General features: G+C 68.5%; 101 protein-coding genes and 1 riboswitch (2 of these 102 only partly in view). Of the genes, 54 read left to right on the top strand and 47 right to left on the bottom strand.

The genetic code is table 11. The features are described from left to right. A protein-coding gene (locus tag D1793_RS06635) for a sigma-70 family RNA polymerase sigma factor (RefSeq protein WP_119021459.1) crosses the window boundary here: on the bottom strand, window positions 1-1702 show its 5' portion. The gene continues 1271 nt to the left of window position 1, outside the view; the window shows 1702 of its 2973 coding nt (coding positions 1-1702); it begins with the start codon at window positions 1700-1702; the stop codon falls past the left edge of the window. Between the two features lie 429 nt (window positions 1703-2131). Continuing rightward, window positions 2132-2242, top strand: a riboswitch (TPP riboswitch). Between D1793_RS06635 and D1793_RS06630 the strand changes: the two genes are divergently transcribed. From D1793_RS06630 to D1793_RS06580, 11 genes are all read left to right on the top strand, one after another. Further along, complete coding sequence (locus D1793_RS06630; RefSeq protein ID WP_119021458.1) at window positions 2232-3638, top strand: sodium:solute symporter; 1407 nt, start codon at window positions 2232-2234, stop codon at window positions 3636-3638. It overlaps the preceding riboswitch by 11 nt. Next, entirely contained in the window at window positions 3635-4330 is a 696-nt protein-coding gene (locus D1793_RS06625; protein WP_119021457.1) for a TenA family protein, read from the top strand. Before D1793_RS06630 ends, D1793_RS06625 begins: the two co-directional genes overlap by 4 nt. A gap of 106 nt (window positions 4331-4436) precedes the next feature. After that, window positions 4437-6125: a dihydroxy-acid dehydratase gene (gene ilvD, locus D1793_RS06620; protein WP_119021456.1), complete on the top strand. Its 1689-nt coding sequence runs from the start codon at window positions 4437-4439 to the stop codon at window positions 6123-6125. Window positions 6126-6508: 383 nt separating this feature from the next. Then, entirely contained in the window at window positions 6509-7066 is a 558-nt protein-coding gene (locus tag D1793_RS06615; RefSeq protein WP_119021455.1) for an OsmC family protein, read from the top strand. A 60-nt stretch (window positions 7067-7126) separates the two neighbouring features. Beyond that, the gene (locus D1793_RS06610; RefSeq protein ID WP_240407793.1) at window positions 7127-8284 is read left to right on the top strand and encodes an acyl-CoA dehydrogenase family protein; all 1158 of its coding nucleotides are present in this window, start codon (window positions 7127-7129) and stop codon (window positions 8282-8284) included. After that, on the top strand, window positions 8281-9615 hold the full coding sequence (locus D1793_RS06605; protein ID WP_119021453.1) for an FAD-dependent oxidoreductase: 1335 nt from the start codon (window positions 8281-8283) through the stop codon (window positions 9613-9615). The genes D1793_RS06610 and D1793_RS06605 overlap by 4 nt, the downstream gene beginning before the upstream one ends. Before the next feature lie 61 nt (window positions 9616-9676). Next, complete coding sequence (locus D1793_RS06600; protein WP_119021452.1) at window positions 9677-11065, top strand: ABC transporter substrate-binding protein; 1389 nt, start codon at window positions 9677-9679, stop codon at window positions 11063-11065. 17 nt (window positions 11066-11082) lie between these two features. Beyond that, window positions 11083-11928 carry a nitrate ABC transporter permease gene (gene ntrB / locus D1793_RS06595; RefSeq protein ID WP_119021451.1) on the top strand — a complete coding sequence of 282 codons (846 nt, stop codon included), beginning with the start codon at window positions 11083-11085 and terminating at the stop codon, window positions 11926-11928. Then, the gene (locus D1793_RS06590) at window positions 11918-12847 is read left to right on the top strand and encodes an ABC transporter ATP-binding protein (protein WP_119021450.1); all 930 of its coding nucleotides are present in this window, start codon (window positions 11918-11920) and stop codon (window positions 12845-12847) included. The genes ntrB and D1793_RS06590 overlap by 11 nt, the downstream gene beginning before the upstream one ends. 48 nt (window positions 12848-12895) lie before the next feature. Further along, complete coding sequence (gene cynS / locus D1793_RS06585) at window positions 12896-13345, top strand: cyanase (protein ID WP_119021449.1); 450 nt, start codon at window positions 12896-12898, stop codon at window positions 13343-13345. Window positions 13346-13417: 72 nt separating this feature from the next. Beyond that, on the top strand, window positions 13418-15040 hold the full coding sequence (locus tag D1793_RS06580) for a sigma 54-interacting transcriptional regulator (protein WP_205527639.1): 1623 nt from the start codon (window positions 13418-13420) through the stop codon (window positions 15038-15040). Between the two features lie 83 nt (window positions 15041-15123). On the opposite strand, the gene D1793_RS19810 is transcribed toward D1793_RS06580, so the two are convergent. The 9 genes from D1793_RS19810 to D1793_RS06540 form a co-directional block, all read right to left on the bottom strand. Then, window positions 15124-15525, bottom strand: coding sequence for a molybdopterin dinucleotide binding domain-containing protein (locus D1793_RS19810; protein ID WP_240407792.1), 402 nt, complete (start codon window positions 15523-15525; stop codon window positions 15124-15126). Further along, entirely contained in the window at window positions 15525-18167 is a 2643-nt protein-coding gene (locus D1793_RS06575; protein WP_240407791.1) for a molybdopterin-dependent oxidoreductase, read from the bottom strand. Before D1793_RS06575 ends, D1793_RS19810 begins: the two co-directional genes overlap by 1 nt. After that, window positions 18160-19377, bottom strand: coding sequence for an NrfD/PsrC family molybdoenzyme membrane anchor subunit (gene nrfD / locus D1793_RS06570; protein ID WP_119021448.1), 1218 nt, complete (start codon window positions 19375-19377; stop codon window positions 18160-18162). Before nrfD ends, D1793_RS06575 begins: the two co-directional genes overlap by 8 nt. Continuing rightward, entirely contained in the window at window positions 19358-20137 is a 780-nt protein-coding gene (gene dsrO, locus D1793_RS06565) for a sulfate reduction electron transfer complex DsrMKJOP subunit DsrO (protein WP_119021447.1), read from the bottom strand. Before dsrO ends, nrfD begins: the two co-directional genes overlap by 20 nt. Window positions 20138-20426: 289 nt before the next feature. Then, window positions 20427-20705, bottom strand: coding sequence for an XRE family transcriptional regulator (locus D1793_RS20015; RefSeq protein ID WP_119021446.1), 279 nt, complete (start codon window positions 20703-20705; stop codon window positions 20427-20429). A 156-nt stretch (window positions 20706-20861) separates the two neighbouring features. Beyond that, entirely contained in the window at window positions 20862-22181 is a 1320-nt protein-coding gene (locus D1793_RS06555; RefSeq protein ID WP_119021445.1) for a TRAP transporter large permease subunit, read from the bottom strand. A gap of 61 nt (window positions 22182-22242) precedes the next feature. Next, window positions 22243-22788: a TRAP transporter small permease subunit gene (locus D1793_RS06550; protein WP_119021444.1), complete on the bottom strand. Its 546-nt coding sequence runs from the start codon at window positions 22786-22788 to the stop codon at window positions 22243-22245. Then, entirely contained in the window at window positions 22781-23800 is a 1020-nt protein-coding gene (dctP, locus tag D1793_RS06545; protein ID WP_119021443.1) for a TRAP transporter substrate-binding protein DctP, read from the bottom strand. The genes D1793_RS06550 and dctP overlap by 8 nt, the downstream gene beginning before the upstream one ends. Before the next feature lie 448 nt (window positions 23801-24248). Beyond that, window positions 24249-25673, bottom strand: a complete 1425-nt coding sequence (locus tag D1793_RS06540) for a PLP-dependent aminotransferase family protein (protein ID WP_119021442.1) — start codon at window positions 25671-25673, stop codon at window positions 24249-24251. A 141-nt stretch (window positions 25674-25814) separates the two neighbouring features. On the opposite strand from D1793_RS06540, the gene D1793_RS06535 reads away from it, so the two are divergent. The 9 genes from D1793_RS06535 (at window position 25815) to D1793_RS06495 (ending at window position 36606) form a co-directional block, all read left to right on the top strand. After that, complete coding sequence (locus D1793_RS06535) at window positions 25815-27269, top strand: NAD-dependent succinate-semialdehyde dehydrogenase (RefSeq protein WP_119021441.1); 1455 nt, start codon at window positions 25815-25817, stop codon at window positions 27267-27269. Window positions 27270-27306: 37 nt separating this feature from the next. Beyond that, window positions 27307-28593 (top strand): 4-aminobutyrate--2-oxoglutarate transaminase, encoded by a 1287-nt coding sequence (gene gabT / locus D1793_RS06530; RefSeq protein WP_119021440.1) that lies wholly within the window; start codon window positions 27307-27309, stop codon window positions 28591-28593. A gap of 208 nt (window positions 28594-28801) precedes the next feature. Further along, window positions 28802-29782: a glutarate dioxygenase GlaH gene (gene glaH, locus D1793_RS06525; protein ID WP_119021439.1), complete on the top strand. Its 981-nt coding sequence runs from the start codon at window positions 28802-28804 to the stop codon at window positions 29780-29782. A 142-nt stretch (window positions 29783-29924) separates the two neighbouring features. Continuing rightward, window positions 29925-31121, top strand: coding sequence for an L-2-hydroxyglutarate oxidase (gene lhgO / locus D1793_RS06520; protein ID WP_119021438.1), 1197 nt, complete (start codon window positions 29925-29927; stop codon window positions 31119-31121). A 159-nt stretch (window positions 31122-31280) separates the two neighbouring features. Continuing rightward, window positions 31281-32240, top strand: coding sequence for a TAXI family TRAP transporter solute-binding subunit (locus D1793_RS06515; protein ID WP_119021437.1), 960 nt, complete (start codon window positions 31281-31283; stop codon window positions 32238-32240). 23 nt (window positions 32241-32263) lie between these two features. After that, window positions 32264-32770, top strand: a complete 507-nt coding sequence (locus D1793_RS06510; RefSeq protein ID WP_240407790.1) for a DUF1850 domain-containing protein — start codon at window positions 32264-32266, stop codon at window positions 32768-32770. A 10-nt stretch (window positions 32771-32780) separates the two neighbouring features. Continuing rightward, the gene (locus tag D1793_RS06505; RefSeq protein ID WP_119021436.1) at window positions 32781-34805 is read left to right on the top strand and encodes a TRAP transporter permease; all 2025 of its coding nucleotides are present in this window, start codon (window positions 32781-32783) and stop codon (window positions 34803-34805) included. 91 nt (window positions 34806-34896) lie between these two features. After that, window positions 34897-35403, top strand: coding sequence for a 5-(carboxyamino)imidazole ribonucleotide mutase (gene purE, locus D1793_RS06500; protein WP_119021435.1), 507 nt, complete (start codon window positions 34897-34899; stop codon window positions 35401-35403). A 78-nt stretch (window positions 35404-35481) separates the two neighbouring features. Further along, a complete protein-coding gene (locus tag D1793_RS06495) occupies window positions 35482-36606 on the top strand; it encodes a 5-(carboxyamino)imidazole ribonucleotide synthase (RefSeq protein ID WP_119021434.1) in 1125 nt (374 codons plus the stop codon). 72 nt (window positions 36607-36678) lie between these two features. On the opposite strand, the gene D1793_RS06490 is transcribed toward D1793_RS06495, so the two are convergent. The 3 genes from D1793_RS06490 to D1793_RS06480 form a co-directional block, all read right to left on the bottom strand. Next, window positions 36679-38703: a PhoX family phosphatase gene (locus tag D1793_RS06490; RefSeq protein ID WP_119021433.1), complete on the bottom strand. Its 2025-nt coding sequence runs from the start codon at window positions 38701-38703 to the stop codon at window positions 36679-36681. 160 nt (window positions 38704-38863) lie between these two features. Continuing rightward, window positions 38864-39415, bottom strand: coding sequence for a heme ABC transporter permease (locus D1793_RS06485; RefSeq protein WP_119021432.1), 552 nt, complete (start codon window positions 39413-39415; stop codon window positions 38864-38866). Between the two features lies 1 nt (window position 39416). Continuing rightward, on the bottom strand, window positions 39417-40808 hold the full coding sequence (locus tag D1793_RS06480) for an ethylbenzene dehydrogenase-related protein (RefSeq protein WP_119021431.1): 1392 nt from the start codon (window positions 40806-40808) through the stop codon (window positions 39417-39419). Between the two features lie 167 nt (window positions 40809-40975). On the opposite strand from D1793_RS06480, the gene D1793_RS06475 reads away from it, so the two are divergent. Together D1793_RS06475 and D1793_RS06470 are read left to right on the top strand one after the other, a co-directional pair. Next, window positions 40976-42268, top strand: coding sequence for a ferredoxin reductase family protein (locus D1793_RS06475; protein ID WP_119021430.1), 1293 nt, complete (start codon window positions 40976-40978; stop codon window positions 42266-42268). A gap of 2 nt (window positions 42269-42270) precedes the next feature. Continuing rightward, window positions 42271-43119, top strand: coding sequence for a cytochrome b5-like heme/steroid binding domain-containing protein (locus D1793_RS06470; protein WP_205527638.1), 849 nt, complete (start codon window positions 42271-42273; stop codon window positions 43117-43119). A 7-nt stretch (window positions 43120-43126) separates the two neighbouring features. Here the strand turns inward: D1793_RS06470 and D1793_RS06465 are convergent, their stop codons facing one another. The 8 genes from D1793_RS06465 to D1793_RS06430 form a co-directional block, all read right to left on the bottom strand. Then, window positions 43127-43978, bottom strand: a complete 852-nt coding sequence (locus D1793_RS06465) for a TraX family protein (RefSeq protein ID WP_119021428.1) — start codon at window positions 43976-43978, stop codon at window positions 43127-43129. 141 nt (window positions 43979-44119) lie between these two features. After that, a complete protein-coding gene (locus tag D1793_RS06460) occupies window positions 44120-44887 on the bottom strand; it encodes a transporter substrate-binding domain-containing protein (protein WP_119021427.1) in 768 nt (255 codons plus the stop codon). A 164-nt stretch (window positions 44888-45051) separates the two neighbouring features. Then, complete coding sequence (locus D1793_RS06455; protein ID WP_119021426.1) at window positions 45052-45780, bottom strand: ABC transporter permease; 729 nt, start codon at window positions 45778-45780, stop codon at window positions 45052-45054. A 1-nt stretch (window position 45781) separates the two neighbouring features. After that, the gene (locus tag D1793_RS06450; RefSeq protein ID WP_119021425.1) at window positions 45782-46483 is read right to left on the bottom strand and encodes an ABC transporter permease; all 702 of its coding nucleotides are present in this window, start codon (window positions 46481-46483) and stop codon (window positions 45782-45784) included. Between the two features lie 13 nt (window positions 46484-46496). Beyond that, the gene (locus D1793_RS06445) at window positions 46497-47267 is read right to left on the bottom strand and encodes an ATP-binding cassette domain-containing protein (RefSeq protein ID WP_119021424.1); all 771 of its coding nucleotides are present in this window, start codon (window positions 47265-47267) and stop codon (window positions 46497-46499) included. A gap of 232 nt (window positions 47268-47499) precedes the next feature. After that, window positions 47500-48489, bottom strand: coding sequence for a succinylglutamate desuccinylase (locus tag D1793_RS06440; RefSeq protein ID WP_119021423.1), 990 nt, complete (start codon window positions 48487-48489; stop codon window positions 47500-47502). A gap of 8 nt (window positions 48490-48497) precedes the next feature. Beyond that, complete coding sequence (locus D1793_RS06435; protein WP_119021422.1) at window positions 48498-49301, bottom strand: DUF1338 domain-containing protein; 804 nt, start codon at window positions 49299-49301, stop codon at window positions 48498-48500. A gap of 155 nt (window positions 49302-49456) precedes the next feature. Next, a complete protein-coding gene (locus D1793_RS06430; protein WP_119021421.1) occupies window positions 49457-50011 on the bottom strand; it encodes a lipocalin family protein in 555 nt (184 codons plus the stop codon). Between the two features lie 111 nt (window positions 50012-50122). On the opposite strand from D1793_RS06430, the gene D1793_RS06425 reads away from it, so the two are divergent. After that, window positions 50123-51001: a class I SAM-dependent methyltransferase gene (locus D1793_RS06425; protein WP_119021420.1), complete on the top strand. Its 879-nt coding sequence runs from the start codon at window positions 50123-50125 to the stop codon at window positions 50999-51001. A gap of 7 nt (window positions 51002-51008) precedes the next feature. Here the strand turns inward: D1793_RS06425 and D1793_RS06420 are convergent, their stop codons facing one another. The 3 genes from D1793_RS06420 to D1793_RS06410 form a co-directional block, all read right to left on the bottom strand. Continuing rightward, window positions 51009-51377, bottom strand: coding sequence for a hypothetical protein (locus D1793_RS06420; protein ID WP_119021419.1), 369 nt, complete (start codon window positions 51375-51377; stop codon window positions 51009-51011). Window positions 51378-51389: 12 nt separating this feature from the next. After that, window positions 51390-52781, bottom strand: coding sequence for an FAD/NAD(P)-binding oxidoreductase (locus tag D1793_RS06415; protein ID WP_119021418.1), 1392 nt, complete (start codon window positions 52779-52781; stop codon window positions 51390-51392). A gap of 251 nt (window positions 52782-53032) precedes the next feature. Continuing rightward, on the bottom strand, window positions 53033-54106 hold the full coding sequence (locus tag D1793_RS06410) for a tartrate dehydrogenase (protein ID WP_119021417.1): 1074 nt from the start codon (window positions 54104-54106) through the stop codon (window positions 53033-53035). 115 nt (window positions 54107-54221) lie between these two features. Here D1793_RS06410 and D1793_RS06405 point away from each other — a divergent pair, with 115 nt between their 5' ends. Beyond that, entirely contained in the window at window positions 54222-55136 is a 915-nt protein-coding gene (locus tag D1793_RS06405; protein WP_119021416.1) for a LysR family transcriptional regulator, read from the top strand. A 9-nt stretch (window positions 55137-55145) separates the two neighbouring features. Here D1793_RS06405 and D1793_RS06400 read toward each other — a convergent pair whose 3' ends face one another. The 4 genes from D1793_RS06400 to D1793_RS06385 all read right to left on the bottom strand — a co-directional run bounded on the left by D1793_RS06400 (window position 55146) and on the right by D1793_RS06385 (window position 59289). After that, a complete protein-coding gene (locus tag D1793_RS06400; protein WP_119021415.1) occupies window positions 55146-55985 on the bottom strand; it encodes a M90 family metallopeptidase in 840 nt (279 codons plus the stop codon). A 4-nt stretch (window positions 55986-55989) separates the two neighbouring features. Then, window positions 55990-57561, bottom strand: coding sequence for a bifunctional GNAT family N-acetyltransferase/carbon-nitrogen hydrolase family protein (locus tag D1793_RS06395; protein WP_119021414.1), 1572 nt, complete (start codon window positions 57559-57561; stop codon window positions 55990-55992). Between the two features lie 40 nt (window positions 57562-57601). Then, entirely contained in the window at window positions 57602-58519 is a 918-nt protein-coding gene (locus D1793_RS06390) for a DMT family transporter (protein WP_119023605.1), read from the bottom strand. Between the two features lie 101 nt (window positions 58520-58620). Then, on the bottom strand, window positions 58621-59289 hold the full coding sequence (locus D1793_RS06385; protein WP_119021413.1) for a GntR family transcriptional regulator: 669 nt from the start codon (window positions 59287-59289) through the stop codon (window positions 58621-58623). Between the two features lie 179 nt (window positions 59290-59468). Here D1793_RS06385 and D1793_RS06380 point away from each other — a divergent pair, with 179 nt between their 5' ends. The 10 genes from D1793_RS06380 (at window position 59469) to D1793_RS06335 (ending at window position 71248) form a co-directional block, all read left to right on the top strand. Then, window positions 59469-59930, top strand: a complete 462-nt coding sequence (locus tag D1793_RS06380; RefSeq protein WP_119021412.1) for a heme-binding protein — start codon at window positions 59469-59471, stop codon at window positions 59928-59930. A 214-nt stretch (window positions 59931-60144) separates the two neighbouring features. Next, window positions 60145-61119: a TRAP transporter substrate-binding protein gene (locus D1793_RS06375; protein WP_205527637.1), complete on the top strand. Its 975-nt coding sequence runs from the start codon at window positions 60145-60147 to the stop codon at window positions 61117-61119. Between the two features lie 90 nt (window positions 61120-61209). Then, window positions 61210-61800, top strand: a complete 591-nt coding sequence (locus D1793_RS06370) for a TRAP transporter small permease (protein ID WP_119021411.1) — start codon at window positions 61210-61212, stop codon at window positions 61798-61800. Further along, window positions 61797-63080 (top strand): TRAP transporter large permease, encoded by a 1284-nt coding sequence (locus D1793_RS06365; protein ID WP_119021410.1) that lies wholly within the window; start codon window positions 61797-61799, stop codon window positions 63078-63080. The genes D1793_RS06370 and D1793_RS06365 overlap by 4 nt, the downstream gene beginning before the upstream one ends. A 126-nt stretch (window positions 63081-63206) precedes the next feature. Further along, a complete protein-coding gene (locus D1793_RS06360) occupies window positions 63207-63992 on the top strand; it encodes an enoyl-CoA hydratase (RefSeq protein ID WP_119021409.1) in 786 nt (261 codons plus the stop codon). 51 nt (window positions 63993-64043) lie between these two features. Continuing rightward, window positions 64044-65231: a CoA transferase gene (locus tag D1793_RS06355; protein ID WP_119021408.1), complete on the top strand. Its 1188-nt coding sequence runs from the start codon at window positions 64044-64046 to the stop codon at window positions 65229-65231. A 98-nt stretch (window positions 65232-65329) separates the two neighbouring features. Then, a complete protein-coding gene (locus D1793_RS06350) occupies window positions 65330-66535 on the top strand; it encodes an aminotransferase class V-fold PLP-dependent enzyme (protein ID WP_119021407.1) in 1206 nt (401 codons plus the stop codon). A gap of 27 nt (window positions 66536-66562) precedes the next feature. After that, on the top strand, window positions 66563-69571 hold the full coding sequence (locus tag D1793_RS06345) for an FAD-binding and (Fe-S)-binding domain-containing protein (protein ID WP_119021406.1): 3009 nt from the start codon (window positions 66563-66565) through the stop codon (window positions 69569-69571). Between the two features lie 85 nt (window positions 69572-69656). Beyond that, a complete protein-coding gene (gene ltaE, locus D1793_RS06340) occupies window positions 69657-70691 on the top strand; it encodes a low-specificity L-threonine aldolase (RefSeq protein ID WP_119021405.1) in 1035 nt (344 codons plus the stop codon). A 32-nt stretch (window positions 70692-70723) separates the two neighbouring features. Then, window positions 70724-71248: a gamma carbonic anhydrase family protein gene (locus tag D1793_RS06335; protein WP_119021404.1), complete on the top strand. Its 525-nt coding sequence runs from the start codon at window positions 70724-70726 to the stop codon at window positions 71246-71248. 96 nt (window positions 71249-71344) lie between these two features. On the opposite strand, the gene D1793_RS06330 is transcribed toward D1793_RS06335, so the two are convergent. From D1793_RS06330 to D1793_RS06310, 5 genes are all read right to left on the bottom strand, one after another. After that, on the bottom strand, window positions 71345-71746 hold the full coding sequence (locus tag D1793_RS06330) for a heme-binding protein (protein ID WP_119021403.1): 402 nt from the start codon (window positions 71744-71746) through the stop codon (window positions 71345-71347). 164 nt (window positions 71747-71910) lie between these two features. Next, the gene (glcF, locus tag D1793_RS06325; RefSeq protein ID WP_119021402.1) at window positions 71911-73143 is read right to left on the bottom strand and encodes a glycolate oxidase subunit GlcF; all 1233 of its coding nucleotides are present in this window, start codon (window positions 73141-73143) and stop codon (window positions 71911-71913) included. Between the two features lie 21 nt (window positions 73144-73164). Continuing rightward, the gene (gene glcE / locus D1793_RS06320) at window positions 73165-74265 is read right to left on the bottom strand and encodes a glycolate oxidase subunit GlcE (RefSeq protein WP_119021401.1); all 1101 of its coding nucleotides are present in this window, start codon (window positions 74263-74265) and stop codon (window positions 73165-73167) included. A 14-nt stretch (window positions 74266-74279) separates the two neighbouring features. Then, a complete protein-coding gene (gene glcD, locus D1793_RS06315) occupies window positions 74280-75785 on the bottom strand; it encodes a glycolate oxidase subunit GlcD (RefSeq protein WP_119021400.1) in 1506 nt (501 codons plus the stop codon). Window positions 75786-75974: 189 nt separating this feature from the next. Then, window positions 75975-77675 carry an L-lactate permease gene (locus tag D1793_RS06310; RefSeq protein WP_119021399.1) on the bottom strand — a complete coding sequence of 567 codons (1701 nt, stop codon included), beginning with the start codon at window positions 77673-77675 and terminating at the stop codon, window positions 75975-75977. 359 nt (window positions 77676-78034) lie between these two features. Here D1793_RS06310 and D1793_RS06305 point away from each other — a divergent pair, with 359 nt between their 5' ends. Both D1793_RS06305 and D1793_RS06300 read left to right on the top strand, forming a co-directional pair. Then, window positions 78035-78742 carry a glutathione S-transferase N-terminal domain-containing protein gene (locus D1793_RS06305; protein WP_119021398.1) on the top strand — a complete coding sequence of 236 codons (708 nt, stop codon included), beginning with the start codon at window positions 78035-78037 and terminating at the stop codon, window positions 78740-78742. Window positions 78743-78873: 131 nt separating this feature from the next. After that, entirely contained in the window at window positions 78874-79230 is a 357-nt protein-coding gene (locus tag D1793_RS06300) for a phasin family protein (RefSeq protein ID WP_119021397.1), read from the top strand. A gap of 123 nt (window positions 79231-79353) precedes the next feature. On the opposite strand, the gene D1793_RS06295 is transcribed toward D1793_RS06300, so the two are convergent. From D1793_RS06295 to uraD, 3 genes are all read right to left on the bottom strand, one after another. After that, window positions 79354-79977, bottom strand: a complete 624-nt coding sequence (locus D1793_RS06295) for a phosphoribosyltransferase family protein (protein ID WP_119021396.1) — start codon at window positions 79975-79977, stop codon at window positions 79354-79356. Window positions 79978-80117: 140 nt separating this feature from the next. Beyond that, window positions 80118-81506: a nucleobase:cation symporter-2 family protein gene (locus D1793_RS06290; protein ID WP_119021395.1), complete on the bottom strand. Its 1389-nt coding sequence runs from the start codon at window positions 81504-81506 to the stop codon at window positions 80118-80120. A gap of 313 nt (window positions 81507-81819) precedes the next feature. Next, the gene (gene uraD, locus D1793_RS06285; RefSeq protein WP_119021394.1) at window positions 81820-82350 is read right to left on the bottom strand and encodes a 2-oxo-4-hydroxy-4-carboxy-5-ureidoimidazoline decarboxylase; all 531 of its coding nucleotides are present in this window, start codon (window positions 82348-82350) and stop codon (window positions 81820-81822) included. Window positions 82351-82496: 146 nt separating this feature from the next. Between uraD and uraH the strand changes: the two genes are divergently transcribed. The 5 genes from uraH to D1793_RS06260 all read left to right on the top strand — a co-directional run bounded on the left by uraH (window position 82497) and on the right by D1793_RS06260 (window position 88530). Beyond that, window positions 82497-82850: a hydroxyisourate hydrolase gene (gene uraH / locus D1793_RS06280; protein ID WP_119021393.1), complete on the top strand. Its 354-nt coding sequence runs from the start codon at window positions 82497-82499 to the stop codon at window positions 82848-82850. Between the two features lie 93 nt (window positions 82851-82943). After that, on the top strand, window positions 82944-84143 hold the full coding sequence (locus D1793_RS06275) for a urate hydroxylase PuuD (protein ID WP_119021392.1): 1200 nt from the start codon (window positions 82944-82946) through the stop codon (window positions 84141-84143). A gap of 161 nt (window positions 84144-84304) precedes the next feature. Next, window positions 84305-85039, top strand: a complete 735-nt coding sequence (locus D1793_RS06270; protein WP_119021391.1) for a GntR family transcriptional regulator — start codon at window positions 84305-84307, stop codon at window positions 85037-85039. Between the two features lie 220 nt (window positions 85040-85259). Beyond that, window positions 85260-86243 carry a TAXI family TRAP transporter solute-binding subunit gene (locus D1793_RS06265; RefSeq protein WP_119021390.1) on the top strand — a complete coding sequence of 328 codons (984 nt, stop codon included), beginning with the start codon at window positions 85260-85262 and terminating at the stop codon, window positions 86241-86243. Between the two features lie 91 nt (window positions 86244-86334). Continuing rightward, window positions 86335-88530 (top strand): TRAP transporter permease, encoded by a 2196-nt coding sequence (locus D1793_RS06260; RefSeq protein WP_119021389.1) that lies wholly within the window; start codon window positions 86335-86337, stop codon window positions 88528-88530. Between the two features lie 105 nt (window positions 88531-88635). Here D1793_RS06260 and metF read toward each other — a convergent pair whose 3' ends face one another. Beyond that, window positions 88636-89478, bottom strand: coding sequence for a methylenetetrahydrofolate reductase [NAD(P)H] (gene metF, locus D1793_RS06255; protein ID WP_119021388.1), 843 nt, complete (start codon window positions 89476-89478; stop codon window positions 88636-88638). Window positions 89479-89658: 180 nt separating this feature from the next. Here metF and D1793_RS06250 point away from each other — a divergent pair, with 180 nt between their 5' ends. Then, window positions 89659-90594: an AEC family transporter gene (locus tag D1793_RS06250; protein ID WP_119021387.1), complete on the top strand. Its 936-nt coding sequence runs from the start codon at window positions 89659-89661 to the stop codon at window positions 90592-90594. A 187-nt stretch (window positions 90595-90781) separates the two neighbouring features. Here D1793_RS06250 and ahcY read toward each other — a convergent pair whose 3' ends face one another. Both ahcY and metK read right to left on the bottom strand, forming a co-directional pair. Beyond that, window positions 90782-92191: an adenosylhomocysteinase gene (gene ahcY, locus D1793_RS06245; RefSeq protein ID WP_119021386.1), complete on the bottom strand. Its 1410-nt coding sequence runs from the start codon at window positions 92189-92191 to the stop codon at window positions 90782-90784. A 102-nt stretch (window positions 92192-92293) separates the two neighbouring features. Further along, window positions 92294-93514, bottom strand: coding sequence for a methionine adenosyltransferase (metK, locus tag D1793_RS06240; protein WP_119021385.1), 1221 nt, complete (start codon window positions 93512-93514; stop codon window positions 92294-92296). Window positions 93515-93742: 228 nt separating this feature from the next. Between metK and tkt the strand changes: the two genes are divergently transcribed. Continuing rightward, complete coding sequence (tkt, locus tag D1793_RS06235) at window positions 93743-95737, top strand: transketolase (RefSeq protein ID WP_119021384.1); 1995 nt, start codon at window positions 93743-93745, stop codon at window positions 95735-95737. A 78-nt stretch (window positions 95738-95815) separates the two neighbouring features. On the opposite strand, the gene D1793_RS06230 is transcribed toward tkt, so the two are convergent. Beyond that, window positions 95816-96868, bottom strand: coding sequence for a class I fructose-bisphosphate aldolase (locus D1793_RS06230; protein WP_119021383.1), 1053 nt, complete (start codon window positions 96866-96868; stop codon window positions 95816-95818). Window positions 96869-97099: 231 nt separating this feature from the next. On the opposite strand from D1793_RS06230, the gene D1793_RS06225 reads away from it, so the two are divergent. The 5 genes from D1793_RS06225 (at window position 97100) to fba (ending at window position 101636) form a co-directional block, all read left to right on the top strand. Beyond that, a complete protein-coding gene (locus D1793_RS06225) occupies window positions 97100-97459 on the top strand; it encodes a CidA/LrgA family protein (protein WP_119021382.1) in 360 nt (119 codons plus the stop codon). Beyond that, window positions 97452-98168 carry an LrgB family protein gene (locus D1793_RS06220; protein ID WP_119021381.1) on the top strand — a complete coding sequence of 239 codons (717 nt, stop codon included), beginning with the start codon at window positions 97452-97454 and terminating at the stop codon, window positions 98166-98168. Before D1793_RS06225 ends, D1793_RS06220 begins: the two co-directional genes overlap by 8 nt. 66 nt (window positions 98169-98234) lie before the next feature. Next, window positions 98235-99281, top strand: coding sequence for a glyceraldehyde 3-phosphate dehydrogenase NAD-binding domain-containing protein (locus tag D1793_RS06215; RefSeq protein WP_119021380.1), 1047 nt, complete (start codon window positions 98235-98237; stop codon window positions 99279-99281). Between the two features lie 34 nt (window positions 99282-99315). Then, window positions 99316-100485: a phosphoglycerate kinase gene (locus tag D1793_RS06210; protein ID WP_119021379.1), complete on the top strand. Its 1170-nt coding sequence runs from the start codon at window positions 99316-99318 to the stop codon at window positions 100483-100485. 86 nt (window positions 100486-100571) lie between these two features. Then, window positions 100572-101636 (top strand): class II fructose-bisphosphate aldolase, encoded by a 1065-nt coding sequence (fba, locus tag D1793_RS06205; RefSeq protein ID WP_119021378.1) that lies wholly within the window; start codon window positions 100572-100574, stop codon window positions 101634-101636. A gap of 151 nt (window positions 101637-101787) precedes the next feature. Here the strand turns inward: fba and D1793_RS06200 are convergent, their stop codons facing one another. After that, on the bottom strand, window positions 101788-102102 hold the full coding sequence (locus D1793_RS06200; protein ID WP_119021377.1) for a hypothetical protein: 315 nt from the start codon (window positions 102100-102102) through the stop codon (window positions 101788-101790). Window positions 102103-102503: 401 nt separating this feature from the next. Here D1793_RS06200 and D1793_RS06195 point away from each other — a divergent pair, with 401 nt between their 5' ends. Then, window positions 102504-103196: an HAD-IA family hydrolase gene (locus D1793_RS06195; protein ID WP_119021376.1), complete on the top strand. Its 693-nt coding sequence runs from the start codon at window positions 102504-102506 to the stop codon at window positions 103194-103196. Between the two features lie 104 nt (window positions 103197-103300). Continuing rightward, a complete protein-coding gene (locus D1793_RS06190; RefSeq protein WP_119021375.1) occupies window positions 103301-103675 on the top strand; it encodes a translation initiation factor Sui1 in 375 nt (124 codons plus the stop codon). A gap of 6 nt (window positions 103676-103681) precedes the next feature. Here the strand turns inward: D1793_RS06190 and D1793_RS06185 are convergent, their stop codons facing one another. After that, window positions 103682-104545 (bottom strand): NAD-dependent protein deacetylase, encoded by an 864-nt coding sequence (locus D1793_RS06185; protein WP_240407789.1) that lies wholly within the window; start codon window positions 104543-104545, stop codon window positions 103682-103684. A gap of 123 nt (window positions 104546-104668) precedes the next feature. On the opposite strand from D1793_RS06185, the gene D1793_RS06180 reads away from it, so the two are divergent. Next, window positions 104669-105571: a nuclease-related domain-containing protein gene (locus D1793_RS06180; protein ID WP_119021374.1), complete on the top strand. Its 903-nt coding sequence runs from the start codon at window positions 104669-104671 to the stop codon at window positions 105569-105571. A 13-nt stretch (window positions 105572-105584) separates the two neighbouring features. Here D1793_RS06180 and D1793_RS06175 read toward each other — a convergent pair whose 3' ends face one another. The 5 genes from D1793_RS06175 to glnA form a co-directional block, all read right to left on the bottom strand. After that, a complete protein-coding gene (locus D1793_RS06175) occupies window positions 105585-106925 on the bottom strand; it encodes a deoxyguanosinetriphosphate triphosphohydrolase (RefSeq protein ID WP_119021373.1) in 1341 nt (446 codons plus the stop codon). A gap of 57 nt (window positions 106926-106982) precedes the next feature. Beyond that, window positions 106983-108395 (bottom strand): nitrogen regulation protein NR(I), encoded by a 1413-nt coding sequence (gene ntrC / locus D1793_RS06170; RefSeq protein WP_119021372.1) that lies wholly within the window; start codon window positions 108393-108395, stop codon window positions 106983-106985. Next, window positions 108388-109434: a nitrogen regulation protein NR(II) gene (gene glnL / locus D1793_RS06165; protein WP_119023602.1), complete on the bottom strand. Its 1047-nt coding sequence runs from the start codon at window positions 109432-109434 to the stop codon at window positions 108388-108390. The genes ntrC and glnL overlap by 8 nt, the downstream gene beginning before the upstream one ends. A 426-nt stretch (window positions 109435-109860) precedes the next feature. Then, complete coding sequence (locus D1793_RS06160; RefSeq protein WP_119021371.1) at window positions 109861-110427, bottom strand: DUF4124 domain-containing protein; 567 nt, start codon at window positions 110425-110427, stop codon at window positions 109861-109863. 168 nt (window positions 110428-110595) lie between these two features. Beyond that, on the bottom strand, window positions 110596-112002 hold the full coding sequence (gene glnA, locus D1793_RS06155; protein ID WP_119021370.1) for a glutamate--ammonia ligase: 1407 nt from the start codon (window positions 112000-112002) through the stop codon (window positions 110596-110598). Between the two features lie 537 nt (window positions 112003-112539). Here glnA and D1793_RS06150 point away from each other — a divergent pair. The 3 genes from D1793_RS06150 to D1793_RS06140 all read left to right on the top strand — a co-directional run. Next, window positions 112540-113085, top strand: a complete 546-nt coding sequence (locus tag D1793_RS06150; RefSeq protein ID WP_119021369.1) for a hypothetical protein — start codon at window positions 112540-112542, stop codon at window positions 113083-113085. Window positions 113086-113224: 139 nt separating this feature from the next. Next, window positions 113225-113692: a hypothetical protein gene (locus tag D1793_RS06145; RefSeq protein ID WP_119021368.1), complete on the top strand. Its 468-nt coding sequence runs from the start codon at window positions 113225-113227 to the stop codon at window positions 113690-113692. Between the two features lies 1 nt (window position 113693). Next, window positions 113694-113844, top strand: partial view of a tripartite tricarboxylate transporter permease gene (locus D1793_RS06140; RefSeq protein ID WP_119021367.1) — the 5' portion only. Its footprint extends 1367 nt past the window's final position; only the first 151 of its 1518 coding nucleotides appear in the window; it begins with the start codon at window positions 113694-113696; the stop codon falls past the right edge of the window.

Below are 113844 nucleotides of genomic sequence, written 5' to 3'. Positions count from 1 at the left end.
CAGCCGGGTCTAGATCGATATTTTCGCCTTCGTCATCCATCCACACATCAATCGAGTGCGTCTGCTCCTCTGCGGAGGGTTCGGGCCCAGAACTAAAGATGTCCACGTCGGCAACTCCGCTGGCCACTCTGTCTGCGGCATCGAATACTGTTTTCAAGCCCAGTGGCCAGGTCGAAAGAGCATTCAGTGCATCGGTGTTGGCCTCTTCCATTGCGCGCGCCAATGAGATCTCTTCTTGGGCATCGAGTAGATTTCCCTTGAGACTCTTGACGTAGAATCGCAAGGGGTCATTCCGGCCTGAGGCAAGATCCTTCACGAATTCGGAGGCCTCCACCATTTCGTGCTCTTCGGCGATAGTTGGGTCACCGAGGAACGGGGGTTCTCCTGTCTCTAACTTGTTGTCGATTAACGCTCCGAGGTCACCTATGACGAAGGCCAGAATTCTCTCTGCTACCTCGTCACGCGAATCATCCTCCTTCAGACAGGTTTTTGTCAGGGCCTCCTCGGATATTGAGCCCTCGCGCAAGGCTCGGAATAATAGATCGCGAAGAGCTGTGTTGGCTTCGTCATTGTTGCTAAATGGAATGGCCCTGTCGGGCAGAAACAAGTCAATATCATCCCATTGTTCGTCACTGTCTATCGCCTTGTGCCTGCCGATCTCCTTGTTCAGGGCACGCACCTCTTTGGCTACGGCCTTGTTTCCCTCGGGTAGGACTGCCTCGGGCTCTACATCCCAGCCCTCCTCAAATTCTAGGTCGAGCGGATTAACATCTAGATCGAAGGGGGCTGAGGCCTCGCTTACTTCGGAGACTTCCTTCGGGCTTGTGATCGAGTCAGAAGTATTGGTGTGTACCTTATCTTCTCCGTGAGTGGTAGTGTCGGTGGAGACACCCTGTTCCTTGATTTTGATTGCCAAACTGAAAGGGCTCGGTTTGAGGGTCGCTGTCGACTCCGCTTGCTTGTCGATTCCTGGCTCACTATCGCCGGGAGAAGCCACAAGTGCACAGGCTTCATCGGCTATATATTCGTTGCGATCGGGAGCTACTGTCTCAGGCTCCGCCTCCCAGATATCCTCGAGTTTAAGATCGAACGGTTTGTCAATTGGATAAAGGGCATCCGAGGACTGGTCCGCCTCCATAAAATGCTCGGGGCGGTCGTCTTGTAGTGTACCTTTCGCGCCCCCACCCTGATTTTCCGAGGGAGTGGTAAGTGTGGTGTGGGCGTTCTGTTTCTCGACTCCGAGTGCTAAACCCACCGGACTCGGCTCGGAGACACCCTCCGGTATCTTCAATTCGTTGAGCCTTGACTCTATTCCGCTAGGCAAGGCCTCTTTCGGGGTTGATTCGTCAGCTTTATTAATCATTGGGCCTTGGGCGGCTGACTCGCTACTATTCGTCTCGCGGAAAGCCTCGGACGCACTGCGCATCAGCGAGATGCAGTCGGGACACCCACCCTTCTCTGCATGAGCCAAGGCGCTTTTTCCACCAAGGTCTAGCAGTGTCGGATTTGCTCCAGCAGCCAAAAGGATGCGCAAAGTCCCCTTTTTCTTTCGGGCTGCGGCGAGCATCAAGGGTGTAGCCCCATTTTTGTCGCGTGCGTCGAGGTTGTCACCTCGTTGGATGTGTAGCTTGACCGCTGTCTCAACGCCGGCGATCACCGCCACGCGGAGAAAGGGGTTCAGGCGATTCACCGGCTCTTCCATGCTCCGAGGCCTTTCTGTCGGGACGTATCTTGGGGTGAGAGCTACGCTCGCCACCCACTGGAGGGGGTTAGTGCGTCTAGTGAGGAGGTGTGGTGACCCATGTGCACCTCAACGGCGGACTCGAAGCCGCGGCTCTGTCGGCCTTGGATCATCCGGAGTGCTAGATGAACGCTCCCCATGAGCTCGTTAATCAGAGCCTGTAGAGCCCCCGCTCCGTTGGAGCAGACGCTCGGAGGTTTCGGAGTAGAGGGCGCCTAAGATCGTATGCAGTCGCCCTAGGGCGTGTGCCTTGATTTTGGTGAATGGCATTATTGATGTTCCCTGCGAGGGTGGTCGTTCTGACTTTGTAGCTGTTATATCATTTCACGGGGCTCTAAGTCATATCGGCCAAGTGGCCTTCGACTAAGGGCTCAAGAACTTACTTCATCCACTTGTCGCCAGGGGAGTCCCGCCGCATCCGCGGGGGCTGAGAGGGCCAAGCGCCGACCCTGGAACCTGATCCGGTTCATACCGGCGGAGGAAGCGCGACATGCCCTACCTGACGTCTGCCGTGCTCGGCGCGGCGCTGCTGTGCTTTGCCTTTCTGGGCCTGCGGGCCCGCCGGGCCGACGGCCTGCTCGATGACTACGTCACCGCCCGCAACTCCCAGGGCGCCCAGGCCATCGGCCTGTCGTTCCTGGCCTCCAGCATGGGCGCCTGGATCCTCTTCGCGCCGCCGGAGATCGGCGCCTTCGTGGGGCCGGTGGCGCTGGCCGGCTACGCCATCGGCTCCTCGCTGCCCTTCATCGTGCTGGGGCTCTACGGCCCGGCGATCCGTCGCCACCTGCCCCAGGGGCGCAGCATCGGCGAGTTCGCGGAGTCCTGCTACGGCACCGGGGTGCGGCGCTGGGTCTCCTTCGTCTCGGTGGCCTACATGGCGATCTTCCTGGCCGCCGAGCTCACCGCCATCGGCGCCATCGCCGCGCTGCTCTCCGACGTGCCGCCGGCGCTGGTGGTCCTCGGGGTGGCGGTGGTCACCCTGGTCTACACCACCCTGGGCGGGCTGCGGGCGAGCCTCGCCACCGACCGCTGGCAGGCCTGGCTGCTGCTGGCCCTGCTGGTGCTGGTGGGTGGCGTGGCCTGGTGGTGGCTGCCGCCCATGCCGGCCGAGGCCGTGATGCCCTCCATTCCCACGAGCAGTGCGCTCTCCGTGGCGCTCACCCTGGTGATCGCCGTCACCGCGGCCAACCTCTTCCATCAGGGCTACTGGCAGCGGGTATGGGCCGCCGAGGATGACCGCGCCCTGGCCCGCGGGGCGCTGCTGGGCGGGGCCAGCAGCCTGCTGGTGGTGATGGGCATCGGCGGGCTCGGCATCGTGGCGGCCATGCATGCGCTACCCCTGGGCGAGCCGCCGATTCCCTTCTTCGCGCTGCTCTCCGCCGCGCCGGCCTGGCTGGGCTTGCCGGCCCTGGTGCTGGCGGTGACCCTGGTGGCCTCCAGCGTCGATACCCTGCAGAACGCCATCGCCTCCATGGCGGTGGCAAGCGTTGGCCGGCGCGGGCTCTCGGTGCGGGCGGCGCGCCTGGTCACGGTGGCGCTGATGCTGCCGGTGGTGTGGGTGGCCCTGCAGGGCTTCTCGGTGCTGCGCCTCTTCCTGATCGCCGATCTCCTGTGCGCCGCCATCCTGCTGCCGGTGCTGCTGGGCCTGTGGCGGCGCATGTCGCCCCTGGCCGCCGTGGCCGGCGGCGTGGCGGGGCTGCTCGGCGCGATCGTGCCGGGCTGGATCACCCTGGGGAGCCTCTCCGCCGGCTTCATGGCCGCCACCTTCCCGGACAGCATTCCGACGCTGCCGCCCTTCCTGGGGGCGCTGCTCGCCTCCACGCTGGTGAGCCTGCTGATCGCCTGGCTTCGCCCGGGGGCGAGATTCCAACCGACACTCCAAGGAGATGCCCGATGACCACACGAGCCGACTGGACCGCCTGGGCGGCGCAGCAGGACGCGCCGCGCCTCACCGACTGGCTGCGCGAGATCAGCGAGCCCGACTGGTCCGCCACCGTGAACCACCCGCTCTTCGACGCCATGGCCGAGGGGCGCCTCGCCGGCGCCGACTTCGCCGCCTACATGGTGCAGGACTATGGCTTCGTGGACCCCTTCACCGCGCTGATCGGCTTCGCCATCGGCCGGGCGCCGAGCATGGCCGACCGGGTGGTGCTGGGGCAGTTCATGGGCATGCTGACCAGCGACGAGAACAGCACCTTCCAGCGCACCTTCGAGGCCTTCGAGGTGCCCGCCGACCAGCGCGAGGCGCCGGACTACCTGCCCGAGACCCGCGCCTTCCAGGTGCTGCTGCGCGAGACCGGCCGCGCCGGCGGCTACGCCGAGATCCTCGCGGCGCTGGTGGTCACCGAGTGGATCTACCTGGAGTGGGCGCTGCGGATCACCCGCGCCGAGGGGCTGCACCCGCTGGTGGGGGAGTGGATCGACCTGCACGACAACCCCGCCTTCCAGGACTTCGTCGCCTGGCTGCGCCGCCGCCTGGACGAGGAGGCCGAGACGCTCGATGACGCCGCCTTCACCCGCATGGCCGAATGCTTCCGCGAGACCGTGGCCAGGGAGCGCGCTTTCCACGATGCGGTGATGCCGCGCTGAGCGGACTGCCGCATTGGCAGAAAGCGGGCTAGGGCCTGGGCGGTTGTCAGGCCCGGGAATGAGGTCCACCCTCTGAGGGTCATGCCATCGTCAGAGGAGCCCTGCCATGAGCGATACCCCGAAGGATCCCCGCCGCCGTCACTCCGCTTCCGTGGTAGACGGCCCCGGCAAGGCGGCCGGCCGCGCCATGCTGCGCGCGGTGGGCTTCACCGATGAGGATTTCATCAAGCCCCAGGTGGGCATCGCCTCCACCTGGAGCATGGTCACGCCCTGCAACAGCCACATCAACGAGCTGGCCGAGCATGCCCGGGACGGCGCCGACGCCGCCGGCGGCAAGGGGGTGATCTTCAACACCATCACCATCTCCGACGGCATTGCCAACGGCACTGAGGGCATGAAGTATTCGCTGGTGTCGCGGGAGGTGATCGCCGACTCCATCGAGACGGTGGCCGGCTGCGAGGGCTTCGACGGCCTGGTGGCCATCGGCGGCTGCGACAAGAACATGCCGGGCTGCCTGATGGGCCTGGCGCGGCTGAACCGCCCGAGCGTCTTCGTCTACGGCGGCACGATCCTCCCCGGCAAGGGCCACACCGATATCGTCTCGGTGTTCGAGGCCATGGGCGCCCACAGCCGCGGCGACATCGACCTGATCGAGCTCAAGCAGATCGAGGAGACGGCGATCCCCGGCCCCGGCTCCTGCGGCGGCATGTACACCGCCAACACCATGGCCTCGGCCATCGAGGCGCTGGGCATGAGCCTGCCGGGCAGCTCGGCGCAGAACGCCGTCTCCAGGGACAAGCGCGCGGACTGCGAGGCGGCAGGCGCCGCCGTGCTCGAGCTGCTCGAGCGCGACCTCAAGCCCTCGGACATCATGACCCGCAAGGCCTTCGAGAACGCCATCACCGTGGTGATCGCACTCGGCGGATCCACCAACGCGGTGCTGCACCTGATCGGCATGGCCCGCACTATCGGGGTGGAGCTGACCCTCGAGGACTTCACCCACATCGGGCGGCGCGTGCCGGTGGTGGCCGACCTGCGCCCCAGCGGCCACTACATGATGAGCGAGCTTGTCGCCATCGGCGGCATCCAGCCGCTGATGAAGACGCTGCTCGATGCCGGCCTGCTCCACGGCGACTGCCTGACGGTGACCGGCAGGACACTCGCCGAGAACCTGGCCAATGTCGCCCCCTATCCCGACGACCAGCAGATCATCGCGGCGCTGGATGCGCCCCTCAAGGCGGAGAGCCACCTGCGCATCCTCTTCGGCAACCTGGCCCCCGAGGGGGCGGTGGCCAAGATCACCGGCAAGGAGGGCACCCGCTTCTCCGGCACCGCCCGGGTGTTCGGCTCCGAGGAGGAGGCCCAGGCGCGCATCAACGACGGCACCGTGGTGGCCGGCGACGTGGTGGTGATCCGCTACGAAGGGCCGCGTGGTGGGCCCGGCATGCGCGAGATGCTCACGCCCACCTCGGCGATCATGGGCCGGGGGCTGGGGGACTCGGTGGCGCTGATCACCGACGGGCGCTTCTCCGGCGGCAGTCACGGCTTCGTGGTGGGCCACGTCACGCCTGAGGCCTTCGACGGCGGCCCCCTGGCGCTGGTGGAGGATGGCGACACGATCACCATCGACGCCGAGGCCGACACCATCGACGTCGACCTCTCCGACGAGGAGCTGATGCGCCGCCGCGCCGCCTGGCAGCAGCCGGCGCCGCGCTACACCCGCGGGGTGCTGGCGAAGTACGCGAGGACCGTCAGCTCCGCCTCCACCGGGGCGGTCACCGACGCCTTCGACTGAGCCTGCCCCGCGGCTGACAGGGTCGCCAACGACAGCGCCCCCGCCGGTTTCCCGGCGGGGGCGCTCTGCTTTCTACCTACCTGCTCTGGAAGAACACCCCGGGCTCTGATGCTCGAGGTGCCGGCGACCTTTTCAGCTGCACCGACCTGCTCGCGTGATCTTGATGCGCCGCACCAATTGTCAACATTGTTGCCATTTTGTCTGACTTTGTGAGGCCCTCACCCTCCGCTGTTTCAGCGTGATGATGATTTCAACTTTATGAAAATGAACATTTTTTACTTCTATTGGCAGGCATGGCCTCACGGTTGCAAAGGCTTGATGCATATCAAGAGCGCACAGCGCGCCAAGCCGACACGCTATCGACCGAATGCCAGGAGAAGACCATGACCACCCTTGCCGACGCCCCAGCCACCGTGAAAAGCCACCTGCGTCCCATTGATCGTGACGGCCTGCTGGCTTTTGCCGAGAAGGGCCGCAACAACCCCGCCATCCGCGGTACCAACAAGGTGCACACCGTGACTGAAGGGCAGTACCGCACCATCAGCCACGTCAGCGGCCACCAGGTTGTGGTGGATGAACCCCTGCACCTGTTTGGCGAGGACACCGCGCCGGCCCCTGGCGAGATCGTGCTCTCGGGCCTGGGCGGCTGCCTGGCCGTAGGGATTACCGCCGTGGCCACCTGGAAGCAGGTGAGGCTGAGCCGTCTGGAGATCTTCCTCGAGGGCGATATCGGCAACCCCGCGGCCTGGGGGGCCGGCGGCGCCGAGAAGCAGCCGCCCGAGATGGGGTTCCAGGAGATTCGCGTCAAGGTCATGGTGGAGGGCGATGCCAGCCGCGAGGAGCTCGACGAGATCGTCCAGCACGCCAATTTCTACTCGCCGGTAGCCAACACCATGCGAAACCCGATCGCCTTCAGCATAGGCCTGGCGGACCCCGAGTAAGTCGCGCCCCGCGGCGTCACGGGCGCCGCGGCCCACGATCGCTTTCACGGAGTCATGATCATGATCGACGCAGCAATCGTCACCCCTTCTCGCTCAGTGATGTCATCGTCGCCGATGTCTGATACCTCGGGCGGACTCCTGGGCCAGGTCGAGCAGATTGCCGCCGGCCCGCTGGCCGAGATGGCCGGACGCATCGACCAGGGCCACTATCCGCTCGAGATCATGGCGGCACTGGGGCGTGCTGGGGGCCTGGGGGCGCATCTGGCCCGGAACGGCCAGCGCTTCGACCAGACTATCGGCGCAATGGAGGCCGTCAGTCGGCGCTGTGGTACCACCGGCTTCCTGGTGTGGGCCCACGATGTCTTCGGCCTCTACCTGGAGCAGTCGGGCAATCCGGCGCTCACCGGTAGCTTCCTCGAGCGCCATGCCAGCGGCGAGAGCTTCGGCGGCACGGCGCTCTCCAATCCCATGAAGGCGCTGTCGGGCATCGAGAGCCTGGCGCTGCGGGCGCGTCGCGTGCCCGGCGGCTATCGGGTCAACGGCACCTTGCCGTGGGTTAGCCATATCGCACACGGTCAGTACTGCGGCGCCATCGCCGGAGTTGAGGGCGCCGACGGCCGCCTCTCCCACGAGATCATGTTCGTGCTGCACTGCCATGACGAGGTGCAGCTGCGTCAGTGTCCGGTGTTCTCCGGCATGGAAGGCTCGAGCACCTGGAGCATCGTCCTCAAGGACTACTTCGTCGGTGAGGATGATTTGATCGCCGATCCGGCGCGCCCCTTCATCGCCCGCATCAAGGCCGCCTTCATCCTGCTGCAGGCCGGCATGGCGCTGGGCGTAAGCCAGGGCAGCATCGACTCCATCCGCGAGGTGGAGCCGGCGCTGGGGCATGTCAACCAGCATCTGGACGAGCGTCCCTATGCGCTGCAGGCGGAGTTGGATGATCTGCGCGAACGCGCCCTCATGCTGGCGCGCACGCCCTTCGAGACCGGGCGCGACTACCTGCTGGAGGTACTGGATGCCCGGGTCCAGGGGTCTGAGCTGGCGCTGCGGGCCTCTCAGTCGGCTCTTTTGCACCAGGGCGCGCGGGGCTATCTGATGAGTGCCGCACCCCAGCGACGCATCCGGGAGGCGCACTTCGTGGCCATCGTCACCCCTGCCATCAAGCACCTGCGCTGGGAGATGGCGCGCCTGATGCGTGAGGAGATGCCGGCATGAGCGACGAACGCGCCTGGAAGCAGTACATCTGCCGTGCCTGCGGGCTGATCTATGACGAGGAGGAGGGCGATCCGGACAGTGGCCTGGCCCCGGGTACCCGCTTCGAGGATATCCCCGACGACTGGGAGTGCCCGCTGTGCGGCGTGACCAAGGCGGACTTCGAGCCCTTCGAGAGACGCGAGCCGGTGGAGGCCGTGGCTATCGAGACTGGTCCTTGCCGCACCGGCGTGGTAGTGGTCGGCGCCGGCCTGGCCGGCTGGGCCGCAGTGGAGGCACTGCGCGCCCTGGATCGCGAGCTGCTGATCACCCTGGTCACCGCTTGTGACGGCGACCGCTACCACAAGCCGGAGTTGTCGGTGGCGCTCAGCCGCGGGCTGGATGCCACCGAGCTGGTCCGGGAGTCCGGCGCCGAGGCAGCCCGTCGTCTGGGAGTGCAGCTGCTGGCCCGGACCTTCGTCACCGGCCTGTCGCCGGACCAGCGCCGCCTGCGGACGACCCGCGGCACCCTGGGCTACACCGGCCTGGTGCTGGCTCTGGGGGCGACCCCGGCCCTGCCCGAAGCGCTGGCGCCGCAGCACTGCTGGCGGGTCAACGACCTGGCCGGCTGGGGCGGGCTGCAGCGCCGGCTGGCGGACGGCCCCGCGCGGGTCGCGGTAGTGGGGGCCGGCATGGTGGGCTGCGAGCTGGCCGAGGATCTGGCACGGGCTGGTCATGCGGTCAGCCTTCTGGATCGTCATCGCTATCCGCTGGCATCGCTGCTGCCTGTGACCGCCGGCCGTCGGCTGCTTGAGAGCCAGCGGGCGCTGGGCATCGCCTTTCGTGCTGAGGCCCGGGTCGCTGCCATCGAGGCGCTGTCCAGCGGCGAGCGGGTGCTGGTGCTGGAGGATGGCGAGCGCCTGGTGGTAGATCAGGTGGTGGCAGCGACCGGGCTTGTCACCGAACCGCGTCTGGCCCGTCAAGCCGGCCTCGACTTTGAGAGCGGCATCCGCGTCGATCCCAAAACCCTGAAGACCAGCGCACCAGACGTCTACGCGCTCGGCGACTGCATCACCATCGATGGTTCACCGTGCCGCTTCATCGAGCCGCTGGCGCGCCAGGCCGAAACCATTGCCCATGCGCTGCTGGAGCGTGCCCATCCCGGCTATGTCCATGCCGTGCCAGTGGTGCGGCTCAAGACCCGGGGCCTGCCGATCACCCTGCACGGACGGCCCACTGCCGAGGGCGAATGGATCACCCTGAGTGACGACTTGCGGGCTCTGTACATGGAGCAGCGCCGCGACGGGGAAGTGGTTGCCACTCTGCGGGTCGGTGCCGCCAGTGGCGCGGCCTGACCATGAGTTTCTGCTCCGACCGCGGCGTTACGGACGTTCGCATCATCACGAGGACAAGCCCATGAGCGACAACAATATCTACCGCCCCTACTCGAGCGATTCACTGCTGGGAGGCTGCAGCTGCGGCCGCCATGACAGCCAGGTGCAGCATGACGCCGAGGCTCGTCAGGCCCACGCCAGCGACCCCGACCATCTCTCCCGTGACTTCGTCGAGGCGGCGGCAGTCAAGGCGCTGTTTCCTCATGATGCCACCCGGCGCCGTTTCCTCAAGGCGGTAGGGGCGGGCACCGCCATGGCGGCCATCGCCAGTGTGCTGCCCATGGAGAGCCTTCAGGCCATGGCCGAGGATCGCCAGGGCCCGCTGGAGAAGAAGGATCTGCGGGTTGGCTTCATCCCGATCAACTGCGCCACGCCGTTGATCATGTCGGGCCCGCTGGGCTTCTATGCCGAGCAGGGGCTGAACGTCTCGCTGATCAAGAGCTCCGGCTGGGCCCTGGTGCGCGACCAGATGCTCAATGGCGAGCTGGACGCCTCGCACTTTCTAGCGCCGATGCCGCTGGCCATCTCCCTGGGACTGGGCTCCTCGCGCCAGCCGATGCGCGTGGCCACTATCCAGAACACCAACGGGCAGGCCATCACCCTGGCGATGAAGCACAAGGAAAATCGCGATCCGCGCAACTGGAAGGGGTTCCGCTTCGCGATTCCCTTTGAATACTCCATGCACAACTTCCTGCTGCGCTACTACCTGGCCGAGCATGGACTCGACCCGGACAATGATGTGCAGCTGCGGGTCACGCCGCCGGCCGAGATGGTCGCCAATCTGCGAGCCGGCAACATCGACGGCTTCCTGGGGCCGGACCCCTTCAACCAGCGCGCCGTCTACGACCAGATCGGCTTCCTGCATATCCTCACCAAGGACATCTGGAACGGACACCCCTGCTGCTCCTTCGGCATGTCCGAAGCGTTCATCCAGGAGAATCCCAACACCTTTGCTGCGCTCTATCGGGCGGTGCTTAACGCTGCCGCCATGGCCCGGGACCCGGCAAATCTCACAGCCATTTCCGAGGCGATCTCCACACCCAACTACCTCAACCAGCCGGAAATCGTTATTCGCCAGGCGCTCACAGGTCGCTACGCCGACGGCCTGGGCGGGATACTGGACGAACCTGAGCGCTCCGGCTTCGAGCCCATGCCATGGTACGGCATGGCCACCTGGATGCTCACCCAGATGAAGCGCTGGGGCTATCTGCAGCAGGAGGTCGACTTCAAGGAGCTGGCAGAGGAGGTGTTCCTGATGACTGACGCGCGTCGCCAGATGGCGGAGCTCGGCATGGCCGATGCGGAGCAGGAACCGCTGGACGGCTATCCGAGTTTCGATGTGATGGGGCGCACCTTCGATCCGCACCGGGCCGAGGATTATCTCGAGAGCCTACCGCTTTATCGCGGCTGAACAGAGGAGCCATGACCATGGACAAGACACTCAAACTGCGCGCGGCCCTGCTCTCCTGTCTGCTGTTGCTGGCACTGGTCGGCGTCTGGCACGTGGCCACCCAGACTACCGCCACCGGCGGCGAGACGCTGGACCCCGAGTACGCGATGCTGATGGGGCTCTCCGCCGATAGCCAGAAAAGTGGCGGGTTTCCCACCCCTGCCGAGTTCGGCGCCAGCGCCCTGGGCCACCTTGCCAGTCCCTTCTATGACAACGGCCCCAACGACAAGGGGATCGGAATCCAGCTGATGCACTCCCTATGGCGGGTGGGGGTAGGCTTCCTGCTGGCCATGGTGGTGGCTCTCCCGCTGGGCTTTCTGATCGGCATGTCGCCGCTGCTCTACCAGACCCTCAATCCCTTCATCCAGGTGCTCAAGCCGATATCGCCACTGGCCTGGATGCCCATCGCGCTTTACACCATCAAGGACTCCACCATCTCGGCGATCTTCGTGATCTTCATCTGCTCCATCTGGCCGATGCTGGTCAACACCGCCTTCGGGGTGGCAGCGGTGCGCAAGGACTGGCTCGACGTGGCCCGAACCCTGGAGGTCAAGCCGCTGCGAAAGGCCTTCCGCGTGGTGCTGCCCGCCGCGGCGCCCACCATCATCACCGGCATGCGGATCTCTATGGGCATCGCCTGGCTGGTCATCGTGGCCGCCGAGATGCTGGTGGGGGGTACCGGGGTCGGCTACTTCGTGTGGAACGAGTGGAACAACTTGTCGCTGAACAACGTGATCTTCGCGGTACTGATGATCGGCCTCATCGGCATGCTGCTGGACCTGATGTTTGCCCAACTGCAGAAAAAGGTGACCTATGTCGAATGATACCCGTGCTACCGAGGCGCCCTTCGTCAAGGTCGAGGGGCTGGCCAAGCAGTACCGCCCTGATCAGCCGCCGGTATTCGAGAATGTCAGCTTCTCCATCCACAAGGGCGAGTTCATCTGCATCATCGGCCACTCCGGCTGCGGCAAGAGCACTATCCTCAACGCCCTGGCGGGGTTGGAGCAGGCGACCCGCGGGGGGATCGTGATGGCCGGTAAGGAGGTGGATGGCCCGAGCCTGGATCGCGGCGTGGTTTTCCAGAGCCATGCGCTGCTGCCCTGGCTGAGCGTGGAGGAGAACATCGCCTTCGCGGTGATCTCCCGCCATCCGCGCTGGTCGCGCAACCAAGTTGCTGAGCATGGTGCCCGCTTCCTGAAAATGGTGGGCCTCAAGGGGGCCGAGAAGAAGAAACCTTCCGAACTCTCCGGGGGCATGAAGCAGCGAGTCGGCATCGCCCGGGCCTTTGCGGTGGAGCCCAAGATGCTCTTGATGGACGAGCCCTTCGGCGCCCTTGATGCCCTGACCCGCGGGGTGATCCAGGATGAGCTGCTGAAGATCTGTTCGGTCACCCGGCAGACGGTCTTCATGATCACCCATGACGTCGACGAGGCGATTCTGCTGGCCGACAAGATCCTGCTGATGAGCAACGGTCCCCGCGCCCATATCGCCGAGATCGTCATCAATACCCTGCCGCGGGACCGGGATCGGGAGACGATGCATCACGACCCCCAGTTCTATCGGCTGCGCAACCATCTTGTGGACTTCCTGGTGCACCGCTCCAAGCAACTGCAACAGGACCGCGACCTCAAGGCGGCCTATGGCGAGCCCGCGGTGGTGCGTCCCGGCCTTGATTCCCTGAAGGTGGTGGCCTCGCGTGACGCGACCGCCCCGAACCCACGGGCCGCACCGCGGCCAGCCTGAACCATCCCCGGCATCCCCCTTTATCCGCAAGAGCAGGAGCAGCTAACGATGATTACCGACCGCAAGCAAGTGACCGAGATGATCTTGTCCGCCAAGGTTAGCAAGGGCCTGAAGTGGTGCGACGTGGCCCAGGCTATCGGCCTCAGCAAGGAGTGGACCACCGCCGGCTGCCTTGGCCAGATGACCTTCAACAAACAGCAGGCTGAGGTACTGGGGGAGATCTTCTGCCTCTCTGACGAGGCGGTGGCCTGGCTGCAGGTGGTGCCCTACAAGGGCTCGCTGCCCTCCGAGGTGCCTAGCGACCCACTGATTTACCGCTGGTATGAGGTGGTCAGCGTCTATGGGACCACCATCAAGGAGTTGATCCACGAGGAATTCGGTGACGGCATCATGAGCGCCATCGACTTCTCCATGGATATCCAGCGTGAGGAGAACCCCAGCGGCGATCGGGTCAACGTGGTGCTCTCGGGAAAGTTCCTGCCCTACAAGAGCTACTGACACTGCCGCCATAATAGGACGTCCCCTCCGGCCCCTTCGGCCGGGGGGCTGTGTCGTTTCGGGAGGTGGCCGATGGAGAGTACCGTATCACGACGGGAGGGGGGCTCGGCGTCTGAGGCGGGCGCAGAGCATGCCACCTCCTACTGGCGGACCCAGGAGATGCTGCTGTTGCAGCAGGTAATGGCGCTGGCGGGGCGTGAGCTCGACCCCGGCCCGGCGCTGCAGGAGATGTTGCATCTCCTGTCGGAGCTGCTGGGCCTCAATCGGGGGAGGATCGTGCTGCTTGACGAGACAGCTAAGAGCGGACAGATCCGCTACGCCTACGGGCTGACCGCCGAGGAGATGGCGCGTGGGCGCTATGCTCTGAACGAGGGGATAACCGGACGGGTGCTGGCCAGCGGCCAGCTGGTGATCTCCCAGAATATCGACAATGATCCTCATTTCCTGGGGCGCATGGTCGAGCGCAGGCGGCTGCCGGAGGGGCCAGTTTCATTCATCGCCCAGCCCATCCGTGTGGCCCAGCGCACCCTGGGGGTGCTGGCCTGTCATCGCATTCGTCACCGGCCGCGACCACTTGCCGATGATCTCCAGATCCTCAAGCTGCTGGCGGCCCATGCCGGCCAGCTGCTGCAGCTGCATGCCCAGATGCGCGAGCGCACCGAGTCCCTCCAGCAGCAGAACCGCCTGCTGTCGCGGGCACTGGACGCCAGCGCCAGCCGCTATGGCATCGTGGGCAACTCACCTCGATTGGTGCAGGCGGTGGCCGAGCTCGAGCAGGTCTCGGACTCCACCGCCAGCGTACTGCTGCTCGGTGAGTCGGGCACTGGTAAGGAACTCTTCGCCCGGGCGCTGCACCTGGCCAGCCCTCGTCGGGAGGCCCCCTTCGTCAAGGTTAACTGCGCGGCAATTCCCGAGACCCTGTTCGAGTCGGAGCTGTTCGGCTACGAGAAGGGGGCCTTCACCGGTGCCCAGTCGCTGCGCCAAGGCTCCTTCGAGCAGGCCGATGGGGGAACCCTCTTCCTGGACGAGATCGGCGAGCTCCCGCTCGCCATGCAAACCAAGCTGCTGCGCGCCCTGCAGGAGGGGTGCATCTCGCGACTGGGGGGCAAGTGCGAGGTACGTATCGATGTGCGGCTGGTGGCCGCTACTAACCGCAATCTCGAGGCGGAGATAGCCCGGGGGGCCTTCCGCCAGGATCTCTATTACCGGCTCAATGTGATTCCTATCCGGCTGCCCTCCCTGGCCGAGCGAAGCGGCGACATTCCGGCGCTGGCGCTGCATCACCTCAACCAGGTCAACCAGGCCAACCAGCGCAATGTTCACCTTACGGCCGGCGCCATCGAGCGGCTCCAGCGTTATCCCTGGCCAGGCAATATCCGGGAGCTGGGTAACGTGATCGAGCGCATGGTGCTGCTCTGTGAGCATCCGGCGGTGGACGCGGCGGAAGTCGAGCGCTTCCTGCCGGACTCTTCCCGTGAGGAGCCATCGATCTCCGGTACCCCGACAACCCCAGAGCCCTCCGTGTCGGCTGTGGCCGATGTGCGCCCTTATGTGCCAGCGGCCTCCCATAGCCCCCAGGAGCTCCACCGTGCCCTGCAGCGGGCGGGAGGCAACAAGACCCGAGCCGCCCAGTTGCTCGGCCTGACACCCCGTCAGTTCGGCTACCGGTGGGACAAGCTAGGACTTTCGGGTTAGACAGGCGGTGAAACGACAGCGCCCCCGCCGGTTTCCCGGCGGGGGCGCTCTGCCTTGCAGTGGTGGATCCAGGCGCGACTGGCTCAGGCGCGGCGGACCCTTACCGGCAGGCCCTGGCGCACGCTGGCGCCGCTGATGGGCTCGAGCCAGGTGCCGTCCACGTTGCGGGTCGGGTCCCGGAAGCCCAGGTCGTTGATGTTGATGCCGGCGCGCAGCCAGGGCATGTCCGGCTGGGACTCGCCGTCGATCACATGCGGCGTGGCGCCGAGATCGCGGTGGCCGTAGCCGTGCTCGATGCCCAGCGACCCCGGCATCACGCTCTCGCTGACCAGCGCCAGGCCCACCACGCTGCCGCCGGGGCTCTCGATGCGGATGGTGTCGCCGTGGGAAATGCCGTAGCGCTCGGCATCCTGGCGATGCATCTGCACCGGGTTGTAGGGCTTGATCATGCGCAGCCGCTCGTTGCCGATGGCGTAGGAGTTCATCAGGTTGGACTTGAACGAGAAGGCGAGCAGCGCGGCAGGCTGTGGCCGGGCACGCCGCGGTTGGGCTTGCCGCTCATGGTGTCGATGCTGGTGCCCACCACCTCGTTGTAGACGCACAGGGTCCGACGCCAGGCGTTGGTCAGCCGCTCGCCCCGGAAGTGGTCGCTGGCGTCCTGGAAGCGTCCGCCGCGGGCGTAGAGGTAGGCCACCCGACCGCGCTCCTCTTCCTTGAGGGTGCGCTCGAGGCGCGGCAGCAGCGGGGCCAGCCCGGCGTGGGCGATGTCGCTCTCGTCGGCCTCGGGCAGCGGCTCGTCCATGTAGGCGATGTTGGCCGCGGCGCGCAGGTAGTAGTCCTCGGCGCGGTTGAGCGGGTGGAGGTGGCCGTCGGCATCCGGGATCGCCTCGTCGCCGAAGCCGGCGAGGCCCAGGCGCTTGGCCACGGCGATGAAGAAGCTGTCCTGGCACACCGGCTCGCCCTCGGCGGTCTTCTGCTGACGCGGTTCCACCACCGGCCAGCAGGCGGTGGTCAGGCGGCCCAGCGCCCCCTTCCAGGCGCCGGTGAAGCCCCACACCTCGTACATCACCGAGTCGGGCACGATGTAGTCGGCGTAGCGGTTGGTCTCGTTGATGAAGCCGTCCACGGCCACGAAGAGCCCCAGGCGCTTCGGGTCCTTGAGCTTGTCGGCGATCATCGCCTCGAGCCCGGCCTGGCCGTAGATGGGGTTGGCCATGCAGCCGATCAGCGCCTTGATCGGGTAGGGGTAGCCGTCCAGCGCCGAGGGCAGGTGCTCGGTGAGGGTGGGCGGGGCGAAGGAGCGCCACGGCGCCTTGGCCGGGTAGGGGTTCTCGCCGGCCTCGACCTTGCGGCGGTACTCCGAGGAGCGCTCGTAGGGGAAGCGCGAACGGGAGAGGAAGACCCCCTGGGGACCGCGCTTGCCGGGGAAGTCCACCAGGTCGTAGCGGGGGCCCTGGCTGAAGCCGTTGAACTGGCCGCCGCCCACGGCGCTGCCGCCCTTCATGTTGTAGTTGCCGGCCAGCAGGTTGAGCATCTGCACGGCGAAGGCGGCGTAGAAGCCGTTGCCGGACATCATGCCGCCGTGGCAGTTGACCACAGCGCGGCGGCCGTGGCTGGCGTATCGGCTGGCCAGGTCGACGATGGTGGCCTCGGGGATGCCGCAGTGCTCGGCGTAGGTGGCCAGCTCAAACTCGTTGGCCGATTCGCGCAGCAGGGTGATGCTGCTCTTCACGCGCACGGCGCTCCCGTCGGCGAGGTCTACCTCGCGGTCCACGAAGAGCTCGGCGGCCATCGCCTCCTCGCCGTGAATGAGCTCGCCGTCGACCACCACCAGGGGGGCATCGGCGTCGCTTCCGGCCTCGGCCAGGCCCAGGTCGCTGGCCATCAGGAAGTGGCCGCGGCGGGGGTGGTCCTGGGTGTCGATCACCAGGTGGGTGGCGTTGGAGTGGGTGGCCTCGCCGGCGGCGTCCGCGGCAGCCTTGCCGGGCAGCTCGAGGAACGCCCGGGCATAGCCCTCGTTGTCCAGCAGCCACTGGATGATGGCCATGGCGAAGGCGCTGTCGGTGCCGGGGCGGATCGGCACCCAGCGGTTGTGGTCGGCGGCGTGGGAGGCGGCGGCGTTCAGCGCCGGGTCCACCACCACGTACTCCAGGGTGCCCTCGGCGCGCGCCTTGGCGATCAGCCGGCCCTGGCGCTTGAAGGGGTTGCCCGCCTGGCTCGGCGCGGTGCCGATGTACATGATGAAACTGGCGTTCTGGATGTCCGGCTTGACGTGGGCGTTGGCGCCCAGGTCGTTCATCACCGCCCCGGAGCCCATGCGGAAGGCCAGGCCGCAGTAGGAGCCGTGGTGGCCGTAGTTGCGGGTGGCGAAGCCGTTCAGCGTGAAGCGCTTGAGCAGCTCGGAGCGGCCGTAGTCGGTGGCCTCCATCACCATCAGCTGATTGGCCTTCGGGCCGTACTCCGGGTTCTCCGGGTCGATCAGGGTGTCGTGGTCGTGGATGGCGCGCAGGCCGTCCACGTGGCCCTCGCCGAACAGGTCGCCGCCCTCGCAGATCTCCTCGATCAGCTGCTCGAAGGAGATCTTCTGCCACTGGCGCTCGCCGCGCTCGCCCACCCGCTTGAGGCAGTGGTCGATGCGGAAGGGGCTCTCCAGCTGGCTCATCATGGCGTTGCCGCGGGCGCAGGCGGTGGAGCGGTTGACCTGGCCCTGGCCGCCGTAGGCGCTGACGTGGCGCAGCGCCTCGGCCACCGGGGTGCGCATGGGCAGGTGGTCGTCGGCGGAGAGCGGGTGGTAGGGGTTGCCGGAGACGCGCAGCACCCGGTCGCTCTCGTTGTCGACGCGTACCCTCACGCCGCACTGGGTGGTGCAGCCGTAGCAGATGGTGAAGGCGGTGCGCTGGTCCGGGTTGAGGGTGAGCTCGCCGCTGTCGAGGTCGACCCGGTACTCCGGCGCCAGGGAGTTGCCGTGGATCGGGTGCTTCGGCGTCTCGCCGGCGCTGCCGGTCACGCCCTTGGCCATCTTGGCCAGGGGGTCGGAGTAGCCGGCAACGAAGGTGGCGGCACCGCCGGCGGCGACGGCACCCTTCATGAAGCGGCGGCGTGAGGTGTCGACGGGGGACTTAGCCATGGCGGGGGGCTCCTTCCATGTTATGAGCAGCGCGTTGGGCGTCGGACTGTGCGTTGCTGTCTGAGCTGTCCGAGAGCGAGACGTCGGCGGCGCTGCCGCCCTGGCGCGCCTGGCGCCAGGGGATCAGCAGGTCGATCACCAGAGCCGCGGCAAGCCACAGGCCGAAGGTGCCGACGATGCCGAGGATGCCGGAGGAGCCGGCGGGGATGCCGTAGTGGTGGAAGCCGGCGCTGTTGCGGGCCACGTGCTGCACGTCCATCAGCACTACCCAGCGGAACATCCAGCCCATGTGGATGGCCACCAGGCCCAGCACCCAGGCCCAGGCGAAGAGGGCCGGGCGGCGGGCGGCGGGGCGGGTGAGCAGGGTGAGCACGGCGCCGAACAGGGCCACCCCGGTCAGGCCACCCCAGAGGGCAGTGCTGCGCCAGGAGGGGCTTGCGCGCACCGAGTCGAGCGCCGCGGCCACCGAGCCGACGTTGGCGTTGATGCCGTCCAGGAACCAGCTGCCGGCGACCAGGCCCGCCACCAGACAGGCGCCCAGCAGCACCCTGAGCATCTGGCCGATGGTGGCCTGGTCACGCAGGCCGCTGACCCGGTTGAGCACCAGGGTCAGGCCGGCGGCGGCGATAAAGCCGGTGGCGACCAGCATCGGCGGCAGCCAGACGGTGTTCCACAGCGGGCGCGCCTTGACCACGGCAAGCTCGGCGCCGGTATAGAGCATGATGCCGGTGGAGAGGGCCAGGGTGCCCAGGCCCACCAGCACCAGCGCCGCGCGCGGGGTAGGGGCGGCACCGAACGCCAGCAGGCGGGCGGCGAGGCCGGCCAGGCCGGGCGCCTGGCGGTTGGCCTGCAGCGCCGGGCGCCAGGCCAGCCAGGCGAGCAGCAGCACGCCCACCACGTAGAGCGGCAGCAGCAGGCTGCCGATGGACATCCAGGAGCTCGAGGTGGCGTAGGCGTAGAAGTGCCAGAAGCGCAGCGGCTGGTGCAGGTCGGCGAGCAGCGCCACCGGGGCCACCAGGGTGGTGGTCAGGCAGGCCAGCATGGCCAGGCGCGCGGTGGGTAGCCAGCGCTGCTTGCCGAACACCAGCGCCGGGGCCGCCAGCCACAGGGTGGCGTAGGAGAGCGCGATCAAAAAGAAGTACTGCACCGCCCAGGGGTACCAGGCGATGGCGTAGCGGGGCGCGAGCAGCTCAATGGCCATGGAATTCATAACCCATCTCCTTGCCGTGGGGGTCGAGGACTTCCAGGGCCACCGGCTCGGCGAGCGGGCGCGTGATGAAGCGCTCGTCCATGCCGAGGTAGAAGACCTGGGGCAGGGTGTTCTTTTCAGGCTGCAGCACCATCAGCGCGTCGCGGTGATCATTGATCATGCGGCTGATCTTGCTTTCCGGGTCGCGCATGTCGCCGATGATCCGTGCGCCGCCCACACAGCTCTCCACGCAGGCCGGCAGCAGGCCGGCTTCCAGGCGGTGGGCGCAGAAGGTGCACTTGTCGGCGGTCTGGGTCCGGTCGTTGATGAAGCGGGCGTCGTAGGGGCAGGCGTTGACGCAGTAGGCGCAGCCCACGCAGCGGTCGCTGTCCACCACCACGATGCCGTCCTGCTGCTGGTAGGTCGCCTGGACCGGGCAGACCGGCACGCAGGGCGGGTTCTCGCAGTGGTTGCACAGGCGCGGCAGCATGAAGGTGGCAAGCTCGCCGCTCTCCTGATGCTCCACCTCGTACTGGGAGACGGTGGTGCGGAACTTGCCCAGGGGGGCGTCATTCTCGATATGGCACGACACGGTGCAGGCCTGGCAGCCGATGCACTGGCGCAGGTCGATGAGCATGCCGTAACGCTTGGTGGGGTCGCCTTCTCGGCGGGGCGGCTGGCTGTTGATGCCGGCGCTGGCAACGCTCGAGAGCGGTATCAGGGCGGCACCCGCGCTGAGGCGAGCGAGCTGGCCGAGAAGGGAGCGGCGAAGGTGGTCCATGGCGCCTCCGGTGGCCTGGGTGCCGCGGGGGATCGCCCCGCGGCGGGATAAGAGGGTGACACCGGAAAGCCTACCTGCGACCAAGGTCGAGGGGCTTGATATGCATCAAGAGATCATTAGCATGCTCTTAATGCTGGCGTAATGTTGGCGCAAGTGGCTGGCAGGCAAGGGAAAGCAGGGAAGAAAAAGCGAGGCGGAAAAAGAGCAGAAAGTGTTCCTGAGGCTCGCAACGCATCACGCCCCGCCGGTGACCCGGCAGGGCGTGATAGGAGATGGGGGTGCGGCGGCGTCAGTGGGCCGTCGGCTCCGGGTCGATGGTGCGGTAGAGAATCTGCAGCTCCTCGACGGAGAGATGCTCCAGACGGCCGGAGAGCAGATCGCTGACCTTCTGGGCCGGCAGGCCGGCACGGCGGGCGATCTCTCGGCAGCCGAGGTCGGAGACGGCGATCAGCCGAGTCACGATGCGCATGAGGCGTGTACGTTTTTCCAGGTCCCTGACGTCGAGGTCAGGGCTACTTCGCGGGGGGTCGAGTTGGTCCGCGGCTTGGGTGTGACGTGCAGTACTCATGATGCTCCAGTGGGCGATTGCGACAAGCACACTATGGGGTCTCTTCGGCGATTTTGCCAGTGTCGATTCGATGATGCTTTGGTGGCAGGACGAAGACGCCGCGTGAGGCAAAGGGCGGGGACCGGGCAGGCCCCCGCGATGGTGCCGGAGGTGGCGCTAGAAGAGCAGGTTGGGCAGCCACAGGGCGATGCCCGGGAAGGCCACGATCAGCGCCAGGCCGAGGATCTGCAGGCCCACGAAGGGGAGGGCGGAGCGGTAGATGTCGACGATGGTGATCGACTTCGGCGCCACCGACCGCATGTAGAAGAGGTTGTAGCCGAAGGGGGGCGTCAGGTAGGCGGACTGCATGCTGAGGATGAACAGCACCGCGAACCAGGTGGTGTCGAAGCCGAGCTCGCGCACGATGGGGACATAGAGCGGCACGGTGATGAAGAGGATCGCGAAGTCGTCCAGGAACATGCCCAGCAGGAAGAAGCTGAGCAGCATGAAGAGGATCACGGTGTAGGGCGACAGCGAGAAGTCGTAGATCAGGTCGCTGATCACCATACCGGCGCCCAGGCCCATGTAGATGCGGCTGAAGAAGACCGCGGCGATGGCGATCCAGATCAGCATGCCGGTGATCCTGGTGGTGCTGAGCATCACGTAGCGCAGCAGCTTCCAGTCGAGCCGGCCGCGCAGGGCGGTGAGCACCAGGGCACCGGCGGCGCCGACGGCGGAGGCCTCGGAGGGGGAGGTCACCCCACCGATGATGCAGCCGAGCACCGTGACCACCAGCAGCCCGGGGGCCACGACGTGGCGCAGGGACTGCAGCTTTTCTCGTGTCGTGAAGCGCTCCTCGGGGGGCGTGGCGGGGCCCAGCGCCGGGTTGAGCCGGCAGCGGATGAGCACGTAGGCCATGTAGATGCCGGCCAGCATCAGCCCGGGCATCAGGCCCGCGGCGAACAGCTTGCCCACCGACTCCCGGGCCAGGAAGGCGTAGACGATCATCAGCACGCTGGGCGGAATCAGGAAGCCCAGGGCGCCGCCGGCCATGATGGTGCCGGTGACCAGGCGCTTGTGGTAGCCGCGCTTGAGCATGGCGGGCAGGGCGATGATGCCGAGGCTCACCGTGGCGGCGCCGGAGACGCCGGCCATGGCGGCGATCAGCGCGCAGATCAGCACCGTGCCCACGCCGAGGCCGCCGGGGATGCCGCCCATCCACTTGTGGATCATCTCGAAGAGGTCGTCGGTGATGCCCGACCTCTCGAGCACCAGGCCCATGAAGATGAACAGCGGCAGGGAGACCAGCAGGAAGTTGTCCATGGCGCTGTAGGCGGAGGCCAGCAGCAGGTCCAGGCCGCCGGGACCGAACATGAGGTAGGCGCTGCCCATGCCGGAGATCATCAGCGCCAGAGCCAGGGGGGCCCCCATCGCCATGAGCACCAGCATGGAGAAGAACATGATGGCGGTAATTGTCAGGGGCTCGAGTTCAGCCATAGGAACGCTCTTGTCATGAAGTGTCCTCGGGGCCGAGCACGCAGCCGCCCCGGGCGCAGGGTCAGGGGTTGCTGTCGTCGAGGTCGTCGCGGGGGTCGTCGTAGGTGACGCCGGCCAGGCGCAGCACGCCGCGTACCAGCTCGGCCAGGCACTGCAGCATCAGCAGCCCCACGGCGAGCGGGATGGTGGCCTTGATCGGCCAGAGCGGCGGGCGCCAGACGCTGCGGTTGGAGAACTCGCCGATGCGCCAGGCGTGCCAGGCGAAGTCCACCGCCATGCGGAAGACCACGGCCAGCACCACCAGCGCGAGCACGAAGATCACCACGTCGCAGAAGGCCTGGCCCCGGGGCGGCAGCAGCCGGTAGACGACATCGCTGCGGACGTGGCCCTGGTGGCGGAGGGTGTAGCTGCCGGCGAGGATGCTCAGCGCGCCGAAGAACATGGTGGAGAGCTCGTGCCCCCACACGGTGGGGGCGTTGAGCAGGTAGCGTGCCACCACCTCGAACAGCAGCACGCCGATGATCCCCAGCGTCAGCCAGGAGACGACCCTCCCGACCCAGTCGGAAAGGCCATCCTGCACCCTCAGATAGCGGGTGACATTACTCACTGATCCGTCCCTGTTCGATGGCGTTGTTGATCAGGATCTCCACGGCGCGGGCGTTGCGCTCGGACTTCTCCGCCTCGGCTTCCCAGATGGGCAGGGCGGCCTCGGCCAGGCGGCGGGAATCCTCTTCCGGCAGCTCGGCGACCTCGAAGAGCTCGCCCGCCTCGATCACGGCGCGGTTGCCCTCTTCCAGCCACTGATGAACGTCGAGCAGGTACTGGTCGAGCGCCTCGGTCAGGATCGTCTGCTGCTCCTCGCTCATGCGCTCCCAGGTGCGCGGGTTGATCAGCGCGTTCTCGGTCCAGCCCGGGTTGAGCAGGTTGATGTCGGTGTAGTGCTTGGCCACCTCGTGCAGCTTGAGCTGCTCGTACTCCACCGGGCCGCCATAGACGGCGCCGTCGATCACGCCGGTGGAGAGCGCCACGTAGAGCTCCTGGCCGGGCAGGAAGACGGTGGGGACATCGAACTGTTCCAGCACGGTGGCGATGGAGCTGGTGGCGCGGATGCGCATGGAGCGCAGGTCATCGAGGCTGGTGACCGGTTCGCGGGTGAGCAGGCCATAGTCGCTGCCGAAGCCGCGGCCGATCAGCTTGACCCCCTGCTCCTCGTAGGCCTCGGCGATCAGCTCGTCCAGCCCCTGGTTGGCGAAGATGTCGCGGGCCTCGTCGGCGGAGACCCAGGCGCCCGGCAGGCCGCCCTCGATGGTGCCGATGCCCACGCGGCCCGGCCAGTAGCTGCCGACGCCGTGGGCGATGTCGATGGTGCCGCGGGCCACGGCATCCACGAACTGGTCGCTGTCGACCAGCTCGCCGCCGCGGAAGAACTGCAGGCGGATGGAGCCGTCGCTGGCCTCCTGCAGCCGGTCGCGCAGGTCGGCGGCGATAGAGTCCACCTCGGTGCCGTAGAAGGTGTGCATGCGCAGACGGATGTTGTCGGCGTAGGCCAGCTGGCTGGCGATCAGGGATGCCGCGATCGAGGTGGTCAGGGTGCCTTTGATCAGGGTGGAGAGCTTCATGGAGGCCTCTTGGTGGTCGGTTCTTCGGATTGTTCGTTGTCTGCTTGTTCGCTGTCGGGCGGCGAGTCCGAGCCTTGATGCCGATTGTGCATCGGTGATTCGAGTTAAGCATAAGATAAAAATACAGACCATAGAAATTTTCTCATTATTTCTATATTTAGCGTCGGTATTTTTACCCTGCTAACACTCTTCGGAAGGGCGCCGCGGCCTTGTCGCAGCGGCTTCCGTTCACCTCAGGCACGGAAGGCACGCTAGCAGCATCGACAAGGCCGGCCTATGGACCAATGCCGCGTCGAAATGGACCAATCGGGCCACGGCGGCTGCCCGTGGTGCCTTGACGGACGCCTGGCGGGGTGTTGAGGGGAATGGAGGACGGCCATGGAACTTTGGTCGAGCCGCGGGGGTGGGGCAGAAGGGGGCACTGGCGTGGCAGAGGGGCGGCAGGGCGTCAGCCCCCCAGGCAGCGCGTCAGCACGTGGCGAAGGCGCACCGCTTCGCTGGCCAGGGTGTTGCCGGAGAGCATGCCGATGCCGAGGATCAGGCCGCTGCGCGGGTCGTCGGGCGCGCAGGCCGGGCTCAGCGGGCGGGTGATGAGGTGGGACTGCAGCAGTCGGCTGGCGACGCGCCGGTCATCCACCTCCGGCGCGAACTGCACGCAGAGGCTGATGGAGTGGCTGGGCGGGGAGACGTGGAGCACCCCGGGCACCTGCACCAGCTGGTCGTGCATCACCTGCTGGCGGGCCAGGTAGTCGCGCTGGATGCGGCGGTACCAGGCGTCCAGCTCCCCCTCGGCGATGAACTGGGCCAGGGCGGCCTGGTCCAGCAGGCGCCCCTCGCGGAACACCTCGCTGCGCAGCTGGTTGAGCGGCGCCACCAGCGCCCGGGGGGCCACCAGGTAGCCCAGGCGCAGGCCGGGGAACATCAGCTTGGAGAAGGAACCCACCAGCAGGTGACGGGGCGAGCGGCCGTCGAACATCAAGTTGGCGCCATCCTCGCCGGTGAACTCGTAGTCATCCTCCAGCACGAAATCGGGCGCGAGGCGCGCGCAGAGCGCCTGCCGGTGCGCCCGGGAGGTGGGCACGCTGAGCGGGTAGTGGTGCGAGCCGGTGAAGTAGGCCAGCCGCACCGGGGCCTTCGCCTCCCCGGGGGCGTGGCCCGCCTCCGGGGACCAGGCGAGCTGGTCGACCCTGGCGCCCACGGCGGTGAAGACGTTGCGCGCGCCCCAGTAGCAGGGGGACTCCATCAGCACCCGGTCGCCCACGTCGGTCAGCGCCAGGGCGCAGAGCTCGATGCCGTTGTGGGTGCCCTCGGTGATGATGATCTGGTCGGTCTCGCACTCCAGGCGGCGCCAGCGCCACAGGAAGTCGCGGATGGCGCGCTTGAGCGGGCCGTAGCCGCCGCCTGAGTAGGAGAGCAGCAGGGCGTTGCGCGGCACGGTGACGCTGGCATAGAGCTCGCGCCACTTGGCCATGGGGAACTGGGTGATGTCCGGGATGCCGGGCATGAAGGCGCCGCTCTGGATGGCGCTGGCGCTGGGGGCGTCCAGGATGGCGGCGGCCCGGGCCGAGAGGCGCGGGGCGGCGTCGGCCGGCGTCGGGTCCGGCGTGACCGGGCGGCGAGTCCAGGTGCCCTGGCCCTGCCCGGTGAAGATGAGCCCCTCCTCCCCCAGTCGCCGCATGGCCTGGGCCAGGGTGTCGCGGGCGACCCTGAGCTCCTGGCAGAGCAGCCGGTGGGAGGGCATCCGGCTGCCGTCGGGCCAGTCGTGCAGGATCGTCAGGCGCAGGGCCTGCTCGATGCGTACGCCCTTGCCCAGGCGTTCGGGCTGCTGGCTGACGCGGGCGAGAAGCGGGGCGAGGGAGACCTGGGGCGGCATGGCGGTGGCAACGGGTGGCGCGGGGTGTGGCGATTATCCCCTGCGGGTGAGGATTGGTCCACCTGGCTGGGGAAGTGGTCCATAGGTGGCGGGGCGCCTTGCTGCTAGCGTGCTTCCCCATACCGACAAGAGGAGACCCCCATGACGCTGATCGACTCGCTGTTGATCGACGGCACGGCCGCCGCCCTGGTGGGCGAAACGTGGCTGACCGGCAGCGCAAGCTTCCCCGTGACCAACCCCGCCACCGGTGAACGGCTGGCCCAGGTGGCCGACCTGGGTGCCGACGAGACCCGCCAGGCGGTGGCAGCCGCCGAGGCGGCTGGCGCCGCCTGGAAGAAGACCACGGCCAAGGAGCGCGCCGCCCTGCTGCGCGCCTGGTTCCTGCGCATCCAGGAAGAGGCCGAGGGGCTGGCCGAGCTGATGACCCTGGAACAGGGCAAGCCGCTGGCGGAATCCCGTGGCGAGGTCACCTACGGCGCCAGCTTCATCGAGTACTTCGCCGAGGAGGCTAAGCGCATGGCCGGCGAGACCCTGCCGACCCATGCCGCCGACAAGCGCCTGCTGGTGCTGCGCGAGCCGATTGGCGTGGTGGCGGCCATCACGCCCTGGAACTTCCCCATGGCGATGATCACCCGCAAGTGCGCCCCGGCCATCGCCGCCGGCTGCACCGTGGTGATCAAGCCCGCCGAGGCGACCCCGCTCACCGCCCTGGCCCTGGCGCGCCTGGCCCGCGAGGCCGGCATCCCGGCCGGGGTGATCAACGTGGTCACCGCAGCGAGCCCCGCGTCGGTGGGCGAGGTGCTGACCACCGACCCCCGCGTGCGCAAGGTCTCCTTCACCGGCTCCACCCCGGTGGGCAAGAAGCTGCTGGCCCAGTGCGCCGGCACCGTGAAGAAGGCCTCCATGGAGCTCGGCGGCAACGCCCCCTTCATCGTCTTCGACGACGCGGACCTCGACGCCGCCGTGGCCGGAGCCATCGCCTCCAAGTACCGCAACGCCGGCCAGACCTGCGTCTGCACCAACCGCTTCCTGGTCCAGGAGGGAATCTACGACGCCTTCGTCGAGGCCCTGGCCGCGAAGGTCGCGGCGATGCCGGTGGGTGACGGCCGCGAGCCGGGCGTGATGATCGGCCCGCTGATCAACCAGGCCGCCGTCGACAAGGTGCAGCGCCACGTGGACGACGCCGTGGCCAAGGGCGGGCGCCTGCTGTGCGGCGGCACCCCCCATGCGCTGGGCCAGAGCTTCTACGCCCCCACCGTGATCGCCGATGCCACCCCCGAGATGGCCGTGGCCAGCGAGGAGACCTTCGGCCCGCTGGCGCCGGTGTTCCGCTTCCGCGACGAGGAGGAGGCGATCGCCATGGCCAACGACACCCCCTTTGGCCTTGCCGCCTACTTCTACGCCCGCGACTACCGCCGCATCTGGCGCGTCATGGAGGGGCTCGAGTACGGCATGGTCGGCGTCAACGAGGGGATCATCTCCACCGAGCTTGCTCCCTTCGGCGGCGTCAAGGAGTCGGGCCTCGGCCGCGAGGGCTCGCGCCATGGCCTCGAGGAGTTCACCGAGCTCAAGTACGTCTGCGTGGGCGGGCTCTGAGCCCGCCGCGTCACCCACTCTCTGCCAGGATCTCACCATGACCCAGACCTTCACCAACGCCGAGCTCAACGAGCTCAAGAAGCGCTTCGTGGCCAACGGCGCCGCGACCCCCACCGCCCAGTTCGTGGCCCGCGCCGAGAACGCCGAGCTGTGGGACGAGGACGGCCAGCGCTGGATCGACTTCGCCGGCGGCATCGGCGTGCTTAACCTGGGCCACCGCCACCCGCGCATCGTCAAGGCCGTGCAGGACCAGCTCGAGCGCGTCATGCACACCTGCTCGGCGGTGATCTCCTACGCCCCCTATATCCAGCTCTGCCAGCGGCTCTGCGAGAAGGCCCCGGTCAAGGGCCCGGAGCGCAAGGCGATGCTGGTCAACACCGGCGCCGAGGCGCTGGAGAACGCGGTCAAGATCGCCCGCGCCGCCACCGGCCGCTCCGGCGTCATCACCTTCGACGGCGCCTTCCACGGCCGCACCATGATGACCCTGGCCATGACCGGCAAGGTGCTGCCCTACAAGAATGACTTCGGCCCGATGCCGGGCGACGTCTATCGCGCGCCGTACCCCAACCCGCTGCACGGCATCAGCGACGAGATGGCCCTGGCGGGCATCGAGAAGCTCTTCAAGACCGACATCCCGGCTCATCGGGTGGCGGCCATCGTCATCGAGCCGGTGCAGGGGGAGGGCGGCTTCTATATCGCCTCGCCGGAGTACCTCAAGGCGCTGCGCGCGCTCTGCGACCGCCACGGCATCCTGCTGATCGTCGACGAGGTGCAGTCGGGCTTCGCGCGTACCGGCAAGCTCTTCGCGCTGGAGCACAGCGGCATCGAGGCCGACATGCTGACCACCGCCAAGTCCCTGGCCAACGGCATGCCGCTCTCGGCGGTGGTGGGCACCGCCGAGGTGATGGATTCCTCCGGGCCGGGCTCCCTGGGCGGCACCTACAGCGGCAACCCGCTCTCCTGCGCGGCCGCGCTGGCGGTGTTCGACGCCATCGAGGAGGAGAACATCCTCGAGCGCAGCGAGCAGATGGGCCGCATGCTGGCCGAGCGCTTCGCCGTCTGGCAGGAGCGCTTCGCCCCGGTGGGCCATGCGCGCAACCTGGGCGCCATGGCGGCCTTCGAGCTGCTCGACGCCGAGGGCCGGCCGGACCCGGCCCTGACCCAGGCGCTGTGCGCCAAGGCCCGCGAGCAGGGGCTGATCCTGCTCTCCTGCGGCTTCTACGGCAACACCATCCGCGTGCTGGTGCCGATCACCGCCCCCTCCGCGGTGCTGGAGGAGGGGCTCGCCATCATCGAGCGCTCCCTCGAGGCGATCACCGCCTGAGGCGGGCCGGGCACGCCCGCCCCGTCCCCTCCGCTCACGCGGCGTTCACCGCCGAGGCCCCTGGCCTCGGCGGTGTCGTTTTGCAGGGGGCAGGAGTGGGCGGGCAGGTGGCGAATTTCTGTCGCCATTAAATATTTATTTTGACATAAATAAAAAATGTAGATATTTTTAGAGGGCAGTCATCCTCTCACCCTCTGGAGACCCTGACATGTCGATCCTGACCCAGCTTCCCGCCGTCGCCATGCCGCTGCCCGCCGATATCCGCGGCTTCACCCTGGCCCCCTCCGCCGCCTCGCCGCGCCTGATCCAGCTGACGATCTCCCGCGAGGTGGTCGAGGCCTTCGTGGCGGCCGTGGCCGAGTGGCCCGTGCAGGCGCTGGAGTACAAGTCGATGCTGCGCTTCCGCGTGGCGAAGATCCTGGACGACCTGTGCGACAACACCCTGCAGCCGGTGCTGGTCAACACCCTGGTAGATCGCGCCACCGGTGGCTTCCAGGTGGTGATGGAGGGGCTCGACTCCGTGGAGCAGGCCGAGGAGATGGTCAAGCTCTCCACCGCCGTGGCCCATCTGATGGGGCGCTCCAACTACGACGCCATGAGCGGCCAGTACTACGCGCGCTTCGTGGTGAAGAACGTCGACAACTCCGACTCCTACCTGCGCCAGCCGCATCGGGTCATGGAGCTGCACAACGACGGCACCTTCGTCGAGCAGGACACCGACTACGTGCTGATGATGAAGATCGACGAGCAGAACATGGCGGGCGGCAACTCCCTGCTGCTGCACCTGGACGACTGGGCCGACCTCGCGCGCTTCTTCGCCCACCCGCTGGCCCATCGCCCGATGCGCTGGACCGCGCCGCCCAGCAAGAACGTGGCCCGCGACGTCTTCCACCCGGTCTTCGACGTGGACCGCGAGGGGCGCCCGATCATGGCCTACATCGACCAGTTCGTGCAGCCCAAGGACTACGAGGAGGGCAACTGGCTGACCGACCTCTCCGAGTCGCTGGAGACCAGCCCGGCCATCGTCTCCCTGCCCAACCCGGTCGGCAGCTTCCTGCTGATCAACAACCACTTCTGGCTGCACGGTCGCGACCGCTTCACCCCGCACCCGGACCTGCGCCGCGAGCTGATGCGCCAGCGCGGCTATTTCACCCACGCCAAGACCCTGCGCGACCCGCGCCAGGTGTAAGGCGCCGGGAAGTGACGGCAGCTCGAGCGGTTGTCATGATGTGAGCCATGCCATGCCATGCCATGCCATGCCACGCCCCGCGGCGTGGCATGCGCGTGCCTACCCGCGTGGTTCAGCCAGCACCCTTCAGCAGAGAGAGAAGATGCACGATTTCATCATTGTCGGCGGCGGCATCCTGGGGATGTCCACCGCCATGCAGCTCAAGCAGGCCTACCCGGAGCGGCGCATGCTGCTGCTCGAGAAGGAGGCCGCGCCGGCCATGCACCAGACCGGCCACAACAGCGGTGTGATCCATGCCGGGGTCTACTACACCCCGGGCAGCCTCAAGGCGCGCTTCTGCCTGGCCGGCAACCGGGCCACCGTCGAGTTCTGCGAGGCCCACGGCATTCCCTACGACACCTGCGGCAAGCTGCTGGTGGCCACCAACGACCTCGAGATGGAGCGCATGAAGGCGCTCTGGGAGCGCACCGCGGCCAACGGCCTCGAGCGCGAGTGGCTCTCCGCCGAGGCGCTGGCCGAGCGCGAGCCCAATATCACCGGGGTCGGCGGCATCTTCGTGCCCTCCAGCGGCATCGTCGACTACGCCGCGGTGACCCGCGCCATGGCCGCCGAGTTCGAGCGGATGGGCGGCGAGATCCGCTACGGCTGCGAGGTGACGGGCCTCGAGGAGCGAAGCCGCGAGGTGGTGGTAAGCAGCAGTGGAGGCGAGTTCACGGGGCACTATCTGGTGACCTGCTCGGGGCTGATGGCCGACCGGGTGATCCGCCTGCTGGGCCAGGATCCGGGCTTCACCATCTGCCCCTTCCGCGGCGAGTACTACCGGCTGCCGGCGAAGCACAATGCGATCGTCAACCACCTGATCTATCCGATTCCCGACCCCTCCATGCCCTTCCTGGGCGTGCACCTGACGCGGATGATCGACGGCAGCGTCACCGTGGGCCCCAACGCGGTGCTGGCGCTCAAGCGCGAGGGCTACCACAAGCGCGATATCTCGCTCACCGACATGGCGCGGATGTTCACCAACCCCGGCATCCTCAAGGTGCTGGGCAGGAACCTGCGCCCGGGTCTCGTGGAGATGAAGAACTCCCTCTACAAGCGGGGCTACCTGGAGCTGGTGCGCAAGTACTGCCCGAGCCTGACCCTCGAGGACCTCGAGCCCTATCCGGCCGGGGTGCGCGCCCAGGCGGTCTCCCGGGACGGCAGGCTGGTGGACGACTTCCTGTTCGTGAACACCCGGCGCACCCTCAACGTGGGCAACGCGCCGTCGCCCGCGGCGACCTCGGCGATTCCCATCGGTGCCCATATCGTCGAGCAGGTGAAGGCGCTGGTGGAGGGCTGAGCGGGCGACCTTGGTGGAATTGCCGAAAGAATCCAGAAACGTAGAAATATGGCCGTTGGCCTCCCACGCAGGGGCCATGCTAGGTTTCGTGCAGGCGCGACGACCTCAGCGCCGATAACAACCCCACAAGAGAATCGGGTTCCAGCCCGGAGGATTGCCATGAACGCCATGAAGTACGCCATCGCCGCTTCGCTGCTCGCCACGGCCCCGCTGGCCGCTGCCCAGCAGCTCTCCATCGCCACCGGCGGCACCGGTGGGGTCTACTACCCGCTGGGCGGCGGCCTGGCCGAGATGATCAACAAGCATATCGAGGGGGCCAGCGCCGTGGCCGAGGTCACCGGGGCCTCGGTGGAGAACATGGGACTGGTGTGGCGCGGGGATTCCGACCTGGCGCTGGCGCTGGCGGACACCGTCTACCAGGCCTACAACGGCACCGGCGACTTCGAGGGCCGCCAGCTCGACAACATTCGCGCCCTGGCCTCGGTCTACCCCAACGCCGTGCAGCTGGTGACCCTGGCCGACTCCGACGTCCATACCCTCGAGGACCTGCGCGGCAAGCGCGTCTCCGTGGGGGCCCCGGGCAGCGGCACCGAGCTCAACGCCCGCGCCCTGCTGGAAGCCAACGGCATCACCTACGACGACTTCACCCCCCAGCGCCTGAACTTCAACGAGACCGCCGACGCCATCCGCGACGGCGACATCGATGCCGGCTTCTGGAGCGTGGGGCCGCCCACCAGCTCGATCCTCAACCTGGCCACCACCCGCGATATCCGCCTGGTGGGGCTCTCCGAGGAAGAAGTGGCCAACGCCCGCGAGGTGGAGCCGGTGTTCGCGCCCTACGACCTGCGCGCCGGCATGTACGACGGCATGGACGAGGCGGTGCACACCATCAGCATTCCCAACGTGCTGGCGGTGAGCAGCGAGATGGACGAGGAGCTGGCCTACCAGATCACCAAGCTGATCTTCGAGAACACCGACGAGCTGATCGCGGTGCATCCGGCGGCCAATGACACCACCGTGGAGTTCAGCATCGACTCCACCCCGATCCCCTTCCATGCCGGCGCCCTGCGCTACTATGAAGAGATCGGCGTCGAGGTCCAGGACCACCAGCGCCCGTAACACGTCCCGAACCGGGCACTTCGATGCCTTCTTCGATCCATGACGTCAGCCGCCGCGCCCTCGGGCCGGCGGCCTTTGCGCTCTGCCTGATGCTCGCCCTGCCGAGCGAGGCCAGCGACGAGGGCTGGCTCGAGGTCACCGCCGACAACGGCCGGCGGATCGCCTCGCTGCCGATGCCCGAGGGCGAGGCCTGGTGCCTGGAGTGGAACCACTCGGTCACCGGGATCCGCGTGCAGGACTGCTATCGCCACCGCGAGGGCCTGATGGTGCTGGAGCGCAGCCACCAGCCCGACTTCGCCGCCGGGCTCGGCCATGTGCTCGGCCGGGGGAGGCAGGTCTCCGACGGCGAGGGCGGCTACTGGATCGAGGAGATCGACGAGCCGGTGCCCGGCAACCGCTATCACCTCCGGGTCGGATCCCCGGAGGTCAACCATCGACTGCTGCACGAGGGCCGCCGGCTCAGCCTGAGCGACCAGGCCGCCGGCGAGCGGGTGACGATCCACCTGCGCACCTCGGCATCCACCTCCTGACGAGACGCCCATGAGCGAATCCGCCAAGCCCACTGTCACCGCGCCCGACGTCACCGTGCCCGGTGGCAACGCCATCCAGGCGCGTCCCATTCTCTGGCTGATCACCCTGGTGGCCGTGGGGCTCTCCCTGTTCCAGCTCTACTCCGCCGGCATCCAGCCGCTGGGGCTCTTCTACCAGCGCAGCATCCACCTGATGCTGATCATGGTGCTGGCCTTCCTGATCTTTCCGGTCTTCGGCCCCCACCGCAAGCGCGGCGTGCTGGGCTGGACCCTCGACTGCCTGTTCCTGGCGGGGGCCCTGCTGACCGGCGGCTACCTGGTGATCTACCTGGACGAGATCTTCCGCCGCGCCGGGTTCTGGAGCCAGACCGACATCATCGTCGGCTGCATCGCCACCCTGACCGTGCTGGAGGCCAGCCGCCGCGCGGTGGGCCTGGGCATGACCATCATCGGGGCCGTGGCCATCCTCTACGCCTTCGCCGGCCCCCGGGGCGAGCTGCCGTGGCTCGGGCAGTGGCTGCCCGGCATCCTGGAGCATCGCGGCTACAACATCGACCGCGTGGTAGGCCAGCTCTACCTGGGGCAGGAGGGCATCTTCGGCCTGCCGTTGGGTGTGGCCGCCACCTACATCTTCATCTTCGTGCTGTTCGGCGCCTTCCTCGAGATCACCGGCGCCGGCAAGTTCTTCATCGACCTGGCCTACGCCGCCACCGGGCGCCAGCGCGGGGGGCCCGCCAAGGCGGCGGTCATCGCCTCCGCCGGCATGGGCTCCATCTCCGGCAGCGCCATCGCCAACGTGGTGACCACCGGCGCCTTCACCATCCCGCTGATGAAGCGCCTGGGCTACAAGCCCAAGCAGGCCGGCGGCATCGAGGCGGCGGCCTCCACCGGCGGGCAGATCATGCCGCCGCTGATGGGCGCCGGCGCCTTCCTGATCGCCGAGTACACCGGGGTCTCCTATCTGGAGGTGGTCAAGGTCAGCGTGCTTCCGGCGATCATGTACTTCGCCACCGTCTACCTCTTCGTGCACATCATCGCCCTCAAGCAGGGCATGCAGGGCATGGCCAAGAGCGAGCTGCCCCAGGTGCGCGAGGTGATGAAGGAGGGCTGGCACTTCCTGCTGCCGCTGGGCGTGCTGGTGTGGCTGCTGGTGATGCACATGTCGCCCATGCGGGTGGGCTTCTACGCGGTGGTCACCATGCTGGCCGTGGCCGTGCTGCGCTACGCCATCTGGTTCCTGTTCGTCGCCCCGCGCCAGGGCGAGAAGGTGACCCTGGCCCGGGTCGGGTCCGTGGTCTGGGCCGGCTGGGTGAAGCTGGTGCAGGGCCTCGAGCTCGGCGCCCGCAACGCCGTGGCGGTCTCCATGGCCTGTGCGGTGGCGGGCATCATCGTCGGCATCGTCGGCCTGACCGGGCTCGGCCTGAAGTTCTCCGCCATGATGCTGGCCTTCTCCGGCGGCAACATCGTGCTGGCGCTGATCCTGGTGCTGCTGGCCAGCCTGGTGCTGGGCATGGGCCTGCCGGTCACCGCCAGCTACATCGTGCTGATCGTGCTGGTGGGCCCGGCGCTGACCGCCGAGTTCGGCATCCCGCTGCTGATCGCCCACCTGGTGGTGTTCTGGTACTCCCAGGACTCCAACGTGACGCCCCCCATCGCCCTGGCCGGCTTCGCCGGGGCGGCCATCGCCGGCTCCAAGCCCATGGAAACCGGCTTCCAGGCATGGAAGTTCGCCAAGGGGCTCTACCTGATCCCGATGTTCATGGTCTTCAACCCGGAGATCATCATGGGCGGCCCCTGGGCGGTGGTGGCCTGGAACGGCCTGATCGCGATACTCGCCCTCGGGGCCTTCGCCGCGGCGCTGGAGGGGTATCTCTTCACGCGGATGTCATGGCTGCCGCGAATCGCCATCGGCGGCGCCATCGTGGCGGTGTTCTGGCCGAACTTCCTGGTGGAGGCCATCGGGGTGGCGGTGATGATCGTGGCCATCGGCGGCAACTGGCTGGCCAGCCGGCGCGAGGCCGAGCTGTCCGGATAGTCAAGGTGACGGGGGAGGGCCGCGCGGCTAGAATGTGCGGCTTTCCTTTCCGCACTCTTTTCCGCACAGAGGCCGTTGCCGAGGAGCATCCATGCAGTCCGAACAGTCGCCGAAGGTTGGCGTGATCATGGGGTCGAAGTCCGACTGGCCGGTGATGGAACACGCCGTGGCGATGCTCGAGCGCCTGGGCGTGCCCTTCGAGACCCGCGTCGTTTCCGCCCACCGCACCCCGGACCTGCTGTTTGACTACGCCAAGTCCGCCGCCGAGCGGGGGCTTCAGGTGATCGTGGCCGGCGCCGGCGGCGCGGCCCATCTGCCGGGCATGGTGGCCTCCCAGACCGCGCTGCCGGTGCTCGGCGTGCCGGTGGAGTCCAAGGCGCTCCAGGGCCTGGATTCACTGCTCTCCATCGTGCAGATGCCGGGCGGCATCGCCGTGGGCACCCTGGCCATCGGCAAGGCCGGCGCCACCAATGCCGGCCTGCTGGCGGCCCAGATCGTCGGCCTGCAGGATGCGGCGGTGCGCGGTGCGGTGGAGGCGTTCCGCGCCGAGCAGACGCAGACGGTGCTCGACAACCCCGATCCCCGTCCCGAGCCCTGATCGCCCAGCCTGATCGCCCAGCCCTGATAGCCCAGCCCTGATAGAGAGACGAGTGAGGAGAAGGTCGTGGAAAAAGCCATGAATATCGGCGTCCTGGGTGCCGGCCAGCTCGGCCGCATGCTGGCCCTGGCCGGCTACCCGCTGGCCAACCGCTTCACCTTCCTCGATACCACCGGCCACCCCAGCGCCGGGATCGGGGAGGTCCTGATCCATACCGACCAGCACCATCTGCTCGATGACTTCCTGGCGAAGGTGGACCTCGTCACCTACGAGTTCGAGCACCTGCCGGTCTCCCTGGTCCAGGCCATCGAGGAGGTGAAGCCGGTCTATCCCTCCAGCGAGGCGATTCGCGTCTGCCAGAACCGCGCCGAGGAGAAGGCGCTGTTCGACCGCCTGGGCATTCCCACTCCCACCTACCGCCTGGTGGCGCACGCCGACGAGCTCGAGGCCGCGGCCCGGGAGCTCGGCTGCCCGGTGGTGGCCAAGTCGGTCACCGAGGGCTACGACGGCAAGGGCCAGGCGGTGATCCGCGACCCCGCCGAGGCGGCGGAAGCCTGGCGCGCCATCGGTCATCCCAGGCTGATCGTGGAGGCCTTCGTGGAGTTCGTGCGCGAGGTGTCGATCATCGCCGTGCGCGGCCGCGACGGTCAGGTGGTCTTCTACCCCATGGCCGAGAACCAGCACGTGGACGGCATCCTGCGCTACTCCGTGGCGCCCCTACCGGACCTGGACGACAGCGTCCAGCAGACCGCCGACGGCTACATCCGCGCGCTGCTCGACGAGCTCGACTACGTGGGGGTGCTGACTCTGGAGCTCTTCCAGTGCGCCGACGGCAGCCTGCTGGCCAACGAGATGGCCCCCCGGGTGCACAACTCCGGCCACTGGACCATGGACGGTGCGGTGACCAGCCAGTTCGAGAACCACCTGCGCGCCATCCAGGGCCTGCCGCTGGGCGACACCGCGGCGCGGATGCCCACCTGCATGGTCAACGTGATCGGTCGCGAGGGCGACCCGGCGGCGATCCTCGCCCTGCCGGACGCCCACCTGCACCGCTACGACAAGAGCGAGCGCCCCGGGCGCAAGCTGGCCCACGTCAACCTGGTGGCACCGACCCACGAGGCGCTGATGGCGCGGGTGCGCGCCTGCGCGGCCCTGCTGCCCGAGGCCCCCGAGCCCCGCTTCAGCTTCGAGCAGGCCGACTGAACGGCTCTCCCCATCGGTAACGCAAGCGGCCCCGCCATCTGGCGGGGCCGCTCGTTTCAGAACACTGGGCCGTCAGGCCCCGATGATGCCGCCGTCCTCCCGGGTAATGACCAGGGTCGCCGAGCGCGGGATGGCGCTGCCGCCGTCCGGCCAGTGGCTCACCAGCTCGCCCGCGGCGAAGGCCTCGGCTTCGGTGGTGGCGCCGGGGTGCTGGACGTTGACGAACATGGTGCGCTGGTCCGGGGTGGTCACCACGCCGGTGATCTCCTGGCCGACGGGTCCGGTGAGGAAGCGCCGGATCTCGCCGGTCTCGGGGTTGGCGGCCAGCATCTGGTTGTTGCCGAACACCTCGAAGATGCCGGTGTTCATCACCGACTCGCTGATGTCGGTCTGGATCCACACCCGGCGGTCGGCGTCGATCCAGAGGCCGTCGGGGCTGGCGAAGATGGCGTCCTGGTCCAGGGGCTCGCCGGCCAGGTCGCGGCTGCTGTCACCGTCCCCGGCCAGCACGAAGAGGTCCCAGGCGAAGCGGGTGCCGGCGTGGCTGCCCTCTTCCTGCCAGCGGATGATATGCCCGAAGTGGTTCTCGGCGCGGGGGTTGGCGGCGTCCTCGTCGCCCGCCTCGCGGCGAGTGTTGTTGGTCAGGGTGAAGTAGACCTGGCCGGTGGCCGGGTCCACCGCGCCCCACTCGGGGCGATCCATCTTGGTGGCGCCGGCCTGGTCGGCGGCGGCGCGGGTGTTGACCAGGATATCGGCCAGGTCCGCGAAGCCGTTCTCCGGGGTGAGGCCGTTCTCGCCGGGGGCCAGGGCCAGCCACTCGCCGCGGCCGTCCTCATGGAACCTGGCCACGTAGAGGGTGCCCTCGTCGAGCAGGGAGCCGTCGGCAGTGGCGGCGTGGTAGGGGCGGGCGGAGACGAACTTGTAGATGTACTCGAAGCGGGCGTCGTCGCCGGAGTAGGCCACCACCGGCTGGCCCTCCACCGCCGGGGCGAAGATCACCCCCTCGTGGGCGAAGCGGCCCAGGTGGGTGCGCTTGACAGGGGTTGCCGCCGGGTCCATGGGGTCGATCTCCACCATCCAGCCGAAGGCGTGGGGCTCGTTGCGGTAGTCCTCGGCGGGGGAGGCGCCGCGGCGGCTGGCGTCGAAGCGCACGTACTCGTCGGCGCCGCTCGCGGCCCGGTGCCACTGGTAGCGGCCGGTGTCGCGGGTCTGGATGCCGTAGCGGGCCTGGCGGCGATCGATCTCGGCGTCTGCGTTGGCGAAGTAGCCGGCCCAGTTCTCCTCGGCGGCCAGGTAGGTGTTCCAGGGGGTGACGCCGTGGGCGCAGTTGTTGAGGGTGCCGCGGGTCATGGTGCCGTCCGGGCTGTACTTCGTCACCAGATGCTCGGTGCCGGCCACGGGGCCGGCGAGGCGCATCGGGGTCAGGCCGGTGATGCGGCGGTTGCGGGCGTCCTCGACCACCTGCCACTGGCCGTCGCTGCCTTCGCGGATGCGCACCACGCTGACGCCGTGGGCGTTGAGCTCCTTGAGCACCTGATCGTCGTCGCGGCTGCCGTCGGCGTTCTGGGGGAAGCCGTTGCGGTCCAGCGCCAGGCCCGCGGCGGCGGCGTGCAGGAAGCGCGGCTCCACGTACTCGTGGTTCATCACCAGCAGGCCGTCCCTGGAGCTCCCCTCCAGCGGGAAGAAGTGCACGCCGTCGTGGTGGCTGCCCACCTGGTGGCCCTGGGCTTCGCCGCTGGCGTCAAGCGAGAAGGCCGGCATGTCGCCGCTGATCGGGGTGCCCCAGGGCAGGATGGCGCTGACCCGGTAGCCCTCCGGGACCACCACGCTGTCGGCGGCGCTGACCGGAATGGCCTTGAAGCCGAGGCTCGGCGCCGGGGCGCTGCCGCCGGTGGCGGCGAAGGCGCTGCCGAAGGGAAGCTGGGTGGCCATGGCGCCGGCCACGGCGGCGGCGAGGCTGCCGCGCAGCATGGCGCGGCGGCTGAGGCGCGCCTCGAGGATATCGCCGAAGTAGCCGTTGGCCGAGGGGTTACTCATGGGCTCGTCGCCGGCGGCGAGAACGGGGTCGACGTGGCCGGGGTGCTGGTGCTGGGTCATGGGGGCTCTCCACGGATGAGGTTGGGTATCTCGGTGGAAGAGCTTGCGCTGGCGGGGTTACATCAGCGTGTATGGATGAAGTCACTTCGGTGACAGGGGCACAAACGGCGAGGGCCCCGCCGAAGCGGGGCCCTGCCGGTGGGGGAAGGTGAGGCTGCTGTCAGCGGCGGCTGCGCTGGCCCAGGAGGCCGAGCATCGCGGCCGCGAGGCCGATGATCACCATCACGGCAACGACCCACAGCGGGCTGTAGAAGGTGGTGTAGATCTCCCAGCCGAGCAGGTCGATCAGCAGCGAGAAGGCGGTGGAGGAGCCCAGCAGGTGGCCGCCGAGGGTGCCGGCCGTGGCAAAGAAGAGGCCACCGATCAGCGCCAGGATCACCAGCGCCCAGCGGCGCGCACCGTCGAAGGCGGCCTCGCCGGCCTTCCACACCAGGGCGGTGAGCATGGCGAAGATGCCCAGTGACCAGAACGCCATCAGGATATGGTTGCGCGCCAGCGGGCTTGCCAGGTTGGCCTCCAGCGGCCAGATCAGGAAGCCGCTGACGATGCCGGCCAGGGCCCCCAGCAGGCTGAGCACCAGTACCGGCAGCAGGGCGGCGCGGCACAGCTCGGCCAGCCGGCCGGTCATCACGGCCCCGTAGAGGATCATCAGAGTGGCGAGTGCCCAGAAGGCCAGCGGGAAGTGGATAAGCATATGGTGTGTGGCGGCCATCTCAGCGACCTCCCTGGCGGATGCGGGTGAAGCTCGGCAGCAGGCCGAGGGTGACGCCGAGCATGGCCAGCAGCCCGGCAAGGAGGGTCAGGCGCCACTGGCGGATGATGGCGTCGTTGAACTCCATCTCCACCCCGTAGAGGGCGAGCTGCTTCTCGCTGTGGCGGGGCCGCACCGGCTTGCCTTCGGCGATCTGCTCGGCGCCGGCGTGAGCGCGGCTGACCAGCAGCGGCCAGTTGACCTGTCCAGGGTAGAAGAGCGTCACCTCCTTCCAGTCGTCGGACCACTCGGGGGTGCTGCCCTGAAGGCGGGTGGCGGTCAGGTCGGCGTCATCGCGTCCCAGGCCCAGGGAGTAGGGGTGGGAGACCTTGTGCCAGCGCCCGCCGGTGGCGTCGCGATGCACCGCGAAGGCCACCGAGTAGAGCCCCTGGTCGCGCAGGATCTTGTCGTCGAGCGGGCTGCCGGTGTCCAGCGCCCGGGCCAGGGTCACGTCCCAGTAGCCGTCGGCCCAGCGCCCCTCGCCGTGGACCCGGATGTCACCCCGGGAGCCGGTCGGCTGCTGCAGCAGGCGGTAGGGGATGGTATCGCCCTCCTGCCAGTCATGCTCAGGGTCGAAGGGCACCGCAAAGGTATCGGCCAGGTAGTAGAGGCTGTCGAAGTCCAGGGCCCCGGACTCGATGTCCTCCCAGCGCATGGCGACCTGGTCGGTGAGCTGCGGCGAGAACATCCACAGGGGCTCGCCGGCATCGCTATCCCAGTTGGTGGAGTAGGGGCTCTGGCCGGCGTCGCTGCTGCGTGCCTGGCCGACCCACTGGTCGTCGGAAACATCCAGCGGGTTGGAGCGTTGAGCGCGCCAGTGCCAGAGGTCGAGGAAGTAGCCGGCCTCGCGCTGGGCGTTGATCACCGCCGGGTCCTGGCGGCTAGCCCAGTCGCCGAGGTCCATGCGGGTCGCCGGCAGCGACTTGGTGACCTCCTCGGGTGCCTCGTCGGTGAAGCCGGCGGCACCGGCGCCCACGGTGAGGTAGCCGCCGTAGCGGCCGAACTGCGGCACGCTGCCGTCGTCCATCAGCATCGTGACGCGGTCCTCGTGGAGGCCGTCGGGTTCGGAACCCGGCACGGCCCGGCCCTTGCGGACCCACTGGTCGCCCTGGCGCACCAGCACGTCGTGATGGATGCCGGGGCGTTCGGCCGGCCAGCGATAGCGGAAGAAGACCTCGTTCTCGCTGTAGGCGGCCTGCACCTGCAGTGGCATGGTCAGTTCCGCGGGAATCGAGATGTTGCGGTCGGGATCGTTCTCGACCACCCCGGTGCCCTGGGTGACCCAGGCCAGCCCGAGGGCAATCGGCAGCCCGAGGACCATCCAGGGACCTGCGCCCTTGTTGTGACTTGCCATATGAACTCCTGGTTCAGGGAATCGTATTGCTATTGTTCGTTCAGCGTGGACCCTGAGGGGAATACTGCCCTGACATGGATCAAGCCTTTAGCGGCGAGGCACGATGATGCTTGAAGGTTGACGCCGATCGACGACACTGACAGGCAGTCGGTGAAAGGGGAGGGAGCATGCGACGACGGCTGAAAACGGGCGATATCGTGCTGATCGCGGCACTGCTGCTGCCGCTTGCGGTGGCGCTGCCGCGGCTGGGTGGGCTCGCCGGCCCGCCCGAGCTGTGGCTCACCTGGGTGGGGAAGGTGACCGGCATCCTGGGGCTCGCCATGATGCTGCTGGCCGGGGCGGTGAGCTGCCGGGTGCCGGGCTTCGATCGTCCCTTCGGGGGGCTGGTGCGGCTCTGGCACCTGCATCACTGGCTGGGCTTTGCCGCCTTTATCCTGGTGATGGTTCACGCCCTGGCGCTGGGGTTCGCCGCGGTGCCGGCCTCCCTGGATGCCGCCGTGGCGACCCTCTTTCCGCCACTCTCTCATGGGGCCATCTGGCTCGGCTGGCTGGCCTGGGCGGCGCTGGTGGTGTTCCTGGCGCCCACCTTCGACTTCTTCGGCCAGCCCCACTACCAGCGCTGGAAGCGCCTGCATCTGGTCTCCGCGGCGGCGCTGCTGCTGGGTCTCTGGCACGCCCTGCTGCTGGCCGGCGAGGCCTGGCCCTGGTGGCTGCTCGGCATCGCCGGGCTCGGCGCCATCGCCTGGCGCAAGGGCGCGGCGCCGGCTCGTCGCCACCCCTATCGCGTCGAGGAGGTGGTGCCCCTGGCCCGGGGCGTGGTGGAACTGGTGCTGCGCCCCGAGGGCCGCGGGATTCGCCACGAGGCGGGGCAGTTCGTCTACCTCTCGCCGCTGGACGAGGCGCTGGTCGCCGGGCGTGGCGAGGAGCACCCCTACACCATCGCCTCGGCGCCCGCGGATGCGCGCCTGCGTATCGGCATCAAGGACCTGGGCGACGCCACCCATGCCCTGCAGACGGTGACGCCCGAGACCCGGGTGCTGATCGAGGGCCCCTACGGGGAGTTCTTCGGGCGGCGCTTCCCCGAGCGCGACATGCTCTGGCTGGGGGGCGGCATCGGCATCACCCCCTTCGTGGGCGGCGCTCGTGACCTGGCCTCCGGTGCCGAGGTGGCGGGGCGGGCCCAGCTGATCTATCTGGCCAATGACGCGACCCGGGCCTACTACCGGGAGGAACTCGAGGCGATTGCCGAGCGGGTCGAGGGGTTCACCTTCACCCGACACTACTTCCGGGAGCACGGGCGCATGACAGAAGCCTTCCTGCGCGAGCACTGTCCGGACTTCACCGAGCGGGAGATCTACCTCTGCGGCCCGCCGGCCATGAACGCCCACCTGCAGCGGCTGCTGGCCGGGCAGGGGGTGCCCGCCTCACGTATCCACAGCGAGGTCTTCGACTTCCTATGAGCATGAACAAGATTGCCTACTCCGCCTTCATCGCCTTCGTGGCGAGCCTGGCCACCCTGGTCTCGATCCAGGCGCTCTCGAGCAGCGAGCGCGATGTGTCCGACGACGACGCCCTGGACTCCATCACCCTTGAGGAGCTCGCCGAGCACGACGGCGCCGAGAGCTGCTGGAAGGCCATCCACGGCCGGGTCTACGACATCACCGACTACGTGCCCGACCACCCGACCGACGAGGCGGTGATTCTCGAGTGGTGCGGACGTGAGTCCACCGAGGGGTGGGACAACAAGCGCCCCGGCGTACCCCATAGCCCGCGGGCCGAGGCGATGCTCGAGGCGTACCTGATCGGGCGCCTGGTGGACGAGGCGGGCGAGCCGGTCGAACCCGAGGCGGCGGGCCAGGCCCAGGAGGGCGAGGCGGCGGCAGGTGAAGCCGACAGCGACCAGGCGCGACTCTCCCCCGCCGAGGACGAGCGGCTGCACCGGGCCCTGCTGGGGCTGCCGCTGGATGGGCGCTACCGTGGCGTGTTCGGCGACGGCGGCGAGATGCAGGTCAACGTCCAGTTTGACCTGCGCGATGGCCGGCTCTCCAACATCGGCTATCGCCACCTGGCCTATCGCGGCGTCGACTACCGCCGGCTGGACGAGGACGATGACCTCTACCCGGTATGGGAGCAGCACCAGCAGCTCGCCGAGGCCCTCGAGGGCCAGCCGCTGACCGCCATCTTCGCCCTCTACGAGCCCGAACGGCTGGCCGAGGACATCGACGGCTACAGCGGCGCCACCCTGCGCGGCAACAAGGTCCACTCCGCCTTCCGCGACGCCTTGAATCGCGGCGTCTACAGCTGGCCCTGAGACCGGGTCAGCCGAGCCCGCCGGCTAGCCACAGCCACAGTGCGATCAGCGCGAAGTGGCCCGGGTACCAGGCCAGCCACAGCCGGCGCGGCATCGCCCGGGGCACCGTCGGCGCCAGGCGATGGGCGCCAGCCGCTAGCCACAGGGCCGCCACGCAGGTGGCCACGGTGAAGGACTTGGCCAGGTCGGTGGCGTTCATCTGCCCGGCCACCACCAGCACTGGCAGGGCCAGGGCGGCCGCCGCCAGGCGCTCGGCGAGGAGCTCCCCGGCGCGGTGCAGGTGGTACATGGCGAGCATCAGGAGCGGCACCAGCAGCAGTCCCTCGTGGCCATACTCGACCCGGTGGCCGAGCAGGGCCCAGACCGTCAGGGAGGCCAGCCCCCCGAGGGCCAGCCAGCGGCTTTCGAGCGCGCCGCTGCGATAGCGGGCGAGCAGCTCGCGCAGCCCGGCACCCCAGGCCAACCCCGCCGCCAGGGTGAAGCAGACGTTGAGCAGCAGGGCATCCGAGGCGCGGGGCATCAGCATGAAGGGAAGCTGGGCGACCAGGCCGATCACCAGGATGCGCTGCGCGTAGCGCAGCGGGTTACGGGTATTGAAGAGCCCGTGCCAGGCCACCATGGCGGCAAACAGCGGGAAGGCGATGCGGCCCAGCGACGAGCCGGCCCAGTCGAGGTTCCACGCCTCGGGCAGCACGTAGCGGGTCAGGTGGTCGAGGGTCATGGTGGCCAGCGCCAGCCACTGGCCCCAGCCGGTCCAGGTGGAGGAGGGGCGGGTTGCCACGGCGCGGGTGCCGGGGGCGTTGCTGGCGGGTGCGGTGTTGCAGGGGGTGTCGGTATGGCGGGTCGTCGGTGAGGTCATCCTGTCCTCTCGGTGGCTGTCCACACCGGGAAGACAGGCCTGGTCCTCGAGAGTTCCGCAAGGCCCGCCGCGGTGGCCGGCCCCGGAACGCAGGCGGCCTCGCGTTGGCGAGGCCGCTTGCCGCTCATGGCGTGCCGAGGATCACTCGTCGCCGAAGTAGCGCTCGAAGATCTCGTCGTAGGTGCCGTCTTCCTTCAGGGTGGCCAGGGCCTCGTTGAAGCGCTCGGCGAGCGCGGTGTCGCGCTGGCGGAAGGCGATGCCGAACCCTTCGCCGAAGTACTCCTCGGGCCCGGTGACCATCTCGCCGACCACGTGGTAGTCGCCCTCCTCGCTCTGCAGCAGGGTGGCCTGGCCGACCACGTACTCCAGGAAGACGATGTCCAGGCGCTGGGCCTGCAGGTCCAGCACCATGTCATCGGCGGTGGAGTAGCGGTTGATGGTGGCGATGCGGCCGTAGTTGTCGGTGGCGTAGTTGTCGTAGGTGGTGCCGCGCTGCACGCCGATGCTCTTGCCGGCGAGGGTCTCCTCGCTGATCTCCTCGATCGCGCTGCCCTCGGGGGCGAACCAGGCGCCCGGGATGGTGATGTAGGAGTCGGAGAAGAGCACGGTCTGGCGGCGCTCGTCGTTGATCGACATGGAGGACATGATGGCGTCGTAGTTGCGCGCCAGCAGGCCCGGGATGATGCCGTCCCACTCCTGCTCGATCCACTCGCAGGTCACGCCGATCTCGGCGCACAGGGCGTTGCCCAGGTCGATGTCGAAGCCGGTCAGCTCGCCATCGGCGCCGCGATACTCCATGGGCTCGTAGGGCACGTCGACGCCGAAGCGCACGTGGTCATAGTCGCGGGCCTGAGCAGTGCCGGCGGCCATGGCCACGCCGAGGATCGAGACGGTCAGCAGTTTCTTCATGGAGGAGCTCCTGATGATGAGAGATGGCACCCTGCGGGTGCCTACCGGGCAGACTCTAGCCCAGCCGCCGCGGGGCCGAAAGCCCCGGGCGGCGGAATTGCCAACGGGCGTTTGACGCTGGCACCGCGGCCGCTGTCCGATGCCGCCTGCGGCGGAGGAGGTGGTCAGCTCTGGGGCCTCAGGTGGGCCAGCAGCCGCTTCTCCAGCCAGCGGAAGAAGTAGAGGATGGCGAAGGTCAGGCAGAGATAGATCGCCGCCACGAACAGGAAGGCCTCGAAGGGGGCATAGAAGCGCGCGTAGACGAAGCGCGCCGCCCCGGTGAGGTCCATCAGGGTGACCACGCTGGCGATGGCGCTGGCGTGGAGCATGAAGATCACCTCGTTGCCGTAGGCGGGCAGGGCGCGGCGGAAGGCGCTGGGCAGGATGATGCGTCGCATCATCAAGGCGTCTGACATGCCGTAGGCCCGCGCCGCCTCGATCTCGCCCCGGGAGGTCGCCTTGATGGCGCCGCGGAAGATCTCGGTGGTGTAGGCGGCGGTATTCAGGGTGAAGGCGATCAGCGCGGGATAGAAGGCCTCGCGCAGCAGCGGCCACAGGAAGGTCTCCTGGATGCCGTCGAAGAAGACCACTCCGTAGTAGATGATGTAGAGCTGGATCAGCAGCGGCGTGCCGCGAAACACGTAGGTGTAGGCGTAGATCGGCAGGCTGATCCAGCGCCGGTGCGAGCTTCTGCCGATGGCCAGGGGCACCGCCAGCACCAGGCCGACCACCAGCGACAGGAACACCAGCTGGGTAGTGGTCACCAGGCCGTCCCAGTAGTAGCCGAGGGTCTGGGGCGTGAAGATGACGTTGCCGGCCAGCAGGTCGTGGAACCAGGTCGTGAGGGCATCCATCTCAGTGGCCTCCGAAGCCGACGTTGTAGCGCTTCTGGAGCCTGGCGAAGAGCCACTCCGAGACGCTGGCGATCAGCAGGTAGGCGGCCGCCACCGGGATCAGGAAGGTGAAGGGCTCGTGGGTGGCCCGGGACGCCTCGGCGGCCACCCGCACCATGTCGGAGAGCCCGATCACCGAGACCAGCGCGGTGGTCTTGAGCAGCACCATCCAGTTGTTGGAGATCCCCGGCAGGGCGTGGCGCATCATCTGCGGGAAGCGGATGCGCCGGAACACCAGCCAGGGCGTCATGCCGTAGGCCTTGCCCGCCTCGATCTGGCCGTGGTCCACCGCCATGAAGGCGCCGCGGAAGGTCTCGCCCATGTAGGCGCCGAAGATGAAGCCGATGGTGATCACCCCGGCGGCGAAGGCGTTGAGGTTGACGTACCAGTCCAGCCCGGTGCGGTCGTAGAGGGCATCGGTGACCACGTTGAGTGCCATCTGGCCGCCGAAGAAGAGCAGCAGCATCAGCACCAGGTCCGGCACGCCGCGGATCACCGTGGTGTAGAGGGTGGCGAGGCGGTTCAGCAGCCAGCTGCGAGACATCCTGGCGCTGGCGGTCGCCAGGCCCAGCAGGATGGCCAGGGCCAGCGACAGCACCGCCAGCTGGAGGGTGACGCCGGCGCCTTCCAGCAGCCGTGGGCCGTAGCCATGAAGATCCAGCATAGTGCTCTCCCGCTCAGTACTTGGGGGCCAGGAACTGCTTCAGGCGCGGTGATTGCGGGTTGCCCAGCACCTGGTCCGGCGGGCCCGCCTCCTCGACCAGCCCCTGATGCAGATAGATCACCTGGCTGGAGACGTCCCGGGCGAAGCCCATCTCGTGGGTCACCACGATCATGGTGCGCCCCTCGTCGGCGAGTTCGCGCATCACCTTGAGCACATCGCCGACCAGCTCCGGGTCCAGCGCCGAGGTGGGCTCGTCGAACAGCATCACCTCCGGGTCCATGGCCAGGGCCCGGGCGATGGCGCCGCGCTGCTGCTGGCCGCCGGACATCTGGGCCGGGTAGGCGTCGGCGCGGGCGGTCAGGCCCACCCGCTCGAGCAGCGCGCGGGCCTGCTCGATGGCCTCCTTCTTCGGCTTGCCGAGCACGTGCACCGGCGCCTCGATGATGTTCTCGAGCAGGGTCATGTGGGCCCAGAGGTTGAAGCCCTGGAAGACCATGGAGAGCTTGGCGCGCATGCGCACCACCTGCTTCCAGTCGGCGGGCTCGCGGCCGTGGCGGGTCTGCCTGAAGCGGATCTCCTCGCCGTGGACGATCAGGTCGCCCTCGTCGGGCTGCTCGAGCAGGTTCATGCAGCGCAGGAAGGTGCTCTTGCCGGAGCCGGAGGCTCCGATCAGGGTGATCACGTCTCCCTTGTGGGCAGAGAGCGAGAGCCCCTTGAGCACTTCGGTATCGCCGAAGCGCTTCTTGATGTTGCGGACTTCCAGCGGAATCGGGGTTTCGGCCATGGTATGGGCTCCGGGTCAGGGTCGCCGCGGCGACACGCCGTGGGTAAGCGGCGCTTGGCAGGGGCGATGCCAGCGGCGCATCCGCCCTCCGGTCGGTGCGGGAGGACGAGATGGGATGCGGCGCGGGTCCAGTGCTGATCGGCAAAGGGGCAAGATTTTACCCTCCCGTTGTGGTTGTTATAAGGGTTTTTCTGCTGCCGATGCTTCCCGGGGTCTCGGCGGACCGCCGGCCTCAGCCCGACGGCGGTGGCTCGGGGTGCACCAGCAGGGCGGCGCGGGCGCCGATCTCCACTCCGGCGTTGGGAAAGACCACGGCCAGCGGTGCCTCGCCGACCCGGGTCTCGCCGGCCTGGCCATCCTCGGCGAGGAGGGTGCCCGGCGGGAAGGCCGTGAAGTTGGGCGTATCGTCGGGGAAGGCCAGGCGAAACGCCACGGACTCCCGCATCAGCTCATGCGCGACCCGGAAGAAGGCCATGCGCTCTGGCGCTGTCGCGGGGGGCTCGCGCCCCTCGAGCAGCGCCGCCAGCAGCACGCCCATGGGCGCCAGCGGTGCCAGGTCATTGTGCCCGAAGGGCAGGGCGCGGCCCAGCTCCAGGGTGAAGGCCTGGGCGCCATGATAGTGCTTGCTGTAGTGGGAGAAGGTCCAGCTGTGGCGGTGCTGGTGGAGCACCGCCTGGATGTCGGCGGCGGCGAGCCAGTGCCACTGCGCCCCCTCCACTGGCGTGCGCTCGGTATAGGGGCTGACCACGAAGCGCGGGTAGCGGCTGTCGCGGATGGCGGTGTGCAGGTCATAGTGCAGCCGCGGCAGCGTCTCGTGCCGGGCGAAGAAGGCGTCCACCGCGGCCATCAGCGTCCGCGCCCGGTCGGGCTCCATGCCCTGCTCGTCGAGCTCCCGGCGGAAGAGGCGGTTGAGGTTGGTGCCCACATAGCGCTCCCCCTGGCGGGCCGCCTCGGGGTTGCCGAGCAGCAGCAGGGTGGGCGCGCCGAGTACGAGTTCGCCGGCGGCCAGGCGGGCGAGCAGCCCCTCGAGCAGCTCCATGGGGGCGGTCTCGTTGCCGTGGATGCCCACCGAGAGCACGCAGGCGCGTGCCTCGGGGGCCGCATGCTCGGGGCAGAGCTCGAGGATACCCTCGCCGTGCCGGCGAAAGCGGCCGCCGGGCAGCGGGCCCGCCTCGGCTCCCGGGTGGCCCGCCAGGGTCGCGCGAATCCAGTCGTCGAGCATCGGCTGCTTCATCGCTGCACGTGGGTCGATTCGAAGATCTTGTCCGCGCTGGCCGCCACGAAGCCCTGGTAGAGGTGGCCGTCAGCATCCGGGTAGCGCCGGGCGAATTCGTAGTAGCAGGTGGGTATCTCCATCACCTGGCCCCCGGCGAAGGTGAAGGGCTGGCGGTCGGCGCGGGTGGCGCCCTGTTCCAGCAGCACCTCGGTGGACCCCTTGACGCGCCCGCCGGAGGCATTGATGGCAAGCCCCAGGGACTCCACCTTGGCGAGCACCTTCTCGACGCTGTCGAAACGGCGGAAGTGGTTGACGCTGATGGTGAAGTGGTTGGCGCGCAGGCCGATGATGGCGAGCCAGGCGGCATACTCGCTCTCGTTCATCAGGGCCTGGTACTGGGCGACGCTGGGCGAGGCCCACAGGCGGCCGGCCCACAGCACCTCGGGGCTCGCGACCCGTGCCGGGTCGATCTGGGCCACCAGGCCATCGATGATCGCCTGGGCCTCGGCGGAGAGCTCGCTGCACTTCAGTTCGGAGAGGAAGACCCGCGGCAGGTCATCGGCGGGCGGCAGGTAGCCGTAGGCGCGCAGCTTCTTCTCGCGAAAGTCATAGGGGGCGAAGCGGGTGTAGCCCAGCGCCAGGAGGTGCGGCTCCAGGGCCTCGAGACTGGCGGGGCCGCGATCGAAGGTGCGGAAGGCCACGTGGTCGTTGACGATGGTCTCGCCCTCGGCCACGAAGGCGTCGTGGATCTGGCGGGCCTGGGGCGTCATCGCGGTGTAGTCGTCCCACAGGCGGGCGAAGAAGCGGTTGATGTCCATGAGAGTCGGGGGCTGTCCGTTGGCTGGGATAGAGGCACCATCGCCAGCCGGCCGGCCGAGGACAAGGGGGCGTGTCGGGTCGATGAAAGCGGGGGTGCCATCCTGAAAGTCCTTCCCCTGTCCGGGCGGCCGGGCGCGCCCCTCCGGGGGCTGGCTCAGCGCGGCTCGCGCCAGGGATCGCAGGCCTCGCCCTGCTCCACCTCGATCAGCTCCTCCACCGGAAAGGCCAGGTGCTCGGCGCGCTCCACCAGGTCGCGGTAGGTGGCCTCCGGGAGGGTCGGGGTGCGGGCGAGTATCCACAGGTAGTCGCGGTCCGGGCCGGCCACCAGCGACCACCGGTAGTCGTCGTCCAGGGCCAGCACGTTGTAGCCGCCGTAGAAGGGGCCGAAGAAGCTCACCTTGAGCCGGCCCACGTCCTCGTCGCCGATGAAGTAGGCGCGCCCCTCCGCCTCGCTGACCTCGCCTTCGACGAGCTTCACGCCGCGGTTGAGCACCCGCACCCCGCCGTCGTCGCGCAGCGAGTAGTCGGCGGTGACGCAGTCCAGCCCGCGCTCGAAGGAGTGGTCGAGCCGCGCGATCTCGTACCACTGGCCGAGGTAGCGGTCGAGCTCGAAGCCGGTGACCGGCTCGGTGCCCCTGGGGATGCCGGTGCAGCCGGCCAGCAGCAGGGCGCTGGCGCCGAGGAGGGCCGGGAGAGAGGGGAATGGCATGGGGTGACTCCTTGTCGTGGTGCCGGCGGCGGTCGGCTGTGACCTTGGCAGGATGGGGCAGAGCGTGCTGCCAGGCTAGACTGGCCGCCCGCCCAGCGCCAGGAGGCCGCCATGCCCGACCACGCCCGTGATCACGATGCCCATGTGCTCAATGAACACTATGATGCCCTCGCCGCCGGGGGCGAGGAAAGCCTGCTGGTGCGTCTTCAGGCGGCCTTCCGCACCGCGGGGTGCGACCCGGACGCCCTGACCCTGGACGCGATCGCCGGGATCGACCAGCTGCACCTGGGCGGGCGGGCCGCCAGCCGTTCCCTGGCGGCGCTGGGCGAGCTCTGCGCCGGACAGCGGGTGCTGGACGTGGGCTGCGGCACCGGCGGGGCCAGCCGCCTGCTCGCCGACGAGTTCGGCTGCGAGGTGGTCGGCGTCGATATCACCGCCGCCTTCATCGCGGTGGCCGAATGGCTCAGCGCGGCCACGGGGCTGTCGGGCTGTACCCGCTTCCTGTGCGCCGATGCCCTTCGCACCCCGCTGCCGGATGGCGCCTTCGATGTCATCTGGTGCCAGCATGCGCTGATGAACATGCCGGACGTGCCCGGGGTGCTGGCCGAGTGGCGTCGCCTGCTGGCGCCCGGCGGCCGGGTGCTGCTGCATGAGGTGGTGGCCGGCGACAATCCCGAACCGCTGGCGCTGCCGGTGCCCTGGGCGCGCACGGCGGCGACCAGCCACCTGCAGCGCCGCGAGGCCCTCGAGGCGAGCCTTGCCGCGGCGGGCTTCGAGCCGCTCTGCGTGCGGGATGTGACCGACGAAGCCCTGGCCTGGCGCCAGAAGCACGGCCGCCGCGAGGCGGGGGAGGCGCCGGCCCCGCGCCTTCCGGGACCGGCGCTGATCTTCGGCGAGGAGTTCGCCGAGATGGGACGCAACCTGCGCGACAACCTGGCCGCCGGCAGGGTGCGTATCCTCGAGGGGGCCTGGGCCCCCTCCCGGGCGTAGCGACGGATCAGCCTCGAGGGAGCGCTCGGCCTGCCCGAGCCTGACGCTGGCCGCGCACCAGGTAGCTGAGCGGGTGCAGCACCAGCCAGGCGGCGACCGCCAGGCCGACCACGGCGCCGATCAACGCCACCCAGTCGAAGATCGTGGCCACGTAGGCGAGCCTCGAGTTGGTGAAGGCGGGAATCCACCACAGCCCCGAGAGGCCCACCGCCAGCGAGGCCAGGTTGGCGCCCAGGCAGCGGTAGCGCAGCGCCGCGTAGCCGCGCAGGCGGGCGATCAGCTGGACAATGACCAGCAGCCCCACGCCGGCCACGATCAGCCACAGGAACGGGGCCAGGGCGTACATCAGGATGGTGAGAGCACCTTGAATCGTCATGATCGTCTCTCCTCAGGCCTGGCCTTCGAGCACGGCGTAGTAGGCCGGCTGCAGCATGCGATCCTTCATCACCCAGGCCGCCCACGACTCGTCCCGCGGGTCGATGAAGGGGAAGGAGGGCAGGAAGTCCAGGTTGTTGTCGTAGCCGAACTCCACCAGCATCGCCTTGCCGATGCCGGTGATCATCGGGCAGGAGGTGTAGCCGTTGTGGCGGGCCGTCAGCGGCTGCTCCTGCATCTGGGCCAGCAGGTTGGCCTCCACCACCGGGGCCTGGGCCTTGACGCTGGCGGCGGTCTTGTTGATCGGCGCGCCGATCACGTCGCCGATGCCGAACACCTCCGGATAGCGGTTGTGCTGCAGGGTGTGGATGTCCACATCCAGCCACTCGCCGCGGAAGGGGCCCTCGCGGGCAATCAGGTCGCTCTCGCGCACGAAGTCCGGCGCGCTCATGGGCGGCACCACGTGGATGAAGTCGTAGTCGGCGATCACCGTGCGCTCCCCCTCCCGGGAGAACTCCGCCTCGCGCAGCTCGTGGTGGGAGGTGAATTCGCTCTCCGGGCCGACGAAGGTGAACTCGGCCTGGCGGGCGCCGGGATCGATGGCGGAGAGCCGATAGTGGTGGCGGCGGGTGACCCCCTGGTCGTCGAAGCGCTGCTTGACGAAGTCGTTGATCCACGGCTGGCTGAACAGCGCCGCGCCGGGGGCCAGGAACTCGACCTGGAAATCGTCGCGGCGGCCGGTCGCCTCCAGGCGCGAGAGCGTGGTGAAGGTCATCTTCAACGGGGCGCCGGCGCACTTCACCGGGGTGGGAGCGGCGGTGAACAGCCCCTTGCCGCCGCCCCTGGCGATCCAGGCGTCGATGGCGTCGCGGGTGCGGGTGGCGCCCTCGAGGCTGGCATAGACGCTGCCGATACCGTGGCTGCCCACCAGGTCCGGCGACATGCCGTCGATCAGGTGGTAGTTGAGCTGCAGGCCGGTGGCCACCACCAGGTAGTCGTACTCCAGCACGCTGGCATCGGCGAGCGAGATCCGGCGCTGCTCGGCATCGATGCCCACCGCGGGCTGGCGCACCCAGGTCACGCCGTCGGGCACGAAGTTGGCGTTGGGGCGCATGGTCTTGTCGGGATTCCAGACGCCGGAGGCCACCAGGGTCCAGCCGGGCTGGTAGTGATGGATCTCCCGCGGCTCGACGAGCGAGATGCGGGCGCCCTCCAGGCGACGAGAGAGCCGGTTGGCCATGGCCATGCCGGCGGCGCCGCCGCCGAGAATGACCACATGGGCGCGTGTGGAGAGGGTGCTGGCCTGCAGGCTGCCGAGCGGCAGCAGGCCGGCCGCGCCGGCGCCGAGTCCCAGCTTGAGGAGCTGGCGGCGGTCCAGGCGCAGGGGGGCGAGGGGGCGTGTCATGACATGACTCCTGCGTAACGGGTCAGGCTGTGGTTGTTATATCCTTATAACTATGCACCTTATAACGTAGCCTTAACCTTTCTGCATCGCCTCCCTTGGTATGCGGCAGCTTGACGCAAGTCAGGGTTTTCCGTCCTTTCCGTCGAGGAAAGGCCCCGAGTGATCGGCCGCACCAACGCGAACGGCCCCCGCCATGGCGGGGGCCGCACTGTTTCCGGTGGGGCCTTCGGGCGAGTGTCCGGGAGGGCGCCTCAGCCCGCGAGGCGTGCCGCGATGGCCCGGCCCAGGCTCTCGGTGGTGCCGCTGCCGCCCACGTCGGGAGTGAGCACGCTCCTGTCGCCCTCGGCCAGCACCGCCTCGAAGGCGCTGACGATGGCATCCGAGGCCTCCCTGTGCCCCAGGTGCTCGAGCATCATGGCGCCGGACCAGATCTGGCCGATGGGATTGGCGATGCCCTTGCCCGCGATATCCGGCGCGCTGCCGTGGACCGGCTCGAAGAGGCTCGGGAAGGTGCCCTCGGGGTTGATGTTGGCCGAGGGGGCCACGCCGATGGTGCCGGTGCAGGCCGGGCCCAGGTCGGAGAGGATGTCGCCGAACAGGTTGCTGGCCACCACCACGTCGAACCAGTCGGGGTGCATCACGAAGTTGGCGGTGAGGATGTCGATATGGAACTGGTCCACGGCCACGTCCGGATAGCGCTTGCCCATCTCGGCCACCCGCTCGTCCCACCAGGGCATGGTGATGGCGATGCCGTTGGACTTGGTGGCCGAGGTGAGCTTCTTGCGCGGGCGCGATTGGGCGAGCTCATAGGCGAACTTCAGCACCCGGTCGGTGCCGTGGCGGGTCATCACCGTCTCCTGGATCACCACCTCGCGCTCGGTGCCCTCGAACATCTTGCCACCGACGCTGGAGTACTCCCCCTCGGTGTTCTCGCGCACCACGTAGAAGTCGATGTCGCCGGGCTTGCGGTCGGCGAGCGGGCTCCGGATGCCGGGCAGCAGCCGGCAGGGACGCAGGTTGATGTACTGGTCGAAGCGGCGGCGGAACTGCAGCAGCGAGCCCCACAGCGAGACATGGTCCGGTACGGTGGCCGGCCAGCCCACCGCGCCATAGAAGATGGCATCGAAGTCCTTGAGGGTCTCGAACCAGTCGTCTGGCAGCATCTTGCCGTGCTCGGCGTAGTAGTCGCAGCTGGCGAAGTCGAAGTGCGCAAGCTCCAGGGCGATGCCGAAGCGGCTGGCGGCGGCCTCGAGGGCGCGCAGCCCCTCGGGCATCACTTCCTTGCCGATGCCGTCACCGGGGATCACGGCGATTCTGTGGGTCATGTCGGGCTCCATCGATTTCCGGGGGGAGGAACGAACCCCCCCAGTCTAGCCCTCCCATGGCTGTCGATAATCGGGCTAGAATGCAAGCCATTGTTGAGAAAAAGTGGAGAGTTAGGTGGCCCAGCTCGATGATCTGGCCTTCTTCCAGCGCCTGGCCCAGGCCGGCAGCCTCACGGCCACGGCCCGGGAGCTTGGCCTGTCGCTCTCGGCGGTGAGCAAGCGGCTCAAGCAGCTGGAGGCGCGCCTGGGAGTGACCCTGGCCAGCCGCACCACCCGCCGCCTGACCCTGACCCCGGAAGGGGAGCGCTATCTGGTGCGCGGGGCGGCGATCCTCGAGGAGCTGGTCGAGCTGGAGGAGGCGCTGGGGGCGCAGCGGGCCGAGCTCTCGGGCCCCCTCAAGATCAATGCCACCTTCGGCTTCGGGCGCCGCCACGTGGCCCCGTTGCTGTCGCACTTCTGCGCCCGCCACCCGGGGGTGGAGGCGTCGCTTGAGCTCTCCAACTTCCCGCTGACCCCGGGCGAGCAGGGGGTGGATATCGGCATCCGGGTGGGGGAGCCGCCCGACTCGCGGCTGGTGGCCCGGCATGTCCTGGCCAACCGCCGGGTGCTGTGTGCCTCGCCCCGCTATGTGGCTAGCATGCCGCCCCTCAAGACCCCGGCGGACCTCTCGGCCCACCCCTGCCTGGTGCTGCGCGAGAACGACAGCGACTATGCGGTGTGGCGCTTTCGCCGTCGCGATAGCGGGGCCGAGCAGGCCGTGAAGGTGGCGGGGCCCCTGGCCAGCAACGACGGCGAGGTGATCGTGGGCCTGGCGCTGGACGGCCACGGCGTCATGCTGCGCTCCTGGTGGGACGTGCATGAGTGGCTGGCCCGGGGCGAGCTGGTCGAGCTGCTGCCCGGCTGGCGAGGGGTGCGCGCCGACTTCCATGCCGTCTATCCCCAGCGCCGCCATGTGCCTGCGCGCCTGCGCGCCTTCGTCGAGCTGCTGCAGCGGGAGCTGCCGCGTCGCGTCGCCGCGCTGCCCGATTAGCGGGGGTGCTCAGTGCCGCTCGTGGTGGGTTGGGGCCGGGCGCTCCTCGGCACGCGCCGGCAGCCGGGCCAGGGGGTCCTGGCCGAAGTAGCGGCCGAGCAGCGCATAGAGCGCCGGATAGGCCACCTCCAGCAGGTCCGGGGCGGTGAAGAAGGCCTCGCAGCAGACCGCGAAGCACTCGCCGGGGTGGGTGGCGGCATAGTCGTCGATGGGCGTGGGGTCGCCGCGCTCGAGATGCGCCTGGAGGTCTTCCCAGACGCCCATGAAGACCCGATGCCACTCTCGCGGATCGATGTCGGTGGGCAGCGGCGGGAAGCCGTCCACGTCCAGGGAGTTGCCCATGTCGAGCTTGTGGGCGAACTCGTGGATCAGCACGTTGAAGCCCGAGAAGTCGCCGCTCTCCATCAGGTCGGGGAAGGCCACCACCACCGGCCCCTGATGGGAGGTCTCGCCGGCGCGCTCGTCCACGTACTCGTGCATCACGCCGAACTCGTCCATCTCCTCCACCTGGCGCTGGAAGGCATCGGGCAGGATCAGTACCTCATGGACGTTGGCGAAGGCCTCCCGGTGCTCCTCGTCGCTCCAGCCCAGGGTCAGCAGGCAGGCCTGGGCGGCCAGGGCCAGCTGGGCGGGCAGGTCGAAGGGGGTGGACTCGGCCAGTTCCGGATGCAGGCTCAGGCGCTTGGCGTGGAGGAACTGCCAGGCGCGATGCCCAAGCGAAGCGGCCTGCTCCTCGGGCAGGGCGGCAAGCAGCGGCAGGCGCGCCCGGGCCTCGGCCCAGGCCTCCTCGGGGAGGGGGTGGCGGGCGGCGAAGCGCTCGGCCCGCCAGCGTTTCAGGCGCCCCAGCATCGGCTCAGCTCTCTTCCAGGTCGGCCCCTGACTTCCAGGACCAGTCGCGCCAGCGCAGGTCGAAGAGGTCCTTGCGGCGGTCCTTGAGGTTGGTCACCGAGCCCTCGTTGCGCACCATGGTCAGCCGGGTCAGGTCGAGATCCGAGAAGAGGATCATCTCGGTGTTGGGGGTGGTCTCGTTGAGCACGGCATCGTGGGGGAAGGCGAAGTCCGAGGGCGAGAAGACCGCCGACTGGGCGTACTGGATGTCGAGGTTCTCGATGGAGGGCACGTTGCCCACGCTGCCGCACAGCACCACGTAGCACTCGTTCTCGATGGCCCGGGCCTGGGCGCAGTGACGCACCCGCAGGTAGCCGTTCTTGGTGTCGGTCCAGAAGGGCACGAAGAGGATGTCCATGTCCTGCTCGGCCAAGAGCCGCGGCAGCTCCGGGAACTCCACGTCGTAGCAGATCAGGATGCCGACCCGGCCGGCGTCGGTGTCGAACACCTGGAGGTCGTCGCCCCCCTCGATCACCCAGTCGCGGCGCTCCTGGGGCGTGATATGCAGCTTGGCCTGGCTTTCGATCTCGCCGTCGCGGTGGCAGAGGTAGCTGACGTTGTAGAGGCGGTCGTCCTCGCCCACCTCGATCATGGAGCCGGCCACGATGTTGATGTTGTAGGAGACCGCCATGCGCGACAGCTCGGCCTTGAACTGCTCGGTGAAGCTGGCCAGGAAGCGCACGGCGGCCATCTGGTCGCGCTGGGTGGCGCGGTCCTGCAGCCCCATCAGCGGGGCATTGAAGAGCTCCGGGAAGACCGCGAAGTCGCTCTTGTAGCCGGAGAGCGCATCGACGAAGTACTCCACCTGCTGCAGCACCGCCTCCACCGAGTCGAACTCGCGCATCTGCCACTGCACCGCGCCGACCCGCACCTGGGTCTTGCGGGTGTCGAGCACCAGCTCGGCGGGCTCATAGAGGAAGTTGTTCCACTCCAGCAGGGTGGCATAGCCTTGGGACTTCTCGTCCTCGGGGAGGTAGTCACGCAAGAGGCGCTTGACCTGGAAGTCGTTGGCCAGCTGGAAGGAGAGGATGGGGTCGTGGATCTCCTTGCGGGCCACCCGGTCGATGTACTGGGTGGGGGAGAGTTCCTCGGCATGCTGGTGATACTGGGGGATGCGCCCGCCGGCCAGGATCGCCCGCAGGTTGAGCGAGCGGCACAGCTCCTTGCGGGCGTCGTAGAGGCGCCGGCCCAGCCTATAGCCGCGGTACGCCGGATGGATCAGCACGTCGAGGCCGTACATGGCATCGCCGTCCGGGTCGTCGAGGATCACCTCGCGCTTGCCGATCAGGTCGTCGTACCTGTGAGGGTTGGTGAACTCGTCATAGTCGACCCGTGCGGTCAGCGCCATGCCCACCAGGCGGCCGTCGTCCTCGATGGCGATCTGGCCGTCCGGGAAGGAGGCGATCAGCGTCTCGATGGTGTGCTTCGACCAGGCGCCGCCGATGTCGTGATAGACCGCGTCCATCAGCGTCTCGAGCTGCGGATAGTCCTCCGGCGTCAGGTTGCGAAGCGTCAGGTGCAGGTCGTCGAGGGACATGGCGCATCCTTATCTGTCGTTCAGGGGGCGAAGTCCGAGTCTAGCACGGGCGGTCTGCATCGCTCGGTGCGGGTCGCGCGCGCAGCAGCGGCCGGGTGAGGGTCTGGGCCATGATCACCCCGGCCAGGATCAGCACGCCGCCCAGCAGGTGGAACAGCGCGATGCGCTCGCCGAGGGCCGCCATGGCGATCAGCGCGCTGAACAGCGGCATCAGGTTGATGAAGATGCTCGCCTGGCTGGCGCCGATCTGGCGGATCGCCAGCATCCACAGGAAGGTGGTGATGATCGAGGCCGGGATTCCGGCATAGAGGATCAGGCCGATGTTGCTCGCGTCCACCGGGGTCATGGGGCCCATCAGGTAGGGCGGCAGCAGGAAGAGCACCGCGAAGATCACCTGGGCGTAGAGCAGCACCCAGGGGGGCAGGCCGATCGGCCAGCGCTTGAGCATCACCCCGTAGAGGGCGTAGCAGGTGGCGGCCACCAGCATCAGGGCGTCGCCCCTGGCCACGGTCAGCTCCAGCAGCGACAGCGGGTTGCCGCGCCCCAGCAGGATGGTCACCCCGAACAGCGCCAGGGCGCCGCCGGCCACGCCACCGAGGCTCGGCGGCTCGCGCAGGATCAGGGCGCTGAGCAGCACGGTGAGCAGCGGCACCATGGCGGCCAGGATGCCCATGTTGGTGGCGCTGGTGGTCTCGGCGGCCACGTAGGCGAGCCCCTGCCACAGCCCCATGCCGAGCAGCCCCAGCACGGCGAGCTTCGGCCACTCGCGGCGGATCGTCGCCCGGTGCTTCCAGGCCGCCGGGGCCAGGAAGGGGGTGAGCACGGCGAGCGCCAGCACCCAGCGCAAGAAGGCGATGCTGGAGGGTGCGATGGCGCCCACGGTGAGCTGGTTGATGGTCATGTTGCCCGACCAGATCAGCACGGCGCCGAGCGGCGGCAGGAAATAGAGCAGGGGCATGGCATCCTCGTTGGCCATCACGGAAGAGCCCCGCGGCGGCGGGGCTCCTCAGCTTACTTCAGGCGCGGCTGTCAGGCGACGGCCGCGGCTGTGCGGGTGGGTCAGGCGCGCTGGCGGTCGTCGATGATCTCATCCATGGCGGCCACCTCCAGCTTGTTGCTGAGGTGGTCGCGCAGGATCTGCCCCAGCCAGCGGCCGTCGCGCTGCTCCAGGGCCTCGAGCATCGCCTCGTGGTCTTCCACCGCCTGGCGCCAGAAGGCGTCGGTCATCTGCTTGGAGTAGCGCACCCGCTTCACCCGCTGGCTGAGATTGCTGTACATCTCCTGCAGCGCCTCGTTATGCGAGGCGGCGAGGATCCCCTCGTGGATCTCCCGGTTGACCCGGAAGTAGTCGGCCAGCTCCCGATTCCGGTAGTGGCCGAGCATCCTTCCATGCAGCTCGCGTATCTCGGCGATCTCCTCGTCGCTGATGTGCTGGCAGGCCAGCTCCCCCGCCAGGCCCTCCAGGGCCCCCATCAGGTCGTAGGTGTCCTTGACCATCTTGAGCGTCAGCTGCCTGACCCGTGCGCCGCGGTTGGGCAAAAGCTCCACTGCCCCCTCGGAGGCCAGCACCTTGAGGGCCTCGCGCAGCGGCGTGCGCGAGACGCCGAAGCGCTCGCAGAGCTCCCGTTCGGGAATGCGGTCACCGGAGGCCAGGTCACCCAGCTCGATGAGGTCGAGAATGCGGTCGGCGACCTCCCGGTAGAGGTTTCGGTGCTGAATCTTGCTCATGCTCGCTTCCTTGTGCCTGTTGCCGGCTGGCGCTGTCAGCGCCGTTGTCCGGTGCCGACGGCCCTGTGCGCCTGGGCATTCTACCCCGGCCCTCTTTCTCATGGTGGCGCGGGCAATGAGAGTGTGCAAAGTTATTATGAATTCAAAATTCCATTCGGTACAGCAAGAGGAGAGAGCGTATGGCAGGCAAGGTCTATCGCAGCCGGGTACTGCTGGGGCGCAGCGAGGCGCGAGGCATCCTGGATGGCGCCTTCGCGCTGGCGCGGGCGCAGGAGATGGAGCCGCTCACGGTGGTGGTGCTGGACGGCGGCGGCCATGTGGTGGCCGCCGAGCGGGAGGATGGCTGTGCCCCGCTGCGCTTCCCGGTGGCCAGCGGCAAGGCCTTCGCGGCCCTGGGCAACGGGGCGGCCAGCGGCGTCATCGGGGAGCGCAATGCCGAGCGGCCGGCCTTCCTGGCCAGCGTCGCGGCGGCCTCGGGCGGGCGCTCGATCCCGGTGGCCGGCGGCGTGCTGATCCTGGATGACGACCAGTGCGTGATCGGGGCGGTAGGCGTCAGCGGAGCCTCCTCGGCAGAGGACGAGCGGGCCGCCATCGCCGGGATCGAGGCGGCCGGCCTCGCCTGGGGTCTGGAGCCCGAGTGATCCCCGCCATGGCCGGGGAGCGAACACTGTGCTGAAACGAACCGCTTGACACCCCTTCGGGACCGGGACTAGCTTGAGGGGAAGACGCATTTCGCATAAAGAATTCAATTTGTGCGGCGTCTATCCGGCTTCGCTGATTCACATAACGATAACTCCAGCGGAATCCGGGCGGCATCCCCGCTCGAGCGATTACTACAACAAGAGGAAAAGCGCCATGCATCTGCTCCGTCTCACGGCGGTCGCCGCCGCCGTTGCCCTGGTGTCGGCCCCGCTCCAGGCCCGCGAGATCACCTTCGGCCACGTCGGTGGCCCGGATTCGCTGTTCGCCGACTCCGCCGACCACTTCGCCGAACTCGTCAACGAGCGCCTCCCGGAGCCCTACCAGGTGGTGGTCTTCGGCTCCAGCCAGCTGGGCACCGACTCCGAGCTACTCCAGCGCATGCGCCTGGGCACTGTCGACCTGGCGCTGCCCTCCACCATCATGTCGTCGGTGGCCGACGAGTTCGGCCTCTTCGAGCTACCCTACCTGATCCAGGACCGCGAGCACATGAAGCGGGTCGAGGAGGAGATCTTCTGGCCGCACCTGGCGCCGCTGGCCGAGCAGAACGGCTACCGCATCCTGGCCGTCTGGGAGAACGGCTTCCGCCATATCACCAACAACCGGCGTGCGATCAATACGCCGGAGGACCTGCGCGGCATCAAGCTGCGTGTCCCCCAGGGCGTCTGGCGGGTGCGGATGTTCGAGGAGTATGGCGCCGAGCCTTCGCCGATGTCCCTCTCCGAGGTCTTCATGGCCCTGCAGACCGGCGTCATGGACGGCCAGGAGAACCCGCTGGCCCAGATCGCCGGCCAGCGCTTCCAGGAGGTGCAGAACTACCTCTCCCTGACCGGTCACGTCTATACCCCGGCCTACCTCACCGCCGGCCGCCGCTTCAACAACCTGCCCGAGGAGATTCAGGAGATCATCATCGAGGCGGCCCGCGAGACCCAGGACTTCGTCTACGAGCACGCAGCCCAGCTCGACGAGGATCTCATCGACGTGATCCGCCAGGCCAACACCGAGGTGAACGAGGTCGATACCTCGGTCTTCATCGAGGCCTCCGGCCCGATCTACGAGGCCTTCGCCCGCGAGGTACCCGGCTCCCAGGAGCTGATCGACAGGGTGCTGGAGCTCGGCAACGACTCCTGACGCCGCCTGCGTGACCCGCAGCGCCTGCAGCACCCCACGCTACTCGCTGGCGTGGGGACCCTGTCCCCTTCCCTGAACGAGTCGAACACCATGGGTACCGTGAATCAACTCTCCCGCATCATGGAGCGCCTGCTCGAGGTCATCACGGTGGTCTTGATGGTCTCGCTGACCCTGGTGGTGCTCTATGCGGTGGTGACCCGCTATGCCTGGCGCACCCCCTCCTGGTATGACGAGGTGGCCGCCATCATGCTGGTCTGGCTGACCTACTACGCCGGGGCCCTGGCGGCGCTCAAGCGCGGCCATATCGGGGTCGACGGCGTGCTGGCCGCCATGCCGGTCAATGTCCGCATGCCGATCGCCTACCTCTCCGAGGCGCTCTTCATCGGCTTCTTCCTGGTGCTCGGCTGGGCCGGCCTGGTGGTCCTCAACGTCATGCAGGGCATGTCGCTGATCACCCTGCGCTGGGTGCCGCTCACCTTCACCCAGTCGGTCATCCCCATCGGCGCCGGACTCTTCATCATCGCCCAGCTGCTCAGCATGCCGGCCCACCTGGCCAAGGTGCGCTCTGGCCTCACCCAGGAGGAGGAGGAGATCGCCCACGCCATCGCCGAGGCCGAACGTGACAACGCCCGGGCCGGCTTCACCGCGGAAGCCCTGACCACCAGGAGGGACCAGCCATGACACTGCTCTACATGATCGGGGGCCTGCTGGGGCTGATCCTGATGGGGCTGCCCATTGCGGTGGCACTGGCGATCGTCGCCACGGCGGCCATCGTGATCTACCAGGGCATCGACATGCTGCCCAACGTCGGCCTCACCATGTTCGAGGGGGCGAGCAGCTTCCCGCTGCTGGCGATCCCCATGTTCGTGCTGGCCGGGGCCATCATGAACACCGGCGGGATCTCCAAGCGCCTGATCGCCTTCGCCTCGGCGCTGTTCGGCTTCATCCGCGGCGGCCTGGCGATGATCAACATCGGGGTGTCGCTGTTCTTCGCCGAGATCTCCGGCTCCGCCGTGGCCGACGTGGCCGCCACCGGCTCGGTGCTGATCCCGGCCATGAAGAAGCGCGGCTATCCGAGCTCCTTCGCCGCGGCGGTGACCTCCTCCTCGGCGTCACTGGCGATCATCATTCCGCCCTCCATCCCGATGATCCTCTACGGGGTGATGTCGGGCGCCTCCATCGTCCAGCTCTTCGTGGCCGGCATCGTGCCGGGCCTGCTCGGGGCCGCCGGCCTCGCCGGGCTCAGCTACTACTATGCCCGCAAGTACAACTGGCCGGTGGAGGAGGTGTTCCAGTTCAAGCGGGTCAAGCAGACCGCCAGGGAGGCCGGCTGGGCGCTGACCCTGCCGATCATCATCCTCGGTTCCATCTTCGGCGGCTTCGTGACCGCCACCGAAGGGGCGGGCCTGGCGGTAGCGGCGGCGATCTTCATCAGCGCGGTGATCTACCGCGAGCTGGACATGCGCACCCTCTACAAGGCGATCATCGACGGCGGCCAGCAGACCGCGGTGGTGATGCTGCTGGTGGCGGCCTCGGCCCTGATCGGGGTCTTCCTGACCGAGATGCGTACCCCCCAGCAGCTGGCCCAGGCGGTGCTCAGCCTGACCGAGAACAAGTACGTCATCCTGATGATCCTGAACGTCTTCTTCCTGCTGATCGGGCTCTTCCTGCACTCGGCGGCGGCGATCATCCTGGTGGTGCCCATCGTCATGCCGCTGGTCGGCGCGGCCGGCATCGACCCGGTCCACTTCGGCCTGATCGTGTGCCTCAACCTGGCCATCGGCCAGCAGACCCCGCCGGTGGCGAGCGTGCTGATCACGGCCTGCTCGATCGCCAAGGCCGACGTCTGGTCGGTGACCCGATCCAATATCGGCTTCATCACCGTGCTGCTCTTCGTCCTGCTGCTGGTGACCTATATCCCCGCCATTCCCATGGCCCTGGTGGAGCTCTTCTACCGCTAGCGGCGGGCCCGGCGGAGGCGCTCCGCCGGGCCGCTCGACACGGGAGGGACAGATGATCATCGGAACAAGTGAATTCATTATTCATCGCGAGGTCCGTGACCGGCACAAGGACAGGGGGGAGGCGAGATGACAGGCAATACCCTGCTGTATGAGGCGCGCGACGGCGTGGCCTGGCTGGGCTTCAACCGCCCCGAGAGCCGCAACGCCATGACCTGGGAGATGTACGACGCGCTCTCGGCGCACTGCGACCGCATCCGTGAGGATGACGCCATCCACGCCGTGGTGCTGCACGGGGTCGGCGGCGAGGCCTTCGTGGCCGGCACCGATATCGGCCAGTTCGAGCATTTCAGCGAACCCGAGGACGCCATCGGCTACGAGCAGCGCATCGATGCGGTGGTCGGCAAGCTGGAGGCGCTGGAGAAGCCCACCATCGCCCTGCTGGAGGGGGCCTGCGTGGGCGGCGGGGCGGCGCTGGCCCTGGTGTGCGACTTCCGCTACGCCACGCCGAGCCTGAAGTTCGGCGTGCCGATCGCCCGCACCCTGGGCAACACCCTCTCGATCACCAATGTCTCGCGGATGATCGACATGCTGGGGGTGGCGCGGACCAAGGAGGCGCTGATGCTCGGCACCCTCTTCGATGCCGACCAGGCCAGCGCGGCGGGGCTGGTCAACGCTGTCTTCCCGCCGGAGGCGATTCACGCCGAGGTGGCCGCCGTGGCCGCGGAGCTGGGCCGGCGGGCGCCGCTCACCCTCCAGGCCAGCAAGGCGCTGGTGGGGCGGGTGCTGGCCCATCGCCGCCTGGCCCGCGACCAGAGCGACGACTGGGTCACCGCCTGCTACATGAGCGACGATTTCAAGGCGGCGGTGAACAAGTTCCTCCACAAGACCCCCTTCGAGTGGACCGGCCGCTGAGCCGGGATGACACCATGGCGACGACACAACAACGACAAGTGAGGTGAAGCCATGCTTCCCCTGGAAAGAGTGAAGGTCCTGGATATCTCGCAGATCATGGCGGGCCCCTACTGCACCATGGTGCTGGGCGACATGGGGGCCGAGGTGATCAAGGTGGAGAAGATCAACGGCGGCGACGACAGTCGCCAGATGGGCCCCTATGTCAACGACGAGTCGACCTGCTTCGCGCAGATCAACCGCAACAAGAAGAGCATCTCGCTCAACCTCAAGGAGGAGCGGGCCCGCGAGGTCTTCTATCGGCTGGCCCGGGAGGCGGACGTCATCGTCGAGAACTACCGCCCCGGCGTGACCACCTCGCTCAAGATCGACTACGACACCGTCAAGGCGATCAACCCCGGCATCATCTACTGCTCGATCTCCGGCTACGGCCAGACCGGCCCCTACAGCCATCGCGGCGGCTTCGACCTGGTGGCCCAGGGCATGTCCGGGCTGATGTCGATGACCGGCGAGCCGGGGCGCCGCCCCCTCAAGACCGGCATCGCCGTCTACGACATCGGCGGCGGCATCACCGCCGTCTATTCCATCCTGGCCGCCTACATCCACAAGATGAACACCGGCGAGGGCCAGCACATCGACATCGCCATCACCGAGTGCGGCCTTCCCTGGTTCACCTGGGAGGCCGCCGCCTACTTCGCCGAGGGGAAGGTGCCGGAGCCCACCGGCTGGCGCCATCGCGTCTCGGCCCCCTACCAGGCGATCAAGGCCCGCAACGGCTATCTGATGCTGGGCTGCGCCAACCAGCGCACCTGGGAGCGCTTCTGCGGCGACGTGCTCGAGCGCCCCGAGCTGATGGAGGACCCGCGCTTTCTCACCAACTTCGACCGCGGCCAGCACGTCGAGGCGCTCGAGGCCCTGCTGGAAACGATCATGGCCGAGCGCGACGTGGACGACTGGCTCGCGCGCTGCGACACCGCCGGCGTCCCGGCCGGCCCCATCAACGACTTCGCCCAGGCGATGAGCGATGAGCACTACCTGGCCCGGGAGATGGTGCGGGAGGTAGAGCATCCGGTGATGGGGCGCATGAAGACCATCGGCTTCCCGAGCAAGTTCTCGGCCACCCCCTCGAGCATCCGCGCCCCGGCGCCGCTGTTTGGCCAGCACACCGACGAGGTGCTGGGAGGGCTCGGGCTCGATGCCGAGGAGCTCGCCGAACTGCGTGAAGCCGGCTGCATCAAGTAGCGCCTGGCCCGAGGCCGGCACCTGATTGGGCAACGATCAGAACAACAACGATCAGAACCACAGCGATCAGAACAACAGCGAACACGAGGAAGAGACCCATGCTGAAGCTCGACTTCCACCCCTCCGGCCGCCACTTCCTGCAGATCCCCGGCCCCTCGCCGGTGCCGGATCGCATCCTGCGCGCCATGAGCCTGCCCACCATCGACCACCGCGGCCCCGAGTTCGGCGCGCTGGGCCTCGAGCTGCTCGACAAGCTCGGGAAGGTGTTCAAGACCGAGGGGCCGGTGATCGTCTATCCCGCCTCCGGCACCGGCGCCTGGGAGGCGGCGCTCTCCAACACCCTCTCGCCCGGCGACAAGGTGCTGATGTTCGAGACCGGCCACTTTGCCACCCTGTGGCAGAAGATGGCGCGCCGCCTGCAGCTCGAGCCCGAGTTCCTGGGCCTGCCGGGCTACGAGGGCTGGCGCCAGGGCGTGCAGGCCGAGATGATCGAGGCGCGCCTGCGCGAAGACAGCGCCCACGCGATCCAGGCGGTCTGCGTGGTGCACAACGAGACCTCCACCGGGGTCACCAGCGACATCGCTGCGGTGCGTCGCGCTATCGATGCCGCCGGCCACCCGGCGCTGCTGCTGGTGGACACCATCTCCGGGCTCTGCAGCGCCGACTACCGCCACGACGAGTGGGGGGTGGACGTCACCATCTCCGGTTCCCAGAAGGGGCTGATGCTGCCCCCGGGCATCAGCTTCAACGCCCTCTCCGAGAAGGCCATCGAGGCAAGCCGCCACAACCGCATGCCCAAGAGCTTCTGGGCCTGGGACGAGATCCTCGAGGCCAACCGGAACGGCTACTGGCCCTATACCCCCAGCACCAACCTGCTCTATGGCCTCAACGAGGCGCTGGACATGCTGCTGGATGAAGGGCTCGACCATGTCTTCGCCCGCCACCAGCGCTGGGCCGCCGGGGTGCGCACCGCGGTGGAGGCCTGGGGCCTCGAGGTGCAGTGCCTGGATCCGGCCGTCTACTCGCCGGTGCTCACCGGGGTGGTGATGCCGGAGGGGGTCGACGCCGATGCCGTGCGCAAGATCATCTACGAGCGCTTCGACCTCTCGCTGGGCATGGGCCTCGGCAAGGCCAAGGGCAAGATGTTCCGCATCGGCCACCTGGGCGACTGCAACGACCTCACCCTGATCGCTACCCTGGGCGGCTGCGAGGCCGGCATGAGGCTCGCCGGCGTGCCGCTGGCCGGCAGCGGCGTGACCGCGGCGCTGGACTACTTCGCCCAGCATCCTCTGGATGCCCGCTAACCCCCGTCACGGCATGAGGATGGCACGATGACGTCTCTGACGGACAAGACCACGGCCCCGGATGCCCGGGTCAAGCCGGTGACCGAGCTGGCGGCGCGCCTCTCCCGGGAGCTGGAAGGCGAGGTGCTGTTCGACCAGGCCTCCCGAGGCCGCTACTCCACCGACGCCTCGATCTACCAGGTGACCCCGGTGGGGGTGGTGATCCCCCGCCACCAGCAGGATCTGACCGCGGCGCTGCAGATCGCCCGCGATGCCCGGGTGCCGATCCTGGCCCGCGGTGCGGGTACCAGCCAGTGCGGCCAGACGGTGGGCGAGGCGCTGGTGATCGACACCACCCGCTGGCTCAACGAGGTCATCGAGTTCGACGCCGAGGCGCGCACCGTGGTGGTGGAACCCGGCATCGTGCTCGACCACCTCAACGCCTGGCTCAAGCCCCATGGGCTCTGGTACCCGGTGGATGTCTCCACCAGCGCCCAGTGCACCCTCGGCGGCATGACCGGCAACAACTCCTGCGGCTCGCGCTCGATCCGCTACGGCAACATGGTCCACAACGTGCTGGGGGTCGACGCCTGGCTCGCCGACGGCAGCGAGGGGCACTTCGGCTTCCTCGACGAGCTGCCCGAGAGCGGGCCGGTGCGGGCACTGGCGGACAAGGTCAAGGCCATCGCCGACGGGGTCGCCCCGGAGATCCGCGAGCACTTCCCCAAGGTGCTGCGCCGGGTCGGCGGCTACAACCTGGACCTCTTCGACTGCCAGAACCCCAAGCCCTACGATGCGCGGGAGCGGGTCAACCTGGCTCACCTGCTGGTGGGCTCGGAGGGCACCCTGGGGGTGAGCCGGCGCATCACGCTCAGGCTCTCGCCGCTGCCCGTGCACAAGGTGCTGGGGGTGGTGAACTTCCCCACCTTCTACCAGGCGATGGACGTCACCCAGCACATCGTCAAACTCGACCCCACGGCGGTGGAGCTGGTCGACCGCACCATGATCGACCTGTCGCTCGAGAACCCGGCCTTCCGCCCGGTGATCGAGAAGGCGCTGATCGGCCAGCCCCAGGCGGTGCTGCTGGTGGAGTTCGCCGGCGAGGAGCGCGAGGCCCAGCTCGCCTCGCTCAAGCGCCTCACCGAGCTGATGGCCGACCTCGGCCTGCCCGGCAGCGTGGTGGAGATGCCCGAGGCCGCCGAGCAGGCGGCGCTGTGGAACGTGCGCAAGGCGGGGCTCAACATCATGATGAGCATGAAGGGGGACGGGAAGCCGGTCTCCTTCATCGAGGATTGCGCGGTGCCCCTGGAGCACCTCGCCGAGTACACCGACAAGCTCACCGAGGTGTTCCACCGCTACGGCACCGAGGGCACCTGGTACGCCCACGCCAGCGTCGGCACCCTGCACGTGCGGCCGATCCTCGACATGCGCCGCGACGGCGCCCGCAAGATGCGCGAGATTGCCGAGCAGGCCTCCGCGCTGGTGCGCGAGTACAAGGGGGCCTACTCCGGCGAGCACGGCGACGGCCTGTGCCGCGGCGAGTGGGTGGCCTGGCAGTTCGGCGAGACCCTGAACGACGCCTTCCGGGCGGTGAAGGGGGCCTTCGACCCGGAGAACCTGCTCAACCCCGGCAAGATCGTCGACACCCCGAAGATGGACGACGAGGCCTACTTCCGCTTTCCCACCAGCTACCAGCGCATCCCGCTCACGCCGCTGTTCGACTGGTCGGCCTGGAACGTCACCCGCGACCCGCTGACCGGCGAGCAGGGCGGGCCCGGCAGCGCCGGCGACGCCACCCATGGCCTGGCCATGGCGGTGGAGATGTGCAACAACAACGGCCACTGCCGCAAGTTCGACGCCGGCACCATGTGCCCCAGCTACCGCATCACCAAGGACGAGCAGCACCTCACCCGCGGGCGGGCCAACACCCTGCGCCTGGTGCTCTCGGGCCAGCTGGGCGAGGCGGGCCTGGCCGGTGACGAGGTCAAGGAGGCGCTGGATCTCTGCGTCTCCTGCAAGGGGTGCAAGCGCGACTGCCCCACCGGGGTGGACATGGCCAAGTTCAAGATCGAGGCCCGCGCCGCCCGCGCCAGAGTCAAGGGGCTCGCCCTGCGCGACCGCCTGGTCGGCGAGATGCCGCGCTATGCGCCCTGGGCGAAGCGGTTTGCCGGGCTGCTGGGCGCCGTGGAGCGCGTCGATGCCGTGGCGCGGCCGCTCAAGAGGGCGCTGGGCCTGGCCCCCGAGCGCCGCTTCCCGGCCTTCACCGGTGATTTTCTCAAGGAGTCCCACGCCTCGGCGCCTCCGGCCTCCTCGGACCAGGCGACCCGAGAGGTGGTGCTCTTCGTCGATACCTTCAACAACTACATGGAGAGCGACAACGCCCGGGCCGCCAAGCGGGTGCTGGAGGCGGCCGGCTACCGGGTGCATCTCAACGTGAAGCCGGGGGAGCGGCCGCTCTGCTGCGGACGCACCTACCTCTCCTCGGGGCAGTTCGACAAGGCCAAGGCCGAGGCGAAGCGCTCCCTGGAGGCGCTGATGCCCTTCGTCGAGCGCGGCGTGGCCATCGTCGGCCTCGAGCCCTCCTGCCTGCTCTCCCTGCGTGACGAGTTCCTGCAGTACGGCTTCGGCGACCAGGCCCGGGCGCTGTCCGAGTCGGCCTTCCTCTTCGAGGAGTTCCTGGTGCGGGCGCATCAGGCGGGGGCGCTGGCCCTCGAACTCAAGCCGCTGCCGGGGCGCGCCCTGCTGCATGGCCACTGCCACCAGAAGGCCTTCGACGCCCTGCGCCCGGTGGAGCAGGTGCTGGGCTGGATCCCGGAGCTTTCGGTTGCGACCATCGAGTCCTCCTGCTGCGGCATGGCGGGCAGCTTCGGCTACGAGGCGGAGCACTACGAGGCCTCGCTCAAGATGGCCGAGCTCTCGCTGCTGCCGGCGATCCGCGCGGCGGACGATGACGCCGTGCTGGTGGCCGATGGCACCAGCTGCCGCCACCAGATCCGCGACGGCAGCGGGCGCGAGGCGATCCACGTGGCGCGGCTGCTGGAGCGGGCGCTGGCATGACCTAGCGTGCCGCTGGCATGCGCGGCCGCGAGCCCCCATCATGGCGGCAGTGCCAGCCCGGCGACAGAGGAGGCGAGGAGCTTCGATGATCGATCTGCGCAGTGATACCGTGACCCGGCCCACCGCGGCCATGCGCGAGGCGATGGCCCGCGCCGAGGTGGGCGACGACGTCTGGGGCGACGACCCCAGCATCAACGCCTTCGAACAGGCCGTGGCGGAGCGCGCCGGCAAGGCCGCCGCGCTGCTGTTCCCCTCGGGGACCCAGAGCAACCTCTGCGCCCTGCTGACCCACTGCCAGCGGGGCGAGGAGGTGATCGCCGGCCAGTACTCCCATATCTATCGCGAAGAGGGGGGCGGGGCGGCGGCGCTCGGCAGCATCAGCGTGCAGCCGCTGCCCCACGAGGCCGACGGCAGCCTGGCGCTGGAGAGCCTGCGCGCCGCGGTGAAGGGCGACGACATCCACCACTGCCGCAGTCGCCTGCTGGCGCTGGAGAACACCTTCCGCGGCAAGGTGCTGCCCCGGGACTACGCCCTGGCCGCCACGGCCCAGGCTCACGCCCAGGGCCTGGCCACCCACCTGGACGGGGCACGGCTCTTCAACGCCTCGGTGGCCACGGGGCTGTCGCTTGCCGAGCTCTGCGAGGGCTTCGATTCGGTGTCGCTCTGCTTCTCCAAGGGGCTCGGCGCGCCGGTGGGCTCGCTGCTGCTGGGCGAGGCCGACTTCATCGCCCGGGCGCGGCGCTGGCGCAAGACCCTCGGCGGCGGCATGCGCCAGGCGGGGCTGTTGGCTGCGGCCTGCCACCACGCCTTCGACCATCACGTGGCGCGCCTGGCCGACGACCACGACAACGCCCGGCGCCTGGCCGAGGGGCTCGGGGCGATCCCCGGCGTCGAGCTGCGCGCCTGCGACACCAACATGGTGTTTACCGCCGTCCCCGCGGCCCACTGCGGGCCGCTCCAGGCACACCTGGAAGCCCGGGGGATCCTCGCCGCGGTGGGGCCGGTGACCCGCTGGGTGACCCACCTCGACGTGAGCCGTGAGGACATCGAGCGGGTGGTGGCGGCGGTGGGCGACTACGTCACCCGGGCCGGCAGCGACCTGGCGGCCGCGGCAAGCTGACCCCCCGCCCACGCCACAAGGAGAACCGTAATATGGCGATCTATCAGTACGGGGAGCATCGCCCCGAGATTCAGGACGATGTCTACGTGGCCGAGACCGCCGACGTGATCGGCCAGGTCACCCTCAAGGCCGGCGCCAGCGTCTGGTACCAGGCGGTGCTGCGCGGCGATACCGACCACCTGGAGGTGGGCGAGGAGAGCAACATCCAGGACGGGGCGGTGCTCCATGCCGACCCCGGCTTCCCGCTCCGGGTGGGGCGGGGGGTGACCGTGGGCCACCAGGCGATGCTGCACGGCTGCACCATCGGCGACGGCAGCCTGGTGGGCATCCAGGCGGTGATCCTCAACGGCGCGGTGATCGGCGAGAACTGCCTGGTGGCGGCCGGCGCCGTGGTCAAGGAGGGGGCGGAGTTCCCGGCGGGTTCGCTGATCGTCGGCGCCCCGGCCAGGGTGGTGCGCGAACTCTCCGCGGAGGCGATCGAGGGGCTCAAGAAGAACGCGGCGGGCTACGTGGAGCGCGGCCGGCTCCACGCGAGCCAGCTCAAGCGCCTCGACTGACCGGCCGGCCGAGCCCGCGGCGGCTCGACGCCCCAGACGTACAGGGCCCCGCTCCAACCGGAGCGGGGCCCTGTGCGTTGCGGGACCGATCTGGCCTCAGCCGATGGCGGCGACGCCGGCCTTGGCCACCTGAACGTCCTGGTCGGGCTTGACCCCGGAGATGCCGACGCTTCCGGCCACCTCGCCGTCGACGATCACCGGCACGCCGCCGGAGAGCAGCGACTGCATGGGGGCGGTGACGAAGGCGGTACGGCCGCCGTTGATCATCTCCTCGAAGGCCTGGGTCTCGCGGCGGCCCAGGGAGGCGTTGCGGGCCTTCTGGGTGGCCACGTCGGCGCTGAAGGGCGGGGCGCTGTCCATGCGGCGCAGGCCGAGCAGGTGGCCGCCGTCGTCGGCGACGGCGATGGTCACGCCCCAGCCGTTGGCCTCGGCCTCCTTCTGGGCGGCATCGAGGATGGCGTTGACGTCGGTCAGGGTCAGTACGGGCTTGGTCTTCATGGGGAACTCCTTGGGTGGGACTGCAGAATCTGGCCGGCGATGAGCTTTACCGGCGACAAGCCTTCGCGAGGGCGCTGTGAACCCCTCCCTGGGCGCTACTTTTGCCTTCCCTGGCAAAAGACCCTCGCTCCGCCTTATCCCCGGCGCTCATCTGACTAAGTCGCCTAGCTCAAGGCTTCATCGACGATCTCGATCCAGTGCCTGACGGGGGTGCGGTTGGCGCCGTTGAGGTGCGTCTGGCAGCCGATATTGGCCGTCACGATCACCTCGGGCTTGCCGGCCTCGAGATTGTCGAGCTTGTTGTCGCGCAGCTGCGTCGAGAGCTCGGGCTGGGTGATGGAGTAGGTGCCCGCCGAGCCGCAGCAGAGGTGGGCATCGGCCACCGGCGTCAGCGAGAAGCCAAGCCGGGTTAGCACCGACTCCACGGCGCCGCCGAGCTTCTGGGCGTGCTGCAGGGTGCAGGGGCAGTGGAAGGCGAGCTTGCGGCTCTGCTTCACCTCGAGGGCGTCTAGCGCCTCGTCGCGCAGCACCTCCACCAGGTCCCTGGCCAGCGCGCTCACCCGGGCCGCCTTCTCGGCGTAGGCCGGGTCGTCCTTGAGGATGTCGACGTACTCCTTGACGAAGGCGCCGCAGCCGCTGGCGGTCTGCACGATGGCCTCCGCGCCGGCCTCGACGTGCGGCCACCAGGCGTCGATGTTGGCCCGCGCCCGGGCGCGACCGTCGTCGTGGGCGTTCAGGTGGAAGTCGATGGCGCCGCAGCAGCCGGCCTCCGCCACCGGCGTCAGGCCGATGCCGAGGCGGTCCAGCACCCGGGCGGTGGCGGCGTTGGTGTTGGGCGAAAGGCCCGGCTGCACGCAGCCCTCCAGGATCAGCATCTGGCGGGCGTGGCGGCTGCCCTCGGGGCGCTTGCCGGCATCCACGGGGGCGGGCGGCAGCTTGTCGCGCAGGGCGCCGGGCACCAGCGGCCGGAAGGTCTGGCCGAGCTTGAGCAGCGCCTGGAAGCGCTTCGGCTCCACCAGCATCTTGCGCAGCGCATAGCGCTGGGCGCGCTCGGCCGGCTTGCGGGGCACCCGCCGCTCGATCTCGGCGCGGCCGATGTCGAGCAGCTTGTGGTACTCCACGCCGGAGGGGCAGGTGGTCTCGCAGTTGCGGCAGGTCAGGCAGCGGTCCAGGTGCAGGCGGGTCTCCTCGGTCACCTTGTCGGCGCCCTCGGGGGCCTCGAGCATCTCCTTCATCAGGTAGATGCGCCCGCGGGGGCCGTCGCGCTCGTCGCCGAGCAGCTGGTAGGTGGGGCAGGTGGCGTTGCAGAAGCCGCAGTGCACGCAGCTGCGCAACACCCGGTCGGCCTCGCGGATATGCGGCTTCTTGAGATCTTCCTCGGAAAAATGCGTCTGCATCTCGGCGTTATCCCCTCTGTCTCAGAATGCCGCGTAGAGCCGGCCCGGATTGAAGATCCCCTTGGGGTCCAGCTCGGTCTTGAGGTTCTGGTGGTACTTGGCCAGCAGCGGGGCGAGCGGGGTGAAGGGCTCGTCCACCGGCTGGCCGTTGGCGCCGCGCCAGCAGGTGGCGTGGCCGCCGGCCCGGGCGACCACCTCGCGCAGGGTCGCGGCGTCGAGGTCACTTCTCAGCCAGCGCTGGGCACCGGCCCAGTCGTAGAGCACGTCGGCATCATTGACGCCGGGAAGCTCGAGCACCGGGGTGTGGTGGGGCAGCGAGAGGCGCCACAGGGCGCGGCCGTCATCCCTGGCGAAGAAGGCCAGGCGCTGCTCGTTCAGGGCGGCCCAGAAGTCGGGCTTGAGCTCGTCGCCGCCCAGCCGCTCGGCGGTGGCGGCCACCGAGCTCGGTCCGCCCTCCAGACGCAGGTGCAGGGCGCCGTCGAGCCAGGCCGCGGCGGTGATGGGCAGCGGCTGACGGCCCCACTCGGAGAGTTTCACGAGGGCCTGGGCCAGCGGCATGTCCAGGTGCAGGCTGCGGCTGGCGCCGGGCAGCGGCAGCACCTTCATGGAGACCTCGGTCAGCAGCCCCAGGGTGCCCTGGGCGCCCACCATCAGCCGCGAGAGGTCGTAGCCGGCGACGTTCTTCATCACCTGGCCGCCGAAGCGCTGCTCGCTGCCCTGGCGGGTGATGACCCGCGTGCCCAGCACGAAGTCGCGCACGCTGCCGGCCCAGGGGCGGCGCGGGCCGGAGAGGCCGGTGGCGATCATGCCGCCCACGGTGGCGTCCTCGCCGAAGTGGGGCGGCTCGCAGGGCAGCATCTGGCCGTTGGCGGCCAGGGCGGCCTCCAGTTCGCGAAGCGGCGTGCCGGTACGCACCGAGACGATCAGCTCCACCGGGTCGTACTCGGTGATGCCGCGGTGCTCCCGGGTCGAGAGCGCCTCGCCCTCGACCTTGCGCCCATAGAAGGCCTTGGTGTCGCCGCCGACGATGCGCAGGGGGGTACCCTCGGCCTCGGCACGGCGGATGCGGTCGGCCAGCGCCTCGCTGGCGTCCTGGCTCGGGATATCGTGAGTCGTCACCATGTCGTCGAAGTCTCTCAGCCTTGGCTCTCTGGGGCCTGGGTCGGGGCGGGGGCGTCGCCGGCGCTCTTGGTCAGGCGGAACTCGGAGCAGCGCGCCGGGGTGGGAATGTTCTTGCCCGGGTTGAGCAGCTCGTCGGGGTCGAAGGCGCGCTTGGCGGCCCGGAAGGTGGCGAGCTCTCCGGGGCTGAACTGCACGCACATCTGGTGGATCTTCTCGCGACCCACCCCGTGCTCGCCGGTGATGGTGCCGCCCACCTCGACGCACAGCTCGAGAATGCGCCCGCCCAGCTCCTCGGCGCGCTCGAATTCGCCGGGCTGGTTGGCATCGAAGAGGATCAGCGGGTGCATGTTGCCGTCACCGGCGTGGAAGACGTTGGCCACGCGCAGGCCGTACTCCTCGCCCAGCGCACCGATGCCCTTGAGCACCCGGGCCAGCTCGCGGCGGGGAATGGTGCCGTCCATGCAGTAGTAGTCCGGGGACATGCGGCCTACCGCCGGGAAGGCATTCTTGCGCCCGGCCCAGAACAGCGCGCGCTCGGCCTCGTCGCGGGCCTGCTGGATGCCGGTGGCACCGGCCTGTTCCAGCACGCGGCGCACGGTCTGGCAGTCGTCGTCGACGTCGGCCTCGACGCCATCCAGCTCGCAAAGCAGGATCGCCTCGGCCTCCACCGGGTAGCCGGCGCCGATGAAGTCCTCGGCGGCGCGGATCGCCAGGTTGTCCATCATCTCCAGGCCCCCGGGGATGATGCCCGCGGCGATGATGGCGCCCACGGCGTTGCCGGCCTTCTCGATGTCGTCGAAGCTCGCCATCAGCACCTTGGCGCTCTCCGGCTTGGGCAGCAGCTTGACGGTCACCTCGGTGACCACGCCGAGCATGCCCTCGGAGCCGGTGAACAGGGCGAGCAGGTCGAAGCCCGGCGCGTCCAGGGCGTCGGAGCCGAGCGTCATGCGCTCGCCCTCGATGGTCAGCACCTCGACCCGGATCACGTTGTGCACGGTCAGCCCGTACTTCAGGCAGTGTACGCCACCGGCGTTCTCCGCCACGTTGCCGCCGATGGAGCAGGCGATCTGGGAGGAGGGGTCCGGGGCGTAGTAGAGCCCGTAGGGCGCCGCCGCCTCGGAGATCGCCAGGTTGCGCACCCCGGGCTGGACTCGGGCGGTGCGCGCGTCGGGGTCGATCTCGAGGATGCGGTTGAAACGCGACAGCACCAGCAGCACGCCGTGCTCCAGCGGCAGGGCGCCGCCGGAGAGGCCGGTGCCGGCGCCGCGAGTCACCACCGGGACGCCCAGGGCGCGGCAGCGCTTGAGCAGGGTCTCGACCTGCTCGAGGGTCTCGGGCAGCGCCACCAGCATCGGCAGGGCGCGGTAGGCGGAGAGGCCGTCGCACTCGAAGGGCCGCAGGTCCTCCTCGCGGTGCAGCAGGGTCATGCCGGGGAGTGCCTGGCGCAGGTCGGCGAGTACCTCGGCGGGATCGCGCCGGGCCACTTCGCCATCGAGTCGTTCATCGAAGAGGGTGTTCATGATGACTCCGGAGGAGAGGGAGGTATCTCTTCAGTGTAGATGTCAATTGTATGAAAATATTTTCCATTAATCCATGGAAAATTGTTCCATATAGAAGAGGAGTTGGCTCCGTTCAGAGGGGAGATGGGCGGAAAATGACCGGGCCCCGCCGAGAGTCGGCGAGGCCCGGTGAGCGTCATGCTCGTACCATCAACCCACCCGCATCAGCGGATCGGAGATGCCCATCACATAGAAGGCCACCATCGCGATGATGCCGGTGAAGACCAGGTAGTAGATGGTCGGCAGGATGGTCTTGCGGATGGTGATGCCCTCGCGGCCCAGCAGGCCCACGGTGGCAGACGCCGCGACCACGTTGTGGATGGCGATCATGTTGCCCGCCGCGGCGCCCACGGCCTGCAGGGCCACCATCATGGCGGTGGAGATGCCGAGCTGCTGTGCCACGTTGAACTGGAACTCGGCCAGCATCAAGTTGGACACGGTGTTGGAGCCGGCGATGAAGGCGCCCAGGGCACCCACGGCCGGGGCGAAGAAGGGATAGACCCCACCCACACCGTCGGCCACGAACTGCGCCATGGCCACCGGCATGGAGACCAGGTCCGCCGCGTTGACACCGGAGTTGATCAGGATCCGCACCATGGGGATGGTGAAGATCAGCACGAAGCCGGCGCCGAGAATGGTCTTGGAGGATTCGCCGAAGGCGGCTCCGAGCTCACTGATGCGCATGCGGTGCAGCAGGGCGGTGACCAGCACCACCATCAGCAGGATGCCGCCCGGCAGGTAGAGGGGGGCAATGCTCCCGGAAACGCCGGCCTCGCCGAGGATATTGCTCCAGCCGAAGGTCCAGGCGTTGAGCGCCTCACGCAGCGGGTCGATGGTACGAGAAGCGACCAGGAAGACGGCCAGCAGCACGTAGGGTACCCAGCCCATCAGGGTGGAGATCGGCGCCTTGCCGGCGATGTCGTCCAGCTTGATTTCCAGCTTGCCGATCCACTCGTCCGGCCAGGACTTGCGCTCGGGGAAGTCCCAGACATCCTTGGGAATCAGGAAGCCGCGACGGGCCGCGGGCACGACGACGGCCAGGCCGACCATGGCGCCGATCATCGACGGGAATTCCGGGCCGAGCAGCACGCCGGCCAGCATGTAGGGCACCACGAAGGCGACGCCGGCGAAGATCGCGAAGGGGGCAATGGAGAGGCCCTCCTTCCAGGATTTGCTGGCACCGAAGAACTTGACCATGATCACCACCATGATCAGCGGCATCAGGATGCCGACGATGCCGTGGATCACGGCCACCTCGGCGGCGATCAGGCGGAAGTACTCCATCCAGGTGTAGCCGCCGGCTTCCAGCGCCTCGGCGATGCCATCGCGGTTGATGCCGCCGGTGACGCCCACCACGATCGGGGTGCCCACGGCGCCGAAGGAGACCGGGGTTGACTGGATCATCATGCCCACCACCACGGCGGCCAGTGCCGGGAAGCCGAGTGCCACCATCAGCGGCGCGGCCACGGCGGCCGGGGTGCCGAAGCCGGAAGCGCCCTCGATGAAGCAGCCGAACAGCCAGGCGACGATGATGGCCTGGACACGGCGGTCGGGGCTGATGCCGGAGAAGCCGTTGCGGATCGCGGTGATGCCGCCGGAGTGCTTCAGGGTGTTGAGCAGCAGGATGGCCCCGAAGATGATCCACAGGATCGACACGGTGAGGATCAGACCCTGAAGGGTCGAAGCCAGTACCCGGTTGAAGCTCATGTCCCAGGCGAGCAGGGCGATAAGGGCGGTGACCACGTAGACGGCCGGCATTGCGGTCTTGGCCGGCATCCGGAAGCCGATCAGCAGTACACCGGCCAGCACCAGAGGCGTAAAGGCCAGCAGCGCAAGTAGGGTGTCATTCATGAGGCAGGTTTCCCCTCGACTGTTGTGATGATGTTGTCTGCAATGAGGTGGCGCGACTCCGCCTGCCGGGGGCACGGCGGATGCGCGAAAGATACGCCCTGGGAGCGTTGACTCGCCAGCGGTGGAGAATTGGTATTACCAATCGAATTCTTGTTTTCGCAATGTCTGAAATAAGGAAATGCCTTTTTCAACAATGGGTTGTTCGGTAGCGCTCGAGGTCTGCCGCAAAACGGCGTCTCCTGACTATAGACTAAAGGACAGGGAGGGCGGGGCCGGATGGGCCTTGGCATGCCGCGTGGCGGGGGCGGGAAAAGGCTGGCACACTGCCGGGGACACGCCAATCGCAACGGGGGAACGTCATGACACGGGTGCTCTTTGATCTCTGCGGCATCGATGAGGGGCTGCGCTTCTCGCCCTACTGCTGGCGGGTGCGCTATGCGCTTGCCCACAAGGGGCTGGAGGCCGAGACCCGCCCCTGGCGCTTCAATGACAGGGCGGCGCTGGCCTTTGCCGATCACGACAAGGTGCCGGTGCTGGTCGACGGTGACGAGACGGTCACCGACAGCTACGCCATCCTGCGCTACCTGGATCGCGCCTACCCCGAGTCCCCGCTGTTCGGTGACGCCCTGGCCGAGGGGCGAGCGAGCTTCCTCAAGCACTACGCGGAGCGCTCCCTGCAGCCGGCCATGCTGCGCACCATCATCATGGACCTGCTCAACGCCATTCACCCCGACGATCGCGACTACTTTCGCAACACCCGCGAGAAGCGCCTCGGTCGCACCCTGGAGGAGTTCCACTCGCCGGCGAAGGGGCTCTCGCAGCTGGATGCGGCGCTCGAGCCGCTGCGCGGCCGACTGAAGGAGGCGGACTACATCGACGGCGAGGCGCCCGCGGCCGGCGACTACCTGGTGTTCGGCAGCTTCATGTGGGCGCGCTGCGTGTCGAGCGCCGACCTGGTCTCCAACGCCGACCCGGTCTACGCCTGGCTCGAGCGCATGCTCGACCAGCACGGCGGCCTGGGGCGCCGCGCCATGCGCATCACCGATATCGAGGGGGCCTACCGCTGAAGGTCAGGGAGCGGCAGGAGGCATGAGCAGAATGGGCCTTCGCCATGTTGCATCGCACAAAATCGCCTGCTATGTTGCAATGCAGCGCAGGGCGAAGTGCCCTGTCTTCCCAAGGTAGACGGAGGTGTTCCATGACCAAGGCAACCACCCAAAAGGCCACCGAGCAGTTCGAGGGCCTGTTCGTCGAGCCGGCACGCGCCTATGGCTCCCTGACGCTCGAGTACTACGAGAAGCTGATGGCCGCCCAGATGGAAGCGGCCCGGACCTACACCGACCTCGGCCTGGCCCAGGCGCGCGCCTGGATCGACGTGCGTGATGCCGATGGCCTCAAGAAGGTCGTGGAAGGTCAGCAGAAGGCGGCCCAGGACCTGGGCGAGCGGATGAAGGCCGATGCCGAGAAGGTCAATGCCCTCGGCCAGGACTTCCTGCAGAAGAGCCAGAAGCTGGTCGAGGAAAGCCTGAAGTCCGCGACCGCCGCCGCCAAGTAAGGCAGGCGCCGGCGCCACGCCGGCCGCGACATCGAACGGGCCGCCCCATCTCGGGGCGGCCCGTGTGTTGGTGACCCGTGACGTAGGTGACCCGTGACGTAGGTGGTCGCCGAGGCGGGCGGCTCAGGGCGTCGTCTGACCCAGCAGGCGGATGACCTCGCCATCCTCCACCTGGCCGAAGTCGGCGAAGAACTGCCCCACCGCGCCGAAGCGGGCGGGGGCCTCGAGGCAGACCACCTCGTCGGCCAGGGCCTCGAGCCGTGCCAGGGTATCCGGCGGAGCCACGCCGAGGGCGGCGATGAGCCGGGCTGGCGCTCGCTGGCGCAAGGTGGCGAGTGCCGCGGCCATGGTGGCCCCGGTGGCGCTGCCGTCGTCCACCACCACCACCGTCCGCCCGGCCGGGTCGATGGGCGAGCGCACCGGCGTGTAGCGTCGGCGGCGTTCGTCGATCAGGTTGCGCTGCTCCTCGATCGCCCCGGTCAGCCACTCCTGGCGGCACTGCCTGGCCTGCTGCTCCAGGTGGACGCTGCCGTCCTCGCTGACCGCCCCGATGGCGTACTCGGGATTGCCGGGCGCGCCGATCTTGCGCACCAGCACCACGTCCAGCTCGCCCTCCAGCGCGTCAGCGATCACCCGGCCCATGGGCACGCCGCCGCGGGGAATGGCCAGCACCAGAGGGCGCTCCCCCTTCAGGTGGCCCAGGGCCTCGGCCAGGTGCCTGGCCGCCTCCAGTCGGTCGCGGTACATGGCTATCCCTCCGCAATGCGTTCGAGAGAAGTCTAGCCGAGGTGGCCCGGGCGAGCAGGCGAAGACGCGCGCGCCGCCGGGGTCTCCGGCGGCGCCTGGGTGGCGAAAGGGGTGGTGGACAGGAGAGGCGAAGTCGGGCGTCAGGCGTTGGACTCGGCCTTGCCGGCCTCGGCCTTGGCGTCCTCGCCGCCGCGCTGGCGCTTCGGCTTGCCGGGCAGGATGGCGTCGAGCAGCAGGGCGGCCAGCGCCGCCGGGACCAGGCCCGACTTCAGCAGCAGCCCCACCTGGCCGGGCATGGTCTCGGAGATCGCCTCCACGGCGGGCAGGCCGATGCCGAGGCTCAGGGAAACCGCGATGATCAGCATGGCGCGCTGGTCGAGCTCGCACTCCTGGATGATCTTGAGGCCCGCCGAGGCGATCATGCCGAACATCACCACGCCGGCACCGCCCAGCACCGCGTGGGGCATGGCCGCCACCAGGCCGCCCAGCTTGGGAAACAGCCCCATGCAGATCAGCAGGATGCCACCGATGGTCACCACATGGCGGCTGACCACGCCGGTCAGGGTGATCAGGCCCACGTTCTGGGCGTAGGCGGTGTTGGGCAGGGTATTGAAGAGCGCGGCGAAGGAGGTGGCCACGCCGTCGGCCATCACGCCGCCCGAGAGCTCGCGGTCCTTGGCCGGGCGGCCCGCGCCGCCGGTGGTGATGGCCGAGATGTTGCCGATGGTCTCCAGCCCCACCACGAACATGATCAGCACCATGCCGACGATGGCGGTGAGGTGGAACTCCATCCCGTACTGCAGCGGGCGCGGCACGGCGAACCAGGCCGCCTCGCGCAGGTTGGTGAAGTCCACCATGCCCAGTGCGATGGCCACCAGGTAGCCGGCCAGCAGCCCGAAGAGGATCGAGGAGGCCTTGACGAAACCGCGGCCCAGCTGGTGAACGGCGATGCACACCACCAGCACGAAGAGCGCCAGCAGCAGGTTGGTGGGCGAGGCGAAGTCGTCGGATCCCACGCCACCGGCGGCGTAGTTGAGGCCGACCGGCATCAGCGTGATGCCGATCAGCAGCACCACGATGCCCGTGACCACCGGTGAGAACCAGTGGCGGATCTTCCTGAGGAAGGCCCCCAGCACCACCTGCAGCAGGCCGGCGATCAAGGAGGCGCCGAGCACGGCGGCCAGCCCGAAGGCGTTGGCCAGGGGCAGCGCCACCGGCAGGAAGCCGAAGCTGGTGCCCTGGACGATGGGTAGGCGGGCGCCGATGGGGCCCACGCCAATGGTCTGGATCAGGGTCGAGACCCCGGCCACGAAGAGGGCCACCTGGATCAGGAAGATCGTCTCGCCGGTGGCGGCGCCGATCACGCCGGCGATGATGATGGGCGGAGTCACGTTGCCGGCGAACATCGCCATGATGTGCTGCAGCCCCAGGGGAATCGCCTTGGAGAGCGGCGGCATCGCGTCCGGGTCGCGGTTGATGGTGCGAGTGGGGTTCGTCTCGGGATGGGGCGCGGAACGGGGTCTGGTCATGGTCGGGCTCGCAGCTTGGGTTGTTGTCGGTGCTGGCGTGCGGGTCGTGAGGCTGGCCGGTTGTTATCGTGATTGAGGCCAATCCATGTCGTTAAATGTACACAATATGACTCCGTTTGAAAGACATCTGGATGATTTCCCGGAACTCATTTTCCGGATCCCTTGCTGATCAGCGGGTTATCCGCCATCTATTGACCGTTTGGTCATGTCGTGATCGAGTGCAGGGGGCAAGCCAGAACGACAAAAGCCCCGCGGAGGAAGCCGCGGGGCTGGCATCAGGGGCGCCGAGCGAAGCGTGGGGTGAAGGAGAGCCCTAGCCCTCCGCGCGGGCCTGCAGGCGGAACAGGGCGATGCGATTGATCTGCTCCACCGCGGTGCGGCGCTCCTCGGCCGGGGTGTTTTCCAGGCGCACCTCGAAGGCGTCGAGGATGGCGAAGCGGTCGCTGCCCTTCACCGCCATCACGAAGGGAAAGCCGAACTTCGCCTTGTAGGCCTCGTTGAGCCGCTCGAAACGGGCCAGCTCCTCCGGCGAGCACTGGTCGAGGCCGGCGCCGGCCTGCTCGCGAGTGGAGTCGTCGGTGAGGGTGCCGGCCAGTGCCGCCTTGCCGGCCAGGTCCGGGTGGGCGCGGATCACCTCCAGCTGGCGCTCGGGGGAGGCGCCCTCCAGCATCTCGCCCATCAGGGCGGCCAGGGCCTCGGGGCGATCATGGGCCTCGGTGAGGCCTCGCTCCCAGGCCAGCTCGGCGACCCAGGGGGAGTGCTCGTAGATCTCGCCGTAGCCGGCGACGAAGGCGGCCCTGTCCAGCTCGCTGGGGCGCGGGGTCAGCGTGTTGTTGTGGGTCATGGAGAAGCTCCGGTTGGGGGTGTTGGATAAATGTATACAAAAAATGTTTTGAAATGTACTCCATTAAGGTCTAAAAATGTTGTCAGGAAAATCCTCCGCCGTCTATCCAACCCGCCAATCAACCCACACCTAAGGGAGTCGAGACAATGGGACGCCTGACCACCCATGTACTGGATACCGCCCGGGGCCTGCCCGGCGAGGGCATTCGCATCGAGGTCTATCGCCTGGACGCCAGCGGCCGTACCCGCCTGAAGGAGGTCGTCACCAACGACGACGGGCGCTGCGATGCGCCGATCCTCGAAGGCGACGAGCTCTGCCGCGGCGAGTACGAGCTGGTCTTCCACGCCGGCGACTACCTGCGCCGGCAGGGCGTCGAGGCCGAGGAACCGCGTTTCCTGGACGTGATCCCGCTGCGCTTCGGGGTGGCCGATGTCGAGGCGCACTATCACGTGCCGCTGCTGCTCTCGCCGTATGGCTACTCCACCTACCGCGGCAGCTAGCCTCATCCCGAGCGTTGGCGGCACTCGCCAGTTTTCAAGACCAAGGCTGACCTTCGGTCACCAACAACAATGCCATGAGTCGAGGCTCCCCTGATGCAAGCCTATCTGCTGGACTTTGCCAACTTCATGCTGCGCTGGCTGCACGTCATCGCGGCCATCGCCTGGATCGGCGAATCGATCTACTTCGTGATGCTGGACAACAGCCTCAAGAAACCCAAGGCCGCCGAGGACCGCGACAAGGGGGTCTTCGGCGAGATGTGGGCGGTGCACGGCGGCGGCTTCTACCACAACCAGAAGTACGCCACGGCGCCGGCCAAGCTGCCCGATGACCTGCACTGGTCGTTCTGGAAGTCCTACACCACCTGGCTGTCGGGCTTCGCGCTCTTCGTGCTGCTCTACATGGCCAACCCGAGCTTCTATCTGGTCAACCCCAATGCCAGCTGGGAGTGGGCCGCCACCATGAGCGGCTGGCAGGCCAACGTGCTGGCGCTGCTCTTCCTGGTCGGCGGCTGGGTGGTCTACAACGAGCTGTGCAAGCGCATCAGCCCCGACATGACCCGGGACGGCCTGCTGAGCATCGCGGTGGCCGTGATGATGGTCGTGGTGGCCTGGCTCAGCACCCAGCTCTTCGCCGGCCGCGCCGCCTTCCTGATCACCGGCGCGGTGATGGCCACGGCGATGTCCGCCAACGTCTTCTTCTGGATCATCCCCGGCCAGCGCCGCATGGTCGCCGCCATGAAGGCGGGCGAGGCCCCCAACCCCCTGGACGGCAAGCGCGGCAAGCAGCGTTCGGTGCATAACACCTACTTCACCCTGCCGGTGGTGCTGCTGATGATCAGCAACCACTACTCCTTCGCCTACTCCCACGAGCAGGCCTGGGTGATCATGTCGCTGTTCATCTTCGCCGGGGCCCTGATTCGTCAGTTCTTCGTGCTGATGCATGCCGGCAGCATCAAGCCGGCCTATCCGGCGGCCGGCGTGGCGCTGATCGCCCTGGCGTTCTGGATCGCCGCCCCCGCGCCGTCACCCGCCGCCGATCCGGACCGTGCCGCGGTGAGCCTCGAGGAGGTCCACGCCATCATGGAGACCCGCTGCGTGGCCTGTCACGCCAGCCGGCCCACCCAGCCCGGCTTCAACGCGCCGCCGGCCGGGGTCGCCTACGATTCTCCCGAGCAGACCGCCGCCCAGCGTGCCCAGATCCAGCAGGTGGTGGCGAGCGGCTACATGCCGCTGGGCAACATGACCGGCATGACCGACGAGGAGCGCGAGGCCATCGCCGCCTGGTCACAGTGACGGCGGCGGCGCCGGTCGCCTTGCCCCTCCGCTCGTTCTTCACCCTGCGCCACGCCTTGACCCGCCCTCCCGGCGGGTCAAGGCGTATCGGGCAGTCGTATAAGGGGGCATCCGGCGTATACAATGCATGCCATCAGTGAAGGCAGGGGAGGTATGCCAGCATGAATCAGCGCCAGCCCGAGCCCGAACACCGGCCGTCTTCCCCGCGCCGCGGCAAGGACGGTGACGGTGCCGAGCGCCACGAGGTCATCTACCGGTCGATCAGCGATGCGATCATCGAGCATCGTCTCAAGCCCGGTGCCCGCCTGCGCGAGGATGCGCTCTCCGAGGTGTTCGGCGTCAGCCGCACCGGTATCCGCAAGATCCTGCAGCGCCTGGCGCTGGAGCAGCTGGTCACCCTGACGCCCCGCCGCGGGGCCAGCGTCACGCGCCCCACCGCCGACGAGGCCAAGGATGTCTTCGATGCCCGCCAGATGGTGGAGTGCGGCCTGATGCCCGAGGTGGCCCGGCGCATCACCACCGAGGAGGCGAGCGAGCTGAGGGACATGGCGCGCCGCGAGCGCGAGGCGCTCAGGGCCGGCGAGCAGAGCACCGCCATCAAGCTCTCGGCGGCCTTCCACGAGCGACTGGCCCAGCTCTCCGGCAATGCCACCCTGGCCGAATTCGTCGGCCGGCTCTGTTCGCGCTCCTCGCTGATCCTCGCCGTCTACGGCAATGCCGGGCACCTGGGCTGCGAGTCCCACGACCACGACGACCTGATCGGCTACCTGGAGGCGGGCAACGGCGAGCGCGCCGCGGCCTTCATGAGCCGCCACCTCAAGGCCATCGAGGCGTCGCTCTCCATCATCGAGGAGACCGAGGAGGCGCCGGACCTGCACAGCATCTTCGGGCGCTGACGGGCCGCGTCCGCCTGCCCCATGCAACGACAGCGCCCCGGACCTGAGTTGAACTGCACCCCGAAAGTTGGACATCCAATCCAACCTTCGGGGTGTTTTTATGAGCAATCGCGATTGCTCATAAAAACACCCCGAAGGTTGGATTGGATGTCCAACTTTCGGGGTGCAGTTCAGCCCCGGGGCCCGGTTTACCAACGACAACATGCAACGGAGTCACGCCATGCGTCACCTCTCCACCAAGCTTCTCGCCGGTACCGTCGCCGGCTCTCTGCTGGTCGCCGCCGCGGCCGCCCAGGCCGACCGCAGCGACTGGCCCTCCAACTTCACCGTGGGCACCGCCAGCCAGGGCGGCACCTACTACGTCTACGGTTCCGGCTGGGCCAACCTGGTCGCCGACGAGCTCGGCATCTCCGGCGGCGGCGAGGTGACCGGCGGCCCGACCCAGAACCTGGCACTGGTGCATACCGGCGACATCTCCTTCGGCCTGACCACCATGGGCCCCGCCTCCGACGCGGTGAAGGGCGAGAGCCCGCTGGCCCCCGGCGTGCCCATGGACAACGTCTGCGCGCTCTTCCCGATGTACGAGACCCCGTTCTCCATCACCGCGCTGTCCAGCACCGGCATCACCAGCATCTCCGACATCCCGGATGGCGCCCGCATCGGCTTCGGCCCCTCGGCCTCCACCTCCGACACCTACTTCCCGGCCATCCTCGAGACCCTGGGCGTCGACTTCCAGCGCCGCAACGGCGGCTGGTCCGACCTGGGCGGCCAGCTCCAGGACGGTCTGCTGGACGTGATCGCCTTCGCCGCCGGCATCCCGATCCCGGCCGTCAGCCAGCTCGAGGTGCAGACCAACGTGAACATCATCGAGTTCACCGAGGAGGAGATGGACACCGTGCTGGAGAACTTCCCGGTCTCCGAGTTCTGGATTCCCGCCAGCACCTACAGCACCCTGGAGGAGGATGCCCGCGCCGTCTCCATGTGGAACTTCGCCATCTCCCGCTGCGATCTGCCGGAGGACTTCATCTATGAAGTCACCAAGGTGACCATGGAGAACAACGACAAGATGCGTAACGTGCACCGCTCCGCCGAGACCTCCATCCCGGAGAACGTCGTGCACAACACCGTGCTGCCCTTCCATCCGGGTGCGGCGCGCTGGTACCAGGAGAACGGCTACGAGATCGACGAGTCGCTGATCCACTAAGCCCGCCCACTGGCACATCCCGCCCCGCCCCGGCAGTGCCGGCGCGGGGCTTGTCGTCCCCAAGCCGTCCCCATCCAAGGGTAAACGTCCCATGAACCATACTCCCGACCCGCGCCACGGCGACGAGGACCCCGCCGCTCACGCGCCCGAGACGATCGCCGAGGGCATCGACGAGGAGATCGTCGAGTCCAACCGGCGCCTCTACGTCGGCTGGCAGTGGCTGCTGTTCGGCGCCCTGGCCATCATCTACGCCACCTTCCACCTGGTCTCCCTCAACGTCTACCCGATGGAGACCTGGTCGTTCCGCATCGTGCACATCGCCGGTGCGCTGATCCTCGGCTTCGCGCTCTACACCGGCACCCGCTTCGCCGGCGAGGGCAGCGTCAAGCAGTCGCCGGTCTGGCTCGGCTGGATCAGCTACGCGCTGCTGATACCCGCCGGCTATGCGCTCTTCCAGGTCTGGCGCATGAACCAGATGATCGCGGGCGGCGCCATGCGCATCGACCCGGCGCTCGAGGCCTGGCACTACGGCTATCCGCTGATCTTCGCCACCAGCGCCGCCATCCTGCTCTCCTGGACCTACCGCCAGGTGCGCGAGCGCCTCTCGCCCCCTGACCTGGTGCTGATGCTCTGCGCCATGGGCGTCGCGGGCTACCTGATCCTGATCTTCGGCACGCCGCTGCGTGCCTCCACCGGCACCTCCTTCGCCCCCATCGGCATCTCCTATGCGGCCCTGGCCGGCTCGCTGCTGATCCTCGAGCTGACCCGCCGCGTGGCCGGCATGGCACTGGTGGTGATCTCCGCGCTGTTCCTGGCCTATGTGTGGGCCGGTCCCTACCTGCCGGGCTTCCTGGGCTACCCGGGGCTGTCGTTCAACCGCTTTTTCAGCCAGCTCTACACCGACACCGGTATCCTGGGGCCGACCACCGCGGTCTCCTCGACCTACATCATCCTCTTCATCATCTTCGCGGCCTTCCTGCAGGCCTCCAAGGTGGGTGACTACTTCGTCAACTTCGCCTTCGCCGCGGCCGGCCGCGCCCGGGGCGGCCCCGCCAAGGTCTCCATCTTCGCCTCCGGCCTGATGGGCATGATCAACGGCACCAGCGCCGGCAACGTGGTCTCCACCGGCTCGCTGACCATCCCGCTGATGAAGAAGGTGGGCTATCCGGGCCGCAGCGCCGGCGCCATCGAGGCCGCCGCCTCCACCGGCGGGCAGATCATGCCGCCGATCATGGGCGCGGGTGCCTTCATCATGGCCGAGATCACCGGCATCCCCTACACCGAGATCGCCGTCGCGGCACTGATCCCCGCCATCCTCTACTTCCTCTCGGTCTACTGCATGGTGGACTTCGAGGCGGCCCGCAAGGGCATGCGCGGCATGCGCAAGGACGAGATCCCGCTGTTCTCGAAGCTGGTCAAGCAGGTCTACCTGTTCGCGCCGATCATCATCCTGATCGCCGCCCTCTTCATGGGCTACTCGGTGATCCGCGCCGGCACCCTGGCCACCGCCGCGGCCGCCGTGGTGAGCTGGATCTCCCCCAACAAGATGGGCATCCGCGAGATCCTCAAGGCGCTGCAGCTGGCCGGCACCATGTCGATCCAGATCATCGCCGTGTGCGCCTGTGCGGGCATCATCGTCGGCGTGATCTCGCTGACCGGCGTCGGCGCGCGTTTCTCCTCGCTGCTGCTGGGCCTGGCCGGGGTCAGCCAGCTGCTGGCGCTGATCTTCGCCATGCTGATCTCGATCCTGCTGGGCATGGGCATGCCGACCACGGCGGCCTATGCGGTGGCCGCCTCGGTGGTCGCCCCGGGCCTGATCAACATCGGCATCCAGCCGCTGGTGGCGCACTTCTTCGTGTTCTACTTCGCGGTGGTCTCGGCGATCACCCCGCCGGTGGCGCTGGCCTCCTACGCCGCGGCCGGCATCTCCGGCGACAACGCCATGGGCACCTCGGTGGCCTCCTTCAAGATCGGCCTGGCCGCCTTCATCGTGCCCTTCATGTTCTTCTACAGCCCGGCGATGCTGATGGAAGGCACCTGGCCGCAGATCCTGCGGGTCGGCATCACCGCCACCCTGGGCATCGTGCTGCTGGCGGGCGTGGTACAGGCCTGGTTCTTCGGGCCGGTGAAGCTGTGGCAGCGCCTGGTGATGTTCGTGGGCGCCATGTTCATGATCTATGGCGGCATCTACACGGATGTGGCCGGCCTCGCCATCGGCGCCGCGCTGTTCGTGATGCAGCGCAAGCTGCATGGCAGTGGCGCACCGCAGGCGGCCGAAAGCGGCTGACCCTGCTGCCGCCCTGCGGGGCGGCCTTCCGCCAACCCAGCCGGAAACGCAACGGGGCCCCGCCATGGCGGGGCCCCGTTGCGTTGGCAGCCGACGAGCCGAGGCTCAGCCGACGATATTGTCGAGGATCTTCAGGCTCGGCTCGGCCTGGTTCAGCGTGTAGAAATGCAGGCCAGGCGCACCGCCGTCGAGCAGGCGCTGGCAGAGGCGCGAGATCACCTCCTCGCCGAAGGCCGCGATGGAGGCGCTGTCGTCGCCGTAGGCCTCGAGCTGCTTGCGGATCCAGCGCGGGATCTCGGCGCCGCAGGCGTCGGAGAAGCGCGCCAGCTTGGCGTAGTTGGTGATCGGCATGATGCCCGGCACGATGGGGGCCTCGACCCCCAGCGCGCGGGCCCGCTCGACGAAGTGGAAATAGGCGTCGGCATTGAAGAAGTACTGGGTGATGGCGAGGTTCGCGCCGGCCTGCATCTTGCGGGCAAAGTTCGCCAGGTCCCGCTCCAGGCTCGGCGCCTGGGGATGAGACTCCGGGTAGGCGGCCACGGCGATCTCGAAGTGGTCGCCGGTCTCCTCGCGGATGAACTCCACCAGCTCGTTGGCATAGCGCAGCTCGCCGATGCCCCCCATGCCCGAGGGAAGGTCGCCACGCAGGGCCACCAGGCTGTCGATGCCCTCCTCGCGGTAGCGGGCCAAAAGCTCGCGCAGCGGCTGCTTCTCGCTGCCGATGCAGGAGAGGTGCGGCGCGGTGGAGATGCCGCTCTCGCGCACCTGGCGGACGGTCGTCAGGGTACGGTCCTGGGTGGAGCCACCGGCGCCGTAGGTGACCGAGAAGAAGCGCGGCCCGCGGGCGGCCAGGGCGTCGCGCACGCCAACCAGCTTCTCGCGCCCCGCCTCGGTGTTGGGGGGAAAGAACTCGAAGCTGATACCCAGCGGATGTTCCTGCGCGCTCATGGTGGCACCTCTGTGTTGTCGGTCGTGATTGGCCACCATTCTGACGAGGGCCGGCGCCGGCGACCAATGAAAGTTCCGGTGTGCCTGTATCAATTTCATTCATGTTGGGCCGCTGACAGCGACGTCATCGGCAGGCATGATGCGCTCTGACAGGGAGCCGATGACCGACAGGGAGACCCGATGACCGCCCTCGACCCCACCACGCTGATGGGCCCGCTCTGGACCCTGCTGGCCTACATCCTGCTGGGCTGGCTGGCCGCCCGCCGCCTCTCCGTGGACCCGCGCCCCATCGCGACCCTGCTCATCTACCTGGTGGCGCCGCTGACCTTCTTCCGCGGCCTGGTGCTGGGCGGCCCCACGCCCGGTTACCTGCTGCTGACCCTGGCCGCCTTCGCCACCGCCAGCCTGCTGGCGGTGGTCGTGCACCGCCTGACGCGCCGCGCCTTCGCCCCCCAGGAGAGCGCCCTGCTGGCCTTCTCGGCCGGCACCGGCAACACCGGCTACTTCGGCCTGCCGGTGGCCATGGTGCTGCTGCCCCCCGAGGGGGTGACCCTCTACCTCTTCTGCGTGCTGGGCATCACCCTCTACGAGTTCACCGTGGGCTTCTATCTCTCCGCGCGGGGGCAGTTCTCGGTGGCGGAGAGCCTGGCCAAGATCCTGCGGCTGCCGCTGGTCTACGCCTTCCTGGCGGCACTGCTGGTCAGCGGCCTCGGCCTTGCGGTACCGGCGGCGGCCATGGAGGGGCTGGCGGTCTTCCCGGCCACCTACACCCTGCTGGGGATGATGATCATCGGCATGACGCTGGGGCGGGTGAGCCTGCGGGAGGTGGACGGGCGCTTTATCGGGGCCTGCGTGGCGGTGCGCTGCGTGGCCTGGCCGCTGCTGGCGCTGGCCGCGGTGCTGGGGCTGCAGGCCCTGGTGCCGCTCTCCCGGGAGATGGCCATGGCGCTTTTGCTGCTGGGGGTGGTGCCCATGGCCGCCAACGTGGTGGTGGTGGCCATGGAGCTCGGCATCGCCCCGGCCAAGGGGGCGCTGGCCGTGCTGGCCACCACCCTGGCCGCGCCGCTGCTGATACCGCTCTACCTGACGCTGATGATGCGCCTGACCGGGCTGTGATTACGTCACCCTCAGCCAGACACCGGAAGAGGCGCCAGGGACAAGCCGAAGAGGAGGTCCTCCGCCAGGGATGGCATCGGTAGCGTACAGGGAGGTATTCACAGCGCCTCCGGAAGGCCGGCCCCGCTCGCAGGCTTGTCGCTGGATAAGCCTCGAACGATGGATCATGGCGTGATAGACCCAGGCATCAGTAGCGATAACTGTCGGGCTTGTAGGGGCCCTCGGCCGGCACGCCGCTGTAGGTCTCCTGGGCCGGGGTCAGGCGGGTGATCACCCCGCCGAAGCCCTCCACCATGTAGCGGGCCACCTCCTCGTCCAGGTGGCGCGGCAGCACCGTGACCGCCAGCGCCTCGGGCTTCTCCTCCTCGGGCAGGTCGGCGAAGCGTCCCTGGTAGAGGTGCATCTGCGCCAGCACCTGGTTGGCGAAGGAGCCATCCATTACCCGAGACGGGTGGCCGGTGGCGTTGCCCAGGTTCACCAGCCGCCCCTCGGCGAGCAGGATCAGGTAGTCGCGGCTCTCGGGATCGAAATCCCCCGGCGTGCTGTCGCGGTAGACCTTGTGCACCTGGGGCTTGACCTCCTCCCAGTGCCACTGGCGGCGCATGAAGGCGGTATCGATCTCGCTGTCGAAGTGGCCGATGTTGCACACCACCGCTCCCGGCTTGAGCGCCTCGAGCATGGCGGCATCGCAGGCGTCGATGTTGCCGGTAGCGGTGACCACCAGGTCGATGCGGCCGAGCAGCGCCCGGTCGATGCTCTCGCGACCGCGGTTGATGCCCTCCCGGTAGGGCGAGACCACCTCGAAGCCGTCCATGCAGGCCTGCATGGCGCAGATGGGGTCGACCTCCGCCACCTTGACGATCATTCCCTCCTGACGCAGCGAGGCCGCCGAGCCCTTGCCCACGTCGCCGTAGCCCACCACCAGCGCCTGCTTGCCGGCCAGCAGGTGGTCGGTGCCGCGCTTGATGGCGTCACTGAGCGAGTGGCGACAGCCGTACTTGTTGTCGTTCTTCGACTTGGTGACGGCGTCGTTGACGTTGATGGCCGGCACCCGCAGCAGGCCGTCGCGCAGCATCTCCTCGAGCCGATGCACCCCGGTGGTGGTCTCCTCGCTGATGCCGTGGATGGCGTCGAGCCGCTCGGGATACTTGTCGTGGAGCAGGGCGGTGAGGTCGCCGCCGTCATCCAGCACCAGGTTGGGGGTCCAGCCGTCGGGACCCGCCACGGTCTGCTCGATGCACCACCAGAACTCCGTCTCCGTCTCCCCCTTCCAGGCAAACACCGGGATGCCGGCGGCGGCGATGGCCGCGGCGGCGTGGTCCTGGGTGGAGAAGATGTTGCACGACGACCAGCGCACGCTGGCCCCCAGATCGATGAGGGTCTCGATCAGCACCGCGGTCTGGATGGTCATGTGGATGCAGCCGGCGATGCGCGCCCCCGCCAGCGGCTGGGCATCGCGATACTTGACGCGGATCGCCATCAGCGCCGGCATCTCGGTCTCGGCGATGCGGATTTCGCGACGCCCCCATGCGGCCAGGGCGAGGTCGGCCACCCTGAAGTCCTGGCGGGCGGGCGTGGTCAAGGCAGGCTGGTTCATGGATCACCTCTTCGCAGGGAATGGGGTGATCTTCACTATAGCCATAACGACGACGCCCGGCGCAGGCCGGGCGTCAGAGGGGGGCGAAGCGCGTCGCCGGGCTCAGAGGCCGGCGGCCTGCCGCAGGGCGCTGGCGCGGTCGGTCTTCTCCCAGGGGAAGGCGGTGAAGGTCTCGGTGTGCTCCTGGCCCTGGGGGTCGGTCCAGGTGTAGGAGGTCTCGAAGGGCTCGCGACCGAAGTGGCCGTAGGCCGCGGTGAGCTGGTACATGGGATGCAGCAGGTCGAGCATGCGGGTGATGGCATGGGGGCGCAGGTCGAAGTGCTCGCGCACCAGCTCGATGATCCGCTCGTCATCCACCTTGCCGGTGCCGAAGGTGTTGACCGAGACCGAGGTGGGCTCGGCCACGCCGATGGCGTAGGAGACCTGGATCTCGCACTTGTCGGCCAGGCCCGCGGCGACGATGTTCTTGGCCACGTAGCGGCCGGCATAGGCGGCGCTGCGGTCCACCTTGGAGGGATCCTTGCCGGAGAAGGCACCGCCGCCGTGGCGCGCCATGCCGCCATAGGTGTCGACGATGATCTTGCGCCCGGTCAGGCCGCAGTCGCCCACGGGGCCGCCGATCACGAACTTGCCGGTGGGGTTGATGTGGTAGCGGGTGTGCTCGGAGAGCCACTCGGCGGGGATCACCTGCTCGATGATCTCGCGCTTGACCATCTTGCGCAGCTCCTCCTGGTCGATGCCCGGATCGTGCTGGGTGGAGAGCACCACGGCGTCCACGGCGCAGGGCTTGCCCTGGTCGTCATAGCGGAAGGTGACCTGGCTCTTGGCGTCGGGGCGCAGCCAGGGCAGCAGGCCGTGCTTGCGCAGCTCGGCCTGGCGCTCCACCAGGCGATGAGCGTAGTGGATCGGCGCCGGCATGAAGGAGTCGGTCTCGTTGGTGGCGTAGCCGAACATCAGCCCCTGGTCGCCGGCGCCCTGATCCTCGGGCTTGCTGCGGTCGACCCCCTGGGCGATGTCCAGGCTCTGCTTGCCGATCAGGTTGAGCACGCCGCAGGTCTCGCCGTCGAACCCCACGTCCGAGGAGGTGTAGCCGATGCCGGTGATCACCTCGCGCACGATCGCCTCGAGGTCGACCCAGGCCGAGGTGCTGATCTCGCCGGCGACGATGGCCACGCCGGTCTTGACCAGCGTCTCGCAGGCCACCCGAGCCTGCTTGTCGCGGGCGATGATGGCGTCGAGCACCGCGTCGGAGATCTGGTCCGCGATCTTGTCGGGATGACCCTCGGAGACGGATTCGGAGGTAAACAGGGAGTATTCGCTCATGGCGTCCTCGACCGAGTGTGAAGCAGTCTTTAGGGGGCAAGAGTCTACACGCTGGGGCCTGGCGGGGCATCCACGATTTGATGCCGGGCGTCAAGTCGGCGACAATATGACACCGAATTCCATCGCGCCGCACGCGTCCCGCGGCGACTCACCCAGCCAGACTGCATGCCCCGCTGTCCGCCGGCGGTGGCCACTACCCTTATTCTGCCGCAGGCGAGGAGCTCTCCAATGCCGTCACGATTCGAACTGGCCAACGCCATTCGCGCTCTCTCCATGGATGCCGTCCAGAAGGCCAAGTCCGGCCACCCCGGCGCGCCCATGGGCATGGCCGACATCGCCGAGGTGCTGTGGAACGACTACCTCAAGCACAACCCGGAAGACCCCAAGTGGGCCGATCGTGACCGCTTCGTGCTCTCCAACGGCCACGGCTCCATGCTGCTCTACTCGCTGCTGCACCTGACCGGCTACGAGCTGAGCCTCGAGGAGCTGCAGAGCTTCCGCCAGCTTCACGCCAAGACCGCCGGCCACCCGGAGTTCGGCTATGCGCCAGGCGTCGAGACCACCACCGGCCCCCTGGGCCAGGGCCTGGCCAACGCCGTGGGCATGGCCATCGCCGAGAAGACCCTGGCCGCCCAGTTCAACCGCCCGGGCCACACCATCGTCGACCATACCACCTGGTGCTTCCTCGGCGACGGCTGCCTGATGGAGGGGATCTCCCACGAGGTGTGCTCCCTGGCCGGCACCCAGAAGCTCGGCAAGCTGATCGCCTTCTATGACGACAACGGCATCTCCATCGACGGCGAGGTCGAGGGCTGGTTCACCGACGACACCGCCAAGCGCTTCGAGGCCTACGGCTGGCACGTGGTGCCCAACGTCGACGGCCACAAGCCCGAGGAGATCAAGGCCGCCATCGAGCTGGCGAAGAGCCACGACGACCGGCCGAGCCTGATCATCTGCAAGACCATCATCGGCTTCGGCTCCCCCAACAAGCAGGGCAAGGAGGAGTGCCACGGCGCCCCGCTGGGCGAGGAGGAGGTGGCCCTGGCCCGCAAGCAGCTCGACTGGCCCCACGCCCCCTTCCATATCCCCGAGTCGATCTACCAGGGGTGGGACGCTCGCGAGCCGGGCCGCGCCGCCCAGAGCGAGTGGCAGGCGCGCTTCGAGCGCTACCGCGCCGAGCATCCTGAGCTGGCCCGGGAGTTCCTGCGCCGCATGCAGTGCAAGCTGCCCGCCGAGCTCAAGAGCGAGGCGCTGATCGAGCAGGCCCAGCAGAAGGGCGAGACCATCGCCAGCCGCAAGGCCTCCTTCAACTGCCTCAACGAGCTGGGCCCGCAACTGCCCGAGCTGCTCGGCGGCAGCGCCGACCTGGCCCCCTCCAACCTGACCTTCTGGGACGGTGCGAAGGCGATCACCCCGGAGACCCCGGACGGCAACTACCTGCACTACGGGGTGCGCGAGTTCGGCATGGGCGCCATCATGAACGGCATCGTGCTGCACGGCGGCTTCATCCCCTACGGCGCCACCTTCCTGATCTTCATGGAGTACATGCGCAACGCCGTGCGCATGGCCGCACTGATGGGCAAGCGCGCCATCTACGTCTTCACCCACGACTCCATCGGCCTCGGCGAGGACGGCCCGACCCACCAGCCCATCGAGCAGCTGACCAGCCTGCGCTCCACGCCGAACCTCTCGACCTGGCGCCCCTGCGACGCCGCCGAGACCGCCGCGGCCTGGGATGCCGCCCTCAAGCGCAACTCCGGCCCCACCGCCCTGGTGCTGTCGCGCCAGAACCTGCCCCACCAGGCGCGCACCAAGCAGCAGCTGGCCAACATCCAGCGCGGCGGCTACGTCCTCAAGGACTGCGAGGGCACCCCGGAGCTGATCCTGATCGCCACCGGCTCTGAGGTCGGCCTGGCCATGGACGCCGCCGCCGAGCTGGCGGCCCAGGGCCGCGCCGTGCGCGTGGTCTCCATGCCCTCCACCTACCGCTTCAACGGCCAGGAGGCCGAGTACCGCGAGAGCGTGCTGCCCAGGGCGGTGACCAAGCGCCTCGCCATCGAGGCGGGCCACCGCGACTACTGGCACAAGTACGTGGGCCTGGAGGGGCGCATCATCGGCATGAGCACCTACGGCGAATCCGCCCCGGCCGGCGATCTCTTCAAGCACTTCGGCTTCACCGTCGAGAACGTGGTCAAGCAGGCGAGCGAGCTGCTCGAGGGCTGAGCGTCGCGAGGTACGCAACATCAAGGGCACGGCCGAGAGGCCGTGCCCTTTTTCATGCCCGTGGGGTCGAGACGGCGCTCAGGCGACGGTGACGGTCGGATCCAGGTAGACGTCCTGGATGGCGTGCAGCAGGGCCACGCCCTCGCCCATGGGCTTCTGGAAGGCCTTGCGCCCGGAGATCAGCCCCATGCCACCGGCGCGCTTGTTGATCACCGCGGTGCGCACCGCCTCGGCCAGGTCGGAGGCCCCCTTGGAGCCGCCGCCGGAGTTGATCAGCCCGGCGCGCCCCATGTAGCAGTTGGCCACCTGGTAGCGGGCCAGGTCGATGGGGTGATCCGTGGTCAGGGCGTCGTAGACCCGGTCGTGGGTGTGGCCGAAGCCGACGGCCCGGTAGCCGCCGTTGGTCTCGGGCAGCTTCTGCTTGACGATGTCGGCCTTGAGGGTGGCCGCCAGGTGGTTGGCCTGGCCGGTGAGGTCCGCCGCCACGTGGTAGTCGGTGCCCTCGAGCTTGAAGGCCGGATTGCGCAGGTAGGCCCACAGCACCGTGACCATGCCCAGCTCATGAGCCCGGGCGAAGGCCTCGCTGATCTCCATGATCTGGCGGCGGCTCTCGTGGGAGCCGAAGTAGATGGTCGCCCCCACCGCCACGCAGCCCATGTCGAAGGCCTGCTCGACCTGGGCGAACAGCGTCTGATCAAAGATCGCCGGATGGCTCAGGGTCTCGTTGTGGTTGAGCTTGAGCATCATCGGGATGCGGTGGGCGTAGCGCCGCGCCACCGAGGCCAGCACGCCCAGCGTCGAGGCCACGCCGTTGCAGCCCCCCTCGATGGCCAGCTCGACGATATTGGCCGGATCGAAGTAGGCGGGGTTGGGCGCAAAGGAGGCCCCGGCGGAGTGCTCGATGCCCTGGTCCACCGGCAGCAGGCTGAGGTAGCCGGTGCCCGCCAGGCGGCCGTGGTCGAACAGCGCCTGCAGGTTGCGCATCACCGCGGGGCCGCGGTCGCTGTCGGCCACCACCCGGCCGACGAAGTCGGGCCCCGGCAGATAGAGGCTCTCCCGGGGGATGCCCCGGCACTGGTGGGTCAGCAGGGACTCGGCCTCGTCGCCGAGCCAGTTGGCGATATCGGTCATGGCGTTCCTCTCCTTGGTCGGGTTGACGTCGCTCTTCCCAGCGTAGTGGATGACCGTACCCACCGTGGGTCGGGCCTTGCAACCTGTCGCCAGCAGAGGACAAGGGCCCCGCGGTTAGCGACCGCTCCCCGCCGGCGCCTCGGCCGCAGGCGCGACGGCGGGGCGCGGCCGGCACACCGCTAGCGTGCTAACATGCCCGACCTCTGCCGTTGCCACACTCGAGGATCATCGATGGCCGTTATGCGCGGTTTTCTCTGGCTGCTGGGCTTCCTGCTGCTCGGCGATGTGCTGGTCACCCTCGCCGGCCTGCCGGTCTCCGCAGGGGTGGCCGGCATGCTGCTGCTCACCGCCTGGCTGATGCTGCGCGGCACGGTATCGAGCGATATCGCCGCCGCCGCCCGGCCGCTGATCGGCGTGCTGGCCATGCTGATCATGCCCGGGGTCGTCGGCGTCTTCTTCATCCTCGACACCCTCGGCGGGCAGTGGGCGGCGATCCTCGGCGCCCTGGTGGGGGGCACCCTGCTCAGCGTCTTCACCACCCTGTGGCTGATGCGCCGGCTGATGGGCAGGGAGGGCCTCGACCATGAGTGAGCTCCTCGACCACCTGCTGGCCACCCCGCTGCTGGCCATCGCCCTGACCCTTGCCGCCTACTTCGCCGGCGACCGGCTGTTCCGCCTGGTCGGCGCGCCGAGCTGGTGCCCGCCGATCCTGGTGGCCGCCCTGCTGCTGGCCGGCGTGCTGGCGCTGGCCGGCATCGACTACGCCGACTACCGGGAGGGCGCCGGCTGGCTGATGCTGCTGCTGGGCCCGGCCACCGTGGCGCTGGGGCTGCCCCTCTATCAGCAGATGGGCCATATCCGCGACCTGTGGCGCCCGCTGCTGGTCTGCCTGCCGGTGGCCGCCGGCATGGCCGCGCTCTACGCGGTGGCCATCGCCTGGCTGCTGGGGGCCTCGCCGGAGGTGCTCGCCTCGCTGGCGCCGAAGTCGGTCACCGCGCCCATCGCCATCGGGATCACCGAGCAGCTCGGCGGCTCGGTGGCGCTGATGATGGGCGGCCTGCTGCTCACCGGCGTGGTGGCCATCGCCGGGGTGGAGCTGCTCTCGCGCTGGCTGGGCATCCGCGACGAGCGCCTGCTCGGGCTCGCCCTGGGCATCAACGGCCATGCGCTGGGCACGGTGCGCGCCTTCGAGATCGGATCCACCGCCGGCGCCTTCGCCTCCCTGGGCATGAGCCTCACCGGCATCCTCACCGCCCTGCTGCTGCCGCTGGCCTGGCGGCTGCCGGGACTCGTCGGCTGAAGTGCGCTAGAATCGCGGCCTTGATTTCCTTCGCCACCCTCGCGACCAGGAGCCCCTGCCACCGCCATGGCCCACCGCATCGCCATCAACGGTTACGGCCGCATCGGCCAGTGCGTGCTGCGCGCTCTGATTGAGCAACAGAGAGCCGAGCCGCAGGGGGGCCGGCCGGCGCTGGAGATCGTCGCCATCAACGAGCTCTCCGACCTCGCCACCATCGCCTACCTGACCCGCTACGACACCACCCACGGCCGCTTCCCCGCGGCGGTGGCGCAGGGTGACGCGGGGCTGGTCATCGACGGGCGCGCGATCCGGGTGCTCAGCGAGCCCGACCCCGACCGCCTGCCCTGGCGGGAGCTCGGCATCGACCTGGTGCTGGAGTGCTCCGGCAGCTTCAAGGACCGCGCCACCGCCGAACGCCACCTGGCCGCCGGCGCCGGCCGCCTGCTCTTCTCGCAGCCGGCGGAGAGCGACGTGGATGCCACCATCGTCACCGGCATCAACGACCATGAGCTCGCCCCCGGGCAGCGCATCGTCTCCGCGGCCTCCTGCACCACCAACTGCCTGGTACCGGTGCTCACGGTGCTCGACGAGGCGCTGGGCATCGCCCATGGCGTCACCACCACCATTCATTCGGCGATGAACGACCAGCCGGTGATCGACGCCTACCACCAGACCGACCTGCGCCTGACCCGCTCGGCGATGCACTCCATCGTGCCGGTGGACACCGGCCTGGCGCTGGGCATCAACCGCCTGATGCCCCACCTGGCCGGGCGCTTCGAGTGCCTCCATGTGCGGGTGCCGACCATCAACGTCTCCGCCATGGATCTCGCCATCACGGTGAACCGCGACACCAGCGCCGCCGAGGTCAACGCCCTGCTCGCCGAGGCGAGCCGCGGGCGCCTGGCCGGGCTGCTCGGCTACACCGAGGAGCCGGTGGCCTCGGTCGACTTCAACCACGATCCGCGCTCCGGTATCGTGGACGCCACCCAGACCCGGGTGGCCGGCGGCCGCCTGATCAAGCTGCTGTGCTGGTTCGACAACGAGTGGGGCTTCGCCAATCGCATGCTCGACGTCGGCCGGCGCCTGGCCGCGATGCCCCTCGAGACCCCCTGACCCCTTCCGGTTTCCAGATGAGGACCACGCCCCGATGAACGTGCGCAAGATGACCGACCTCGACCTCAGTGGCCAGCGCGTGCTGATCCGCGAGGACCTGAACGTGCCCGTCAAGCACGGCAAGGTGACCAGCGATGCCCGCCTGCGCGCCGCCCTGCCCACCATCCAGACCGCCCGGGATGCCGGCGCCAAGGTGATGCTGATGAGCCACCTGGGCCGCCCCACCGAGGGCGAGCCCGCCGAGGAGTTCTCCCTGGCGCCGGTGGCCGAGCACCTGGGCGAGCTGCTGGGCCGCCCGGTCACCCTGATCAGCGACTATCTGGACGCCGCCCTGGACCTGGCCGATGGCGAGGTGGTGCTGCTCGAGAACGTGCGCTTCAACAGTGGCGAGAAGAAGGACGACGAGACCCTCGCCCAGCAGTATGCCGCCCTGTGCGACATCTTCGTGATGGACGCCTTCGGCACCGCCCACCGCGCCCAGGCCTCCACCCACGGGGTGGCGCGCTTCGCCCCGCTGGCCTGCGCGGGCCCGCTGTTGGCCGCCGAGCTCGACGCCCTGCAGAAGGCGCTGGCCACCCCGGCGCGCCCCATGACCGCCATCGTCGGCGGCTCCAAGGTCTCCACCAAGCTCGACGTGCTCAACGCCCTCTCCGAGAAGTGCGACCAGCTGATCGTCGGCGGCGGCATCGCCAACACCTTCATCGCCGCGGCGGGCCACAACGTCGGCAAGTCGCTGCATGAGGCCGACCTGATCGACCAGGCGAAGGCCCTGATGGCGAAGGTCGAGATTCCGCTGCCCACCGACGTGGTGGTAGCCACCGAGTTCTCCGAGTCCGCCACCGCCACCGTCAAGCCGGTGGACCAGGTCGCGGATGACGAGATGATCCTCGACATCGGCCCCGAGACCGCCGCACGCCTGGCCGCCATGCTCAAGGACGCCGGCACCATCCTCTGGAACGGCCCGGTGGGCGTGTTCGAGATCGACCAGTTCGGCCGCGGCACCGAGGTGATCTCGCGGGCCATCGCCGAGAGCCCGGCCTTCTCCATCGCCGGCGGCGGCGACACCCTGGCCGCCATCGACAAGTACGGCATCGCCGAGCGGGTCTCCTACATCTCCACCGGCGGCGGCGCCTTCCTCGAGTACGTGGAGGGCAAGACCCTGCCGGCGGTGGCCGCCCTCGAGGCAGCCGCCGAGCGGGCCTGATAGACTCCAGGCACTCATTACCCCCATCTCCCCCACGACCGACTCGCGGCGCCGCCAGGCGCCGCGACCACGCAAAAGGTGACCCCATGGCACTGATCAGCATGCGCCAGATGCTGGACCACGCCGCCGAGTACGGCTACGGCGTTCCGGCCTTCAACGTCAACAACCTCGAGCAGATGCGCGCCATCATGGAAGCGGCCGACCGCACCGACTCGCCGGTGATCGTCCAGGCCTCCGCCGGTGCCCGCAAGTACGCCGGCGCCCCCTTCCTGCGCCACCTGATCCTGGCCGCGGTGGAGGAGTTCCCGCATATCCCGGTGTGCATGCACCAGGACCACGGCACCAGCCCCGCGGTGTGCCAGCGCTCCATCCAGCTCGGCTTCTCCTCGGTGATGATGGACGGCTCGCTGGGCGAGGACGGCAAGACCCCGATGGACTATGACTACAACGTCGACGTCACCCGCCGCACCGTGGAGATGGCCCACGCCTGTGGCGTCTCCGTGGAGGGCGAGCTGGGCTGCCTGGGCTCTCTGGAAACCGGCATGGCCGGCGAGGAAGACGGCATCGGCGCCGAGGGCAAGCTGGAGATGGAGCAGCTGCTCACCGACCCGGAGGAGGCCGCCGACTTCGTCAAGGCCACCGGCGTGGACGCCCTGGCCATCGCCATCGGCACCAGCCACGGCGCCTACAAGTTCACCAAGCCGCCCACCGGCGACACCCTCTCCATCCAGCGCATCAAGGAGATCCACGCCCGCATCCCCGACACCCACCTGGTGATGCACGGCTCCTCCTCGGTGCCCCAGGAGTGGCTCGAGGTGATCAACCGCTTCGGCGGCGAGATCCCCGAGACCTACGGCGTGCCGGTCGAGGAGATCGTCGAGGGCATCCGGCACGGCGTGCGCAAGGTCAACATCGACACCGACCTGCGCCTGGCCTCCACCGGGGCGGTGCGCCGCTTCCTGGCCGAGCACCCCAGCGAGTTCGACCCGCGCAAGTTCCTCAAGGAGACCGTCTCCGCCATGCGCGACATCTGCATCGCCCGCTACGAGGCCTTCGGCACCGCCGGCCACGCCTCGAAGATCAAGCCGATCAGCCTCGAGGCCATGGTCGCCCGCTACGAGAGCGGCGAGCTGGCGCCCAAGGTGAAGTAGGGCACCGACGCCTGCCCGTCAGGCAGGCGACAGCAGGGGCGGCCCAGGGGCCGCCCCTTGCCGTCTCCGTACCCACCAACGACGCCGCCCCCGGCCAGGGCCGGGGGCGGCAGCGAGGAAGCAGCTTCCTCGGAGGTGGGTGGCAAGGCGATTACCAGGTGGACTCCTCGTCGTCCTCGTCAGGGGTCTCCCACTCCTGCTCCTCCTCTTCTTCCTCTTCGTCGAAGGTCCACTCCTCTTCCTCCTCCTCGTACTCGGTGTCGTACTCGGAGGCCTCGAAGTCGGTGCTCTCGAAGGTGTCGTCGGCACCGGCGCTGCCGTAGTTCTCATCGGGAGCCGGCTCCTCGTGCGGCACCGGATCCTGCGGCTCCTCGTCGTGGAAGTCGGCGAAGGCCAGCGGGCTGGCGGCCAGGCCGAAGGTGATACCGACGATACCGAGTTTCTTGAGGAATTCCTTGGACATCATGTTCGCGCCTCCTATGGGGTCTGAACTTGAGTTTTCCTTTGAGGAAGCCTGTGGCCTCCATCCTTGGGGAAGCCTGTGGCCTCCATGTCGACGGGCCGGATGGTGCGTGGCGCCGTCGTTTCCTGCTCACCCTGAACGGTGCAGGCGGCAGGCCAACACTCGGCCAACTCTCGAAAAATACATTAAATATCAATAGATTGAGAAAAATTTCAGCGTGCCGACTGAGTGCCACGCCCCTCGCCGGGCATGGTGAAATCTGGCACATGGGGCCCGCCGACACAGCCGGGCGACACCTTTCGGGAGGCCCCGGAGGCCGCCAACGGAAACACTGTTCACAAAGTCGTGAAACTGGGCTTTAATATAAGGGTGATCACGCCCTGTACGCTCCGCGAGGTTAGGTGATGGCCGGCCCCCTCTGTCTGCTCTTCGATTGCGACGGCACCCTGGTCGACAGCGAGCCGCTGCTCGCCGACGAGATGGCCACCGCGCTCAACGCCGTGGGCCTGCCCTTCCAGCCCAACGACTACATCGGCGAATTCCGCGGGGCCCGCTTCCGCCGCATCGTCGCCGCCCTGGAGTACCGCCACGGCAGCGTCGACCCCGCGGTGCTGGAGCCCCTGGAGGCCACCATGCGGGCCAACCTCAACCAGCGGCTGGCCACCGAGCTTACCCCCATCGATGGCGCCCCCGACGCCCTGGCCGCCCTCCACGCCTACCCCATGGGCGTGGTCTCCAACGGGCCGGTGAACAAGATCCGTACCTCCCTGCAGGCCACCGGCCTTGCCGACCTGTTCGGCGAACGGCTGTTCAGTGCCTACGAGGCCAACTGCTGGAAGCCAGACCCCGGCCTCTACCGCCACGCGGCCAGCCAGATGGGCTATGTCCCGGGGCAGTGCCTGGCCATCGAGGACTCGGTAGTGGGCGTGCGTGCCGCCCTGGAGGCGGGCATGATCGTGGTTCACCTCAACCGCTACCCGGATGTGGAAGAGACCCCGGAGGGCGCCATCATGATCACCAGCATGTTCCAGCTGCCCACCGTGGTGGCCAGGCTTGCCCTGGAGGCCGCCGCCTCGCGCCGCAGCGCCAGCCGCTGAGGCCGCTCCCCACCGAGCGTCCCACATGCAGGCAGCGCCCGCGGGCGCTATCATCGCCCTGCACATGCCCAGCCACCGCCACCCACCCGCCAGGGAGCCTTGTCATGCCCTCACTCCAGGACCAGCTGCGCGGCCTCGTCTACTCCACCGAACATGGCGAGCTCTGCCCCGACTGCCGCCAGCCGGTGGCCGAGTGCCGCTGCGCCGAACTCGCCGAGCAGGCCCGCCTGGCCGAACTCGACGGCATCGTGCGCATCCGTCGCGAGACCAGCGGCCGCAAGGGCAAGGGGGTCACCACGATCGCCGGCGTGCCGCTGCCCGAGGCGGAGCTCAAGGCCCTGGCCAAGCAGCTCAAGAAGGTGTGCGGCACCGGCGGCGCCGTGAAGGAGGGGGTGATCGAGATCCAGGGCGATCACCGCGAGCGCCTCAAGGTGGAGCTTCAGGCGCGCGGCTATACCGTCAAGCTGGCCGGCGGCTGAGCGGCGTCAGGCGCCGCCTCCGCAGAGGCCGCACAGCGCCGCCAGGGACGCCTCCACCGGCGCCTCCAGCTTGAGGGCGTAGAGGTCATCGGCGCGGGTGCGGCCGAGGTTGAAGCAGGCGATCGGCTTGCCCTCCCGGGCCGCCGCGCGGGCGAAGCGGAAGCCGGAGAAAACCATCAGCGAGCTGCCCACCACCAGCAGGGCATCGCTCTCCGCCAGCAGGGCGAAGGCCCGCTCCACGCTCTCCCGGGGCACGCTGTCGCCGAAGAACACCACGTCGGGCTTCCAGATGCCGCGCCCGCAGCGGGAGCAGCCGGGCACCCGGAAGTCGGAGAAGTCCGCCTCCAGGTCGGCGTCCCCATCGGGTGCCGCCCGGGCCGCCACCTCGGCCCAGCCAGGATTGAGCCGCGCCAGCTCGGCGTGCAGGTCGTGGCGCATGCGGTTGGCGCCGCAGCCCATGCAGCGCACCCGGTCGGCGCGGCCGTGCAGATCGATGACCCGCCGGGAGCCGGCACGCTGGTGCAGGCCGTCGACGTTCTGGGTGATCACCCCGCTGACCCGCCCCATGGCCTCCAGCTCGGCCAGCCGCCGATGGGCCGGATTGGGGCGCGCCGTGCCGAGCACCCGAAAGCCAGCCAGGGCCCGCGCCCAGTAGCGCTGGCGCGCCGCATGGCTGCCCATGAACTGCTGATGCTGCATGGGCGGTGAGCGCTTCCAGGCGCCGGCGGCATCCCGATAGTCGGGAATTCCGCTGGCGGTGCTGACGCCGGCACCGGTCAGCACCGCCAGGCGCGGATGGCGCAGGACAAAGTCGCCGAGTGCCCGCTGGGCCTCGCTGCCGAGCGTCATGCCCTGGATGGCTGTCGTCATACCGCGCTCTCCCCGGGGTGTCGTTGATGCCGAGTGCCGAAAGAGCATGGCCCCGAAGGGCAGAGGTTGTCTAGAATGGGCCCGACACTCCGCCTCTCCCTGACTGATGGGCAAGGAACCCCGATGGCCTGGCTGGAATACCTGCTTCCCCTGATCTTCCTGTTCCCCCTTGCCGCGCTGGCGGTGATCGTGGTGGCGCTGCGCAACCTCCACGACGCCCGGGTACGCTCCCCCTTCGACGCCCACCCGCTGCGCGAGCCCGGCCAGGGCCTGCGCGACCGCCTGGACCGCGCCTTCGCCGGTCTCTTCCTCAACGGCGCCCTGGGCCCGATCGCCACCCTGGCACCGCTGGTCTACGGCATGGGCCGCATGCTCTTCGCCAGCGAGCAGGACTGGGTCGAGTGGTCCCTCTACGGGGTGCTCAGCACCCTGCTGGTGCTGCTCTTCTGCTTCCTGCTGATGCGCGACTTCCAGCGCATCCGGCGTCTCAAGCTGGGCCTGGCCTGCGAGCTGGCGGTGGGCCAGGAGCTCGAGCGGCTGATCCGCCCCGAGGCCCACCCCTACTATGTGTTCCACGACGTGCCGGCCAAGGGCACCCGCATCGACCATGTGGTGGTCACGCCCTGCGGCGTCTTCGTGGTGGAGACCCGGGCCCGCACCCGCCCCTTCACCCCCTCCGGCAAGGAGATCAATCTGGTCACGGTGGAGCCGCAGCGTCTGCGCTTCCCCGGCTGGAGCGAGCATGCCCCGCTGGAGAAGACCCGGGAGCTGACCCTGTGGCTCGGCCACTGGCTCTCCGAGCTCACCGGCCGCACGGTCCCGGTGATGGGCGTGCTGACCCTGCCCGGCTGGGAGGTGGACGCCCGCCAGGGCCCCGAGGACCTGCTGGTGGTCAGCGGCGAGCGCCTCGCCGATCAGCTCGGTGAGCTCTGCCCCGGCGACTTCGATACCGAGACCCATGACGCGGTGATCGGCGTGCTGCTGGAGCGCGCCGCTCGCCTCGAGCGCCTGCCCGAGCGAGGCTGAGCCGCCCCGGGGCTCAGTCGCCCCTGAGCCGGCCGCCCATCTCCTGTGCCAGATCCACTGCATAGTGATCGGTCATGCCGCCGATGAAATCGAGCATGCGCCGATAGCTGTCGTAGAGCGACCAGGAGGGGCGCGGGGTATTCTCGCCGATCAGCGCCAGCACCCGCTGGTGCTTGAAGGTGGAGTGGCCGGTATGGTGCAGCTCATGGGCCGCGCCGATGAAGGCTTCCAGCAGGATGCCCAGGGTCGTGTAGGCACCGATCTCCAGCTTGGCCTTGCGCTCGTTCTGGAAGATGCGCTCCCGGGCCAGCTGCTTGGCCGAGGCCACGCCCCAACCCAGGTCCGGGTGGCAGAGCTCCAGCAGGTCCTGGCGCAGGCGCCCGCCCAGCAACTCCCCCTCGTGCTGCACGAAGACCGCTCCCACGTCGTTCACCGCGCGCTCCATGGCCGCCCCGCGCAGGGCGGCGATGCGCCGGCGCTGGGAGACCCCGAGGCGCTGCATGGCGGCGTAGTCGTCGGGGGCGCCGCCGGCGATCTGGATCAGGATTTCCGCCACCTCCTCATAGCGCAGGATGCCCATCTCCAGGCCATCCTCCAGGTCGAGCAGCGCATAGCAGATGTCGTCGGCGGCCTCCACCAGCCAGGCCAGTGGATGGCGACACCAGCGCCCCGCTCCCTGGGGCAGCAGGCCCAGCCGCTCGGTCACCTCGACCAGCAGCTCCCGCTCGCTCTGGTAGCAGCCGAACTTGCCGGCCGCCCCGCCGTGTTCCACCGTCCAGGGGTACTTGAGCATGGTGCCGAGCGTCGCCGTGGTCAGCCGCATGCCGCCGCGGAACTGGTTGTACTCGACCTGGGTGACGATGCGAAAGCCCTGGGCGTTGCCCTCGTAGGTGAGCAGGTCCTGGCGCTCCAGGGGCGAGAGCCCCTCCAGCAGGCCGCTGCCGTCGCTCTCGGCGCGCTTGAACCAGTCGCGGATGGCGTACTCGCCGGCGTGACCGAAGGGGGGGTTGCCGATGTCGTGGCCCAGGCAGGCGGCCTGGACGATCACGCCGAGGTCCGCCGGGGTGATCCAGGCCGGCAGCCGGCCGCTGAGCCGCTCGCCGGCGATCATCCCCAGCGAGCGCCCCACGCAGCCCACCTCCAGGGAGTGGGTCAGGCGGGTGTGGATATGGTCGTTGTCGGTGAGGGGGTGCACCTGGGTCTTGCGCCCCAGGCGCCGGAAGGAGCCGGCGAAGACGATGCGGTCATGGTCCTTGTGGAAGGGGCTGCGGCCGATCTCGTCGCGGGCGCCGCCGGCGCGCGCATCGTGCAGGCGGCTCGGGTCCAGCAGCCGCTCCCAGCTCATCTGCGTCATGGGCGTTCTCTCCTTGAGAACCCCATTCTGGCAGCCCCGGCCGCCGCCGCCCAGCCCCTACTCCCCGTCGGCCAGCGCCGGCAGCAATACCTTCAATTTTCGGGTCAGGGTGTTGCGCCCCCAGCCCAGCAGCTCCGCGGCCTCCCCCTTGCGCCCGCCGGTGTGGCGCAGGGCGGTCTCGATCAGGATCTTCTCGAAGTCCGGCACCGCCTCTTCCAGCAGGTGGGTATGCCCCGCCGCCAGGGCCCGGTCGGCCCAGTCCCGGAAGGCGGTGCGCCAGTCGCCGCTGGGGACGCTGCTACCGTCCTCGTGGCGCAGCTCCGGGGGCAGGTCCTCCACCAGGATCTCGCGCCCGGAGGCCATCACCGTCAGCCAGCGGCAGGTGTTCTCCAGCTGGCGCACGTTGCCCGGCCAGGGCAGACGGGTCAGGTGGCTCTCGGCCTCGGGGGTGAGCACCTTGACGTCGGTGGAGAGCTCCTTGGCGGCCTCGGCCAGGAAGTGACGGGCCAGCCGCGGGATATCCTCGCGACGCTCGGCCAGCTTCGGCAGGTGCACGCGGATCACGTTGAGGCGGTGGAAGAGGTCCTCGCGGAAGCGCCCATCCTCCACCAGGCTTTCGAGGTTCTGGTGGGTGGCGGCGATGATGCGCACGTCCACCTTCACCGGCGTGTGGCCGCCGACCCGGTAGAACTCGCCGTCGGCCAGCACCCGCAGCAGGCGGGTCTGGGTCTCGGCGGGCATATCGCCGATCTCGTCCAGGAAGAGGGTGCCGCCGTCGGCCTGCTCGAAGCGGCCCTGGCGCTGGGCGGCCGCGCCGGTGAAGGCGCCCTTCTCGTGGCCGAACAGCTCGGACTCGATCAGGTCCTTGGGGATTGCCGCCATGTTCAGGGCGATGAAGGGCTTGCCGGCCCGCGGGCTGTGCTGGTGCAGCGCCCGGGCCACCCGCTCCTTGCCGGTCCCCGACTCGCCGTTGATCAGCACGGTGATGTGCGAGTGTGACAGCCGGCCGATGGCGCGGAATACCTCCTGCATGGCCGGCGCCTCGCCGATGATCTCGGCATCCAGCCCCTCGGGCACGATGACCGGGCGCTGGCGCTCCCGGGCGTGGGCCACGGCACGGCGCACCAGGGCCAGCGCCTCATCGACATCGAAGGGCTTGGGCAGGTACTCGAAGGCCCCGCCCTGATAGGAGGCCACCGCGCTGTCCAGGTCGGAGTGGGCGGTCATCACGATCACCGGCAGGTCCGGGTGGGCCTCGCGCACCCGGGCCATCAGGTCCAGGCCATCGATGCCGGGCATGCGGATGTCGGTGACCAGCACGTCGGGCGGATTGTCGAGCAGGCGCTGCAGGGCGGTGTCCGCGCGCTCGATGCACTCAACGTCGAGGTCGGGTTGGGCGAGGGCGCGTTCGAGCACCCAGCGGATGGCGCGGTCGTCATCGACGACCACCACGCGAGCGGCGTCAGTCATGGCGCTTCTCCAGGGGAATCAGCAGTCGGAATTCGGTCTGGCCTGGCTCGGAATCACATTCGATCAGGCCCTGGTGCTGGTGCAGGATCGCCTGGGCGATGGAGAGCCCCAGGCCGCTGCCCTCGGCGCGGCCGGAGACCATGGGATAGAAGAGCGTCTCGCGCAGCGCCTCGGGAACGCCGGGACCGTTGTCGATGATCGCCACCTCGCACACCAGGCGGTGGCGCTCGGCGCCGAGGGTGAACTGGCGGCGCGCCCGGGTGCGCAGCACCAGCCGCGGCTCGGGCGTCCCCGACTCGGTCATCGCCTCCACGGCATTGCGGGCCACGTTGAGCACCGCCTGGATCATCTGGGCCTCGTCGCCGGCCAGGTCGGGCAAGCTGGGGTCGTAGTCGCGCTCGACCCGCACCTGAGGGTGCTCGACGCTCAGCAGCGAGCGCACCCGCTCCAGCACCTTGTGGATATTGAGCGGCTCGTGGCGGGTCACCCGGTTGGGGCCCAGCATGGAGTCCACCAGATCGCGCAGCCGATCGACCTCCTCGACGATGATCCGGGTGAACTCCTTCAGGTCCGGGTCGTCGAGGTCGCGCTCCAGCAGCTGGGCCGCCCCGCGGATGCCGCCCAGGGGGTTCTTCACCTCGTGGGCCAGGCCTCGGGTCAGCACCTTGATGGTCTCCTGGCGGGTCAGCAGCGCCTCCTCCCGGGAGATGCGCATCAGCCGGTCGCGGGGCTCGATCTCCAGCAGCAGCTCCTCCCGGGAAAGCGGCGTGACCGTGTAGTCCACCGTCAGCGCCTCGCCGCCCAGCATGGTCAGGCGCGCCTCGCGCTGGGTGAAGGGGTGAAATTCGTCCCGGGCCTTGCCCAGTACCGCGCCGAGCCCATCGTCGCTCTCCATCAGGGCGCACAGCGCCACACCCTGCACCCGGCTGAGGCTGTTCGCCAGCAGCGCCTCGGCGGCAGGGTTCATCCATCGCAGCCTCAGCTCGCCGTCCAGCAGGACCACGGCGGTGGTGAGGTGCTCCATCAAGCGTTGATACATCGAAGGGGCCATATCGAATCCAGGGTAGACACCAAGCGATTGCAAGAAGCGCGCCAGACTCGCAAGGCCCACCGCCAGGGGCTCCGCGGCGGCGGATCGCCACCTTGTCGCACCAAAATAGTGCAGAAAAGGAACGACTGCACGGCGCGACGGACGATGCCGGTGCACCGAGTGCCCCGCAAGGGCTCAGCGGGAGGTGCCGCGCTCCTCATGACGGCGCAGCGGCGGGTCATCGTCGGGCAGCCGTCGCAGCGATTCCGCACCGCGACGTAGCGGCGACGGCGCCTCGGCAGGCGGGGGCGGCGGCTTCACGGGCGAGTGGATCGGCCCGCCGCCATGGGGCGGCCAGCGGTCGCCATGCGGGGGGCGACAGGGCCTCGGGCTGCCGTCCGGGCACCACGGCCAGGGCGCCCAGCGAGGGGGCAGCTAATCGGCGGGGCGGTTGACGCTGGCCCGGTGCACATAGATGGTCACCGGCGAGCTGCGATGGCGAACGGCGCCGCTGCCATCGAGCAGCTCCGCCTGCAGCACGTGTTCGCCGGGGTTCATGTTGGCCACCATGAAGGCGGTGGTATGCATCGCCGTCTGGCTCACCTGGCCGTCCACCAGCAGGCGAACGCGATGGTCCTCGCGCAGCTCGGGCTGGATGCCCAGCTCCACCGGCACGTTACCCGCCGCCCCCACCGGGAAGGCCTGCTCATGGCTGGGGGAGAGGATGCGGAAGCTGTCGTAGGGCATGAAGGGCTGGCCGGGTGAGCCCGTCGCCGCGGCGGCACCGCTGGCCTCGAGCTGTGGCGCCGGCTCGCCGCGGCGCACCTCGCCGCTGGAGGGCACCACGGTCAGCGGCGCCAGCTCCACCTGCTCACCGCCCCGGTCCGGGTTGTCGGTAAAGACCACGTTGCCCTGGGCATCGGTGGTGCGATAGATCGTCTGGGCCTGGGCCGCCAGGCTGAACGACAGCCCCACCGCCAGGGCCATCAAGGCCTTGTTCATGGATACCCCCTGCGTGCCGCCTTCCTGGCGGTCTGTGGATGGTGTTGCCTTACCCCTGCTTGGATAGTGAACAAGATAAAGGGGTTCCGCCATGGCGGAACCCCTTTTCGATCAACGCCGGGGCGTCGATGCCGGGCCAGGTCGCGTCGCGCCTGGCCGCTGCCGTCATCAGCAGCTGTAGTACATGTCGAACTCGATGGGGTGGGTGGTCATGCGAATGCGCTCCACGTCCTCCATCTTCAGCTCGATGTAGGCATCGATCATGTCATCGGTGAAGACGCCACCCTCGGTCAGGAAGGCGCGATCCTTGTCCAGGGCATCCAGGGCCTGGTCGAGGCTGTGGGCCACGGTCGGCACCTTCTTGCCCTCTTCCGGCGGCAGGTCATAGAGGTTCTTGTCCATGGCGTCGCCGGGGTGGATCTTGTTCTTGATGCCGTCGATGCCGGCCATCAGCATCGCCGCGAAGCACAGGTAGGGGTTGGCGGTCGGGTCCGGGAAGCGGAGCTCGACGCGCTTGCCCTTGGGGCTGGCGGTGTAGGGGATGCGGATGGAAGCGGAGCGGTTGCGGGCCGAGTAGGCCAGCATCACCGGCGCCTCGAAGCCCGGCACCAGACGCTTGTATGAGTTGGTGGAGGCGTTGGCGAAGGCGTTCAGGGCACGGGCGTGCTTGATGATGCCGCCGATGTAGTAGAGGGCCATCTCGGAGAGACCCGCGTACTCGTCGCCCGCAAACTGGTTGTTGCCATCCTTCCAGAAGGACTGGTGGACGTGCATGCCGGAGCCGTTGTCACCGACCAGCGGCTTGGGCATGAAGGTGGCGGTCTTGCCGTAGGCATGGGCCACGTTGTGGATCACGTACTTGAGTTCCTGGACCTCGTCGGCCTTCTTGACCAGGGTGTTGAACTTGACGCCGATCTCGTTCTGGCCGGCGTTGGCCACCTCGTGGTGGTGCACCTCGACGGTCTGGCCGATGGCCTCCAGGGTGTTGCACATGGCGCCACGGATATCGTGGAAGCTATCGACCGGGGGCACCGGGAAGTAGCCGCCCTTGACCCGCGGGCGGTGGGCCAGGTTGCCGCCCTCGATGGAACGGTCGGTGGCCCAGGCGCCCTCTTCGGAGGTGATCTTGTACATGGAGCCCTCGATATCGGACTTCCAGTGCACCTCGTCGAAGATGAAGAACTCGGGCTCGGGGCCGAAGAAGGCGGTGTCGCCCAGGCCGGTGGACTGCAGGTAGGCCTCGGCGCGCTTGGCGATGGAGCGCGGGTCACGCTCGTAACCCTGCATGGTGGCCGGCTCGATGATATCGCAGCGCAGCACCAGGGTGGCGTCTTCGGTGAAGGGGTCGAGGAAGGCGGTGCCGTCTTCCGGACGCAGGATCATGTCGGACTCGTTGATGCCCTTCCAGCCGGAGATGGAAGAGCCATCGAACATCTGGCCGTTCTCGAAAAACTCCTCGTCCACATCGCGGGCCGGGATGGTGACGTGCTGCTCCTTGCCACGGGTATCGGTGAAGCGCAGGTCGACCCACTTCACGTCATGTTCTTCAATCAGGGCGAGAGTCTTGGCAGACATGGTGTCCTCCAGGGTTGAACTTGGCTCGAAGCCTTGGTGATGCGAGATCGGGATACGTCGAATTCGGGGTACTGCGAAGTTGTAGCACGCCGTGGACACCCTGCCCACGGCAGCCGGCATTCTCTCCGACGCTGCCCAATACAATGCACGCCTCATGCCAACACTGCACCCCGATGCGGCAAAATAAGGGCAACATGCTGATTTAAAAAATGAAAACGAAACACCTCGGCGCACCAGCCTGAATCACGCCCCGCCGGGCGCCCCTCGGGAACATCGTCCAGCCCCATCCTTTGCACCATGAAAGTGCGAAATGATTCACCAATGCACCGCTGAAGGGCGCTCGAGGCATCGCAGGTCCCGCGCCCCTCCCGGAGGGGACCGCCATCCTGGAGCGTCCAGAGATTTCCCACCGAACCCCTTTGATACCTAGAGTCACTAACGGCTACACTTCATTACACCACCCCTCGAGGTACCGGCAGCGAACTCCTGGCAGCCGACCCACGACCCAAGGGTGCGGCCTACTGGAGCGGAGTTCGCATGGCTGACGTCACCGGCTGCATTCTGATCGACGCCCGCAGCGCCGGCTCCCGCCTGCCTCGGCAGCTGGCGGTCGTGGCGCCGCTCGCGCGTGCCGAGACCTTCTCGCTGGCCATCATCGACGACACCGGCGATGCCCGACTGCCCCCCATGGCGCACCGCTACGGTGCACGCCTGCTCAGCGTCATTCCCGCCCCCCTGGGGCAGCGCCTCAACGACGCCATCGCCCGCAGCCCTGGCCCGCTGCTGATCTTTCCCGGCATCGGCAGCGTCTCCAGCGCCGAGACGCTCTCCCGGCTGGCCGCCGAGGTGTCAGCAGGCCGGGCCGATGTCGCCCTCCTCCCCTCCCTGCAGCGCGGCCCGCAGCGGCGCCTGCTGGTCTGGCTCAGGATCAGTCGCCTGCCCCGTGGCGAAGGCCTGTGCCTGTCCCGCGCCTGGTTCGATCGCATCGGCGGCTGCGACCCCGAGCTGGACGATGGCGCCCTGGACGAGCTGCTGGAACGCCTGCGCGCCTGCGGTGCCCGGACAAGGCCCACCGACGCCTGACACTGGCCGCCGGACCCGACCGACCGTCGATCGACTATCCTGCATACGTTGACTGCCCGTCGTAGGCACGCATTGAGCCTGCCATCCGGCGCCGATAGGGTACGGACTTTACTGATCAACCGGCCGTACACGACAAAAAATGACCGCCAACCCCTCCATCCAGCGCAAGAATTTCTGGTCCGGCCTGGGCGTTGCCGCCGTCGCGGTGCTCCTGCTCACCTGGGTCATTCCCACCTGGGGCGGCCGTGGCTTCGCCGTCGGCATGCACCCCCGCACCCTGGCCACCCTCGGCGCCTGGATCATGCTGGTCTGTGCCCTCGCCCTCAGCCTGCTCAGCGCCATCGCCCTGCTGCGCACCCGCGAGCCCTTCGTGGCCCGGCCCGACCTGCTGGGCCTCTGGCACCAGACTTGGCCCTTTCTCTATGTGCTGGCCTTCATCGTGGCCATCGACCGCCTGCCGCTGACCTGGGTGGCCCCGGCGATGATCGCCGGCCTGCTGCTGATCCTCGGCGAGCGGCGCTGGCATGTGCTGGCCCTCACCGCGGCCATTCCCACCGGCGGCCTCTATGTGCTGACCGTCCACCTGATGCGCATAGGAGTGGTGTGAGATGGGATTCGATGCCATCCTCGGCTCCTTCGCGGCCGCCCTGCACTACGAGTCCATCGCGGTCATCCTCGGCGGTGTGCTGCTCGGCTATATCGTGGGGGTGATCCCGGGTCTCAACCGGGCGGTGGCCATCGCCATCGCCATTCCGCTGA

Origin of the sequence: Halomonas sp. JS92-SW72 (assembly GCF_003547075.1) — a bacterium.
GTDB lineage: Bacteria > Pseudomonadota > Gammaproteobacteria > Pseudomonadales > Halomonadaceae > Halomonas > Halomonas alkalicola.
Note: the sequence above shows the minus strand (reverse complement) of the source record. Positions and strands in the feature narration are given on the sequence as shown.

Coding starts and splice junctions, on each gene's coding strand:
- D1793_RS06630 (WP_119021458.1), top strand. CDS start 2,232: ATGCCCTACCTGACGTCTGCCGTGCTCGGCGCGGCGCTGCTGTGCTTT.
- D1793_RS06625 (WP_119021457.1), top strand. CDS start 3,635: ATGACCACACGAGCCGACTGGACCGCCTGGGCGGCGCAGCAGGACGCG.
- ilvD (WP_119021456.1), top strand. CDS start 4,437: ATGAGCGATACCCCGAAGGATCCCCGCCGCCGTCACTCCGCTTCCGTG.
- D1793_RS06615 (WP_119021455.1), top strand. CDS start 6,509: ATGACCACCCTTGCCGACGCCCCAGCCACCGTGAAAAGCCACCTGCGT.
- D1793_RS06610 (WP_240407793.1), top strand. CDS start 7,127: ATGATCGACGCAGCAATCGTCACCCCTTCTCGCTCAGTGATGTCATCG.
- D1793_RS06605 (WP_119021453.1), top strand. CDS start 8,281: ATGAGCGACGAACGCGCCTGGAAGCAGTACATCTGCCGTGCCTGCGGG.
- D1793_RS06600 (WP_119021452.1), top strand. CDS start 9,677: ATGAGCGACAACAATATCTACCGCCCCTACTCGAGCGATTCACTGCTG.
- ntrB (WP_119021451.1), top strand. CDS start 11,083: ATGGACAAGACACTCAAACTGCGCGCGGCCCTGCTCTCCTGTCTGCTG.
- D1793_RS06590 (WP_119021450.1), top strand. CDS start 11,918: ATGTCGAATGATACCCGTGCTACCGAGGCGCCCTTCGTCAAGGTCGAG.
- cynS (WP_119021449.1), top strand. CDS start 12,896: ATGATTACCGACCGCAAGCAAGTGACCGAGATGATCTTGTCCGCCAAG.
- D1793_RS06580 (WP_205527639.1), top strand. CDS start 13,418: ATGGAGAGTACCGTATCACGACGGGAGGGGGGCTCGGCGTCTGAGGCG.
- D1793_RS19810 (WP_240407792.1), bottom strand. CDS start 15,525: ATGAACTCCTACGCCATCGGCAACGAGCGGCTGCGCATGATCAAGCCC.
- D1793_RS06575 (WP_240407791.1), bottom strand. CDS start 18,167: ATGGCTAAGTCCCCCGTCGACACCTCACGCCGCCGCTTCATGAAGGGT.
- nrfD (WP_119021448.1), bottom strand. CDS start 19,377: ATGAATTCCATGGCCATTGAGCTGCTCGCGCCCCGCTACGCCATCGCC.
- dsrO (WP_119021447.1), bottom strand. CDS start 20,137: ATGGACCACCTTCGCCGCTCCCTTCTCGGCCAGCTCGCTCGCCTCAGC.
- D1793_RS20015 (WP_119021446.1), bottom strand. CDS start 20,705: ATGAGTACTGCACGTCACACCCAAGCCGCGGACCAACTCGACCCCCCG.
- D1793_RS06555 (WP_119021445.1), bottom strand. CDS start 22,181: ATGGCTGAACTCGAGCCCCTGACAATTACCGCCATCATGTTCTTCTCC.
- dctP (WP_119021443.1), bottom strand. CDS start 23,800: ATGAAGCTCTCCACCCTGATCAAAGGCACCCTGACCACCTCGATCGCG.
- D1793_RS06540 (WP_119021442.1), bottom strand. CDS start 25,673: ATGCCGCCCCAGGTCTCCCTCGCCCCGCTTCTCGCCCGCGTCAGCCAG.
- D1793_RS06535 (WP_119021441.1), top strand. CDS start 25,815: ATGACGCTGATCGACTCGCTGTTGATCGACGGCACGGCCGCCGCCCTG.
- gabT (WP_119021440.1), top strand. CDS start 27,307: ATGACCCAGACCTTCACCAACGCCGAGCTCAACGAGCTCAAGAAGCGC.
- glaH (WP_119021439.1), top strand. CDS start 28,802: ATGTCGATCCTGACCCAGCTTCCCGCCGTCGCCATGCCGCTGCCCGCC.
- lhgO (WP_119021438.1), top strand. CDS start 29,925: ATGCACGATTTCATCATTGTCGGCGGCGGCATCCTGGGGATGTCCACC.
- D1793_RS06515 (WP_119021437.1), top strand. CDS start 31,281: ATGAACGCCATGAAGTACGCCATCGCCGCTTCGCTGCTCGCCACGGCC.
- D1793_RS06510 (WP_240407790.1), top strand. CDS start 32,264: ATGCCTTCTTCGATCCATGACGTCAGCCGCCGCGCCCTCGGGCCGGCG.
- D1793_RS06505 (WP_119021436.1), top strand. CDS start 32,781: ATGAGCGAATCCGCCAAGCCCACTGTCACCGCGCCCGACGTCACCGTG.
- purE (WP_119021435.1), top strand. CDS start 34,897: ATGCAGTCCGAACAGTCGCCGAAGGTTGGCGTGATCATGGGGTCGAAG.
- D1793_RS06495 (WP_119021434.1), top strand. CDS start 35,482: ATGAATATCGGCGTCCTGGGTGCCGGCCAGCTCGGCCGCATGCTGGCC.
- D1793_RS06490 (WP_119021433.1), bottom strand. CDS start 38,703: ATGACCCAGCACCAGCACCCCGGCCACGTCGACCCCGTTCTCGCCGCC.
- D1793_RS06485 (WP_119021432.1), bottom strand. CDS start 39,415: ATGGCCGCCACACACCATATGCTTATCCACTTCCCGCTGGCCTTCTGG.
- D1793_RS06480 (WP_119021431.1), bottom strand. CDS start 40,808: ATGGCAAGTCACAACAAGGGCGCAGGTCCCTGGATGGTCCTCGGGCTG.
- D1793_RS06475 (WP_119021430.1), top strand. CDS start 40,976: ATGCGACGACGGCTGAAAACGGGCGATATCGTGCTGATCGCGGCACTG.
- D1793_RS06470 (WP_205527638.1), top strand. CDS start 42,271: ATGAACAAGATTGCCTACTCCGCCTTCATCGCCTTCGTGGCGAGCCTG.
- D1793_RS06465 (WP_119021428.1), bottom strand. CDS start 43,978: ATGACCTCACCGACGACCCGCCATACCGACACCCCCTGCAACACCGCA.
- D1793_RS06460 (WP_119021427.1), bottom strand. CDS start 44,887: ATGAAGAAACTGCTGACCGTCTCGATCCTCGGCGTGGCCATGGCCGCC.
- D1793_RS06455 (WP_119021426.1), bottom strand. CDS start 45,780: ATGGATGCCCTCACGACCTGGTTCCACGACCTGCTGGCCGGCAACGTC.
- D1793_RS06450 (WP_119021425.1), bottom strand. CDS start 46,483: ATGCTGGATCTTCATGGCTACGGCCCACGGCTGCTGGAAGGCGCCGGC.
- D1793_RS06445 (WP_119021424.1), bottom strand. CDS start 47,267: ATGGCCGAAACCCCGATTCCGCTGGAAGTCCGCAACATCAAGAAGCGC.
- D1793_RS06440 (WP_119021423.1), bottom strand. CDS start 48,489: ATGCTCGACGACTGGATTCGCGCGACCCTGGCGGGCCACCCGGGAGCC.
- D1793_RS06435 (WP_119021422.1), bottom strand. CDS start 49,301: ATGGACATCAACCGCTTCTTCGCCCGCCTGTGGGACGACTACACCGCG.
- D1793_RS06430 (WP_119021421.1), bottom strand. CDS start 50,011: ATGCCATTCCCCTCTCTCCCGGCCCTCCTCGGCGCCAGCGCCCTGCTG.
- D1793_RS06425 (WP_119021420.1), top strand. CDS start 50,123: ATGCCCGACCACGCCCGTGATCACGATGCCCATGTGCTCAATGAACAC.
- D1793_RS06420 (WP_119021419.1), bottom strand. CDS start 51,377: ATGACGATTCAAGGTGCTCTCACCATCCTGATGTACGCCCTGGCCCCG.
- D1793_RS06415 (WP_119021418.1), bottom strand. CDS start 52,781: ATGACACGCCCCCTCGCCCCCCTGCGCCTGGACCGCCGCCAGCTCCTC.
- D1793_RS06410 (WP_119021417.1), bottom strand. CDS start 54,106: ATGACCCACAGAATCGCCGTGATCCCCGGTGACGGCATCGGCAAGGAA.
- D1793_RS06400 (WP_119021415.1), bottom strand. CDS start 55,985: ATGCTGGGGCGCCTGAAACGCTGGCGGGCCGAGCGCTTCGCCGCCCGC.
- D1793_RS06395 (WP_119021414.1), bottom strand. CDS start 57,561: ATGTCCCTCGACGACCTGCACCTGACGCTTCGCAACCTGACGCCGGAG.
- D1793_RS06390 (WP_119023605.1), bottom strand. CDS start 58,519: ATGCCCCTGCTCTATTTCCTGCCGCCGCTCGGCGCCGTGCTGATCTGG.
- D1793_RS06385 (WP_119021413.1), bottom strand. CDS start 59,289: ATGAGCAAGATTCAGCACCGAAACCTCTACCGGGAGGTCGCCGACCGC.
- D1793_RS06380 (WP_119021412.1), top strand. CDS start 59,469: ATGGCAGGCAAGGTCTATCGCAGCCGGGTACTGCTGGGGCGCAGCGAG.
- D1793_RS06375 (WP_205527637.1), top strand. CDS start 60,145: ATGCATCTGCTCCGTCTCACGGCGGTCGCCGCCGCCGTTGCCCTGGTG.
- D1793_RS06370 (WP_119021411.1), top strand. CDS start 61,210: ATGGGTACCGTGAATCAACTCTCCCGCATCATGGAGCGCCTGCTCGAG.
- D1793_RS06365 (WP_119021410.1), top strand. CDS start 61,797: ATGACACTGCTCTACATGATCGGGGGCCTGCTGGGGCTGATCCTGATG.
- D1793_RS06360 (WP_119021409.1), top strand. CDS start 63,207: ATGACAGGCAATACCCTGCTGTATGAGGCGCGCGACGGCGTGGCCTGG.
- D1793_RS06355 (WP_119021408.1), top strand. CDS start 64,044: ATGCTTCCCCTGGAAAGAGTGAAGGTCCTGGATATCTCGCAGATCATG.
- D1793_RS06350 (WP_119021407.1), top strand. CDS start 65,330: ATGCTGAAGCTCGACTTCCACCCCTCCGGCCGCCACTTCCTGCAGATC.
- D1793_RS06345 (WP_119021406.1), top strand. CDS start 66,563: ATGACGTCTCTGACGGACAAGACCACGGCCCCGGATGCCCGGGTCAAG.
- ltaE (WP_119021405.1), top strand. CDS start 69,657: ATGATCGATCTGCGCAGTGATACCGTGACCCGGCCCACCGCGGCCATG.
- D1793_RS06335 (WP_119021404.1), top strand. CDS start 70,724: ATGGCGATCTATCAGTACGGGGAGCATCGCCCCGAGATTCAGGACGAT.
- D1793_RS06330 (WP_119021403.1), bottom strand. CDS start 71,746: ATGAAGACCAAGCCCGTACTGACCCTGACCGACGTCAACGCCATCCTC.
- glcF (WP_119021402.1), bottom strand. CDS start 73,143: ATGCAGACGCATTTTTCCGAGGAAGATCTCAAGAAGCCGCATATCCGC.
- glcE (WP_119021401.1), bottom strand. CDS start 74,265: ATGGTGACGACTCACGATATCCCGAGCCAGGACGCCAGCGAGGCGCTG.
- glcD (WP_119021400.1), bottom strand. CDS start 75,785: ATGAACACCCTCTTCGATGAACGACTCGATGGCGAAGTGGCCCGGCGC.
- D1793_RS06310 (WP_119021399.1), bottom strand. CDS start 77,675: ATGAATGACACCCTACTTGCGCTGCTGGCCTTTACGCCTCTGGTGCTG.
- D1793_RS06305 (WP_119021398.1), top strand. CDS start 78,035: ATGACACGGGTGCTCTTTGATCTCTGCGGCATCGATGAGGGGCTGCGC.
- D1793_RS06300 (WP_119021397.1), top strand. CDS start 78,874: ATGACCAAGGCAACCACCCAAAAGGCCACCGAGCAGTTCGAGGGCCTG.
- D1793_RS06295 (WP_119021396.1), bottom strand. CDS start 79,977: ATGTACCGCGACCGACTGGAGGCGGCCAGGCACCTGGCCGAGGCCCTG.
- D1793_RS06290 (WP_119021395.1), bottom strand. CDS start 81,506: ATGACCAGACCCCGTTCCGCGCCCCATCCCGAGACGAACCCCACTCGC.
- uraD (WP_119021394.1), bottom strand. CDS start 82,350: ATGACCCACAACAACACGCTGACCCCGCGCCCCAGCGAGCTGGACAGG.
- uraH (WP_119021393.1), top strand. CDS start 82,497: ATGGGACGCCTGACCACCCATGTACTGGATACCGCCCGGGGCCTGCCC.
- D1793_RS06275 (WP_119021392.1), top strand. CDS start 82,944: ATGCAAGCCTATCTGCTGGACTTTGCCAACTTCATGCTGCGCTGGCTG.
- D1793_RS06270 (WP_119021391.1), top strand. CDS start 84,305: ATGAATCAGCGCCAGCCCGAGCCCGAACACCGGCCGTCTTCCCCGCGC.
- D1793_RS06265 (WP_119021390.1), top strand. CDS start 85,260: ATGCGTCACCTCTCCACCAAGCTTCTCGCCGGTACCGTCGCCGGCTCT.
- D1793_RS06260 (WP_119021389.1), top strand. CDS start 86,335: ATGAACCATACTCCCGACCCGCGCCACGGCGACGAGGACCCCGCCGCT.
- metF (WP_119021388.1), bottom strand. CDS start 89,478: ATGAGCGCGCAGGAACATCCGCTGGGTATCAGCTTCGAGTTCTTTCCC.
- D1793_RS06250 (WP_119021387.1), top strand. CDS start 89,659: ATGACCGCCCTCGACCCCACCACGCTGATGGGCCCGCTCTGGACCCTG.
- ahcY (WP_119021386.1), bottom strand. CDS start 92,191: ATGAACCAGCCTGCCTTGACCACGCCCGCCCGCCAGGACTTCAGGGTG.
- metK (WP_119021385.1), bottom strand. CDS start 93,514: ATGAGCGAATACTCCCTGTTTACCTCCGAATCCGTCTCCGAGGGTCAT.
- tkt (WP_119021384.1), top strand. CDS start 93,743: ATGCCGTCACGATTCGAACTGGCCAACGCCATTCGCGCTCTCTCCATG.
- D1793_RS06230 (WP_119021383.1), bottom strand. CDS start 96,868: ATGACCGATATCGCCAACTGGCTCGGCGACGAGGCCGAGTCCCTGCTG.
- D1793_RS06225 (WP_119021382.1), top strand. CDS start 97,100: ATGGCCGTTATGCGCGGTTTTCTCTGGCTGCTGGGCTTCCTGCTGCTC.
- D1793_RS06220 (WP_119021381.1), top strand. CDS start 97,452: ATGAGTGAGCTCCTCGACCACCTGCTGGCCACCCCGCTGCTGGCCATC.
- D1793_RS06215 (WP_119021380.1), top strand. CDS start 98,235: ATGGCCCACCGCATCGCCATCAACGGTTACGGCCGCATCGGCCAGTGC.
- D1793_RS06210 (WP_119021379.1), top strand. CDS start 99,316: ATGAACGTGCGCAAGATGACCGACCTCGACCTCAGTGGCCAGCGCGTG.
- fba (WP_119021378.1), top strand. CDS start 100,572: ATGGCACTGATCAGCATGCGCCAGATGCTGGACCACGCCGCCGAGTAC.
- D1793_RS06200 (WP_119021377.1), bottom strand. CDS start 102,102: ATGATGTCCAAGGAATTCCTCAAGAAACTCGGTATCGTCGGTATCACC.
- D1793_RS06195 (WP_119021376.1), top strand. CDS start 102,504: ATGGCCGGCCCCCTCTGTCTGCTCTTCGATTGCGACGGCACCCTGGTC.
- D1793_RS06190 (WP_119021375.1), top strand. CDS start 103,301: ATGCCCTCACTCCAGGACCAGCTGCGCGGCCTCGTCTACTCCACCGAA.
- D1793_RS06185 (WP_240407789.1), bottom strand. CDS start 104,545: ATGACGACAGCCATCCAGGGCATGACGCTCGGCAGCGAGGCCCAGCGG.
- D1793_RS06180 (WP_119021374.1), top strand. CDS start 104,669: ATGGCCTGGCTGGAATACCTGCTTCCCCTGATCTTCCTGTTCCCCCTT.
- D1793_RS06175 (WP_119021373.1), bottom strand. CDS start 106,925: ATGACGCAGATGAGCTGGGAGCGGCTGCTGGACCCGAGCCGCCTGCAC.
- ntrC (WP_119021372.1), bottom strand. CDS start 108,395: ATGACTGACGCCGCTCGCGTGGTGGTCGTCGATGACGACCGCGCCATC.
- glnL (WP_119023602.1), bottom strand. CDS start 109,434: ATGTATCAACGCTTGATGGAGCACCTCACCACCGCCGTGGTCCTGCTG.
- D1793_RS06160 (WP_119021371.1), bottom strand. CDS start 110,427: ATGAACAAGGCCTTGATGGCCCTGGCGGTGGGGCTGTCGTTCAGCCTG.
- glnA (WP_119021370.1), bottom strand. CDS start 112,002: ATGTCTGCCAAGACTCTCGCCCTGATTGAAGAACATGACGTGAAGTGG.
- D1793_RS06150 (WP_119021369.1), top strand. CDS start 112,540: ATGGCTGACGTCACCGGCTGCATTCTGATCGACGCCCGCAGCGCCGGC.
- D1793_RS06145 (WP_119021368.1), top strand. CDS start 113,225: ATGACCGCCAACCCCTCCATCCAGCGCAAGAATTTCTGGTCCGGCCTG.